This is a genomic window from Ignavibacteriota bacterium (assembly GCA_016218045.1).
In the GTDB taxonomy this organism is placed as follows: Bacteria; Bacteroidota; Ignavibacteria; order SZUA-365; family SZUA-365; genus JACRFB01.
Map to the genome: position 1 here is coordinate 1 of JACRFB010000046.1, position 115,343 is coordinate 115,343.

Annotated in this window: 74 protein-coding genes and 1 other RNA gene (1 of these 75 running past the window's edge); 48 read left to right on the top strand and 27 right to left on the bottom strand. The window is 59.8% G+C overall.

The genetic code is table 11. From position 1 onward, the window contains the following. The first annotated feature begins 355 nt into the window (after positions 1 to 355). Complete coding sequence (gene mazG, locus HY962_12390; GenBank protein MBI5647720.1) at positions 356 to 1,117, top strand: nucleoside triphosphate pyrophosphohydrolase; 762 nt, start codon at positions 356 to 358, stop codon at positions 1,115 to 1,117. Positions 1,118 to 1,675: 558 nt separating this feature from the next. Here mazG and HY962_12395 read toward each other — a convergent pair. Next, entirely contained in the window at positions 1,676 to 4,258 is a 2,583-nt protein-coding gene (locus HY962_12395; GenBank protein ID MBI5647721.1) for a heparinase II/III family protein, read from the bottom strand. Between the two features lie 337 nt (positions 4,259 to 4,595). Here HY962_12395 and HY962_12400 point away from each other — a divergent pair, with 337 nt between their 5' ends. Both HY962_12400 and ssrA read left to right on the top strand, forming a co-directional pair. Then, complete coding sequence (locus HY962_12400) at positions 4,596 to 7,025, top strand: AAA family ATPase (GenBank protein MBI5647722.1); 2,430 nt, start codon at positions 4,596 to 4,598, stop codon at positions 7,023 to 7,025. A gap of 675 nt (positions 7,026 to 7,700) precedes the next feature. Continuing rightward, positions 7,701 to 8,054, top strand: a transfer-messenger RNA (tmRNA) gene (gene ssrA, locus HY962_12405). Positions 8,055 to 8,251: 197 nt separating this feature from the next. On the opposite strand, the gene HY962_12410 is transcribed toward ssrA, so the two are convergent. Further along, entirely contained in the window at positions 8,252 to 9,565 is a 1,314-nt protein-coding gene (locus tag HY962_12410) for a T9SS type A sorting domain-containing protein (GenBank protein ID MBI5647723.1), read from the bottom strand. A 2,045-nt stretch (positions 9,566 to 11,610) separates the two neighbouring features. Here HY962_12410 and HY962_12415 point away from each other — a divergent pair. The 10 genes from HY962_12415 (at position 11,611) to HY962_12460 (ending at position 26,929) form a co-directional block, all read left to right on the top strand. Continuing rightward, positions 11,611 to 12,561 carry an NmrA/HSCARG family protein gene (locus tag HY962_12415; GenBank protein MBI5647724.1) on the top strand — a complete coding sequence of 317 codons (951 nt, stop codon included), beginning with the start codon at positions 11,611 to 11,613 and terminating at the stop codon, positions 12,559 to 12,561. A gap of 330 nt (positions 12,562 to 12,891) precedes the next feature. Further along, positions 12,892 to 14,322 (top strand): trypsin-like peptidase domain-containing protein, encoded by a 1,431-nt coding sequence (locus HY962_12420; GenBank protein MBI5647725.1) that lies wholly within the window; start codon positions 12,892 to 12,894, stop codon positions 14,320 to 14,322. A 199-nt stretch (positions 14,323 to 14,521) separates the two neighbouring features. Further along, the gene (locus HY962_12425) at positions 14,522 to 16,798 is read left to right on the top strand and encodes a hypothetical protein (protein MBI5647726.1); all 2,277 of its coding nucleotides are present in this window, start codon (positions 14,522 to 14,524) and stop codon (positions 16,796 to 16,798) included. Next, entirely contained in the window at positions 16,795 to 17,145 is a 351-nt protein-coding gene (locus HY962_12430; GenBank protein MBI5647727.1) for a hypothetical protein, read from the top strand. Before HY962_12425 ends, HY962_12430 begins: the two co-directional genes overlap by 4 nt. Positions 17,146 to 17,882: 737 nt before the next feature. After that, positions 17,883 to 19,790 (top strand): hypothetical protein, encoded by a 1,908-nt coding sequence (locus HY962_12435; GenBank protein MBI5647728.1) that lies wholly within the window; start codon positions 17,883 to 17,885, stop codon positions 19,788 to 19,790. A gap of 162 nt (positions 19,791 to 19,952) precedes the next feature. Next, positions 19,953 to 20,780 carry a hypothetical protein gene (locus HY962_12440; protein MBI5647729.1) on the top strand — a complete coding sequence of 276 codons (828 nt, stop codon included), beginning with the start codon at positions 19,953 to 19,955 and terminating at the stop codon, positions 20,778 to 20,780. Between the two features lie 566 nt (positions 20,781 to 21,346). Further along, the gene (locus HY962_12445; GenBank protein ID MBI5647730.1) at positions 21,347 to 21,580 is read left to right on the top strand and encodes a hypothetical protein; all 234 of its coding nucleotides are present in this window, start codon (positions 21,347 to 21,349) and stop codon (positions 21,578 to 21,580) included. Positions 21,581 to 21,859: 279 nt separating this feature from the next. Next, positions 21,860 to 22,417 carry a hypothetical protein gene (locus tag HY962_12450; protein MBI5647731.1) on the top strand — a complete coding sequence of 186 codons (558 nt, stop codon included), beginning with the start codon at positions 21,860 to 21,862 and terminating at the stop codon, positions 22,415 to 22,417. A 185-nt stretch (positions 22,418 to 22,602) separates the two neighbouring features. Then, positions 22,603 to 25,830 carry a hypothetical protein gene (locus HY962_12455; GenBank protein MBI5647732.1) on the top strand — a complete coding sequence of 1,076 codons (3,228 nt, stop codon included), beginning with the start codon at positions 22,603 to 22,605 and terminating at the stop codon, positions 25,828 to 25,830. A 223-nt stretch (positions 25,831 to 26,053) separates the two neighbouring features. Beyond that, entirely contained in the window at positions 26,054 to 26,929 is an 876-nt protein-coding gene (locus HY962_12460) for an alpha/beta hydrolase (protein MBI5647733.1), read from the top strand. A 1,078-nt stretch (positions 26,930 to 28,007) separates the two neighbouring features. Here the strand turns inward: HY962_12460 and HY962_12465 are convergent. After that, positions 28,008 to 28,265, bottom strand: a complete 258-nt coding sequence (locus tag HY962_12465) for a type II toxin-antitoxin system HicB family antitoxin (protein MBI5647734.1) — start codon at positions 28,263 to 28,265, stop codon at positions 28,008 to 28,010. A gap of 248 nt (positions 28,266 to 28,513) precedes the next feature. Here HY962_12465 and HY962_12470 point away from each other — a divergent pair, with 248 nt between their 5' ends. The 4 genes from HY962_12470 (at position 28,514) to HY962_12485 (ending at position 33,290) form a co-directional block, all read left to right on the top strand. Next, positions 28,514 to 30,043 (top strand): hypothetical protein, encoded by a 1,530-nt coding sequence (locus HY962_12470; protein MBI5647735.1) that lies wholly within the window; start codon positions 28,514 to 28,516, stop codon positions 30,041 to 30,043. A gap of 1,523 nt (positions 30,044 to 31,566) precedes the next feature. Beyond that, complete coding sequence (locus tag HY962_12475; GenBank protein MBI5647736.1) at positions 31,567 to 31,905, top strand: STAS domain-containing protein; 339 nt, start codon at positions 31,567 to 31,569, stop codon at positions 31,903 to 31,905. A gap of 31 nt (positions 31,906 to 31,936) precedes the next feature. After that, positions 31,937 to 32,392 carry an ATP-binding protein gene (locus HY962_12480; protein ID MBI5647737.1) on the top strand — a complete coding sequence of 152 codons (456 nt, stop codon included), beginning with the start codon at positions 31,937 to 31,939 and terminating at the stop codon, positions 32,390 to 32,392. A 25-nt stretch (positions 32,393 to 32,417) separates the two neighbouring features. After that, a complete protein-coding gene (locus tag HY962_12485) occupies positions 32,418 to 33,290 on the top strand; it encodes a hypothetical protein (protein MBI5647738.1) in 873 nt (290 codons plus the stop codon). 286 nt (positions 33,291 to 33,576) lie between these two features. Here the strand turns inward: HY962_12485 and HY962_12490 are convergent, their stop codons facing one another. Together HY962_12490 and HY962_12495 are read right to left on the bottom strand one after the other, a co-directional pair. Further along, entirely contained in the window at positions 33,577 to 35,199 is a 1,623-nt protein-coding gene (locus HY962_12490; GenBank protein MBI5647739.1) for a T9SS type A sorting domain-containing protein, read from the bottom strand. Positions 35,200 to 35,959: 760 nt separating this feature from the next. Further along, complete coding sequence (locus tag HY962_12495; GenBank protein ID MBI5647740.1) at positions 35,960 to 36,415, bottom strand: transposase; 456 nt, start codon at positions 36,413 to 36,415, stop codon at positions 35,960 to 35,962. 793 nt (positions 36,416 to 37,208) lie between these two features. Here HY962_12495 and HY962_12500 point away from each other — a divergent pair. Continuing rightward, complete coding sequence (locus HY962_12500) at positions 37,209 to 37,790, top strand: hypothetical protein (protein MBI5647741.1); 582 nt, start codon at positions 37,209 to 37,211, stop codon at positions 37,788 to 37,790. Positions 37,791 to 37,973: 183 nt separating this feature from the next. Here the strand turns inward: HY962_12500 and HY962_12505 are convergent, their stop codons facing one another. Continuing rightward, entirely contained in the window at positions 37,974 to 39,359 is a 1,386-nt protein-coding gene (locus tag HY962_12505; protein MBI5647742.1) for a hypothetical protein, read from the bottom strand. A 988-nt stretch (positions 39,360 to 40,347) separates the two neighbouring features. Here HY962_12505 and HY962_12510 point away from each other — a divergent pair. Together HY962_12510 and HY962_12515 are read left to right on the top strand one after the other, a co-directional pair. After that, positions 40,348 to 43,698 carry a hypothetical protein gene (locus HY962_12510; GenBank protein ID MBI5647743.1) on the top strand — a complete coding sequence of 1,117 codons (3,351 nt, stop codon included), beginning with the start codon at positions 40,348 to 40,350 and terminating at the stop codon, positions 43,696 to 43,698. 180 nt (positions 43,699 to 43,878) lie between these two features. Next, positions 43,879 to 44,904 (top strand): sporulation protein, encoded by a 1,026-nt coding sequence (locus HY962_12515; GenBank protein ID MBI5647744.1) that lies wholly within the window; start codon positions 43,879 to 43,881, stop codon positions 44,902 to 44,904. A 225-nt stretch (positions 44,905 to 45,129) separates the two neighbouring features. Here HY962_12515 and HY962_12520 read toward each other — a convergent pair whose 3' ends face one another. Then, positions 45,130 to 45,876, bottom strand: coding sequence for a Rieske 2Fe-2S domain-containing protein (locus HY962_12520; GenBank protein MBI5647745.1), 747 nt, complete (start codon positions 45,874 to 45,876; stop codon positions 45,130 to 45,132). Between the two features lie 511 nt (positions 45,877 to 46,387). On the opposite strand from HY962_12520, the gene HY962_12525 reads away from it, so the two are divergent. From HY962_12525 to HY962_12535, 3 genes are read left to right on the top strand one after another with little or no spacing between them, the layout of a single operon-like run. Continuing rightward, positions 46,388 to 47,740: a right-handed parallel beta-helix repeat-containing protein gene (locus HY962_12525; GenBank protein ID MBI5647746.1), complete on the top strand. Its 1,353-nt coding sequence runs from the start codon at positions 46,388 to 46,390 to the stop codon at positions 47,738 to 47,740. Between the two features lie 21 nt (positions 47,741 to 47,761). Further along, positions 47,762 to 48,343, top strand: a complete 582-nt coding sequence (locus HY962_12530; protein MBI5647747.1) for an alpha/beta fold hydrolase — start codon at positions 47,762 to 47,764, stop codon at positions 48,341 to 48,343. A gap of 60 nt (positions 48,344 to 48,403) precedes the next feature. After that, positions 48,404 to 48,925, top strand: a complete 522-nt coding sequence (locus tag HY962_12535; GenBank protein ID MBI5647748.1) for a hypothetical protein — start codon at positions 48,404 to 48,406, stop codon at positions 48,923 to 48,925. On the opposite strand, the gene HY962_12540 is transcribed toward HY962_12535, so the two are convergent. Beyond that, positions 48,915 to 50,396 carry a DUF1566 domain-containing protein gene (locus HY962_12540; GenBank protein ID MBI5647749.1) on the bottom strand — a complete coding sequence of 494 codons (1,482 nt, stop codon included), beginning with the start codon at positions 50,394 to 50,396 and terminating at the stop codon, positions 48,915 to 48,917. The genes HY962_12535 and HY962_12540 overlap by 11 nt on opposite strands. 233 nt (positions 50,397 to 50,629) lie before the next feature. Between HY962_12540 and HY962_12545 the strand changes: the two genes are divergently transcribed. Beyond that, a complete protein-coding gene (locus tag HY962_12545; protein ID MBI5647750.1) occupies positions 50,630 to 51,979 on the top strand; it encodes a B12-binding domain-containing radical SAM protein in 1,350 nt (449 codons plus the stop codon). Between the two features lie 49 nt (positions 51,980 to 52,028). On the opposite strand, the gene HY962_12550 is transcribed toward HY962_12545, so the two are convergent. The 3 genes from HY962_12550 to HY962_12560 all read right to left on the bottom strand — a co-directional run bounded on the left by HY962_12550 (position 52,029) and on the right by HY962_12560 (position 54,200). Next, positions 52,029 to 52,226, bottom strand: coding sequence for a hypothetical protein (locus tag HY962_12550; protein MBI5647751.1), 198 nt, complete (start codon positions 52,224 to 52,226; stop codon positions 52,029 to 52,031). A gap of 188 nt (positions 52,227 to 52,414) precedes the next feature. Further along, complete coding sequence (locus HY962_12555) at positions 52,415 to 53,113, bottom strand: DUF1295 domain-containing protein (protein ID MBI5647752.1); 699 nt, start codon at positions 53,111 to 53,113, stop codon at positions 52,415 to 52,417. Between the two features lie 313 nt (positions 53,114 to 53,426). Further along, positions 53,427 to 54,200, bottom strand: a complete 774-nt coding sequence (locus HY962_12560) for a transporter (GenBank protein ID MBI5647753.1) — start codon at positions 54,198 to 54,200, stop codon at positions 53,427 to 53,429. A gap of 413 nt (positions 54,201 to 54,613) precedes the next feature. Between HY962_12560 and HY962_12565 the strand changes: the two genes are divergently transcribed. Next, positions 54,614 to 56,452, top strand: a complete 1,839-nt coding sequence (locus HY962_12565) for a hypothetical protein (GenBank protein ID MBI5647754.1) — start codon at positions 54,614 to 54,616, stop codon at positions 56,450 to 56,452. A gap of 15 nt (positions 56,453 to 56,467) precedes the next feature. On the opposite strand, the gene HY962_12570 is transcribed toward HY962_12565, so the two are convergent. Beyond that, positions 56,468 to 57,832: a T9SS type A sorting domain-containing protein gene (locus tag HY962_12570; protein ID MBI5647755.1), complete on the bottom strand. Its 1,365-nt coding sequence runs from the start codon at positions 57,830 to 57,832 to the stop codon at positions 56,468 to 56,470. A 461-nt stretch (positions 57,833 to 58,293) separates the two neighbouring features. Between HY962_12570 and HY962_12575 the strand changes: the two genes are divergently transcribed. Further along, positions 58,294 to 60,534, top strand: coding sequence for a VWA domain-containing protein (locus HY962_12575; GenBank protein MBI5647756.1), 2,241 nt, complete (start codon positions 58,294 to 58,296; stop codon positions 60,532 to 60,534). Between the two features lie 57 nt (positions 60,535 to 60,591). Here HY962_12575 and HY962_12580 read toward each other — a convergent pair whose 3' ends face one another. Continuing rightward, positions 60,592 to 62,862 (bottom strand): DUF4838 domain-containing protein, encoded by a 2,271-nt coding sequence (locus HY962_12580; protein MBI5647757.1) that lies wholly within the window; start codon positions 62,860 to 62,862, stop codon positions 60,592 to 60,594. Between the two features lie 100 nt (positions 62,863 to 62,962). Here HY962_12580 and HY962_12585 point away from each other — a divergent pair, with 100 nt between their 5' ends. After that, a complete protein-coding gene (locus tag HY962_12585; protein MBI5647758.1) occupies positions 62,963 to 65,776 on the top strand; it encodes a glycoside hydrolase in 2,814 nt (937 codons plus the stop codon). Between the two features lie 72 nt (positions 65,777 to 65,848). On the opposite strand, the gene HY962_12590 is transcribed toward HY962_12585, so the two are convergent. The 5 genes from HY962_12590 to HY962_12610 all read right to left on the bottom strand — a co-directional run bounded on the left by HY962_12590 (position 65,849) and on the right by HY962_12610 (position 71,508). Further along, entirely contained in the window at positions 65,849 to 66,802 is a 954-nt protein-coding gene (locus HY962_12590; protein MBI5647759.1) for a hypothetical protein, read from the bottom strand. A gap of 82 nt (positions 66,803 to 66,884) precedes the next feature. After that, entirely contained in the window at positions 66,885 to 67,286 is a 402-nt protein-coding gene (locus HY962_12595) for a hypothetical protein (protein ID MBI5647760.1), read from the bottom strand. A gap of 54 nt (positions 67,287 to 67,340) precedes the next feature. Further along, a complete protein-coding gene (locus HY962_12600) occupies positions 67,341 to 67,652 on the bottom strand; it encodes a hypothetical protein (GenBank protein ID MBI5647761.1) in 312 nt (103 codons plus the stop codon). 117 nt (positions 67,653 to 67,769) lie between these two features. Further along, a complete protein-coding gene (locus HY962_12605; protein ID MBI5647762.1) occupies positions 67,770 to 70,175 on the bottom strand; it encodes a protein kinase in 2,406 nt (801 codons plus the stop codon). 43 nt (positions 70,176 to 70,218) lie between these two features. After that, a complete protein-coding gene (locus HY962_12610) occupies positions 70,219 to 71,508 on the bottom strand; it encodes a SpoIIE family protein phosphatase (protein MBI5647763.1) in 1,290 nt (429 codons plus the stop codon). A 585-nt stretch (positions 71,509 to 72,093) separates the two neighbouring features. Here HY962_12610 and HY962_12615 point away from each other — a divergent pair. After that, positions 72,094 to 75,183 (top strand): DEAD/DEAH box helicase, encoded by a 3,090-nt coding sequence (locus tag HY962_12615; GenBank protein MBI5647764.1) that lies wholly within the window; start codon positions 72,094 to 72,096, stop codon positions 75,181 to 75,183. A gap of 2 nt (positions 75,184 to 75,185) precedes the next feature. After that, positions 75,186 to 76,124, top strand: a complete 939-nt coding sequence (locus HY962_12620; GenBank protein ID MBI5647765.1) for an SWIM zinc finger family protein — start codon at positions 75,186 to 75,188, stop codon at positions 76,122 to 76,124. Between the two features lie 27 nt (positions 76,125 to 76,151). On the opposite strand, the gene typA is transcribed toward HY962_12620, so the two are convergent. Beyond that, entirely contained in the window at positions 76,152 to 77,987 is a 1,836-nt protein-coding gene (gene typA, locus HY962_12625) for a translational GTPase TypA (protein ID MBI5647766.1), read from the bottom strand. Between the two features lie 226 nt (positions 77,988 to 78,213). Here typA and HY962_12630 point away from each other — a divergent pair, with 226 nt between their 5' ends. From HY962_12630 to HY962_12670, 9 genes are all read left to right on the top strand, one after another. Next, on the top strand, positions 78,214 to 78,900 hold the full coding sequence (locus HY962_12630; protein MBI5647767.1) for a hypothetical protein: 687 nt from the start codon (positions 78,214 to 78,216) through the stop codon (positions 78,898 to 78,900). Positions 78,901 to 79,103: 203 nt separating this feature from the next. Beyond that, positions 79,104 to 80,957 carry an exo-alpha-sialidase gene (locus tag HY962_12635; GenBank protein MBI5647768.1) on the top strand — a complete coding sequence of 618 codons (1,854 nt, stop codon included), beginning with the start codon at positions 79,104 to 79,106 and terminating at the stop codon, positions 80,955 to 80,957. A 248-nt stretch (positions 80,958 to 81,205) separates the two neighbouring features. Then, entirely contained in the window at positions 81,206 to 83,431 is a 2,226-nt protein-coding gene (locus HY962_12640) for a TonB-dependent receptor (GenBank protein ID MBI5647769.1), read from the top strand. 3 nt (positions 83,432 to 83,434) lie between these two features. Continuing rightward, positions 83,435 to 84,211: a DUF4249 family protein gene (locus HY962_12645; GenBank protein MBI5647770.1), complete on the top strand. Its 777-nt coding sequence runs from the start codon at positions 83,435 to 83,437 to the stop codon at positions 84,209 to 84,211. Positions 84,212 to 84,320: 109 nt separating this feature from the next. Beyond that, positions 84,321 to 85,283 (top strand): hypothetical protein, encoded by a 963-nt coding sequence (locus tag HY962_12650; GenBank protein MBI5647771.1) that lies wholly within the window; start codon positions 84,321 to 84,323, stop codon positions 85,281 to 85,283. Between the two features lie 94 nt (positions 85,284 to 85,377). Then, positions 85,378 to 86,541: a glycosyltransferase family 9 protein gene (locus HY962_12655; GenBank protein MBI5647772.1), complete on the top strand. Its 1,164-nt coding sequence runs from the start codon at positions 85,378 to 85,380 to the stop codon at positions 86,539 to 86,541. Beyond that, positions 86,541 to 86,945: a hypothetical protein gene (locus HY962_12660; GenBank protein ID MBI5647773.1), complete on the top strand. Its 405-nt coding sequence runs from the start codon at positions 86,541 to 86,543 to the stop codon at positions 86,943 to 86,945. The genes HY962_12655 and HY962_12660 overlap by 1 nt, the downstream gene beginning before the upstream one ends. Next, positions 86,942 to 87,619: a ribulose-phosphate 3-epimerase gene (locus tag HY962_12665; GenBank protein ID MBI5647774.1), complete on the top strand. Its 678-nt coding sequence runs from the start codon at positions 86,942 to 86,944 to the stop codon at positions 87,617 to 87,619. Before HY962_12660 ends, HY962_12665 begins: the two co-directional genes overlap by 4 nt. A 75-nt stretch (positions 87,620 to 87,694) precedes the next feature. Beyond that, positions 87,695 to 89,398 (top strand): acyl--CoA ligase, encoded by a 1,704-nt coding sequence (locus HY962_12670; protein MBI5647775.1) that lies wholly within the window; start codon positions 87,695 to 87,697, stop codon positions 89,396 to 89,398. 141 nt (positions 89,399 to 89,539) lie between these two features. Here HY962_12670 and HY962_12675 read toward each other — a convergent pair whose 3' ends face one another. Further along, positions 89,540 to 91,120 carry a DUF1501 domain-containing protein gene (locus HY962_12675; GenBank protein MBI5647776.1) on the bottom strand — a complete coding sequence of 527 codons (1,581 nt, stop codon included), beginning with the start codon at positions 91,118 to 91,120 and terminating at the stop codon, positions 89,540 to 89,542. 37 nt (positions 91,121 to 91,157) lie between these two features. Next, entirely contained in the window at positions 91,158 to 92,807 is a 1,650-nt protein-coding gene (locus HY962_12680) for a DUF1800 domain-containing protein (GenBank protein ID MBI5647777.1), read from the bottom strand. A 210-nt stretch (positions 92,808 to 93,017) separates the two neighbouring features. Here HY962_12680 and HY962_12685 point away from each other — a divergent pair, with 210 nt between their 5' ends. The 3 genes from HY962_12685 (at position 93,018) to HY962_12695 (ending at position 95,163) form a co-directional block, all read left to right on the top strand. Then, complete coding sequence (locus HY962_12685) at positions 93,018 to 94,169, top strand: 4-phosphoerythronate dehydrogenase (GenBank protein ID MBI5647778.1); 1,152 nt, start codon at positions 93,018 to 93,020, stop codon at positions 94,167 to 94,169. A 134-nt stretch (positions 94,170 to 94,303) separates the two neighbouring features. Next, positions 94,304 to 94,537 (top strand): DUF1858 domain-containing protein, encoded by a 234-nt coding sequence (locus HY962_12690; protein ID MBI5647779.1) that lies wholly within the window; start codon positions 94,304 to 94,306, stop codon positions 94,535 to 94,537. An 80-nt stretch (positions 94,538 to 94,617) separates the two neighbouring features. Then, positions 94,618 to 95,163, top strand: coding sequence for a TlpA family protein disulfide reductase (locus HY962_12695; GenBank protein MBI5647780.1), 546 nt, complete (start codon positions 94,618 to 94,620; stop codon positions 95,161 to 95,163). A 23-nt stretch (positions 95,164 to 95,186) separates the two neighbouring features. Here the strand turns inward: HY962_12695 and HY962_12700 are convergent, their stop codons facing one another. The 4 genes from HY962_12700 to HY962_12715 all read right to left on the bottom strand — a co-directional run bounded on the left by HY962_12700 (position 95,187) and on the right by HY962_12715 (position 97,874). Next, positions 95,187 to 95,675 carry a hypothetical protein gene (locus tag HY962_12700; GenBank protein MBI5647781.1) on the bottom strand — a complete coding sequence of 163 codons (489 nt, stop codon included), beginning with the start codon at positions 95,673 to 95,675 and terminating at the stop codon, positions 95,187 to 95,189. A gap of 88 nt (positions 95,676 to 95,763) precedes the next feature. Continuing rightward, complete coding sequence (locus HY962_12705; GenBank protein MBI5647782.1) at positions 95,764 to 96,882, bottom strand: hypothetical protein; 1,119 nt, start codon at positions 96,880 to 96,882, stop codon at positions 95,764 to 95,766. Further along, positions 96,879 to 97,391, bottom strand: coding sequence for a Rieske 2Fe-2S domain-containing protein (locus tag HY962_12710; GenBank protein ID MBI5647783.1), 513 nt, complete (start codon positions 97,389 to 97,391; stop codon positions 96,879 to 96,881). The genes HY962_12705 and HY962_12710 overlap by 4 nt, the downstream gene beginning before the upstream one ends. A gap of 36 nt (positions 97,392 to 97,427) precedes the next feature. Continuing rightward, complete coding sequence (locus tag HY962_12715; protein MBI5647784.1) at positions 97,428 to 97,874, bottom strand: Rieske (2Fe-2S) protein; 447 nt, start codon at positions 97,872 to 97,874, stop codon at positions 97,428 to 97,430. A 310-nt stretch (positions 97,875 to 98,184) separates the two neighbouring features. On the opposite strand from HY962_12715, the gene HY962_12720 reads away from it, so the two are divergent. From HY962_12720 to HY962_12735, 4 genes are all read left to right on the top strand, one after another. After that, a complete protein-coding gene (locus HY962_12720; protein MBI5647785.1) occupies positions 98,185 to 100,968 on the top strand; it encodes a valine--tRNA ligase in 2,784 nt (927 codons plus the stop codon). Beyond that, complete coding sequence (locus tag HY962_12725) at positions 100,946 to 101,713, top strand: hypothetical protein (GenBank protein MBI5647786.1); 768 nt, start codon at positions 100,946 to 100,948, stop codon at positions 101,711 to 101,713. Before HY962_12720 ends, HY962_12725 begins: the two co-directional genes overlap by 23 nt. 37 nt (positions 101,714 to 101,750) lie before the next feature. Continuing rightward, positions 101,751 to 104,300, top strand: coding sequence for a hypothetical protein (locus HY962_12730; protein MBI5647787.1), 2,550 nt, complete (start codon positions 101,751 to 101,753; stop codon positions 104,298 to 104,300). A gap of 98 nt (positions 104,301 to 104,398) precedes the next feature. Next, on the top strand, positions 104,399 to 105,238 hold the full coding sequence (locus HY962_12735; GenBank protein ID MBI5647788.1) for a hypothetical protein: 840 nt from the start codon (positions 104,399 to 104,401) through the stop codon (positions 105,236 to 105,238). A 60-nt stretch (positions 105,239 to 105,298) separates the two neighbouring features. Here the strand turns inward: HY962_12735 and HY962_12740 are convergent, their stop codons facing one another. Then, positions 105,299 to 107,128, bottom strand: coding sequence for a choice-of-anchor D domain-containing protein (locus HY962_12740; protein MBI5647789.1), 1,830 nt, complete (start codon positions 107,126 to 107,128; stop codon positions 105,299 to 105,301). 36 nt (positions 107,129 to 107,164) lie between these two features. Next, on the bottom strand, positions 107,165 to 109,177 hold the full coding sequence (locus HY962_12745; GenBank protein ID MBI5647790.1) for a hypothetical protein: 2,013 nt from the start codon (positions 109,175 to 109,177) through the stop codon (positions 107,165 to 107,167). Between the two features lie 694 nt (positions 109,178 to 109,871). Between HY962_12745 and HY962_12750 the strand changes: the two genes are divergently transcribed. The 3 genes from HY962_12750 to HY962_12760 all read left to right on the top strand — a co-directional run. Beyond that, positions 109,872 to 112,511 (top strand): LPS-assembly protein LptD, encoded by a 2,640-nt coding sequence (locus HY962_12750; protein MBI5647791.1) that lies wholly within the window; start codon positions 109,872 to 109,874, stop codon positions 112,509 to 112,511. A gap of 123 nt (positions 112,512 to 112,634) precedes the next feature. Further along, positions 112,635 to 113,990 (top strand): galactokinase, encoded by a 1,356-nt coding sequence (gene galK, locus HY962_12755; protein MBI5647792.1) that lies wholly within the window; start codon positions 112,635 to 112,637, stop codon positions 113,988 to 113,990. Continuing rightward, positions 113,987 to 115,343: the 5' portion of a hypothetical protein gene (locus HY962_12760; GenBank protein MBI5647793.1), read on the top strand. 539 nt of this gene lie beyond the right edge of the window; 1,357 of the gene's 1,896 nt are visible here — the first part of the coding sequence; it begins with the start codon at positions 113,987 to 113,989; its stop codon lies beyond the right edge, outside the window. The genes galK and HY962_12760 overlap by 4 nt, the downstream gene beginning before the upstream one ends.

Consider the following 115,343-nt stretch of genomic DNA (forward strand, 5'->3'; position numbering starts at 1 on the left):
CCGCCGTTCTGCCGAACGTCTCACCCGAGCCCGCCCTGCGCCGCCCCAGCCAGTCCGAGTTATGAGTGAAAAAGAAATAACAGAAAAAACTCTCGTGCTCTTGTGTGTTAACATAAAAGCGGGAGAGCGGGACAGCGGGACTGGGGAGTAGGGAGTAGGGAGTAGGGAGTAGGGAGTAGGGAGTAGGGAGTAGCGAGTAACAAACGACGGGTCTGCCCGCCGAAGGCGCGTAGGCGGGGGCATTGTCACACCTGCTTCGTATCTTGGTGTTCGCAGCACACACTTCCCCGTTCCTAGCTCCTACTTACTAGCTCCTCGTCCCCAGACCGCCGTTCACCGCCGAAAGAAAACAGAGATGACCACATACACCTTTGACGATCTCCTTGCCATCATGACGCGGCTGCGGAAGGAATGCCCGTGGGACAGGGAACAGACGCACGACTCGATCAAGGGTCATACCATCGAGGAGGCCTATGAGGTGGTCGAGGCCATCGACCATCAGGACTATGAGGAGTTGCGCACGGAACTGGGGGATCTGCTGCTGCATGTCGTCTTCCATGCGGAGATCGCGGCGGGAGACGGACGCTTCACCATCGATGACGTGCTGCGCGCCATCATCGACAAACTCGTGCGGCGCCATCCTCATATCTTCGGTGATGTGGAGGTGCAGGACGCGCGGGAGGTGAAAAAAAATTGGGAGCAGATAAAAATGGAGGAGGGCCGCGAGTCGGTCATCGACGGTGTGCCCGACGTGCTGCCCGCGCTTCTCAAGGCGCATCGGATACAGGACAAGGCCTCCAAGGTCGGATTCGACTGGCCGCACCGCGATCAGGTCTGGGCCAAGGTCGAGGAGGAAACGCGTGAACTTCAGGAGGCCGTCGGCTCGATGCCCCAGGATCGTATCGAGGAGGAATTCGGCGACCTGCTCTTTGCGCTCGTCAACTACGCGCGCTTCGTCAACGTCAATCCCGAGGACGCCCTGCGAAAAACCATCAACAAGTTTTCCTCGCGCTTCCGCTACATCGAGAAACGCCTCCGTGAGGACGGAAGCGATATTTATTCCTCCACACTTGAAGAGATGGACCGCCTGTGGGATGAGGCGAAGACTGCCTCCTGATACAGGACAGCGGGACAGCGGGACAGCGGGAGAGCGGGACAGCGGGACAGCGGGACAGCGGGACAGCGGGAGCGGAACAACGAAATAGTGTCTCGCTGAGCGGAGTCGAAGCGCGACGGGACAGCGGGACAACGGGAGAGCGGGACAGCGGGACAGCGGGACAGCGGGAGAGCGGGACAGCGGGAGCGGAACAACGAAATAGTGTCTCGCTGAGCGGAGTCGAAGCGCGACGGGACAACGGGACAACGGGACAGCGCGACAGCGGGACAGCGGGAGCGAACTCGCTCCACCCCCTTATAAAAAGATGTTGTTGTCCGATTATACCTCCGTGCAAGCGACTCCTGTCTCCTGCCTCCTGTCTCCTCACACGGCCCCGGTAGACCAACCTACCCATCTACCAACTACCATCTACCCGTTCCTTAAAAAGAGGGGGTTGTCCGATTATATCTCTGTGCAACAGACTCCTGTCTCCTCCCTCCTGTCTCCTCCCTCCTGTCTCCTCACACGGCCCCGGTAGACCAACCTACCATCTACCATCTACCGTCTACCCATCTACCCCTACTGCATCACTACCAACCGCACAAATTCGTTGTGCCCCCCGTTGTCGAGCCGGAGAAAATACACCCCCGCGGGAAGCGCGGGCAACTGCAGATGAACAACTCCGCCATCCTCGGCGGGAGCACCATCAAATGAAGACTGATACAGCACGGTACCAAGCGACGAATACACATCGACACGACGGAGTGCCGCGGAGCCGCCCTCCGCGAGGACGGTAAGCAGCGCGGGCTGTCCCGCGTGCAGCCGCGTCGGATACACCGTGCGCGGTCGTGTCGCATCGCCGCGGATTTCGGAAATGCCGAGCGCCGGACCCGATGCTTCAATACGTGCGCTGAGACGTCCCGTACCATCCGTCAACACAAACATCGCACCTTCCACACGTGTGCCCGTGTATCCCGCGCCTTCCACACGCCGCGCTTCCCGCCGCAGTCCAAGCGATACATCGGTCCGTGAAGGCGCGTCGGCCACAAGCTCGATCGTGTCTCCCTCCATCCGCAGCAGACCGCGCAACGGCTGTGCGGAGGAGAAAAGGATACGTCCATCTTTTTCAATGCTGCGGGCGCTGTCGAACACCAGCAGCAGGGTGCCGGGCGATCGTTCAACAAAGAGCGTGCGCGCGACGGCGCGAATCCGGTCCGGACCCGTGCCAAGCGCGAGCGCGCCCGTCTCCTGACCCGCGGCCGCCTCGCGGCGTACCGCTCCGCGGGCACACGTGAGCTTAGCCGCGGATCCGTCCCGCGCGCGCGACAGCGCGGCCGTATCGGCGCCGCAGCCCTCGGGCGCGAGTGTGGTGAAGATGGTGGCCGCGCGTCCGCGCACCGACATGTAGTGGGCGCTGTGTGAGGCCAGTGTGCGGTACGCGGGAGAATGTCGCCGCTCCACGGCCTCGGCCGAGAGACTGCCCCCGGCGCTTTCGGTGATGGTGTGAAGCGCCGCGGGAGTTGCCGTCCAGCGCGCCTCCGCGCCGTCGCTGCTCCGCCGGAACGTGCCCGCGGAGGCGAGGCCGTTGCCGTGTATCTGCTGTGTGAACACGTGTTCGGTTTCGGACCGGGCGTCGTCGCGCAGATACACCGTCCCGTCTCCGAACATCCAATACGTGCGTTCGATGCGCGCGCCCTCATACGAAACACGCACGGTGGCGCTCTGCACGCCGGGTCCCGAGAGTGTGTCGCCGATGTGCGCGTCCGAACCGAACAGAGCCCGCGTGAGTGACACGTTGTCGGGACCTCGCCCGTCCACCAGAAGCACGTTGTGACTGCGGCCGTACAACACGCTGTCGCGCTGTTCGAAGCTGGGGTAGCCGGGCTCCATGGCCAGCAACACGCCGCGCGCATGCAGGATGAACGCGCCTTCGTTCGCCTGTTTGTGTCCGCTTCCAAGCACCGAGCCGTGTGTGCGCGCGATGCCGTGTTTGCCTATCACCGCCAGCCATGAGCCGCCTCCGCGCAGCACGGTGTATCCCGCCGCGGGCGACGCCCACAGCGCCGTGCCATCGGCTGCGGGGAGCGGCCGCGCGCCCGCGCAGATGTATTCGACGCGGAAATCCGCCGTGCCGTCGAGCGCCGCCGCAAGGCCCTCCGCGTCGAGCGCGCGCCCGTCGGGCCGGTAATGCACCCACGCATATTTCGGATCTCTGGGTCCGATAAATCCGAGCAGGGCAAGTTCGGGGAAACCCATGTCCATGTACGTGTCCTCGAAGGCCGGGAGCCGTCCGTCGGGCTGGCGCAGCGCGGTGATCCAGTCGCACAGGGCGAGGAAGCGCGGATCCGTGGCGGGATTTGCAGCGGGGGAGGGAGGACGCGCCTCGTTCTGCCGCGCGTCCATCGCGTCGAGGAAGGGCAGCACCTGCAGCATGGCGTAGCGGAAATAGTACGGTCCCTCGGCGTAGCCGGTCGTGCCGTTGTTGCTCTGTGTTTCGTACAGGACGTCCTCGATGCGCCGCAACGCGGCTTCCCGCCACACGGCCGCCCGGGCGCGGATGAGTGAATCGGGCGCGCGTTCGAGTGCGAGCGCGGCCGTGCCCGCCGCCGCGGCAAGCTTAAGTGTGAGGTTGTTTTTCGGCGCGAGAAACGATGCGGCCGCGCTGTGCGCCTGCGCCGCGAAGGCGCTCAGCGCCTCGCCGGAGGCCGCCGTGGCCGCGCCCGCCGCGGCAAGAAACGCGTAGGCCTCCGAAAATTGTGTCAGTTCCACGGCGCGCCATTGAACGTCGGAGCTGCCCGCCACCACTCCCGGCTGCAAGTGCGAAAGCAGCTCGTTGGCTTTGCGGTGCAGCAGCGACACGGCGCTGTCGTTTAGCGCCCGGCCCTCGCCGTCGCTCCCGATGAGTGCGCAAAATGCGGCGCTTTTTGCGATGCGCGCCAGTTCACGCTGTCCGCTGCCGTCGGCAGTTGCCCGGGAATACACCCCGCGGTACAGCACGCTGTGCAAGGGATCGCTGTGGACGCGTGTAGGGATGTCGGCCACGGCCCCGGAGCGCAGATACAGGACGTGCTCCGGCGGACCCGACCCGGATACGGGTTGGGAATGGAGTCCGGCACTGATCAGGAATACAAGGAAAAATGTGCTTCGTGTGATTCTATTCATGCGCTTTCCGTATCATGCGAGGAAAAAATGCAAAAACTGCGCCAGTACGGTCGTACAATTGCAAATAATTCCATAGAAGCGAATGCCGTAACTCACTTTCAGGCAATATGTTCTCGAATCGATTCGGAAGAGCCATGATGTATCTTCGGACATTTCCCACGAGTCACAGAACGAATCGGAAAATATTTCAATCATTACATATAATACGTGCAGAATATATCAAAGTGTATGTCAATGCGGGGAAATCCGGCGGAATACTGTCGATTTCCATTTTGTTTTTCGGAAAAAACAGATAGGTTTGTCGGACCCTATCCTTCCTCATTCAGGACGACTGTTCATGGCCTACCCGCTGCGTCCAACCGATCTCCGTCCCGCTCCGCCTCACGTCGCTCTTCCGGCCGACACGCTGCGATGGACCTGTCCCCTCGAAACTATACCCGCGGAAACCACCGAAGGAGTGGAACCTGTGGAGGGTATTATCGGGCAGGAACGCGCGATCAAAGCCCTGCAAATGGGTGTGGAGCTTGTGGGCCCCGGCTACAACGTGTTTGTGTGCGGACTCTCCGGCACCGGCAAGGCCACCACGATTCAAACCATACTCGAAAAAATCCAATTGCCGTGTACACCTCCCGAGGATTTGTGTTACGTGCACAATTTCCGTGACGAGGACAGGCCCACCCTTCTGCGTTTCCCCGCGGGCCAGGGTGCGCGTTTCCGTGATGAACTCGCCGAGGCGATAGGTGTCCTGCGTCAGCGTATTCCACGCGCTCTCGAGGAGGACGAGTATCTCAAGAAGCGGCAGTCCATCATCGACGAGTACGGGCGCCGTGAGGCCGAAACCTTCGAGGCATTTTCGCAGACCATCGCGCCCGACGGTTTTGTGCTCGGCCGTGTGCAGGAAGGACAGGTGGTGCATCCCGAGATCCTCGTCAAAATAGAGGACAAGGCCGTCATGATCGGCGACCTCGGCGAGGCAGTGCAGGCGGGCACCATCACCGAGGAACAGGCCGAGGCGCTGGTGGAAAAGTACCGCGCGCATCGCGAGGTGCTGCAGGGACTGTTCCGCGCCGGCCTCCAACTCTCGCGCGAATACCAGAAACTGGTCGCGGATCACGAGAAGATGTTTGTGTCGGTCATGGTGCAACTCGTCTTTACCGAGATGTTCGAGCTGTTCCCCGATGCGAAAGTGGCCGAGTATCTCGCACTGCTCATCGATCATGTGCTCGCGAATCTCGATCTGTTCCGCGAACGGGGGCAGGGCGAGGACGAGCCCGATCTCACGATGTACGAGGTGAACCTCGTCATCGACAACGAGGGAGTCGACGGGTGTCCGGTGATCATCGAGACGGCGCCCTCGTACACGAATCTGTTCGGCACCATCGAGCGGCAGCAGGATACGCAGGGATTCTGGTTCACCGACTTCACGCGTATCAAGGCCGGATCCATCCTTCGCGCGCAAGGTGGCTTCCTTGTGCTCAACGCGGCCGACGTGCTCAGTGAACCGGGCGTGTGGCGCGCCCTGCAGCGTGTGCTTATCTACCGCAAGCTCGACATACAGGCCCTCGATCTTATCACACAACAGACCGCCTCCGCCATCAAGCCCGAGTCCATCGACCTGAATCTCAAGGTCATCCTCATCGGCAATAACGAGATCTACGGACTGTTGATGGCCTATGAGCGCGACTTCAAAAAAATCTTCAAGGTGAAGGCCGACTTCGACTACGAAATGCCGAACACCGAACTCGCCGTGCACCAGTACGCCGCGCTGATCCGCAAGCTGGTGAGCGACGAGGGACTGAAACATTTCGACAACACGGCCATCGCCGCGGTGGTCGAGTACGGCGCGCGCCGTTCCGACAGCAAGGACAAACTGACGACGCAATTCAGCGTCATCGCCGACATCGTGCGCGAGGCGCATTACTGGTGCCGCAAAAACAGCAACCGCTACGTCATGGCCGAGCACGTGCACAAGGCCATCGACGAGATGCGCGAGCGCCACGGACTGTTCGAGGACAAGATGCAGGAGATGATCGATCGCGAGGTGATGCTGATCGACGTCGAGGGGGAACGTGTCGGACAGATCAACGGCCTCGCGGTGTATGGCGGCGACCGTTTCGATTTCGGCAAACCCTCGCGTATCACCGCGGCCGTGGGCGCGGGCGAGGCGGGCATCATCAACATCGAGCGCGAGGCGCACATGTCGGGCTCCACGCACGACAAGGGCGTGCTTATCCTCACCGGGTACATGCGCGAAACCTTCGCACAGCGGCAGCCGCTCGCGCTCAGCGCCAGTCTCTCCTTCGAACAGTCCTACTCGGGCATCGACGGCGACAGCGCCTCGTCCACCGAAATCTATGCGCTGCTCTCGGCGCTCTCCGGCATCCCCATCCGCCAGCAGTACGCGGTGACGGGCTCGGTAAATCAGAAGGGCGACATTCAGCCCATCGGCGGCGTGAATGAAAAGATCGAGGGTTTCTTCGACGTGTGCCGCAAGCGCGGACTCACGGGCATGCAGGGTGTGTTGATCCCCGTGCAAAATGTCGCCGACCTGATGCTGCGCACCGATGTTGTGGATGCAGTCCGCGCGGGCCGCTTCCGCATCTACGCAGTGCGCCGCATCGAGGAGGGGATCGAAATTCTCACCGGCGTCGAAGCCGGCTCGCGCGACGAGGAAGGAAACTTCGAAGCTGGAACGGTGTTCGGACTCGCCGCCGCACGTTTGAAAGAACTGCTTGCCGTGTCGCGGAAAAGGCGCGCGAAGAAGTAAAGAAGGAAGAGGGAAGAGGGAAGGGGGAAGAGGGAAGGGGAAAGAGGGAACAGGGAAGGGGGAAGAGGGAAGAGGGAAGAAAAAAACCCCCTCCCGAGGGAGGGGGTTGCCGGAACGGATGTGCGGGAGAGCAGTCGTTCGGTACTGCGGAAAGCACGCGCACCCTCAAAGAGCTGGGGAAAGCAGCGCGACCGCAATGCCGGACGCCAACCGCGTCCTGTTCCCTATTCGATGTGTGTGATCAACCGCGTTGGAGGATTCACCGCAGTGACCAGCGATGGGCTCACATCGCAAACACGTTTCATATCGCTCAAGACGAGTCATCGAAACAACCTTTTAGGGAAAACTCGACAGATCCAGAAAATCTGGATGCTCGTTCACGAGAGTCAACCAGGAATGACAAGCGTGTCACGAACAAAGTTACACCGCGCGATCCGCGGGACAGAAGGAACTGTGTTCTGCCGAGCTTGTCGAGGTGCGGCGGAGTGGGGAGTAGGGAGTAGGGAGTGGGGAGTAGGGAGTGGGGAGTAGGGAGTGGGGAATCGAAGCGCGACGTACGCCGGCTCGCCATTCTACTTTGCTACTTTGCTACCTTGCTACCTTCACCGTGTACCGTGTCAACGTGTAACGTTCAATTTGGTTTTGTCTGCCTCAAAGCGGTATGTTCCGTGAAGCGGGGATGCTCCGGTTTCGACGGGGGGCAGGATGTCCGCGACTGCGTGCCGTGCCTGTCGCAAGCACGTTAATCTTACGGCAAGGCATTAACTGCCAACTATAACTACGCACTGGCCGCCTAAACGGTGACCACGTCCCCCCGAGGCCTGACTGTCGGCTGAAGGATGGGGCGACGCCAAAGACAGGATAGGATTCCAGCGTCCGGGGAAGAATCCGAAACCCATCTCCGGAATAGCCGACTGATGTATCCTGTGTGCCGGAGGCACAGTCAGCGAATGTAAAAGACACACTACGCATGTAGACGTCTCGGAGTCTTCTCTTCGGACGGGGGTTCGACTCCCCCCATCTCCACAGCTTAGTACGACCAGGGCAGGTCTAATACGATCTGCCCTGTTATTATTGTATTTGCCAGTCCTCACGATCCGGACGCGTAGGGCGTGTTGGACTCAAGGTCGGACACTTTTTAGACAGCCGGTGATCGTAGAAATGCAGAACACCGGCTGTTGGAGAGTGTCATGCGGGTGAAAATGGGATGTGCTGCAATGTTCGCGCTATTGAACGATCATTTTCCGTACCGTCTTTTCGCCATTCACGAGAAGTTCATAGGCGTACACTCCCGGTCGGAGGATTCCGGCTGTCCGGGCTGAAAGGGCGCTTTGATGATACCCTGCATGCACATACCCATCAACAAGGATCGCGACGGTTCGACCGAGAGCGTCATAAACGCGAAGGTTCACGTGCGCATTCGTTGCAAGATAAAACGGAATCACCGTTCCATCGCCGCGTGCTCTCCCGTATGGATTCGGGTAATTCTGTCCGAGTGTAAAAAGTACGGCTTCAGACGGCGGTCGCGGCTGTACTGGGGAAATATCGGGAAGTACGAACTCGTAGGCCCCGCACTGTGTGCCGACCACAAGGCGGCGTGGCTTGTGTAACAACTCGATATCCAGAATGTTCCAATTGAACAGTCCCGAATCGATCATCGGATGCCAGGTGCGTCCATAATCTGTTGTCACGTTTATGCCGCCCCGGCAATCGACATCCTCGCCGGGTCCGAATCCGCAGTTGTTCCACATGCCTGCGTATACGACACCGGGGTGGTCGGGGTCGGCGAGTAATGCGTGCACAAAGGTGCTTCCCATTCCTTCCGTACGAAGAGTCCATGTGCGGCCCGTGTCTGAACTGACGAAACATCCCATGGTGGAACCGACATAGACGTGCGCTGAATCCCCCTTGCTCAGAGCGACCGAGGTGAGATACGGAACATCCGAAGGAAGGGAGTCGAACAACACCTCCGATGTTCGTCCGCGGTCCCGGTACCGGACAATCGTGTTGTCGTGGGTGATGGCATACAGGATACCGTCGTTGTTCGGATCGAACTCGAACCGATGAATGAAATGATCGCTGTTCACTTTTTCGGGGGAGATCTCCCAATTCGGGTTCCCGAGCAGAAGACTGTCGTTCAGACGAAGCAGTGTACCCGCGCCGCCGAGGTACAGATCGTGCCCGTTGAACGGGTCGAAGCGCGCCTGCCCCCAGATCGGTTCCTTGACAAAGATGCCGTGAACCGAATCGCCTGAATCGAGCATGAAGCCCAGATACGCTCCACCTTCGGCGCCCATGACGGCCAGACCCGGCACGCTCGGAGAGTATTGAACGAAATGTCCGTTAGCCGAACCCCAGCCGTCCGCCAGCTCCTTCCAGGTTTTTCCTCCGTTGCTGCTTTTCAAGAAATAATAGTTGTTGCCTGCCAACATGAAATTGTCATCGCGCGGATTCGCCCGGATGGACGGAACCGGGACGGTGAACAAACCGTTCGATACACATTCGTACACGTTGGAGTTGTATTTGTAAAGAGAATCCATAATCGCCGCGAACAGGGTGCCCGAGCCCGGATCGACGGCAAGTTCAGAACCAACCCGGTCATAAGCATACGCGCATGAAAGTGGAGTGGAGGTAAAGAGTGTATCCCCATCCCGAGCGCGAAAGACGCCGCTTCGGTCGCATTCGGAGATGTACACCATGCTGTCATGCGGATTGTAGACACAGTCTGATACACATGTAACCAAGTCATCTTCATTGATATCTGTGACAAGCGTAGTAATCCGGCGCCAGGATAATCCGGAATCCGCGCTCATCCATACCCCGGCGTAAATGTTTCCCTTGGGCGTTATGACAATTTTAAACACTTCGCCTCCAAACGGGGCCAATATCCGACTCCTGGGCCAGGACTTTCCGCCGTCGAAGGATATGCATGGTTCCGTTTGAAAATCATTTACGACACACATATAATTCGAATGTACTGGTGATATCCCCAGCCGGAAAAACGCCTTACCAATCGCGATGCCGGCCGTCTGGAGGGACCACGAATCGCCGAAATCGGTTGTGCGATATACGTCTCCACTGCACAGGTAAACCTCGGATGCGTTCCGGGGATTTCCCGTTAGAGACTGTAGCCGAGACTCGCGCTGTGGCAAGCCGTCGCACTTCGCGCGAAACGTTCTTCCGCCGTCCGTGGTCGCAAGTACACCGTACCAGTACGAAGTGACGAGAAACGAATCCGTCGACACAAGATGAATAGTAGGGTACCACGGATTGAAGCTGTACGGTTGATGCTTCCATGTTTTGCCGCCATCCGAACATGTGGCAACGGTGCCGAAACTCGTCACGACGATGGTATTTGTCTTCACATCAAAAGCAAGGGCCGCGTTCGATATCCCGTAAATGCCCAGAGGCGTCCAGCGTGTTTGCGCCCGCACCGGGAAAGCGGAAGACAAGCACAACAAGAGTGTCAAAACCGAGATAATCGTAGATCTGATCATACTTCTAATCCGAGTGAACGGAACTGCGGGAGTGGAAAATCCCCGCGTGGAATGGGGGATTCACTTCGTCAGAATGACCCTTCGTGCTGCGCTGCCGCTTGGAGTGAGAAGCCGGACAAAGTACACACCGGAGGGGTGATCCCCTGCGGTGATCCGAAGAGTGTGCGTGCCTGCATCGAAGAGCCAATGATCGAGTGTCTCCATCGTCCGACCGACTGCGTTGGATAATTATAACGATATTTCGAATCTATCAGCAAGACTGAACGTTATCAAAACACTGTTCCGAAACGGGTTGGGCGTAGTTGCAGCGAGAGCTATCCCATTCGAATATCGTGGCTCCCGGCCTGGGCCTTTCTTCTCGAATTCCTCCGTTGGCAGAACCGACATGACGCTGACGTACGCGCCAATCGCCTGTGAATCCCGCTTCATACACAGATTTTCCAACGGACCAGAATGGGAGTAGCCGACGCTCGAGAACGGCATCATCTTCTGTATGCCAAAAGGTTTTCGAACATGAACTACAGTATATGAAGTGATTTCCGCTGTGCTCGGAAAAATGTACAAATGCTGAGGCCGTGATATCGTTGTGAAACGGGCAGAGGATTGGCGTTTCGCTGGATAGTTTCACGGCGCGAACCTTCCGTCCATCGGAAAGGGTGACAATGAGGTTATTATCCCATGCACCGGATACGCGCGTAATCAGGGTGTTCTCAGGGCGTGATAAAGCTGTTTCGTCAGATTCTGGCATTGAACCCATATCCACAGCCAGATCGGTATGCGTGAAATCTGCGCGGTACTCGGCATCTCCCAGTGATGGAAAAAAGAAACGCGCCGCATCAACCGCCGCGGGGTCGTGTTCGGGAAAATGTTCTGTACCACGAGATGTGCATCCTGAACCACACACGCCGATTCCCGTGCCAGCCGGGACAGCGCGTCTCGATACGTCCTCTTCCTTCGGGGAACCAAGCTTTCACAGCAGGGTGTTGAAGTGTCAGTGCACACTGGTGAATTCCAGATCCAAACGCGGATCAAAGCACGTCATCGGCGGTGCACTTCGATTGATACCTAAGATCATACAAAGGATAAAAATGTCTGATAAAAAAATCATTGCAGTCGTTGGTGCCACGGGAGCGCAGGGCGGCGGGCTGGTCCGGGCGATTCTCAACAATCCTGACGGGCCCTTCCGAGCACGCGCCATCACGCGGGATATCAACTCCGAGAAGGCAAAGGCGCTCGCAGCCGCCGGCGCCGAGGTGGTCGAGGCGAATGTGGCCGATCTCGCGAGTCTCGAGCGCGCATTTGCAGGTGCCTATGGCGCGTATTGTGTCACATTTTTCTGGGATCACTTCTCGCCCGAAAAGGAGAAGGCCGACGCGATGAATATGGCGGAAGCGGCAAAAAATGCGGGCATCGCCCATGCAATCTGGTCCACCTTCGAGGATGTGCGCCTGCATGTGCCTCTGAGCGATACTCGCATGCCCACGCTCAACGGCAGCTACAAGGTTCCGCATTTCGACTCGAAGGCCGAGGCGAATCAATTCTTTATTGAACGCGCCATCCCGACGACTTTCCTCCTGACCTCGTTTTACTGGGAGAACCTGATTTATTTCGGTATGGGTCCGAAGCCGGGGCAGGACGGCACGCTCGGCATTACGTACCCGCTGGGAGACAAGAAGATGCCGTCGGTGGCCTCCGACGATATCGGGAAATTTGCATATGGTATTTTCGAGCACGGTCAGGAATTCGTCGGTAAAACCGTCGGCGTGGCAGGTGAGCATCTTACAGGCGCGCAGATGGCGGCGTCGTTATCGCGCGCTCTCGGCAAGGAAGTCCGTTACAACAGCGTTTCGCCCGACATGTTCCGCAGTTTCGGCTTTCCCGGTGCAGACGACATGGGAAACATGTTCCAGTTCAAGGCGGATTTCGAAGAACTCTACTGTAGCGCGCGCGATCTGGCACTCGTGCGTGAATTGAATCCCACTGTGTTGACGTTCGATCAGTGGCTCGAGAAAAACGTGTCGAGAATCCCGATGGACTGATGGAGCATAGAACTACACGACGAAAGACCCGCCGGCGGCACGCTTCCGGCGGGTCTTCCCGTTTGTGGAAGCGGGCCGTCCTGACATTCGAAGGGCGGCGCAAAATCGGCATCATACGCTGGCGGACTGCTGTTTAGTGAGCCGTGCCGTATGGAAGACCGGTCCTGGGTGTGTGTCTTATTGTGGGTCTGTGCCGGGCTCTCACGCAACTGTGAATACGGCGCACGCGGGGCGAGAAATAGCGGAGCATTAAGTCTTGTATTATTATGCGGCGGCACACTGGCGCGGTGTTTGTACTTCCTGACGTGACACATACTCGGGAGGTACCCCATGCGACACACGCTGTGTTTGCTGCTCGCACTCTGCATCGGCGCGCCGCACATGTTGCCCGCACAGGACGTCGACAACGCCGTCGTGAAAATCTTTGTGACGTCGGCACCGGTGCCGGTGTGGCAGCCGTGGATTCCGAACCAGCCCGAGGAATCGTCCGGTACGGGATTCATCATCGCCGGAAAGCGCATCCTCACAAATGCCCACGTCGTGAATTTTGCCACACTCATCCAAGTGAAACGGGCGGGTGAAACGAAACGTGTGACCGCGCGTCTGGAACATGTGTCTCATCAGGCGGATCTCGCCGTGTTGGCCGTGGACGACACCACGTTCTTCAGCGGCACCGCGGCTCTCGAAATAGGAGAGCTGCCCGCCGTGCAACAGCAGGTGACGATCATCGGTTTCCCGAGCGGCGGTGACGAGATCAGCTATTCGTCGGGTATTGTCTCACGCATCGAGGTGCAAACCTATTCACACAGTGGTGAATCACTGCTGGCCGTTCAAGTGGATGCACCGGTGAATCCCGGCAACAGCGGCGGCCCTGCCGTATCGGAAGGGAAGGTTGTGGGTATGGCCATGATGAGTTCGCAGAGCCTTCAGAACACGAACTACCTCATCCCGTCCTTGCTCATCCGGCATTTTCTTGTGGACATGCGTGATGGCCGTGTTGATGGTTTTCCGAATCTTCCTATCGGCGCGCAGTATCTGGAAAATCCCATGCAGAGGGAATATCTCGGACTCCCGCCCGACGGAGATCTCGGTATCCTCGTAGCCGACATCCCCTTCCTCGAAAATCATTCATCACAGCTCCAGCGAGGCGACATCATACTCGCGATAGACGGCCATGCGGTACATTCAAACGGCAAGGTGGAACTGCGTCCCAAAACCCTCGTGTCGTCGTCGCATCTGTTGAACATGTTTCAAGCAGGTGATCTCGCGCAGCTTACCGTGTTGCGCAATGGGCGCGAGGTGAAGCTTCGTGAAACGTTGCCCGTGCCGGTGCCGTTGGTCCCTGCGAGGAGTTTTTCCCGCACACCGCCGTACATCATCGTTGCAGGGCTTGTGTTCATCCAGCACAACCGCGCGCTGTACGAGGGGTGGCAGAACTACGACGCACCCGCATACCACCAGCGTCACGATTGGAAGCACCGGACAGAACAGGTGCGCGACATTGTCGTACTCAGCAGAGTCCTTGCCCATGAGCGGAACGCGGGGTATGCGAATACTTGGCTTTCGGTGACACACGTGAATGGCACCGCCGTGAAATCGTTTATACACTTTGTGGAGCTTGTGGACGCCTCCAGCCGCTGGCTTCGAATCACCTTCGATGATAACTCGCAGTATGTCATCGACAAGAACATCGCCGGGAAAGTGAATCAGAAAGTACTGGAGATGTACGGCATCCCGGGGGATCGGTCGAAAAGTCTCTGAGCTGTGCCTGCACCATCGAGAGTGAAACGTGAAATTCGAGATGGAATGAACCCTGTGTATGGACAGGGACTTCGATCGGTAGGTGCACGGTAAATGACACGATGGGTTTTCGCTCAACGGAGTCCTGTGTTTGAGCCGGCAACGGGAATGTGTACCTTGTGTGCAATGCGCAGGACGGACATCACGGAGTGATTCACCTATGGAGTATGCGAGGAAACCCGTCTGCCGGCTCTGGCTTGCCGCCGGGCTGTTGCTTGTATCTCGTGCGTTACCTGCACAGCCGATCGATCATGGTTTGGAGCTTCCTGCGAACGCTGGGTTGACGGTCACGGAAGCGACGAGCACGCGTTTGGAAGTGTTCACGTTGGAGTGCTGGGTACGGGACAGCAGCGGGGGTGTCATCGCCTCACGATCTGCCCACACGCATCCGCCTTGGGACGACTGGGAACTTCGTTACGAATCAGCCGACCAGCGGCTTGTACTTGTATTTGAGGCGCGGATCGCATTCCAGTCTGTCCTCACGATCTCATCAGCAGCTGTCAAGCTGAAGCCCCACGCCTGGCAGCATATCGCCATCGTCGTGAATGGCGACAAGGCCAGTCTGCGCGGATACATCGATGGCGTCGAGGTGATCGATTGTGTGTGGGGCTGGCCACAGTCGTTCGACGCGGATGTTCCTCTCACGTGGGGAGGCTACCGCTATGACGGCGGAGCGCTCCCCGGCTACTTGGATGAGTGCCGGTACTGGAACGTTGAGCGAACACAGCAGCAGATTATCGCAGCGAAAGACAGCATGCTCGCCTCGACAGACATGGTTGGACTCATCGGCTACTGGCCGTATTGCGGGAATTATGAGGATCGTTCTGGAAACGGGAACCACGGCGTGCCTCTTGGTGTACGTCTCGTCGAGGTGCCGGAACTGCCCTTTCTCAGCTGCTGCGCGAATGGCGCGTCTCTTTCGGTCAAGATGAACGCACGTGGTCGGAGTGTGCTCTGTCCGAACGATACCGTCACTCTGACAACGGATGCCGCGTACGTCGCATACGCCTGGTCCACGGGAGACACGACGAGCACCATCAGAGTCACGTCTTCCGGACTCTACAGCGTCACTGTCACGGATTCAAATGGATGCCGCGGATCAGCAGAGCTGGTCGTGCGCGGATGGACATCGTCCCTGCGCGTTGATGGCAACCGTCCGCTGTGCGAGGGTGATACGGTCGTCCTGGTCGCCAGTGATGGATTTCTGTCCTATACATGGTCGACGGGAGATACCGGCCGCGTGCTGCGGGTGAGTAGTGCGGGCTCGTATAGAATCACAGTACGAGACACGACAGGCTGTATCGACGTCTTGCACGTCGACGTCCGCCCAGACTCATTGCAGGCCGTCGCTGCGTCTCTCGCCGTCGTCCCGGTCGTTTCATCCGGAAGCGTATTTGAGACACCCGTCCTCGTATCCCATCCCCTGTCTCCCGCGAGGACGCTTGATGCTGATCTGGTGATCGAGTACGACACCTCTGCCGTTCGTTTCGCGGGGCTCGACACGCAGCAGGGCGTGTTCCATGGTATACATCTGCCGGTCACCGATGCCGGCGGTCTGCTGCGCGTGACGATTCCGAAGATCCAACCGCTTGACTCCTCGGGTCCACTGGTCGTGCCCACGTGGATCGCGCGTGAAACGCCGCGCGACCGTACCGTGCACCTGCGCTTCCTCGAGGCGCGTCTTGCCCAGCTGTGCTACGTCGGACGTAGCGCGAGTGGTGTGGACTTCACGCTGCTCGCGTGCGCGCGCGAGCACTATGTCGGTCCGGCGACTTTGTCGCCACACACGGGTGGAACGTTGCGGCTGCCTGTGGTGATTGATCCACCGATCGATGCCGGGACGCCGTATGCGCTCTCTTTTGAGTTTGGCTACGACTCCGCTTCGCTGCTGTTCCGGGGCATCGACGGGGAACGAATGCTCGCCGGCGACGGCCGTCTCGAGATCTCGCACGCACCGGACCGACTCACCGTGGACTGCAGCGGCCGTGCGGCAGAGGCGCGTTCGCGCCTCGCGGAGCTGCTCTTCGACGTGCGCGATGCGCATGCGAGCAGACGTGACTCTGTACGGATCAGCCGCGTATTTCTTGAAACGTCCTGCCGGGTGAATCTTGCGACGGCAAACCTGCCAATACTCATCGACGGTACCTGCAGCCCGCTGCTGCGCCGTCGTGATAGCGGGATATCGTTGACCATCACTCCGCAGCCTGTGCTGGGCAGAGCGGAATTCGCTTTCCGGCTCTCGCAACCGGGAGCAGTCCGTCTCAGCATCCTCGATGATCAGGGGCGGGAAGTCACGACGCGGGATCTTGGCATCCGTACGGCGGGTGAGCATCACATCGTCTACGATACTGCCACGCTGCCTTCTGGCAGGTATTTTGTCCAGTGCATCGTTGACCGTGCGTTGTCGGAAACGGCATTGATGCTCAAGCTGCGTTGACGCAAGACCTTATCGGTACGCGCGGCGACACGCTGGCGGGTAAGGTTGTGTATCAGAACTCACGTGGCGCCGACGGAGGTCGGCTGCCTCTGACGGCAAGCGAGGCAGGCGCGATGGGTCTGGACATGTCCGAGGCCATACACATCGTCTTGCACGACGAGTCGCAGGTGTTTCGTCGGGGCGACACATTGCTGATTCCCATGCAGGCGATTGATCTCGTCCGCACCCAGGAGGTAAATCCAGGTTTTGTCGCGGGCGTTGTGGTCGGAAGTGCTGTGGGTTTTGGAGCCGTCGTTCTTGCTGTCCTCGCATTATCGGCATTTGCTGCGCTCATCGCGCTGCTGTGATTGTCCTCAACTGGTTCTCCGCGCGGAGCTGAGCTCTCGTAATCATTACGCCGAAGCCGGAAGCCATGCTTTCTCCTCGCGGGAGAAAAGTACGATCCATATCTATCTCGGCGTCGGGATCCGGCTGTAGAGATCGGCGGGAGTTGCTTTCGCGGGAAGGCTTTGATACGTTGCTGAGGCAGACGTGTTGATCGAGCGATGGAGACGAGAGTTTAATGAAGTGTGTCCACACTGCAATCTGGGATACTGGTCACCCACAACGGAATCGATCGGCTTGTTCGAGGACGTGGCAGGGAGTCCAGTGCAGTCAAAGACTTTTTCCAAAGTGGAATCATGCCGGTGTGATGAACACTACGACTGGGCCCAAGAGTGGGGTCCGGTCACGGACGTTGCTTTAGATTGTTCGTAATGTGGAGATAAATATGCGATATATTTTTATACTGGTGATAATAGGATTAGGTGTGCCTAACGCAGTCTACTCGCAATGGATAAACGCCGATGTACCCTCCGCCAATGGCAAAATAATCAAAAAATGTGATAGTGTTATATATTTTATAACAAATGGCACTGTATGCTCTCATAATGTCATTACCGGGCACAACATTTATTACCGATATAATGCAAATGTTGGCAATATTGCAAGCGTAGTGTTATACAACAATGACACCTTGCTCATTATCAACGATAATAAATATATATACGCGTTGTCGCTTATTAGTTGGAACGTACGGAGATTGATGACCGGGCTGCCGAGTCCGAGTTCGGTAAATACTGCTAAATTTGAGGAAAACCCCGGTAAAAACGGTGAAATATACCTGTGCTACGGAAGGATATACGTATTAAAAGATATGCAAACGTGCTGGGTATTGGCTGATGCAGTTCCAGAGCCCTTTTCGGAATATTCGGCAATTATTTTTACTGAAGCAACTAGGGATACGATCATTATCGCAGAGGGCGGCCGGCCTGCAACTATTAGAAGATCCACAAATTCAGGTTTATCATGGACGACTTTATATCAGTCCTCGTCCGTAATAGTAATTAATACTGCCCTAGTACATGATGAATATTATGTTGTAGGTCCGTACGAATCTACTGATTATGGTTTAACGTGGCACGTTATTAAAACTGCGGATGCATTGCCGCATTTTGGGTCATTTAACCGGCAATATGTTATGTCGCATAAAAACAATGCTATATATGCAGTGAACTCGGCGGCTGGTATTATGTGTAGATATTCGGGAACGCGGCAATACGCCTTTACTCTGTTAAGCACAACGTCACATGACTCCTACCCTCGATATGGGGTACATGCAGAATGGTATACACCAGACAGCCTCCTCCTATGTCAGATCGGTGATAGTCTTTACTTGTATAATATAGTCGATTCTAGTGCACAAGTATTGGATGTTAATACGCTACGAGTCCGCGATGCGGTATCTGATCTACGAGGTGAAGAAGTGTTTATCGCTACGGATTACAGCATCAGATCATCCGCTGATCCGAATGGGACGTGGAAGAGGAGGATTGATAGACTTCTCAATGCATACGGCGCAGTGAGATACACACCGGCTCGTCCGAATGGCGAGGTCTCTTACATCGCTAATATTCTTTATCAAACTGTTACAATCCTGGAGCACGACGTTCGTACGGAAAAGACTACATTTTCAATACCTGGCTGCCGTCTAAGCTATCATCCATTAGATGCTGGTATGTGTTACGGAGGTGATCGTTCATTATGGAGGATACACGACAGCGATATAGTGAAGTCGACACAGGACCAAGTATTTTATCCTCCGAATCTTTCGCGAGAGCTTAATTTGTATGTTGCTGGAATATCATTTGACCCGGGCGTCAAGGAAAGACTGTATATACTGGGTCGTGCTTGGGCTATTGGGCCTACAGTACTATACCGCACAGATGATGATTGCCGCACATGGAAGCAGGTTCCCACAAATGGTGTTCACGGACTTCCAATATCCTTCATCGTTCAGACCGCAGATACGGTTAGAATATCGCTTCTCCTGACCGATAACGGCCTCTTCGTTTCGTCTGACAATGGTATCACATGGCAGGACCGCTCACTCCCGCATTGTCTTGGCAGAGTGACGAGTATCGCGGTTGATACGGCAGTAGGAGCGATCTATCTTTCTACTGTTGCGGAACGGCCAGAATCGGAGAAGTGGATGTATTTGGAAAAGGGCGGCGTCTATAGGACTATTGATGGTGGACGCTCATGGAGCGAAATCAATACGGATGGCGTGGTATCTCCAAACATATCATATATAACATGGCACAAGAAGTCGAGGAAACTGCTGATTGGTACCGAGTGCGGCGTTTACACAACTGACGCAGTGCAGACCTTTGCATCTGAACCAGAAAATGGATCTTTTGATTCCCACCAGATCCTTTATCCGAATCCGTGCTCAAACCAACTTACTCTGGATCTCACTTGGGCAAAGGAACGGACTATTGCCGTTCGAGTAGTGGGTGTTGATGGGCGAATTATGGAAACGCGAACCTATGAAAATGATGCATTTACAGGGACGCGAGTCATAGATGTTACGAAGTATCACTCTGGAGTCTATAGCATAATAATATCATCTGGCATGGACCATCGTGTTGCCGTGTTCACGGTGATCCGTTAATACTGTTGAGCGTTGATTTTCTGAGATGTTGGATTCTCGTCAGTTACTAAGGTGAATAACGTGAAGGTAATGCTAGTGATTCTTATAACTACTCTTGCTTTTCCCTCCATTGTGACGTATGCACAGACAAGTCGGTATTCAAGAAATCAACAGGATTGCTCAATGCTCGACGTCGGCAACCTCGGAGCTTTACCGCCTATCACGTCAAATATGCCATATGACGTAATGATGTCTTGGATCGCATCCGATAGTGTATGCAGGACGATGAATATTGATGCTGTAGAGTCGTTTCTAAGACATACATCGGACGACACTGTGAAGATGGCTATGAAATACTATTATAGACTGCACTCTTACAATCCGTTAGCTTTAGAAAAGCACAGATTTGAAGCAGCGGCAAATCCACTTTATAAAATCGGAATATTGCAGCTCGGTATGGCAGTCATAGAGGAGTATGCACGACGATTTACATTAACATTTATAGATTTGCTCATGCTGAATTGCAGTAGAGTGTACACTGCATCTGTTCAATCGATATATACCCAAGAAAGGATCATTGGTCCGGATACAGGAATTGAGTATTGCGCCTTTGGGATCATTGACAGTGTGCTAAAGGGCGATGTGCAATACGATGAATGCGGGGAACCCGGATCGAATGAAAGATGTATTGGTTTTTCTTGGTTCTACTCAGATAGGCGACCACTTCAAGACCGTTGGTGGCATATGTTTCCACCATCAATTGTAGAACCTATGAAAAGCTATTTGGTATTCATTCATGACTTCCCGAATGATGAAAAATCATTTAACACAAGATTGAGTGGTATAACTAAACGAACAGGAAGGTTCAAAATAGAAACGGCAGGGGTTTTCGAAATTGTTGGAGGCCAGATACTGGACCCAAAGGAATTCTTCGGGTTTGGAGGGAGCACTCCTCTATCAAAGGTACTATCCTTGATATCGTCGTCCCGCTCAAAATTCATGAATGAGTAAGGCCTGATAGACGGAACCAAATACATCAACGGCAAACATATTGAAAATCTTTTATAACATAATTGTCGTGCTATGCATGCTTGTGAAACCTCTGAAAACCGTTTTTGCGTGACGAATGTACGCTGCGAATGATAATACGGCCACGAAAGATCATCAACACGGCGTCTCGACGTAAGACCTGCACTCCGGCGTGCGCCGTTTACGCATCATCGCCCCCGAACGGGTCGGACGAAAACGCACGGGAAGAACCTCAAGGGTAAAGAGATGTCGCAAAATCGTCTATCTGGGTATCAGTCATGAATTCCAATCGGTTCAAGAACACCGTTTACTCTATCGGACTGCTTCTTTCTGTCGGGTCCCTTATCGTCGCCTGCTCACCGACACGAGAGGTACAACATCTGCCAGGTTCGGGAGTTTTTGCAGGAAGGAACTACGTACTTCTTAGGAATGAGGTTTTTCGAAATATCGGTACGCGCGGTGACACGCTGGCGGGTAAGGTTGTGTATCAGAACTCACGTGACGCTGACGGAGGTCGGCTACCTCTCACGGCAAGCGAGGCAGGCGCGATGGGTCTGGACATGTCCGAGGCCATACACATCGTCTTGCACGACGAGTCGCAGGTGTTTCGTCGGGGCGACACTTTGCTGATTCCCATGCAGGCGATTGATCTCGTCCGCACCCAGGAGGTAAATCCAGGTTTTGTCGCCGGCGTTGTGGTCGCAAGTGCTGTGGGTGTTGGTGTCGTCGTTCTTGCTGTCCTCGCATTATCGGCAATTGCTGAGCTCATCGCGCTTCTTTGATTGACCGCAATTGTTTTCGTTCGAGGTGTGTGATACGTTGCTGATTGTCGCCTGCGAATTCGGGTGCTGCCTTGTGGCTACATCGTGCCACGCTCGTAAATAGGAGCATCTCCGCTGAATTCACTATTGCAATCTCAGAGGTGTCTCATGGTTGACAGACGTACAAGGGTGGGTGCATGGAGACGGATGTTTGTTTTCGTGCTCGCGAGCGGAGCACTTGTGTGGTCGCTCTGCCCCTCCACGGTTTTTGCGCAGTTCGAGGCTGGAACCGTGTGTTTGATGGCACAGGGCACAGCCGGCACAGGTGAGGTGTCGGGCTACTACCATTCTGTGGACGGGACGGGCTCCTCGACTGATAAAATTGTGGAGGTGTCGGCATCCGTCATTCCGATGATCTGGGTGAGCAGGAATGTCGCCTTTGAGGTGGAGTGCGGGGTCCTCTACAATAAGACAACGCCGATCTCCCGAGTCCCTACGCCCACGCCTCAGTATAGAGAATTCGAAACGACCGAACTCGCGTTTCTTTTTATCCCGCATCTGATGCTCGCGGCGCCCGTCATCGACTCTACCCTCGCGGTGTATGTGCGTGGCGGAGTCGGTTTATCGACGCACTACTCCGCACCGCTTGTCACGGTCATAGGCGAGGAACTTGGGGCGGATCTGTTCGGGAGCGTTGTCAGTTTAGGTACAGGTTTTCTCTACGTCGCCGGGCCGCAACTGGTTCTCCGCGCGGAGCTGAGCTCTCGTAATCATTACGCCGAAGCAGGAAGCCATGCTTTCTCCTCGCGGGAGAAAAGTACGATCCATCTCTATCTCGGCGTCGGGATCCGGCTGTAGAGATCGGCGGGAGTTGCTTTCGCGGGATGTCTTTGATACGTTGCTGAGGCAGACGTGTTGATCGAGCGATGGAGACGAGATTCAAGGAAGTTCGTCTACACTGCAGTCCTGGAGCCGAGTTGCCGCGTCGGAATCCATCGTCCGGCGCGAAGAGGTGGAAGGCCGTTCAAACCTGAGGTGAAGGCATGAAACGTATCGTGATATTTCTCTGCGTCGTTTCCACACTCGGTCTGGCGCAATCGCACGAACCGGCCCAATCGGTCCCGGCACGCACCACCACCAACGATGTGTACGACACGCTCACATCGAACACAGTGACGTACTGGGTATCCAACAATGGCGCGTTCGCGTCCAACCCGGTCACCCCGTACAACGGCTTCGGGTGGCCGCGGGGATCGGGGAAACGCCTGATGTTCTGGGAAACCGTCATCATCGGCGGAAAGGTGGAGGGTGAAACACGGGTCAGCGGTTCGCCCTTCAGGATCGGTTTTCAGGCGGGACCCATACTCGCCAACGGCCGTCCCGCGGATCCGACGGATCCCACCCATCGCATCTACCGGGCGCGGCGAATGAACAGCAGCGTCTTCCACCGGCTCCCGCAGGATGAGCAGTCGCGGCTTCGCACAGACTTCATGGTCTGGCCGGCGCTTCTCGGGGCACCCTGGGTGGACAGGAATGCCAACGGCGTGTACGATCCGAATTTCGACGCCTGGCTCGCCGACACTGCTGCATCCGATTCACCGTTTTTTGTCGGCGAACACCTCGCCTGGACCGTGTCGAACGACATGGATTCCGTACGCACATACAGCGTCTACGGATCGAAACCGCTCGGTATCGAAGTACAGACACTGCTGTGGACCTCCGATTCCACGGAGATTCTTCCGCAGACCATCTTCGTCCGACACCGAATCGTAAACAAATCCTCAAAGCTCATCACGGGTATGTACCTCGGTCGCTGGGCCGACACCGACATCGGCGACGCCAGCGACGACCTGATCGGGTGCGACACAGTGCGAGACATGATGTACAGCTATAACGGGTATTTGAGTGATGCGATCTATGGACACGCACCCGCATTTGGCACCGTGATGGTGCAAGGCCCCGTCGTTCCGCAGGCCGGATCACGCGCCGTGTGGGATTTTAGCTTCCGTGAGGGATTCCGGAATCTGCCGCTCACCGGATTCACCTTCTACTACAACGCCGATGGCGTCTACCGCGATCCCATGCTTGGGCACCCGGCCGGTGCGCAGCAGATGTATAACAATCTGCGCGGTCTGGTCGCAACTGGACTTCCGCAGGTTGACGCCTGGACCGGACGCGTAACCTCCTTCACGTTCGCCGGCGATCCCGTCACGGAGCGCGGGTGGTATGGAGGGCGCGCGTATGGGCCGGGCGATTACCGCAGTCTCATGAGTTCCGGACCGTTCGACATGGCGCCCGGTGCCGTGCAGGAGGTTGTGTTCGCGAATCTCTTCACACATGGCTGGCATGGCCGGCACGAGATCACCTGGCTGCGGCACAATGCCGACATCCTGCGCGCGCAGCACCGGATCGCGCGCTACGGCATTCTCATCCCTGAACTGAATGCGACGGTCGAATATCCTACTCCGGCCACCGCGCGTGTCGCCGTATCGGGCCATATTCCGCGGGCCGACAGCGCCACGGTGCTGCTCACACGAAAGGACGGCAACATCAACGCACAGTTCACCCTGCATGACGACGGGGCACACGGCGACGGGAATGCCGGGGACGGCAGATTTGCAGGCAGCATGGATCTTCCACGCGAAGCGTACGGAGTTGACTGTCTCGTGCGCGCGCAGTATGCCGGGACCGAGAGCACCGACTGGCCGGTGACAAGCTGCTTGCCGCTCACCGGACCGCTGCGTGTGGCGGGAATGACAGTGCAGTCGGATCACAGGAATTTCGACGGACATGTCAATCCGGGCGAAAACGTCCGCTTCGGTGTCAGCCTCGAGAACGCGGGGACTTCGGCCGTGGGCCCACTCCGCATTGTATACAATCAGGATCTTGATCTGCGGTACCCGCCGCTGAGGGTGAAGGATACGATCGGTGCGGGAGAATTGTACACAATCCCGTATCTGAAGGACATTGCGTCGAGTTATCTGAGTCTGGATGTGCCGGAGAAAACACGAGGGGGTGATATGTTTGATGTAACGTTCGGCATGTCGGACACATCGAACCAGTGCTGGTGCGATACCTTCCGTGTCGCAATAGAGGATTATACCGAAGCGCCCGTGGATTCGCTTGCCGTACACGTGTCGGGACACGCCTTCGGGACACTGGGATGGCGTGTTACCGACAGGGGACTATTACGCAAACACACGTATCTCGTCACCGTGCAACGCAAGGACACCATGTTCGCGCAGGCGACGGTGAGCATCACCGATCTCGACACAGGAGATACACTCATCACTCACGAAGCGTTGCCTGACTGGCAGGCACACACGTTTCCTGCAACACACGGTTGGAAGCTCACAGCAGGAAGCACGCGCGGGTTTCCGATCCGATGGGATCAGAATGACCAGTCGTATATAGACGTCGTGACACTGTACACACCTGCAAATCTGTGGCTCAACAGCACTGTGCAAATGGAAACGGGCTTGCGGTGGGGCTGGGGTACAACGGTGCGATGGTGGGATCAACTGCCGATGCGTATCGTTTTCGATACGTCGCGTTCGCAGCGCGCGTACATGTATCTTCGTGGCGGCTCGCCGAATTACGGGTATGCGGGCTACCACCCTGTACCCTTTACCGCCTGGGATATGAGCGACAGCACACACCCACGCCAGGTGAACATCGGTTTTGTTGAACAGAAGGGCAGTCCGCGGCAGAACAACACCTGGGATCCGATTGCCGAGAGCGATCGCGAATACCTGTTTGTTTTCGCTTCGACGTATGAGGAAACGCCGCACACAAAGTATACAACGCAGCCGCTCTTTTCCGGCGCGGCATCGTTCGACATTCAGTATGCGGGTTGGTACTATCGTGATACGACGGCCGGTCCGATCCCCGCAGGTTTCACCATCGACATCACTCCGCTGATCCCCGTCTCCTCCCGCGACACCTTCCTCATTAATCCGAAGGGGTTGGTCGGCGTGCCGCGGCTTCAACAGCACGTACGATCATTCGAAATTCTGAGCATACACCCGAATCCCCTGACCGCGGGCACGACGCTGCGTGTCGAACTGCACATCGGCCAGGCAGGGCGCCACACCGTGCGTTGTGCCGATGCACTTGGCCGCATCCTCTACACGCTCGCAGAAACGGACCTCCAAGCCGGCGTATATGGGGTCGACATCCCGTGGACCCGCGAACTGCGCAGCGGATTGTATCATATCGTGGTCAGTTCTGGCGGTGAAGTGCACAGCAGGCCGGTGACGGTGGTCCGCTGAGAATCTCGCAGAGGGCATCAGAAGGTGTTCGCATTCTCGTACATCTCCTTGTGTATGGCAAACATCGCCCGTAGGTTTGTGTTGTTGCGCTTCCGTGAATCACCAGGAGGGAACATGTTTCCGAGATTCATCGTACTGCCGGCGCTGCTGACCCAGGAACGGTGTAGAGCCATACCACTAAATATTCCTGCACATGGGGGATGAGGCAATGCATCGTCACATAATGCCGACACTCATCATCATTCTCGTGTATGCACTACCGACCGCGCACACAGTGAGGGCGCAGAGTTGGAAGCATCCTCAAGTGGAACTTCGCGGCACCGAGGTCCGAACAATCCATTCGAAGGCCGTCGATGGCATGGAGTACAAGATATTCATTGGCCTGCCCGATAATTATTCGTCGTCCTCCGATACATACCCTGCTCTGTATTTTCTTGATGGGTGGAACCAGTTTGGCATTCTGGTCGAGACGTATCGTCTCCTTCGATTGTTCAATGACATTCCGCCACTGGTTCTGATAGGCATATCATGGGAAGGGGATGAGAAGGCGCACGTGTACAACAGAGCTAGAGATTACATCCCGACACATCTCTCACAACACGTGCTCGCCGAAAGATTTGGTCAGGATTATGCCGATCTGTTTCCCGCTTCCGGTGGAGCTCCGAAATTTCTCGCATTTATTCAGGATGAACTTATCCCTTTTGTTGAACGGGAATATCGGATCGACACCACAAGCAGAGGCATCTTTGGACATTCAGCAGGAGGTCTCTTTACAGCCTGGCTGCTTTTCACACGTCCGGAATTGTTTCAGAAGTACTTGATCGGGAGTGCGGCGCTTTGGTGGGATGATGACTATGTGTTCAAGCAGGAAGCGGAATACCGTGCGGCTCATGATTCTCTCACGGCCAGAATATTTGTAACTGTAGGAAGCGAGGAAGGCGAGTGGCTCGTAACGAGCTGGGCAAAGCTCAAGGACAGACTCCAGTACCGGCAGTATGCAGGACTCAACGTCACAACTATGATGTTTGAAGGCGAAACGCATTCATCCGTGATACCCGGAACATATTCGAGAGCGCTTCGTGTGCTGTATGGCTATTGAACCGACGAGAACATCTGACAGCTAAGTCGGGACACCCACGCCACAACGTCGCCACATCTGGAACGCGAGTCGCCACGCCGTCAGCTCGAGAGGGGACGTCTACACTTCACGTCGTGACGTCTACACTTCGAGTCGCGACGTCTACACTTCGAGTCGCGACGTCTCGACCGCGAGACGTGCTGTCTCGAGTTCGCGTCGTGACGTTTCGAGTCCGAGTCCTCACGTCTGGAACGCGACACGGCACTCCTGCATTTCGAGACGGCACATCTACACTTCGAGACCGCACATCTACACGTCGAGACGGTACACCTACGGTGTCGCCTCGTGATATCTGGAGTTCACCACTGTACACCTGCGTGCGCACGTCGCGACGCCAGCATTTTCCCAATGTACTCCACAGGTGTCACGTATCGACATCAGGGGCTCAGCACGGTACGTATTGCACCCGACACGGTACATCCTGGGGCGCGCTCGGGACATTGAGGACACTTCACCCTGGCATTTTCGGTATAGCGAGATACCATACCAGGGACAACGCGCATATATCATTGTCAGTGCGTCATATAGATTTGGACGGATGAAAAGTATCTCCCGAAACAGAAAGACGATCTTATGCCTGCGTGAGCCGATATTATGCGCGGGTCAGCCGATCTCTTGACGCGGTAAGACGATATCTCCGATGCAGCGCCAGAGCATTGTGGACGGAGCGTCACAACATCCACGACGGAGCAAGACGACATTGTGGACGCAACGCACTACCATTTCTACCGCAGCGTATCGACATTTGGGACGCTGCGTGATGAGGGCGTAAAGGGGTAAAGGGGTGAAGGGGTAAAGGGGTGAAGGGGTAAAGGGGTGAAGGGGTGAAGGGGTGAAGGGGTAAAGGGGTGAAGGGGTAAAGGGGAAGGGGTAAAGGGGAAGGGGTAAAGGGGTGAAGGGGTAAAAGGGTAAAGGGGTAAAGGGGTGAAGAGGTAAAGAGGTAAAGGGATAAAGAGGTAAAGGGGGCCCGTATGTCAACGTCGTTGTCCCGCTATGATAGCCGGCTGTCAATAGCGAGTGAGGATCGCTGCAGCATTGGTCACGGATTATTAGTGGGCACGGGTACGATTCTTACGAGATTCGGATCTTCGCCTTGTTCTTCGCAAAATGCGAGGTAATCATCAATCGATTCATGAAAAGCAACTTCCATCTCTTCTGCATTTGTGCACTGGAAAGTTACTACGTCGCTTATGCCGAGGATCACTCCGTGGTAGATATGAGCGTCGTCTAGGTACTCGACTTTTCCCCTGTATCCTTTATACTCCAGCATAGCGACTCCATGTGCGGTTGTTTTCAAACGATTTCCCCAGGCGCAGGCGGCCATCCAACGCACTAGAAATATGAGCAAGAACAGATCACAGGTCAAGTCACTCCATTTTTCATCCGGTCGATACATGCTTTCGCGCTGGATTACATCTTACAGGCGAATCTGCTGCAGGTCGATCTTCACCACTAGAAGATTCTGACTTCGAGAATCCCGATATTCCCGGATAATGATCGTGCTGCCCCCAGGGGCGTGATGTTCACTTTGAGGAGTGTTTTGATATGAACAGACATGTACTCCGTTTTTGTGTGGCGCTTGTGCTGTGTGTCGCGGTACAGCGTGTGTCGGCGCAGAGCTGGACGGGGCCGATACTGCTTCAGACGGGCGCCGAGGAAAAGGTGTTTACCTATACGACCGATCACTGCACGCAGCTCGATCTGCCGGATGTGTACGCGCATCCGATACGCACCCCCGACGGACTGCTGCTGATATCGGGCAACGCGCCGAGCAACTACGCCATGTTCGGTCCGGACTTCCGCTCGTTGCGCAGGAACTGCACACCCGTGTTTGTTTCCGGTGACAAGTGGGACGTCACGGCGTTTGATCATCAGGAGTGGATCACCTCGGTGTACAGCGAGGATGGTGTTACGATTCACGCGCTGGTGCACAACGAATATCACGATCCATATTCGGCACGATGCCGGCCGGGTGTGACCGATCCGTCGAATCCCTGCTGGTACAACTTCATCAGTTACGCCGTATCCACCGACGCGGGGAGGACCTTCACGCAGCCCGCGAGTCCGGGACATCTGGTTGCGATGCTGCCCTTCAAATGGAATCCCGACGCGTCGCGACGGGGCGCTCCGCCGCCGCACGGATACATGGAACCGAGCAATATCGTACGGCATGACGGCTATTATTACTGCATGATGTTCGGGCTTCTGTCCAACACCGATCAGAGCAGACGCGGCACGTGTATCATGCGGACCGACGACATCACTCGTCCCGCATCATGGCGGTTGTGGGACGGCGCGGCATTCTCGATTCCGCTTGTCAATCCCTATACACAACCGCCTGCGGATTCCAGCGCCTACCTTCCGGCGTTTGTGAGTCCGCAGACCTTACGCGACCTCCGGGGTAGTCTGACATGGAACTCATATCTGCAGCAGTTCGTGCTGGTGGGCGCGGGGGTGTTTCCCGTGTCCGGCGTGGAAACCTGTGGTGTATTCCTCTCGCGTTCGAGTGACCTTCTCCAGTGGTCGCCCCCGCAATTGATCCGGAAAACCGTGCTTGGATGGTCGCCCTGCAACACACAGACGCCCGATCAGGCGGCACGGAATATTACCCAGGAGGCATATCCCTCACTGATCGATCACGACGCGCCGGACGTGAGTTTTACGAGCGCCGATTCCACCGCGTATATATACTTCATGCAGAACATGGACAATCACACGCCCGGCGGTTGGGGATTCCGGCGTGATCTTGTGCGTATCCCTCTCACGATACAGAAAGTCGGAGCGACGTCCATCGCGACGGAAACACATGTTGCGCCGGCCGCACCCACACTCACCGTGTTGCCGCAACCGGGTGGTGATAATATGACCGTGGTGCTGCGGCTCGAGCACGCGGGGCCGGTGCGTCTGGAAGTGTTTGACGTGTTTGGCACGTCCGTGATGCTTCTGTTCGATGAGTACTGCACCCCCGGAACGCGTCGGCTGGCGTTGAATTTTCCGCCGGGTGATACACGACGGATTCTCTTTCTCCGTGCCGTGACCGCGGAGGGAATTGTCGTGCGGAAGTTGGTGAGGTAGGAGGAGGTAGATGGTAGTTGGTAGATGGGTAGATTGGTAGATTGGTCTACTAAATCCGCGTGAGGAGACAGGATACAGGAGACAGGAGTGTATCGAATCGCGGTCTGACTCCTGACTCCTTCATCCTGTGTCCTTTCACTCCTTGTGTAGATTGGTCTACTCAATCCGCGTGAGGAGGCGGGATACAGGAGACAGGAGTGTATCGATTCACGGTCTGTCTCCTGAGTCCTTCATCCTGTATCCTCACACTCCTTGTGTAGATTGGTCTACTCTATCCGCGTGAGGAGACAGGATACAGGAGACAGGAGGTGATCGAGTCGCGGTCTGTCTCCTGACTCCTTCATCCTGCATCCGCACACTCCTCGTGTAGATTGATGTACTCTGTTCGCGTGAGGAGACACCGGGGAACTTGATCTACCTTCCCACTTTGCTACTTTCTGCATTCCACTGAGCCCCGGAGGGGCGACATTCACCAACCCACGCCGTGAGGCGTGGGAATGCGACGCGTGAGGAGAACCCAAGAGCCCCGGAGGGGCGACATTCAAAGGTCGAGTTCACGGAGTTGACTCCCCAACGGAAGATTTGTTCATGTGACGCAGTGTCCCGGAATGCCGCCCGCTTCGCGGGCTCTCTGCGATTCGGTGCCGGGCCGTTCCCCACACCTGACGGTGTGGGTTGGTGAATGCCGCCCGCTTCGCGGGCTCTCTGCGATTCGATGCTGGGCGGTTCCCCACGCCTCATGGCGTGGGTTGGTGAATGCCGCCCGCTTCGCGGGCTCTCTGTGATTCGATGCCGGGCCGTTCCCCACGCCTCACGGTGTGGGTTGGTGAATGCCGCCCGCTTCGCGGGCTCTCTGCGCTTCGATGCCGGGCCGTTCCCCACGCCTCACGGCGTGGGTTGGTGAATGCCGCCCGCTTCGCGGGCTCTCTGCGATTCGATGCCGGGCGGTTCCCCACGCCTCACGGCGTGGGTTGGTGAATGTCGCCCGCTTCGCGGGCTCCCCGGACACTTTCGACGATCAGATGATCAGATGATCAGACGATCAGACGAATAGACGATCAGACGAATAGACGATCAGACGATTAGACGATCAGACGATTAGACGATCAGACGATAAAACGACACAGCGGCCCGATTCTCTCCGCGATCCATGCGGCGTGTGCGTGAGTCATGAATGACATCCGACAGGGGCGACCGGCGGTCGCCCGACACCACCACGGAACACGAGTAAAACACTGCCCAGAATAGATCAGTCGCCCTCTCCCGGAACGGGAGAGGGCCGGGGTGAGGGTGAAAGTCCCGCCCGCTTCGCGGGCTCTCTGCGATTCGATGCCGGGCCACTCCAGACGCAGCGAGAGTGTGTTAGAAAATCGTGAAATCGACAAGGGTGCGCCGAAGTGTATTGCCGCCTCGCGGGTGCGCGGTTATTTTTTCAATGTTGATCATCACAACGTCGGAGTCCGCTTAACGCGGAAACTCTCGACGGATACATTCGATTGCCTTCAAGCATCATTGGACTACTCATGGAAATTCGTGTCGAAGAAACCCCGGCGTTCACTCACATCACTTTAACCGGGCGGCTGGATATCGAAGGATCGGGTCAGATTGAGACGCGGTTGACCGCGTATACGAGCACCACGGATGAAGCGCGGATAGTGCTGGACCTCGGCGGTGTCGAGTACCTGGCCTCGATCGGACTCGGTCTTCTTGTCCGCGCAGCCCAGGGTGTGCAGCGCCGAAGGGGGAAGCTTGTGCTGCTCAATCCACAGCCGCTCGTACGAAAGGTGCTGTCGAGCAGCTCGATCGACACACTTGTGCCCGTTCTTGATGAAGGGACGGACCTCGCTGCGCAGTTTCAATAATTGATGCGCGGACGAAATTACTCATCGCGGAATGGTTGAGACACACGTGTCACTGGACGTGACCACGGGAGTCGCACTGCTGTGTCGCCGCGGCGACCATGCGGTGTTGCGCGAGGCCACGTTGTGGCTACATGAAACATGCAGGCGTTACGGTGTTCCGGCGGATGCGACAGGCCGGCTGGATTTCTGCCTCAACGAACTCATGTCAAACATTATCGACCACGGGTACCTCGACGAAGATACACATACGGTATCGATCTCCTGTGATTTTACATCACACGCAACCGTGCTTCGGATACGCGACGACGGTGTACAATTCGACGCGGCCGGAACGGATGGATACATACAGCCAACATCACTGCAGGAAGCAGGCAGCCGGGGCTACGGCCTGCATCTCGTACACAGTTTTGCGGATGGGATGAGGCATACGTACAATGAGGGATGGAACACGGTCGAGCTGCACATTGCCCACGCTACCAGCCATTAGGCGCCCGACGAGCATGGTATCACGCATGAAAGGTCTCCGTTGCAATGACACGTCTGAACGAGGGCTGCTGGACGCGGCTTCCACAGCACAAAGCAGGTGTAAGCACAATATTCAGAAAGCCGCCCTTGGATTCATCGTCCTGGGTTTGCTGAGTGTGTCACTGCGTGTCGACGCGTCCGCCGCGGGTCCCGACCGTTCGCTCGAGTCATATCAGCAGCTTGCGGACTCGTTATTTCGCTCCTGCAACTGGAAGCAGACACGCGCGACGCTGATGGAAGCCCGGCGCGTGTACCCACGCAGCGCAGAGGTGTTGTGGCGGCTTTCCAATTCGTACATCAACGAAGGTGACGCGCTCGAGGGAGACAAGGCCGAGGCGGCCTTCCACCGGTCGATCGAGTATGCAGAAGAGGCAGTGCGGAGCGATCCGCGTAACGCGAATGCACATGCATTACACGCGGCTGCGCTCGGCAGCCTCGCGATGTTCGCGGGCGGAAAGCAGAAGGTGAAAATGACGTATCAGATACGGGACGCCCTTGACCGTGCGCTCGCGATCGATCAGGCCAACGTCATTGCGCATACCATCTACGGAACCTGGCATCGCGAAGTGGCGGACGTGGGGTGGGTGGAAAGAAAACTGGCGGATGTGTTTCTGGGCGGTTTACCGAAAGGGAGTTTCGAACTCTCGGTGCGTCATTTGAAGTCTGCCATCCGCAGCGATCCGGGCATGTTGCGGCATCATTACGAACTCGGGCTGACCTACGAAGCGATGGATCAGCCGCTGCGTGCCGCAGCCGCGTATCGAGCTGCGCTTCTCTGTTCTGATTCGTGGTCCATTGATTGGAAACGTCGCCAGCGGATGAAGGACTTTCTCGCGGAACATGCGGAGAGTGGAACGTAGCGGGGAGATTGGTAGAGGGTAGATGGGTAGAGGGTAGATGGGTCGACACTATCCGCGTGAGGAGACTGGATACAGGAGACAGGAGTGTATCGAATCACGGCCTGTCTCCTGACTCCTTCATCCTGTATCCTCACACTCCTTGCGTAGATTGGTTTACTCTGTTCGCGTGAGGAGACGGGATACAGTTGCTACGTCTACTATTGTGTGAGTGCCGTGAGGTGGTGCGAGGGTGGTGAAAAAAAAAGAGCGCACTGTTGTGCGCTCTTTGACTCAGGACGAATCGTGTTTACTTATCGAGTTGCAACTTGATGGTGCGTGAGAATGTGGTGCCGCTTTCGCTGCCGACAATCATGATGCTTGCCAGGTAGCTGCCACTCTTCAACCCGCTGCCGTTAAACACCGCGGTGTGAACACCACGATCGACATCGCCATCCACAAGCCGCGCAACTTCACGGCCCAGCATATCGTGCACCTGCAATGTCACAAATCCCTTCTCGGGAAGTGAATACCGTATGGTGGTGGAAGGATTGAAGGGATTCGGATAGTTCTGATCCATATCGAAGCTGCCGGGAAGGAAGGCCGTGGCTGCGTTTTTCAAAGAGCCATAGCGACGCATCCAATTCAGCTTCATCGCGATATAATCAAAATTGTTCACCACACCATTGCCGTCACAGTCCATATGGCAACCATCAGGCGTCTGCCACGGCACCGCGGGTTGCGCCTCCCATGTATAATACGTCAGGGGATTCGCCGCGGCATCCGCGCGGTAGCGGCTCGGACCGTTCAGCCAGATGGGATTGAGATTGGCGTTGCTTATATACATGTTGAGCGCGCGACGGTCTCCGTAATTCACCACGCCGTCATGATTCGTTTCGCCAGGCCAGACGTAACAGGGTTCGGATCCCGCATTCAGGAGCATAAACGCCTTCTCGGGAAGTTCGGTGTCGCCATACTCCGCACAGGTGTTGATCGAGTTCACCGTGAATTTGACGCGGTAATATCCCGCCATCAGCGTGGGAGGGATCGACAGCGGAAGAAGCGCGTGAAGATCCACATTGTCGAGTTTCGCTGTGTTGACCGTGGTGGAATAATCCGGGAAGGCGGTCGAGTTGCCGATGCGGAAGAAATCCGCCTTCACAGACACATTTGATGCGCCTGTCGGATACCCGAGATACACGCTCGCGTACACTGTTCCCGGAATGTGTGCAAACGCGACGGGGGAACCCACGCCATCCGTGAGATCCACCGTGAGCATTCCGGCGGGCACCTCACAGGCGGGCATCTCGTCCACTCCGAATGGATACAGATAGCGGTCGATGCCATAGCCGTTGGGCGAGGAACAGCCGCTTCCGAGCGGATTCGTGTTGTAGATCCTGTGATAGGGTCCGGAGGAATTCAGATACGTGCGTGCGGAAAAACCACCGGTGATCGACGTGTTGCAGATGCGGACGAGCAGCGGGAGCGCGGGATCGTAGAGCACGGGCGCAGGAAGTGTGATGCGGAACCACTGATTGACCGCTCCCGCTGGGATGGTAGCCAGACCGCTGTAGACAGTTGGTCCGGTGGTGTAGGTGAGAAATGACGCGTTGAAATCGTAGGTCGCGGGTTGTGACATACGGATGTTCAAGGAAGGCAGCGTCGTGCCCGAACTGTTTGCAGAGCCGCGTTTCATGTAAATGGCGGTGATTTTTCCCTTGTACGCTCCGTTGATCTGCCCGGGGCGGATCAATAACTGAATCGGTATGTTGGTTGACGACCAGGGAAAGGAATTGGTGCTGGCCGTACCGGTTTCCGAGATGGAGAACTGCGGTGTCTGTGCCGATAGCACCGGCCCAAAAAAGGAACACAGAATACTTGCCGCGCATACAACAAGCGCGGTGACCACACGTGAATTGTATCGATGTTTCATAACCCACCTCCTGTATGTGCAAAAAGTCCACGCGACACGACGGCTGCGAGTGCACAGGTGCTTCGGGAGGGGACACGCCACATTTCATGGCGGTCTGGGAATCGTGTCTGATGGAAGGACACGATAATTTATCGCTGTCACGCAACTATTGCAAGGGAAAATGTGGGTACAACGGGATTGGGTAGATGGTATTTAGGTAGATAGTAGTTGGTAGATGAGTAGAGGGTAGTTTGGTCTACTCTGTCCGCGTGAGGAGACAGGAGACAGGAGACAGGAGTTGATCCTGCCTGGTGTCTCCTGCCTCCTTCATCCTGTATCCTCACACTCCCTTTGTAGGTTGGTCTGCTCTGTCCGCGTGAGGAGACAGGAGACAGGAGGCAGGAGTGTATTGAATCACGGTCTGACTCCTGACTCCTTCATCCTGTGTCCTTTCACTCCTTGTATAGATTGGTCTACTCTATCCGCGTGAGGAGACACCGGGTAACTTGATCTACTTTCCCACTTTGCTACTTTCTGCATTCCACGAGCCCCGGAGGGGCGACATTCACCAACCCACGCCGTGAGGCGTGGGAGAGCGATGCGTGAGGAGAACCCACGAGCCCCGGAGGGGCGACATTCACCAACCCACGCCGTGAGGCGTGGGAGAGCGACGCGTGAGGAGAACCCAAAAGCCCCGGGGGGGCGACATTCACTAACCCACGCCGTGAGGCGTGGGAATGCGGCGCGTGAGGAGAACCCAAGAGCCCCGGAGGGGCGACATTCAGAGGTCCAATTCACGGAGTGTGAAAGCATCAAACGCGAGTTCATTCTGTCGGAGCAATTCGAGGTACTCCTCCTTGAATGTCATCGTCCGATGATGTTCACGTTGCCGGCGGATGTACTGGACAACTCTTTCGACGTGCGATTGTGATATGCTGAATATTCCGTACCCCGTACTCCAGCCAAAGCCACGAAGACCCTTGGCCTTCAACCACCGTGACGTATTCGCTTTCACTTTGCAGATGAGATCGCCTGTCGAGATCGTTCTTCCGAGACGCAGACAGAGATGGAGGTGATCGTCGACACCGCCAATCTGGAGGGCTGGACAGTCCACATGCGTGAGGATACCGTGTGTATAGGCCCAGAGTTCCTCATGTAGGGCATCAGGAATCCGGGTGTGGCGATTCTTTGTTCTGTACGTCGCATGCAGAATGATCTTTGAATGAGAATGAGACATGTTTTCCTCCCGTTGATGGACCGATTGATCCAACGATGTGGATCTATTCCTTGTACTCCCCAAGCGAAAATTTGTTCCCGTGGTTCAGTGTCCTGGAATGCCGCCCGCTTCGCGGGCTCTCTGCGATTCGATGCCAGGCCGTTTCCCACGCCTCACGGCGTGGGTTGGTGAATGTCGCCCGCTTCGCGGGCTCTCTGCGATTCGATGCCAGGCCGTTCCCCACGCCTCACGGCGTGGGTTGGTGAATGTCGCCCGCTTCGCGGGCTCTCTGCGATTCGATGCCGGGCCGTTCCCCACGCCTCACGGCGTGGGTTGGTGAATGCCGCCCGCTTCGCGGGCTCTCTGCGATTCGATGATGGGCCGTTCCCCACGCCTCACGGCGGAGAGCTAGGTAGATGGTAGCAGGTAGTTGGTAGATGGTAGCTTGGTCTACTCTATCCGCGTGAGGAGACAGGATACAGGAGACAGGAGTGTATCGAATCACGGTCTGTCTCCTGACTCCTTCATCCTGTATCCTCACACTCCTTGTGTAGATTGGTCTACTCTGTCCGCGTGAGGAGACAGGAGACAGGAGGCAGGAGTGTATTGAATCACGGTCTGTCTCCTGACTCCTTCATCCTGTATCCTCACACGAGTGTGACGGCGCAGCCGATGATAGTCGGTAGATGGTGATGGTAGATGGTAGATCGGTAGGGCGGTAGAAGTTGTGCAACTTTGCTACTTTACCCCTTTCCCCCTTCACCTCTTTCCCCCTTCACCTCTTTACCTCTTTACCCCTTTGCGATATTCTCCTATGGAATCAGAAAGAGAGGGCCTGGAATACATCCTTACGCATGCGTACAAACGCGACATGATCGTGTATATGGAGACGCATCCGGGGGCGTTTCGTGAGGCAGTGGAACTGGCGCTGGGCGACACACAGCCGTTGTCGTGGCGCGCGGCGTGGCTGCTGGTGGACTGCATTCGCACTGACGACCCGCGTCTGCGCAAACATATCGGACGTATCATCGCCGCAGTGCCGGGCAAAAAGGACGGCCATCAACGCGAGCTGCTCAAGTTACTCCAGCGCGTGACTCTGAGAGGCCGACACGAGGGGGATGCGTTCGACCTCTGTGTCACCCTGTGGCAGAACATACAGGCGCAGCCCTCCGTGCGTATCAATGCGCTGATGCTGCTTGTGTCAGTCGCGCGGCGGCATCCCGCGCTGTCGCGCGAGATCGTTTTCCTGAGCCAGGACCGTTACCTCGACACACTTTCGGGACCGGTGCGGAAATCTGTTGCGCGCATACTCACGGGGCTCAATAAGGAGTCTGGCGAGAGGCGAGCACGGCACGTTGGGAAGAACACAAACCCGGCCCGCCTGGACGATGAGTGAGACGTATGCGGGAGCTTGTGCATCGAATCGGCGCGCCGAAGCGGAGCGGCAATAACACATGTGCGATGCGGGTCGACTGCCTGTACATCGCTGCCGTTAGCGAGAGTGGTTTCATGTTTCCGCAGCGCAACGCGGCCGTGTATCCCACGTGTACTGGTCCGTGTGCTGGATGAGGCCGAAAACTCAGCGAAGCACGAACAATCGAGTGAACTGGTGCGTCGGGGTGGAGAGAATGCAGATGTACAAACCGCGCGCGAGGAACTCGGCGTCCAATGGTACCACATGCCGGCCACGGGGATACATGGAGGACGATAGGAGCGATATGTGCCGTCCCGCCTGGTCGAGCAGGAATAGTTCGACAGGTGTATCGTGCTCAAGCTGGAACGCAACACTGGCGCGTTCGTGAACGGGATGGGGATACAATTCCAGTATCGTGGGAGTGTCAGAGACTGGATGAGGTTCTTCGACGCCGACGATCAGGCGGTCGAGGTTGCATCGAAGGATGCCGCCGTTCGTTCCGATCAGAAGCACGCTGTCGAGTGAAATAAATGCGCTCACTGTCGTCCGTGCAAATGGTAACACGATCGACCACTTGAGCCACGACGCCGCTGATGTGTCGTGGAAGGAACTGTACCAAAATCCGGCCACTCCCCCGTAGTACATTCCGATGGAGGAAAATCCGACGGCGCGGCCGGCAGACCATGGGACTTCTGCGCCACCTTCCCACCGCTGTCCGCGAAGAGTGAACTGGTTGAGTGCGTAGAATCCGCCATCGCCGCAGGACGCAATTGTATTCCTCGTTGCAGTGATTGCGCGGATCTTATGCTCTGCAGTGCAAATCTGCGACCACGTGCTGCCTCTGTCAACGGATCGAAAAATCTTCCCCTCGTGTGCTCCGGCAAACAGTCCGAGCTGTGATCGGGCCGTTCCGGTGATGCGGTGAACGGGGAGGGAGGATTCGTACCATGTTGTTCCACCGTCGCTGCTCATGTACGATGCTTCCTCCGTTCCCGCAAACACTCTGGCCCCGGCCACGTCGCTGTCCACCGCCACCAGCGAGTGGATGCGCGATGACGAGAGTGCCGGATTCTGTACTGGCCAGGATCGCCCACCGTCGGTAGACAGGTAGATGCCCTCGTCCCACACGCTGGCAAACAGATTCGGACCTTGTGCGGCGAGCGATGTGATACGACCGCTCCAAGGTGTGGGCGTTCGAAGCCAGTTGTTTCCACGATCAGTGGAGGTCAGGAGCGCGCCGTTCGACAGACCCGCATGCACGATGGAATCGATCAGACAGTACGTAAGCACCTGGATGTCGGCGAGTGACGAATCTGTGGCTTTCCACGTTCTTCTATCCGTACTGGTGTACAATCCTTCTTGTTCCAATCCGAGGAGGAGTCCGCGAGGTGTCTGCAGAAGTGCTCTCACATTGGGGAATGGCGGAAGGCCTGCATTAAACGTCGTCCATGTACGACCGATGTCCGTGCTGCGATACAACCCGTTGGATTCACTGCCAACAATCAGAGTATCACCTGACGCGTGGATGAAATTCACAGTTGGAATGCTCATCGCATCCACGACTATATTCCATGATAAACCCGCATCAATTGACCGAAATACTCCTCCAGCGGGATGGCCGGCAAATATTACTCCCCCAGTCGTCGCGAACGAAAACGATCTGTTATCCTCCTTCATCGAGACCATCTCGCTCCAAGTGGACCCCGCATCAGTACTTCGATACAGGTGTTTCGGTTGTCCGGCGACTATGACTGAATCGGATAGGAACAAAGCGTTTACGCCAAGCCCCACAAAGCCATATGAAATGCAATTCCAATGCAATCCGCCATCGCGCGACACAAACACACCGAGCGAGGTGGCCGAATACATGAGTGGACCTGAAACGAGGATTTTGTAGATCGAATTTTTCGGCATATCCGTGGGAACCGTATTCCATTGCCCGTCGTGCCGTGTCCTGAGAATGATTCCTCCTCCCGAAGGACTGTCTCTGATACCGATGACGAGATACGAATCCACAGCTACCACTGAAGCGAGTTGATATATGGAGTCCAGTACCATATTCCAGCTCGCGCCGAAATCCGAAGAATGGATAACCTTTCGGCTTCCGGTCGCGACGTACATGTTCGAATCTTGCACCGCGATGCTGACGATTTCGATTGTTGGCGGCGGGACACCTGCGACAAGATTCGTCACCACCTGGGCATTCGCGCTGAGGGAGAGAATAGCACAAATAACAGAAATCGGAGCGAGGTACCTCCCGTGAGAGGACGACATGGCATTCTCCTCAATGTGTGTCCGTACATGACAGTGTACCGAGAATACTCGTGGCGCACAAGTGTATTTTAAGTTTCCCGCGCACTCGTTTTCGCGAAAAAAATTTCAAATCCGTGAATTTTCGTGATTGAAGCCGGGAAGGGATGGGACTACTTTGTGGCTAATCAGAGACTGCGATCTCGTGTCGCAGGGACAACACAGCAGAGAGACGTTCATGAAGCAACAATGTGACGGAAAGTACTTTTTCCACCGAGCGGGATCACCGGTGCGAATCCTCATCACGCTTCTGCCCGTGTTGTACACGTGTGTCGTATCCGCTGCCCCGCTTCGGATCGATGGTGATGGCGGTGTGGTGGCGCCCGGGCTCTTCGTGCCGAGCGCCGCGCCTGCGGACGGATCGGGTCTTCAGACCAGCCGTTTCTTCCGCATCGATACAACAGCCTTCGACAGATGGAATCCCGAACCCGGCACACATCTAATCATTCCCGACGTTCCACTCGCCGACGGCCGCGTTGCACGTGTCCACGCCGAGCGCTTCACCCTGCTTGCAGGAAACGCGGAATTACGGATCAATAATGCTGATTCTTTCACACCCGAACGACACATTCTCCTCACCGGAGAAATCGACGGTGAACCCGGTTCACACGTGTACCTCGCGGTTTTCCGCCACGCCGTGTTCGGGTATGTGCGGCGCGCCGATGGATCACGCGCCGTGTACGCGCCTACCGGTCCGCGGAGCAGGCTCTGCGCGGTGACACCCGAACAGAATCTCCGGGCGCCCGGCCCCCCGCCGCAATGTCACGCGGAACAGTTGCCCGAGTATCGTGCGGAGGAACTGCGCCTGCTGCTTCCGCAGGAGCCCGCCTCGATGCGCAAGGGCGGCAACAGCACACAGGGTTCGGCGATCCGCCTCAATCTCGCGGTGGAGTGCGACTACAACTATTACCAGTTGAACGGTTCGAGCACAAGCGGCGCCAGCTCCTATGCCATCGCCATCTACGGCGCGGTAAGCGACATCTATCGACAGGACGCGGGCATTGTGTGGTATATCTCGTACATGAATGTGTGGACGTCGAACGGACCGTACCCCGGTCCCTCGGCCGACAGTCTTCTGACACAGGTCCGCCGCTACTGGCTCGCGAATCATGCATCGCGGCCGCGCGCGGCAGTGCAGTTGCTGCACGGATCGGGCATAGGCGGACTGGCATGGGTCAACGTCCTCTGCAACAATCAAAACGGGTATTCCGTGGCAGGAGTCAACGGCGGCTTCTCGTATCCGTACTCCGGCTATATCTGGGATCTCGACGTCTGCGCCCATGAACTCGGGCATGGAGTGGGGTCGCCGCACACACACAGTTGTTCGTGGAATCCGGCCGTCGACTCGTGTTACAACGCCGAGGGCACCTGCTATTCGGGCACCAATCCCATACACGGCACCATCATGAGTTATTGCCATCTCACGAGTATGGGCACGGAGCTGCGTTTCCATACACGTGTGGCCACGCTGCTCACCTCGCGCGCGAACAGCGCCTCGTGCAAAATCACACAGTCCGTCCCCGACGTCAACGCGGGCGCCGACCGCTACACCTGCGCGGGCACGCCGGTCACCATCGGCAACGCTGCTACAAGCGGCCTGCCACCGTATACGTACTACTGGTGGCCCTCGACCGGACTCTCCGGCACAAGCGTTGCGCAGCCGCAGGCCAATCCGTCGCTCGAGACGCTGTATCATGTGCAGGTGACCGATGCCAACGGCTTCCGGGCCTACGACAGCGTGCTTGTGAGTCCGTCGCTGCCGCCGCTGGCCGATGCGGGATTCGACGGCACCTACTGCCACGGTATCGCGCTGACCATCGGCGGCGCACCGAGCGCGAGCGCGGGCACACCACCGTACACGTATGTATGGACTCCATCCGCGGGGCTCAGCTCGGCCTCGGTTGCGAATCCCGCCGCGTCACCCTCTGTGTCGACCACCTACCGCCTCCTTGTTACCGACGCCCACGGCTGCAGCGCCGCTGATTCGATACGTGTGAGCGTGGGCAGCGCATTGACCGTGGATGCGGGAATGGATCGCACGATCTGTTACAACACGACCACGGTGATCGGCGGACCCCCCGTGGGTGGAACACCGCCGTTTACGTATGTGTGGACACCGTCCGCCGGACTCAACGACGCGACGGCCGAGACGCCCGTCGCATCACCACTCACAAGCACCACCTATCACGTGGCGGTGACGGATGCCAACGGCTGCGGCGCAACGGACACGGTGCGCATCACCGTCGACAATCCATCGAATCAATCGCTGGTGTGGACCGGAGCGGTGAACAGCGACTGGGGCACACGAGGAAATTGGGACGTACCCTGCGCCGTGCCCGGCACAGGTACACATGTGACCATTCCTTCGGGAACAGTGTCACCGGAGAATATCCCGGCGGTGACACTCGGCAGTCTTTCCATCGCCAACAGTCAGCCGATGATACTCTCCCTGCCGATGACCGTCGCAGGGACGCTCGCGCTGCAATCCGGCAGCATCGTGCTGAATGGCGCGGACCTCACCATCGGTTCGAGCGGATCGATCACCGGCGCCAACTCGTCGAACCTCATCGTCACGAACGACACGGGCAAACTGCGTCAGAACGCTGTGGGCGCGGGTGCGCGCACGGGCGGCATCCTGTTTCCCGTCGGTCCCGCGGCCATGAAGTACACCCCCGTGGTCATCACAAACAGCGGCACGGCGGACGCACTCTCGGTGCGTGTCGAGGCCGCTGCGCGCGCGCGCGGTATGGCCGGCGCCGCACTCGCGGATCACGCGGTGAACCTGAGCTGGCACATCGCCGAGGCGCATCTGGGCGGATCAAACATCACACTCGTCCTGCAGTGGAATGCGAACGACGAGCTGCCCTTGTTCGACCGCAGCCGCGCATATATCAGCAGGCATAACGGCAACTTCTGGACTCCCGCCTCGCAGCCCGGTTCCGCGGCCGGATCCGATCCCTACACAAGCACCGCAACCGGCGTGATGTACACGGGCACATTCAGCGTCGGCGATGCCTTGTCTCCGCTGCCCGTAGAATTCCTGAGTCTCTCCGCTCATCCCCGAGGCGGGATTGTCACACTGCGGTGGTCAACCGCCGGTGAACGTCATAGCGCGGGCTTCGCGATTGAGCGCCGCACCGATGCGGAGTGGCGTACGCTCGGATTTGTGCCGTCGTCCGCTGCCGGGCGCGGCGCCTACAGTTTCGACGACACGGCGCCCGTGTTGGGCCGAGCGGCGTACCGGTTGCGGCAGATCGACATCGACGGAGCGGAAGTGCTCTCGCCCGTTGTGGAAATCGACGACAACATGGCGCTGCCCGCACATCCTTCGTTGCAGGTGTACCCCCATCCCGTGTCGACACAGGCCACCGTGCGGCTCGTGATGCCCGACGCCGGCCGCGCAACCGTCACACTGCATGAAACATTGGGCCGCGAGGTAGTACGCCTGTTCGATGCGGTGCAGCTCGAAGCGGGCGCACACACGGCAACTCTCAAAGCCGAGCAGCTTCCGCGCGGCATCTACCACATGAGACTCGAGGCCGCCGGCACAACGCTCGTACGTCTGTTGATACTCGACTGACCCGCGGGACACCGCAGCGAGGACTGCAACACGCCGCGCAGACTGCCGCGTATCGCGCGGACAGCCATCAGCCGCGATGTACCACACGACGTGTGATACGGCGCGTGACGTGTTGTTTTTCCCGATGCAGGGATTCAGGATATTTGTATCCGATCATACACAGACAGTAGAGGAGATCCCATGAGTTCCTGCAGCATAGAGGTGCGTCCCGAGGGAGGGAAGTCGGTGTTTGTCGGCGGGGCAACGATGCGCGGAAGTTTGGTGCTGCGCGCGACAAGCGCCTGCACGGTGCGCGGCGTGGATCTGCGGCTGCGTTGGGAGACGTCGGGCCGCGGCAACACGGTGCGGGGAAAAACCGATGAAGTGCGCGTCGGTGAACCCTTCGAGCTGCAGGAGGGCGACGAGCGTGTATTTCGTTTCGAGCTGCCGCTGCCCGAGAGTCCGATCAGTTACTCCGGAAAGTTGTTCGCCGTGCAATGGGTGTTGTCGGCGGAGGTTGATGTCGCCATGGGGCTCAATCCCGACATCGATATGCCTTTCGAACTGATCGCGGCAGAGCGCGCAGGCGAGGGCGTGCTCGGCCCCTCGTTCAACCGCGAGGCGTTGCAGCGAGCCCAGCGTGTGAGCACAGGGTCGCGCATGATCTGGTCCATCGTCGCGGGAATCATTTTCGCCGCGGTGTTTATTCTCGTGGGCGCGCTCTCGCCGAATTGGGATCATCCCTCGAGTGAGGACATCCTCTACGGCGCCGGATTTTTCCTTCTCGCGCTTGTGGGATTCGTGCTCATCGCGGGCGGCGCCATACAGAGCAGGATGCGCGGCCAGATGCAGGCATCCCTGCGCAATCCCTTGTTGCGCCGCGGTGAGACGCTGCAGGCCGCAGTCACATTTACGCCGCGCCGCACCGTGCGCGTCGAGTATGCAACGGTGCGCCTCGAACTTCGGGAACACACGCGGCGCCAGGCGGGCAAGTCGACACATGTACATAAACATCCCGTGTACGCCGACGAGCACCGCATCCGCGTGGGCGAGGAATTGCCCGCCGGTGTGCCGCGCGAGTTGTTCGCGCAGATGACAGTACCCCCCGACCAGCCACAATCGATTTGTGTTCGCGACAACGAGCTGGAATGGCGCGCGACGGTGCGGCTCGAATTTTCATCCGGCCGACCGATCGAGATGGAGTATCCGATTGCGGTGTTGCCGTAGGAGCTAGGATCTAGGAGATAGGATCTAGGAGTGGGGGTGGGGAGTAGGGAGTAGGGAGTGGGGAGTTGGAGTGGGGAGTGGGGAGTGGGGAGTAGGGAGTAGGGAGTAGGGAGTAAAATAGCAGTCTCCTGTCTCCTGTATCCTGTCTCCTCACACACGCCGAGTAGATCAACCTACCTATCTACCATCTACCAACTACCCATCTACCAACTACCCATCTACAAACTATTCAACGATCATCCGCTTTGTCTCGACAAAACTGCCGGCGGTGAGTGTGTAGAAATAGACGCCGGGAACGAGAGCGCCTGCGCGGTAGTCGATGGCGTGTGTGCCCTGTGTATAGCGGCCGTCGGCGAGGGTGGTGATGCGGCGGCCCGTCGCATCGTGCACCACGAGAGTGACCGCGGCGGCTTCGGCAAGGGAGAACCGGATGCGTGTGTTTGTGCTGAAGGGATTCGGTTCGTTCTGCTCGAGCGTGAAACTGCTGGCCACCTGCGGATCCGATGCATTGGTGAGGTTCCATGTGAGAGAGCCGGGAATGCCGGTGATGATGGCGGTGGATCCCACTATGGCGACGGGATAGGTGGTGAGTCCGCGGGGTGTGGGTCCTGACACGCGCGCACCCGCGCCGGTGAAGCGCGACGCGTGACACGGGCACACGAACTGCGTGCCGTTGTACGTGCCGACCTTGCACTGATTGTGCGGACACTCCATCGACGACGCGACGATGGTGGTGGCGTCGACGCGGACGAGTGCCAGCGGAAAGCCGCTCGGCAGCACGGCCTCGATGCCCGGTGCGATGCTGTTGCCGATTTCCACGGTGCCGTTCACCTGCGCAAGCGCGGCGAAACGCGGATCGGACAGCGAGATGCGCAGCTCCGACATCGGCGATGCGTGCAGAAGGGTTCTGTCGAGAAGGAGAATTGATGCGCCTCCTGCAAGGATGCGCGCGAGGGCGTTGCGTCTGTTCATATCGGCGTGTGAATGAGTGTGTGATGGATGTGTACAAGACACCATGAACGGCGTACAGCGGTGCCTATACGAGGACAACTGGTATCCCGAAGAGGTTGCGGTCAGGGGCGGATCGTGTGATCCGGTGCTGCCGCGGAAGTCCGCACGGCCTGTGTCGTGCCGTGCAATTTCCCAGGAACCCGGAGATGTGTGAAGAACAAAGATACGTCGTCGCCGGTTCAGCTCCATCCCGTGCGGAATTGCGCGGCATTATTTTTTCGCCTCGTTGATTGCGAGGGCCGCGGCGAGTAGATTCCGCGCACGTTTCTTCTTCAGCACGGAGCAATTGATGCGACAATGTCTCTCCCGTGGTTGGTGTGTGTGGATCGCTTCCAGGGCGCGCTCCGCGTCGACACGACGTGTGTGCAGACTTCGTTCATCGACGGTGTCGCGGCGCCTGTTCTCGAGAATGATTCTGACGCTATGCTTTGGGGCTCTCTCCGCCTCATCGATGTTCAGTACGGAATGGCCTGTGGGTCCCGGCCGCGCGCTCACGGTTCCAAGCCAGGCCGCGGCCGTCGCGAAGGATGGCGACACGGTGAGCATCGATGCAGGCAGGTACACGGATTGCGCCACATGGCGGCAGAACAACCTTCTGCTGCGCAGCGTTGGCGGCATGGCGCATGTGTCTGATAAAAGCTGCGGCGGCAAGGCGATCTGGGTGATACAGGGACGAAACACCACCGTGCGCGACATCGAGTTTTCCGGCGCCACCGTACCAGATAAAAACGGCGCGGGCATTCGACAGGAGGGGGCGGATCTGCTGGTGGAACGCTGTTATTTCCACGGCAACGAAAACGGCATCCTCACGGGTGCGAATCCGGCCAGCAGCATACGCGTTGTACACAGCGTGTTCGAAGGCAACGGCTTCGGCGACGGCTATTCACACAACATGTACATCGGCCATGTGGGACGTTTCGAGATCACGGGATCGTGGACGCATCACGCGAAAGTGGGACACAACATCAAGAGCCGCGCCGACACAAACATCATCCGCTGCAACCGCATATCGAACGGCAGCGACGGCACGGCGAGCCGCGATATCGATCTGCCCAACGGCGGTTGGTCGCTGATCGAGGGAAACGAGATTCAGCATGGTCCGCAGAATCAAAACTCCAACACCTGCGGGTACGGACTCGAGGGCCTGAGCAATCCCGCGAAGGTGCTCGTCGTGCGGCACAACACGTTTGTGAATCAACGCAGTGCGGGCACCTTTGTGATGGTCCCCGCTTCGGGCATGGACTCGGTGCGTGTGATAAACAATCTGATGGCAGGGGCGGGATCGATGTTCTCGGGCGGAGCTGCGGTGCTCGACACGCAGGCGAACGCCGTGCTGCGCAGCATCGCCGACGCGCACTTCACCGATGCCGCCGCGTATAATTACCATCTCACCGCGCAGTCGCCTGCGGTGGATGCGGGCATCAGCCACGCGCAGAATCCCGCGCCGCTGTTCGAGTATGTTCATCCTGCGGGACTGCGTGCACGTCCGCTGCGTGCCGCACCGGATCTTGGCGCCTACGAATTCGAGCCAAGCACAGGATCCGAGGACATCCCGAACACGGACGCGCTCCCCGAACTTCACGCCATTTTCCCGAATCCCGCCGGCGCGCACTTGTCGGTGTCCATCCGTCTCGCGAGGCCGTCCACTGTGCGGCTGCGCCTGCTGACGGTGTTGGGGGAGGAGGTGATGAACCTCGACGCTGGTGCCTGTGCAGCAGGCGAGCATGTTGTGGCGCTGGATATTTCGACGCTGCGCCGTGGTCTGTACTGGCTGCTGGCCGGGGATACTCACACGTGGGGCCTGCGCGGCGTGCTTCTTCGCTAGACAAAGAGAACTCCGACGATCATGAAAACTCACCTGCGCCGTTCCTTCTTCAGGAGATTTGCTGTGACAGTGCTTGCCGTCGTACTAGTCCTCGTGGTGGGACTCTTCCTCGTCCTGTGGTATTGCAGCCCGGGCACGATGGAAAAACCTCTCGACAGTGCGGGCACTCTGTGTACACGCGGCCTCGCGGAAAAAATTGCCGTCCCGATCAACGGCATGCAGCAGGGAATGATCATTCGCAGTTGTGACACCACGCATCCTGTGCTTCTGTTCCTGCATGGCGGACCGGGCATGCCCGAGTATTTCCTCGAGAGGAAATATCCCACGGGACTCGAGGCCCTCTTCACCGTGTGTTGGTGGGAACAGCCGGGCGCGGGACTCTCGTTCGACAGCGACATGCCTCCCGGTTCATTGACCGTCGAACGGCTGCTCAGGGACGCGACGGACGTCACCGAGTACCTGCGGCGCCGCTTTCACACGGATCGGATCTACCTCATGGGACATTCCAACGGCACCATACTCGGCGCCCTGCTTGCCGCGCGTGCACCCCACCTGTTCCATGCGTACATCGGCATCGCGCAGGTGTCGCGTCAGATGCGTTAAGAGCGCCTCGCCTACGAGTACGCCCTGCAGGAATACACCCGCCGAGGCGACGCGGGCACGGTGAAGAAGTTGCTTGGCACGAAGGTCACAGGCGACGCGCCGCTGCCCGAGGCATGGCTGTCGATGCGCGACGAGGTGATGCACGAACTTGGCATTGGGACAATGCGTTCGATGCGTTCGGTGATCACGGGAATATTCCTTCCGTCCCTGCTCTGCACGGAGTACACGATGGGCGAGAAGGTACGGCTCTGGCGTGGGAAGCTTTTCTCGCAGAAACATCTGCGGGATGTGATGTGGTCCATCGAATTGCCCGACGTGGTGCCGGCGCTCGAGATTCCCGTGTATATGCTGCACGGACGTCACGACATGACGTGCGCGTACGCAGAAACCCGCGCGTACGCCGCCGCGCTCCGCGCGCCTGTGAAGGGATTCTACACGTTTGAGGAATCCGCGCACAGTCCGCTCTTTGAAGAACCCGCACGCTTCCGGATGGTATTGGAACAGGATGTTCTGCAGGGACGGACCGGCCACGCTGATTCGCTGAACGAGTCGGCGGTCGAGGCGCCGGATCTCACTCGATGATCAGCGTGCGGGACAGGGTGACCGTCGAGGTGCTGAGACGGTAAAAGTACACGCCCGGCCGGAGTGACGTTGCATCCAGCACGACCGTGTGTGCGCCCGCGGGGAGGTGTGTGTCGGTGAGCGTACGGACGGCTCTGCCCACCGCATCGTGCAGGGTGAGAGACACTGCATCGGGCGAGGGCAGTGTGAAACGGATGCGTGTTGTGGCGCCTGCCGGATTCGGTTCGTTCTGCGCCAGAGTCGGGGCCGCCGCAACAGGGAGTGCTCCGACGGACGAGGGTGCGCCCGCTGTACGCACACAGCGCGCGTGATTGAACACAAGACGCACGTCGCCCTGCGGTCCCATATACGAGGGATAGTTCGCCGGATTTCCCGACTTCGGATCGCTGCGTTGTGCACCGGCTCCGTGCACATCCATCAACACATTGTTGACCTTGCCCTGCGCTTCGCCGAAGGCCACATACACGGCCGCGCCGCCGGGATTCTGGCCGTCGAGATGTGTGGTGCCGGACCAGAAATACGGGAACTGTCCCGGGCGGCCATCGGGATCGGTGATGCCCGTGGTGCGGAAGATCGGATCGATGGCGGCACTCTGCGTGGACTGCGGACCACGTGTATAGTCGACAATACTCTGCAGTTCCTTTGCATTCGGCAGCCGCCAGTCGTTGTAGCCCGCGAGTGACAATCCCTCGGCGTAGGTGAGGGTTTGTTCCCAGTCGCGCGCGACACCGTCATCGGCCCGCTGCCACATGAGACCCGTGGCGCGGTCGGTCACCGTCCCGTCGCCATTATCGACGTAGTCGTTTTTGCCGTAGGCGGGATTGCCGCGGACCATGCGGAAGTACATCACGCTTGGCGTGCGGTTGCCGCTGCCCGGCTTGTACTTCGGATATCCCTTGATGCGTCCGTCGATGAAGTTTACGCCGAACACGGTCGAGTCGCGGAGGAAGGTGAGTCCGATGTATTGTGTGGACGTCCAGGTCTGCGCATCGATCTCGCGTTCACCCGCCGCGACATTTCCCAGCGGCTGCAGAAACACGCTGGTATCGATGAACAACACCCCCGCGCGTTCACCGCCCGCGCGCCCGGTGAAGAGTATGAGCGAGTACAATTCCTTGATGCTCGGGATGCGCCAGTCGCTGTGGCCGCCCAGTGTCAACGTATCCGCCTTGATGGCCGCGTCCGCGCAACTGATTTTTACGCCCATGTCCCTCTGCCACATAAGCCCTGTCACATTGTCGGTGACCGTACCATCGCCGTTGTTGGTGTACGAGGGCTGATTCCCGGAGTAGGTCGCATCCTGACCATAGAACATCGCACCCTGCACCGGCGCGGGTACCTGCGTCGTGTTGTTGTAGAACGTGCGCACGCCCGTATCGACGATGCGATACGTCTGCCCATACATGACGGGGAGGGCGCAGAGCACCATCATGAGCACGAAGAAACAACGGGAGGGTGTGTGTGAGGACATGGCGGCTCCGGCGGAATACACGACCTGTGGGGATGACATGCAAAATGCTGTTCCCGTATGACACATCACAGGTCCGTCGGATTAAAAAGTTTCCCGGGCTGGACGTGCGCCCGGGCATGACAATTCCGTGACACTTTTGAGCCGCGGGACTGCGAGATTATGGTTGTCACTCTGCGGCCGGGACGCACCCCGGTCCCTGCTTCGCGAACAATTCACCCCGCCCGGAGGAGGCCATGTCTACGATTCGATTCCTGATGATCAATCCCACATCCCCGCTGTGGCGCGTGGAAGCCGGGGAGAAACCCAGGCAGTCGCGTTACTTCCGTTTCTCCCTCCTCCCGAGCCTGTACGTCGCGGGTTCGATGCCGCCGCAGGTGCAGACGCGTGTCCTCGACGAGGATGTCACGCCGGTGGATTTCGACAGCGACGCGGACATTGTCGGCATCACGTTCATGACACACAATGCGCCGCGCGCATACGAGATCGCCGACGCCTTCCGTGCCAGAGGATTGACGGTGATCGTCGGGGGATACCATCCGACCTTCATGCCGGAGGAGGCGAAACAACACGCCGATGCGGTGTGCATCGGGGATGCGGAGGACGTGGTGCCGCGGATGATCCGCGACTACGAACAGGGCGCGCTGCAGCCGTTCTACCGCAGCGAGATGCGCTGCCTCGACGGACTGCCCCAGCCCGACCGCCGGCACATGAGGCGGAAGGACTATGTGCCCGCCGATGCGGTGCAGGCCACACGCGGGTGCATGTACCAGTGTGAATTCTGTTCCGTCGCCGCCTTCCACACGTCGCGCTTCCGCACACGTCCGGTTGCGGAGGTGATCGACGAACTGCGCGCCCTGAGGCGGCACGTCATTTTTATGGACGACAACATCATCGGCGACCGCGCGTATGCGATGGAGCTTTTCACCGCGATGATCCCGCTGCGCAAGCGTTGGTTCAGCCAATGCGACATCGGGCTGGCGCACGACGAAGAACTGCTCGAGCTGGCCGCGCGCAGCGGGTGCGGCGGCCTCTTCATCGGATTCGAAACACTGTCGCAGCAGGGACTCGCGGGCTGGAAAAAGGAGAGCAACGGACGGGGTCAGTACAACGCGGACGTCGAGGCGTTACACCGCGCGGGCATCGCGATCTGCGCGGGCTTCGTGTTCGGGGGCGATCACGATACGGAGGACGTGTTCGGGGACACGCTCGCGTTCCTCCTCGATACAAACATCGAGGCGCTGCAGACGACACGCATGACGCCGTTTCCGGGCACGCCGCTCTTCGACGACCTCGATGCGCAGGGACGGATCTTCGACCGCGACTGGAGTCATTACGATTTTAATCACGTCGTCTTCGAACCACGGCACATGAGCCCAGAACGCCTGGACAGGGGTGTGGGCTGGGTCGGGCACCAATTCTACCAGCGCAGCGCGATTGCCCGACGCGTGTGGAAGAGTCTGCAATACTTGCGGCCGGGCGTGGCGCTGGGCGGCGTGCTGGCACTCAACCTCGGCTATCGCGGACGCAAATCCATCGACGGAGAATTCGCGAGGGGCATGCTGTCGCTCGCACAGCAGGCATAGAGCAGCACGATGGGGATCGCGGGCCGCGCTCTTGAGGACGGTCGGCGATTCAGCGCTGCAACAGCAGCGGCCTGACCGAGTGGTGCAGAAGACGCGCGGAAAAATCTGTCACGCGCAAGTCGAGGAAGTATACACCTGCTGCAAGGCGCCGGTCGTTTTCATCGACACCGGACCAGACCGTCCGATGAACACCGGCTTCACCGTCTCCGCTGACGAGAGTGCGGACTTCCCGACCTAGCGCGTCCACGACCCTGAGATGAACATGCCCGGCCTCGGCAAGTGTAGGATATTGTACCGCTCTGCCGCATGGGATGCGGATACGTTTTGAGCAGCGCGGTTGATGGAAAGAGACACACGATTGCGAAGGGGCGCATACGGGATTCCATCAATCAGGAGAAGCGTTTCGCAGCAATACCCGGAAAATCCTGTACAAAGTTAGTATAAAAACGGGACAAGTACTTTTCTGTCCGCGGGATACAACTCGCGTCCCTCGCGGCCGTCGAAGGTCCGGTGATATGCGCGATGCCGTTGTGTTGCCCACACAGTCAGGATGCATGTAGTCGCTGCGGCGAAGGCCAGCGACGAGAGTGTTGCAGTGACGAAGCAGAATCCGATCCAGCTCACGATTTCGAAGAAATAATGTGGGCACGAGACATATTCAAAGAGAAAGCCGCGCGGCAGTCCCTGACGCGTACCGTCGGCGTGGCGAAGCCGCGCGAGCATGACATGCGCTATGGCATTTCCAATTTCACCACAAAGGAAGAGCAGCGTTCCCGCAACGCGAAATTCCCAGGCAGGTGGTTGAGGCCCGGCGCCTGTCACCTCGTACGCGATCCACAGCGCAAATCCCCAGTAGTACATCCAAGGCACCGGTGCCTTTACCCAGGCCAGAGTGCCCGCACCGAAACGATGCACACGCATCGACTCGTACGTGCGTCGAAGGAAGTGCAGGGTCCACATCAGCGCCGGCACCATCCATGGCATGATCCACGTGTCGTGTCCCGCGATGTGGAGTCGTTCGGAATCGATGTGGTAATGCAGCATCACATAAAAAAAGATCAACGCACCCGAATAACTCACGGCAAGGTGCGTGCGGCGGTGTATGCCGTGTGATGCCTGGTTCTGCATATCCATTGCGCAACTTACACAATCCTCACTCTCCACACTCGTGTGAGGAGACAGGATACAGGAGGCAGGAGGCCTTCGAGTAAGGTTCTGTCTCCTGTCTCCTTTCTCCTGTGTTCTCACGGGAGTGTGAGGACGGAGCAGATAATAGGTGGTAGACGGTAGATGGTAGGTGGTAGATGGTAGTTCGGTCTACTCTGTTCGAGTGAGGAGACAGGATACAGGAGGCAGGAGGGGGAGTTCTCGTCTAAGAGTTCCTAGTTCCTAGTTCCTAGTTCCTAGTTCCTAGTTCCTAGTTCCTAGCTCCTAGCTCTCCGTCCCCCTACCGAGGCAACCTCCACGACACACCGACCCCGGCAAAATAATCCAGAGCAATGTCAACCAGTCCGACGCCGCCGGAGACGTCGAGTTGCAGGTTGGGTGAGACGAGCAATGTCAGACCGCCGTCGAAGGAATGGGAGGCCGGATGGCCGCCTTCGGGATCATCGCCGTAGATTTCGACGTAGGCGCCGAAGTGTTCGTCGAGATCGACACTGAAGGCGAGGGTGTAGAGAAAGATCATGGTCGCGTTGCGCCCATCCATTTCGGATCCGAGATTGATACCGAGGCCGGTGCCCGCACCGAGGTCGTACGCGAGCGCGAAACGGAAGGCAGGTGAGGTAAAGGGCACCTGTTCATCCTTGGTCGCGAGACGTCCGAGATTCAGGTGGCCGATAAATGCCGTCTGCGGCACCCAACCGTGTTCGTCGAACAGCGCGACCTTGAACCCGAGTTCGACCGGCGCGAGCGAGGTATGGACGACGGCGCCGTGCCCGCCGCTGAAGGGTTCCGCGGCAAGCCGCAGCTCGACGCGGTCGCTTACACCGAATCGGAAAAGTGACGAAGGGTGGCGGTAATGCCGCTCGAGCTTCTCCACCTCGATGCTGAAGCCGTGCTCGCCCTGCACATGGAGGGCGGGAACAGTGCTCGCACATTCGGTCTGGTCCGGCCGGTCCGTCTCCATGGGAACTCGTCGCGACTGAGCGTCGAGCCGCGCGGAGGGGAACAGGAACGAGAAAAATACAAGCAGGGTCAGAAGATATGGTGTGTATTGCATGGTGCTCTGTTTATGTGAATTCCTGGCCGAGGCACGAATATTTCGCAACGTCGTGTGCGGACCGCGCGCGGAGTTTTCCGTGCAGGCGGGGCGGAGAATTGTCGGGGAATTGTTGCGCGACGATACACATTACGCGAGGGAAAACCAAGCCGCGCGGCTCCAGCCTGCCGGCACATCCGCGCACGCGCCCGCGCTGAATGAAAGAGTCATACGTATTTGCCTGTGTAAAATCTCTGCTTTGATGTCTGAATTGTTCCGAAGTGTGTATATTGTGGCATCGTATCCACTCGGTCAATCGAACGAACATGTCTCGACGCACCTGGTTGATTTAAGAAGTCCGTTTCCCCCATAGTGGCGGCACGGCTCCGGCGGATGCGGCATCAGTTTCGCCCACAATCAGGACAGCGCCGCGCATGTCGTCGCCCCATCTGTTTCACATACCCGTTCTCGGCATCGGTTTTTCGGTCACGACACCTCTCGCGGTCGCGAAGTACGGCATTTCGTCGGTCATGTCCATCATCGACGACAAACTTCTCGAGGTTCTGCGCGAACAGCGTCTTGCCGCTGCAGGCAGACCGTATGTGCCCATCGAAGAGGACGAGGACGACGCGCGCGCACGCCGCATCACCGCCTGGTGCGACATGGTGCATCAGCACGTGCACGAACAGTTCACTGCCCTGCGCGCGTCGGAGTTCACAGAGGGCGGGGAACTTGCGCGCTATTTCGAAATGCTTCCCGAGGGATCACCGCTGCGCGAGTCATATCTCGCCATGCGCCGCGCAACGGGGCGCGATCGCGTCGCGCGTCTGCAGCAGCAGCTTCGCGACGCCATGCGGCCCGGATCGATCGACGTCAACATCATGGCGAAAGTCGACAAAAACAATTTCCATCGCGACGGCACACCCATGGGTCCGCACGACAGCGACGCGCAGGCCGCGCTGCGCGGCTTCGCGAACAGCCGTCTGCGCAGCGGCGTGGTCTTTTCCGCGGGCATGAATCCGCGGCTGTACTCCTACGCCGCGTCCTTTGCCGATTTTTATCCCGACAGCGGCGGGGCGATGAAGAAACGCATCATCGTGAAGGTGAGCGATTTCCGCTCGGCGTTGATCCAGGGCCAGTACTTCGCGAAGAAGGGTCTGTGGGTTTCGGAATACCGCATCGAGTCGGGCCTCAACTGCGGCGGCCACGCGTTCGCGACCGACGGCCTGCTCCTCGGCCCCATCCTCGAGGAATTCCGCACACGGCGTGTCGAATTGTTCCGCGAAGCCTACACCAAATACACGCAGGCCCTCACCCGCATCGGCCACTACGTGCCGCGGGTGATGCCGCCGCCCATCGTCACCGTACAGGGCGGCGTCGGCACCGCGCAGGAACAGTCGGCGCTGCTCCGGCATTACCGTGTCAGCTCCGTGGGCTGGGGAACGCCGTTCCTTCTCGTGCCCGAGGCAACCAACGTGGATCCCGCGACACGCGAGCTTCTGCGCGCAGCGGGTGAGGACGACCTGTATCTCAGCGGCATCTCGCCTCTGGGTGTGCCCTTCAACAGCCTGCGTGGCAATTCCAAGGACGAGGAAAAAATGCAGCGCGCCGATGCGGGGAAGCCCGGCAGTCCCTGCATCCGCAAGTACCTCGAATTGAACACGGAACTCACCGAGAAACCGATCTGCAGCGCGTCGATCACCTTCATGCGCAAAAAGCTTCAGACGCTGAAGGACGCGCTGCCCGGATCCGATTCCTTCAAGGCCGCCTACGACAAGGCCGTCGAGAAAGTCTGCCTCTGCGAAGGTCTCATCACGTCGGCGCTGCACGCGCACGACATCCGCCTCCCGAAAATCAGCGAGGCCGCCTCCGTCTGTCCCGGCCCGAATCTCGCCTACTTCTCGCGCATCTCGACGCTGCGCGAGATGGTGGATCACATTTACGGCCGCGCCAATGTGATGACAGATCCCGAGCGTCCGCACATGTTCCTGAAGGAACTGCGCCTGTACATCGACTACTGGCTCAACAAGGTGCAGGAGAGCGTGAGCGCGGGTGTGCACACACCGGAATTCCTCGCGACGTTCCGCGAAAATCTGCTCGAGGGCATCGAGTACTACCGGTCCTTCCTGCCCTCCTTCGCCGAGGCGGGCGCGCGTCTGCACCGCCGTATCACCGCGGAACTCGCGGCCGCGGAGGAGACGCTGCGCGGCATCGTCATACCGGGACTGAGTACGGACGAGGCGGAAGCCCGTCTCGCCCTCGTCACCGTGTAAACCGCTGCGTCGCCGTCAGCGGCTGAGCAGCATGGTGCGCTGAACCGACGCGACGTCGGAGCGCAGACTGACCACGTACAGACCGCTGGGAAGATCCGCAGCGTGCAGGCGCACACTGTGCGCGCCTTCCTCGAAGTACTTTTGCACTGGGAGCACGAGCCGGCGGCCCAGCATGTCGTGCACCGCGAATTCCGCCCGCGTTCCGGCCGCGATGCTGAAGCGCACCGTGGTGACATCGCGGAATGGATTCGGCGTGTTCTGTTCGAGCACGAGTGTGTGAGCGGGAACAACGGGTGTGTCGTCGGAGCCCGTGGTGCCGCTCGGCAGATGGATGTACCGTGGCTTGTGCATCTCCTCGCGATACAGCGCGCTGAGCACCGGACTATTCTCGATACGCGCGTCACCCCAACCGGGATATGCGCGGTCGGGCCAGAGCGCGTCGATATAACTGAATCCTTTTATCTCCCGATGATCCGTCATGAATTGCCAGAACTTCACGAACCATCCGTTCCAGTCGTTCTGGCTGTCGGTGGGATCGGCGCTGATGTTGATGCCCTTCGCGGACGTTTCGCTCATGTACACAGGCCGGCCTTTCGAGCGCGCCATGGCGAGGAAACGTTCCGATTTGCCCTTGCGGGTGATGACACCACGCTGATACTCGGGCGCGGCCGGATCGAAGTCCTGCACGTCGAAGAGATCCAGGCCAAACCAGTCCACATACTCGTCGCCCGGATACCAGCGCGCGCCGCGTGTGTCGACCGAATCGAAGTCGTTCGCCGCGGAAGGGTAGTAGCACCAGATCGTCGCGATCGAATCGCGGAGCCCGCGCGCGGCAAAGCGGTCCACGATTTTCCGGAACATCGTCACGTACAAATAGGGATGGTACCCGCCGCCGTTCCATCCCGGCCCCGCGCCGTTGAATTCTCCTCCGATGCGCAGCAGCATGGCGCGGCCGTAGGCCTTCGACAGCGTGATCACACTGTCGATGATCCAGTCGTACTGATCCGACACCGCTATGACACTGTCGACGGCCACATCACTGACAAAAAAGAGACTTATTTCCGGAATAAACCCGATGGAATCGGCGCTCTTGAAAAAAGTGGCCATCTGACGGAGCCCGAGCGCCGGGCCGCGCGTGCCGGGTATGCTGAAGAAAAATCCCTGCACGGCGGGTTGAATGGTGTTGTCGTTGAGCGCGGAGAGATAGCCCGCGATGGGATCGGGTCCCGTCGCGAACGTCATATGCTGCACGCCATGATAGATGCGCCCGTCCGCGGGTTCGAGCAACGCACCGCGTGTGTTCTGTGCAGCGGCGTGCTGCGCGAGAAACAGGATGGGAAGAAGGAAGAGGAGTGTGGCGGCGGTGCGGGTCTTGGTCATGGGAACTCCGGTCGTGCGGGAGATGGGGCAGCGTGTACTAATCTAATCGAATCCGGCATTGATCCATACCGTTGCTCGCCCGAATGTTTGTGCGGCGAAACCAAATGCCAATTCCGACATAATGAATCCGTTATATGATGTATTGTGCCTGCGGCAGACTACAACAACAGCAGCATATTTTGACAGCGGCAGGTGTATGACACACACTCGCACCTTTCAGTGCGCCCTTGCTCCTGTGGCCGGGTGTATCATCGGTGACAGTTTCCCGACACAGGGCGAGCGTGCTGTTCGCGCCCTTTTGCCCGATGAGCCGGGTGAGGCGTTTCGACGGTATGTCGATCGGCATGCTGGAAGGGAGGGTGGATCGGCATTCGTCCGCGCCTGCCCGTATCCGTCGCGGATTTCTTCCTTGAATCTCGGGCGGAATTGCATGAAATTCCGGCGACAGATTCGAGGCAACGATGTCGGGGGTTCAACGCACTCTGTGGGTGATGCTGGCATGGTGTATCGCGGCTGGTATGGCGCAGTCGCAGACCGTGCTTCATCTCAAAAGAGCGGACCTGCAGTGGCCCGTGATCTCGCTGAGATTCGCGGTGGACTGCGGCGGGCTGCCCTCGTTCGACGTTGTGAAGCGCGACCTGCTCCTCCGTGAAAATGGAAGGGAGGTGCACAACTTCGACGTTGTATGCCGCGACACAACACCGCGCTGCCCCATGTCGGTGGCGCTGACCTTCGACGTCAGCGGAAGCATGATGGGCGTCGGCATCGACGAGGCGCGCGTGGCGGGCAAGGCCTTTGTCGAAGCGATGGACGGCGTCAAGGACGAGGCCACGGTTGTGGCGTTCAGCAATATCGTCCGTGTCGTGCAGACGATGACCACCTCGAAAGGGCGGCTGCGTGTCGCGATCGAAGGACTTGTCGCCACGGGTGGTACGACCATGATCAACGGATGCTACACGGCCCTCGAGGAATTGGCCGCCAAGGGACGCAACCGTTGCAAGGCGGTGGTATTACTTTCCGACGGAGCCGACAACGGCAGTTGGCGCACGGTGCAGGAGACCATAGCGCTGGCGAACGCGAACGCGGTGAAGATTTATTGCGTGGGACTCGGCACGCGTCTCGACACCCTGCAACTCAAGCAGCTCGCCAATGGAACCGGCGGCCGCTACTTCGAAGTGTACGACCCGCAGCAGCTCAGCGAGGTGTATCGTGTCATCGCCGAACTCGCGACACGCGACGATCCGGACTGCATACTTCGGTACACGGCCTCGTGCACCGACGACACGACGCGGTCCATCGAACTCGTCCTGCGCGACTATTGCGGCGGAAGCGACAGCGCGACTGTCACCGTGACAGTGCCCGGCGCGGCGGGCCGCAATCGACCGCTTGCTTTTCGCATGCAGGATGCGGCCGTGTGGGAGGGGAGTGTCCTGTCAGTCCCTATATCGGTGTCGGATACGCTCGCAGCGGAAATGCTGCCGCGCGGCGATCTCTACATTCGTTACGATCCGTTTCTCCTTGGCGCGCCCGCGGCGCGCGATTCGGGCACGCTGCTCGCGCAGGGCACCGCCCTGGTACTTGACGCAAGTAACGGACGCGCGCATGTCCGCCTCCTCCGCGACAACATCTGCAGCGGATCAGGAGTGCTCTTCGCGCTCGACTTTCCGACACGCGACGTATCCGACACGGTCTGCGCTCCGGTGTTCCTTGAACGTGTGAGTTTCGACGAGGGGTGCATCGTGCCCGCGGCGCTGCCGGGACGTGTCTGTGTGTATCCCTGCACGATGCACGTACGGCTCGATCCGGAAGGGGAGCGTGAGATCTGCGAGAGCGACAGTCTGCTGCTGCGGGCGGATCCCGGCTTCGCGCGCTACGAGTGGTTCCGCGACGGCGTGTTGCTCGGCGACACCTCCGCGTCGATCCACGCCCGCGGCGCAGGTGAATATCGCGCCCGCGTGAGCGACATCCACCAATGCACAGCGGAGACAGGCACGCTGCTCTTACGCACAGTCTCATCGGCCCCCCGCACAGCGGGGAACGGCGATCGCCAGTTTCTTCCCGACGCCATGCCGCGTGTGCTGCCTTTCCGTCTCGAACCGGCGTATGAAGCCGGGAGGCACTTCACTGCGCGGCTGCGGCTGTTGTACGATCCGCGCCTGCTGCGCGCCCCGCGCATCGACTCGAGCGTAGAACGGTGCTGGTCCGGGAGTATGCGCGTATCGGGAAGCCCGGGTCTGGCGGATGTAACACTGAGCGGAATGATGGATGGATCGGATCACCCGTTTCTCCGTTTCGTGTTGGAAGCCGTGCCGCAGAAACGCGTCGATTCAACATCGCTCACCTACACGATGGATCTGTCGACGGGGTGTGATGCCGCGTTGACGCTGCATCATACGCCTGTCCTGCTTGACGGCTACTGCGAAAGCATCCTGCAGCGCGCAGCGCCTCTTTCGCTCAGGGTGTTCCCGAATCCCGCCACGTCCATGGCTGAGCTTGAACTCTCCGCGCGCGACGAAGGCAGCGTCACCGTGCAGATATCCGACAGTTACGGACGTGTATGTCTTATGTTGTACGACGGACCGCTCGCCGCGGGTGGCACGACACTTCGTGCCGATCTCGGGGCGCTACCCGCAGGCGTGTATCTCGTCACCGCATCATCGTCGTACCACACCGCCGTCACGCCACTCGTCCTTATCCGTTAATCACCACTCCACCCTTCTCCCTTCACTCTTCCCCCTTCACCCTTCCCCCTTCACGAATCATTCGACGACGATCTCGTCCACAAACACCCACGCCTTTCCGCCCGCGCCGATATGCCAGTCCGGGCAACGGAGAATATTCTCCGCGCGGATGCGCACATATCGCGCCGTGACGCCGGGCGTTTCGATCGTGAACGGTGTTGCGAACATGCCATCCATTTCGTCCGACACAGTATTCTCGACTGTGCGGAGCGGAGTGTACTCGACGCCGTCGGACGAGACAAGAAATTCGACGCGGCGCGGGAGCCATATCCACGAATACCACTGCTGCAGAAACGAGGCGCTGATGCGGCGCACGGGCTGTGTGCTGCCGAGATCCACCACGGCGTCCATGTGTTCGCCTTCGAAACCGAGCCAGTTGATGTGGAAGTCGTTCGGGCCGTGCCGGCCGTCGGTGAGCGCGCGTCCGCCGCCGACGGGATACTTCTCACTATGCGGTGTCAGGAGGGAAACCGGTCTGCCGAAGGCGCGATTACCCTCGATGCTCAGGCGCAGTTGCTGTTCGATGGAGACGAGGTACTCATCGGGACTGGTGCCGCGCTCCTCGAGCCGCTCGATGCCCGCCCGTTTTGCGACGGTGACAAAGGAGCGGAGGCGGTCGCGCATGGAAGCGGATACGCGCCAGGTGCCGCCGCTTGTGTCGAAGTATGAGAGCGACGGATCGATGCCACGCAGGGAAATTTCGAGTATGGCGTATTCGAGCGGGAGCCGCGCTATGCGCACACGCTCGAGCAGGACGGCGGAATCGCGCACGGCCGATTCGGCCTCGTCGAAAATGCGCCCGTAGTCCGCGATCAGTCCGGGCGTGAGATAACTTCGCACGGCGTCGTACGGATTGCCGAAGATGTAGAGCGCGCCCTTCGACTGTTCGAGCGCGTCGTGCATGCGGTCGATGTACCGGCGAATAATCGGACCAGCGGATCCGTAATATCCCGTAAGGAAATCGTTCATGACCGAATCGATGTTCACGCCGGGATTCCAGAGCAGTTTCGCGATCAGGTATGTGCGCAGCTCGCCGAACTCGCCCACGTTGCGGCCGGCGCCCTGTTGGAACATCATGCGTATGCCGTGCCGCGCGAAAAAGCGGATGTTGGGCTGCAGCACGCGCAGGTTGGGGAAAGGACTCACGAGATTGCGGAACTGCACGACATAGTCCCACATGATGATGTTCCCCGTCAGCCGCGCCCAGTCCTCGACGTCGCGACGGAAGGAGGCGCTCGCCGGATCCGTGTCGAGCGGCGCACTGCGGTTGCACTCGATCGAACAGAGCATGATGTTCACATTCGGTGCGGGCTGAATGTACGTGGGAGCGGAGCGTGTGTACTGATACGCGAGTGTCGAGATGTCGCGCCCCGGGAATTGCGCGGCGACACGGTTCACAAAATCCACCAGCGTGCCCGCGCTGCCGCCGAAGCGCGCATTGGCCTCAGCGCAGCGTTCGCAGCGGCACTCGTTGTAATTGTCGTTGGTCGACACCGACCAGTAGCGCGCTTCCGGTTTGCGGGCAATCTGCGCGCGTAACGAATCCACCAAGACCTGGAACACGTCGGGATGCGTGAGGCAGAGCTGTCCGCTCGGAATGCGACGGCCGCCTTGCAGCGTGAACCAGTCGGAATGTGCGGCGAAATGTTTTTCCGCCGGCACAAGATGCTGGAAGGTGTGCACCCACATACCCCACGACTCGTTGCGGTCGTCGGTTGAATGCAGCTTGTGCCATTCACTGTACCCGCGGTCCATCGCGTTCAGATAGTGCACTTCGCGATGCGAGAAACGCGGCACCTGGCGCACGTCGACGCGACCGATCCGAATCGTGTGCCGTTCGGGAAGGACACGCACTGTCGCGCTGTACACGCGGCAGCCGAGTTGTTCCTCGAGGAACGAATACACGCCATACAATGTGCCCTTGCGCGGACCACCGACGATGGCGAGCCGACTGCCCGTGCAGCGGATGATGAACCCATCGTCTCCGAGCGCCTGTAATTCAGGCGGGGTCACAAGGGATGCGCTGCGTGCGGAGGGACCCACCAGTATCTCCCGTGGTCCAGGTTTTTCGTCGGCTGTCCTCAACGGCAGTGTCGCGCCGGATATCTGTGCGATATGGTCGCGCAGTTCATGGGCGGCGCGCAGCACGATGCTGTCGGCATCCTCCGCCACCACGATGGCGCAGGTGCCGCGCATGTTTTCGACAAGCGTGAATTGTGCCTGCGCGGGCGAGGCGCAGGCGAGGAGTGTGCACAGGATCGCGAGGCGGGCGGCGGCTGAAGGGTTCATGTTTCAAAAATACGGAACACGGCACTTCCGCGTGTGCCGCATGGGATCGCTGCGTATTTTCGTCACACGTACGAGTATTTCTATCACAACGGTCAGCCGCATGTATATGGTCCGCATCAGCCGTTTACTGCCACTCCTTTCGGCAGTGGTCGCCGTGCAGGTATCCACCGCGCAGCAGCCGCGTGTGTACATCGCGCCCGACGATCACACGGACTATTTCTGGACGGCCGACGATACACAATACCGCGACGGGTTCATCCGCACACTGGATTATTATCTGCGCCTGGCAGATTCCACGGAGAGTTCGGAGGCCGCGCTGCACAGCCGGTGGAACTGCGACGGGTGGATGTGGCTGTGGGAGTACAAGGAGAACAAGAGCACGGCCGAGTATGCGCGGCTGCTTGGGCGTATACGCTCGGGACACATCTCGGTGCCGCTCAACGCGCTCGTCTCGTGTTACGGAGGCATGCCCGCCGAGGCCGTGCTGCGCGGCATGTACTGGCCGGGCACGGTCGAGCGCGAACACGGGCTGCGCTTCCGTCTGGCTGTCGCAATGGAAAATCAGACGCTGCCGCTGGGCCTCGCGTCGCTGTGGGCGGGAGCGGGCGCCGAGTTCAGTTGGCGCGGCATCTGCGGCTGCGCGACGCGTGTGCCTGAAGCCGGCGACCGCGAGCACGAGATCTATTGGTACACCGGTCTCGACGGCAGGCGTATTCTCATGAAGTGGCAGTCGATGCCGTTCGGCAACGCAAACGTCGGTGGCTACGCCGAGGCGCGCGATCCGGCCGCTGCTGTCGATGTCGGAATGGCGATGTGCAACACGCCGCAGTATCCGTACAGTGTCGCCGGCTTGTTCGGCGCTGGGTGGGACGACTATACCACGATGACAAACAGCTTCATCCGTGCGGCGCATACGGCGCGGTCATCGGGACGCGATGTCGTTGTGTCGAACGAGGAGGATTTTTTCGAGAACTTTCGCGCGGTCTACGGTCCGTCGTTGCCCGAGGTGCGGCGCAGTTACGGCAATGAGTGGGAATTGCTCAGCGCCTCGATGCCCGAGACCAGCGCACGCGTCCGCCGCGCGGCCGAAAAACTGCGCGCGGCCGAATCGATGGCCGTGATGGTCCTGCCGCACGCTCAGCCCACCGCCGCGCTCGCAGTCGCGCGCGAAAAGGCGTTGCGCGGGTATGGGCTGTACTGGGAGCACGACTGGACCGCCGACGGACGCTTCTCACGACAGGTGCGCGCCGACTGGCAGCGGCGCATCGCGGACGACATCGCGGCGTACTCCGAATCCCTGCACGATTCGGCGGCCGCGGCGCTCGCGCGTCTTATCACCGCCGCCCCGGGAACGCAGCGCTTTTTCGTGTGGAACTCCCTCGGGTGGCCGCGCACCGAGGCGGCCGACGTCGCCTTCGCGGGCGCCGGACCCGTACATGTCGTGGACGTTGAGACCGCAGTGGAAGTTCCCTCACAAATTTTGGATATCGGCGGAGCATCGTACCTGCGCATCGAGGCGCGCGCGGTGCCCGCCTTCGGGTACCGTGTGTACGAAATACGCTCGGGGCAAGGTCTCTCTTTCCCGTCAGTTGCTCGTTTCACGGATCACGTTTTCGAGAATGATCATGTGCGTCTGCTGCTCGAGGACCGCGGCGCCATTCGCAGTCTCGCGGACCTGGGCAACGGCGGCCGCGAGTATGTTGAGCAGGGCGCGGCGGCGAACGATTTGGGACCCGCATCCGGCCGTCTTACACTCGAGAACAGCGGACCCGTCTCGGCCACGGTGCTCGCAGTCGTCTCATCCCCCGTCCCGCGCCGAACACGTATCACATTGTATCGGGCTTCGTCGCGCGTTGATATACACACGGTGCTCGAACAAGGCATCGACAAGGTCGAAACGTGGCGCTTCCCATTCGACATTGCGGATCCGATTATCCGGCATGAGGAGATCGGCGCGGTGCTGCGCGCGGCCTATGAACCCACTGGTCATTACGCCCGCAAGAATGCGCGCACCGACTGGCTCACGCTGAATCATTTCGTCGACGTCGCGGGGTCCGACGCGGGAATCACGCTGTCGAATGCCGACTGTGCGTTCATGCGTGTGGGCGGGAGCACCGCGTCCGCGCTCGACACTGTGTCGGCTGATATCCGTGTGCTCGCGGGCGGACAGGTGGACGGCACACATCTCGGCATCCCGACGCAGGACCTCGACGACGCCATCACGCAGCGTTTCTCTCTGCTGCCGCACAGGCGGCAGAGCATTGACTCGGCCATGCGTTTTGCGCTTGCGCATCAGAATCCACTCGTGGTACGGCGGCTCGAAAACGGCCGGACACTTCCGGCCTACCGTGATTCATTGTTTGAGACTTCCCCCGCTTTACCGTTTGTCTGGTCGGTCAAACCTGCGGAGGATGAGGGTCCGGGCGAAGTGGCGTTGCGTGTCTGGAATTATTCGTCATCGACGATGCCGCTGAACCTCCGAAGCACGCGGTCGATGCTCTCGCGTATTGCACGATCCACACACATCGAGACGCCGACCGACACGCTGCCGGAGCGCGATGTGCTTCAGGACACCCTGCCTGCGGGGCGGATGCAGACATATCTCTACAAAACCGGCGGCGGCGGGACCGGCCTTGAAGGTGATGCTCCCGTGCAGGCATTCGACGCATGGCTTGCACCATCACCATCCCGCGATGGGGGACTGCTGCACATTGCGTTGCGTCACGAAGCCGAGGTGTTTGTCACCGTCTTTGACGCGCTTGGACGCCGTGTCTCGCGAATGCACTGCGGCGTGCAGCGTCCCGGCACGCATCAGGTGCGGTGGAATACCGTACGAGTTGCACCCGGCGTGTACACGCTGCGCATCGATGCGGGCACCTCGACGCGTGTTGTGCGCGCGCTGCTGCTGCGCTGATCACGGTGCCGTTGTGACGCGCCTCATGCGCGGCCGTCACTCGGTGGTAACAATGAGGAATTCGGCCGGCGCTCAGGGCACCGCGTGATTCGTGCCGAGATGCCGCGCGCGCTCGGCGAGGAAGAACTGCCGGCGGTGTTCAAGCTGCTGCGCATACCCGTGCACGAGCTGCGCAAGTCCGGGCACTGAGCCGGCGAGCGCCGTGCGGTGCGCGGTGGCGACGCGGCGTAATGCCGTGCGCAGAATGCGGTCGTGCGCATCGGTCGTGAGCAGCGCGTGACCGACACGCGCCAACAGTTCGAAGCGACCGCTGCCGCCTGTATCGCTCCCACGAGCCGTGTCGCCCAGCGCGACACGAGCCGCGTAATTCCAACGGCCGAGGGCGGCGTCCTCCGCAATGTCAGTGATATCGTCGTCGATGTGCAGGGCGACGGCGAGGTGCCGGGCGACGCCGTCGAGAAGTTCCGCGGTGCCGCGCTGCCGGTGTATGGCGCAGGTCGCGTGGATGCCGATGCGCAGCACGCCGTCGATGCGCTCATACGCATCGCAGAGTGCGCGCGGACGGAAGTGCGCGCTGCGCTGCAACGCGGTGGCCGTGAGAAGCGCCGCCGAAGTGCCCGTGATCGCGGTCCGATACGTGTCCCAGACAGCGTCATTCGACGGGAATACGGATTGATATGCCCGCTGCGCTTCCATGAGGAAGTGGTTTGCGGCGAAGACGAGACCTGGACTCGTCGCCTGCGCGTCGTACACGTCGTCCTGCATGCGGAACGCCATAAAAAGACAGAACTGTCCCCAGAGCGCTTCATCCACCGTGGCGCGTTTCCGGTCGGCACGTCCCTTTGTCCACGCCTGTTGGGCGAGCAGTGGGATTGAAAGCCAGTAGGGACGGCCGGACTGCGTGGCGGCATCGTGCAGGGAACCGCCGAATTCAGGTTCCAATGCCTTGATGACATTACGCAGGGATGTGGCGATCCCCGCGAAGGGTCCGCGCAGGGCGTGGTAACAGCGATCGATAAGATTCATGAGGAAAAAGTCCGGCGGCGGGTGTGCCGCCGCCGGGTTCCAGTTGAGGGTAGGTGGTTCACGCGAGAGCCCGCGTGATCACTCACGGTGTTTTAGGTGGTTTCGTCGGGGGATTGGGACCCTTCGGCAATCCCGGGCGCGGCGGGTGCGCATCACCGAGTCCACGCATCCATTTCTTCAGAGTGTCGGGCTGGCTCCAAGGTGGAATCGGCCCCTTGACCCCTATCCCTGCCAGCAGGTTCTTGCTGAGTTTCGTCAGCGAAAACATGAAGCGCATGGTGCTGATGCCCTCATCGCCAAGGCCCGCAACTTCGGCGCTGACAACCGCGAGTTCATCTGGTGTGAAGGTCATTTTCTCTTTTTTCACAGCGGAAGGAACGCTCTTCAACAGGCGTTCGAAGAACGTTGGATCCTCGAAACACTTCGCAAGGATCCGTGATATCGCATCCGAACCCCACGGTGAGCTGGGTTTTTTCTGAGGCATGGCAGTATCCTCGAGTAGCTGTGATGTGTGCGTGAGTGAGATCCGACCGTTGTGTCAGAGTGTGTCGACCCAGGCGGTGAAGGCCTCTGTCTGACTCCAAGGCGGAGGAAGTGTTCCGCTGAGATACACATTGTTCACACCGATCTGGTTCAGACAGTTTGCCCGGAACATAAAGCGCAAGCCCGCCCTCTGAAACGGATCCTGTGCGGAGAGAAATTGTTCAAGTTCGCCAACCTGCGGCTGGGTTATTGGTATACCCTCGCCGTTCAGAAACGGCTCCAAGTTCCCGCCCAGATTCACGTACATCTGGTCGATGAACGTCGGATCACTGTAACACCTTTGGAAAAGCAACTGCATCGGATCCATCGGACCTCCTGAGTTAGTGCGGCCGCAGGACACGCAGCAAGCCGCGGTGTGGAATGGTGGGTTTCAGATGTGCTGTGTATGAGTGTGTCCGCAATACTGCCTGTGCATTCGGATTTCTCATCGATCAGAATTGACATATCTGCGATGAGCAAGCTCCACTGCTGCAAAACTCAGAGAATCGAGATCGAAGAAACGACGGTAGTGGACTTCGGCCAGTTCGACCCGACCGGCACTCTTGTGCAGCTCGGCGAGAAGCAACTGCACACGCGGGGCGTTCGGCGCCAGATGCGCGGCTTTTTCAAGTTCCTTCTGTGCCTCCGCGGTGTTCCCGAGCTTCATCAGTGCTTCCCCCAGAATCATTCGATGCCACCAGTAATCCGGCGCGACGGTGACGGCCCGACGAGCGAGTACCACGGCATCGGCGACATCCCCGATCGCCAAATACAGCCGTGCCGCGATAATACAACCAAAATCCTCGGCGTAGCCGCGTTCGAGACAGATGTCGATGCCGCGCTTTTCAAACTCGGCGGCTGAGTCGAGCTGACGCTCGCGCCGATACAGGGCGGCCCGCATCGCCCACGAAAGATGATATGTCTTTGCGAGCGACCACGTCTCCCGCAGCAGCGCGTGCGCCTCCTTCTCCTTTCCGAGGTTCATCAGGCATGCAGCCGCGGTCTGGTACACCGGGGCGTATGCCCATCGCGCGCGCACACTCGGCATGACATCCTCGAGCGCCCCGCCGTAATCCCCGGTTTCGAAACGCAGCTCGGCAAGATTCAGCAAGAGAATAAAATTGCCTGGTGAAATCTGCAGTGCAAGCTGCAGTGAACGCAACTGTTCGGGCTGGTCGCCACGCAGCACGGCGCCGATGTAGCGGATCATGACATGTTCGAAGGGATTGGCATCTCCTCGTTGCCTCAGCAGAATGTCATACTGACGCTGCATCTCTTTCACGTTGGGTGTGCCATGCAGATGTGAAATGTACCAGATGCGCGCAGCGATGAACGTCGAATCGTTCGCAAGTGCCTCTTCGAGCTGCTCGCCCGCGGCCTCACCGCGATAGATCACCTCACGCGCGGACAGGAACGCCTTCAAGGCGGCCATCGGACGTTTGCCTCGCATGCTGATCCACGCGGCAAAACTCGAATCGGCCTTGAGCTTTTCGTTCAGCGCAAGGTAGTCGACAATCGCCCCCGCATATTTCCTCAGAGGATCATACAGAGCATCCTCGCCTTTTACGTTTGCGCGGGGTACCGCATGCAGCACGGCGCCGTTGCGGTCCACGAGACTGCATTGCATAGTATACTGGCTGTCCCGCCGCTGTATCGAACCTGTGATGAGGTGCGTGATGCCACGTCCGGCGAGCAGCGTCTGTGTGGCCTTGCTGTGCAGATCCACGCTGCTGGATGCTCCCACTGCGCCGAGTGTCGTATTGAGACTCAGGGGATCCTCGATTGTGATGCCCGGCGTGCCGGTCAGGGCATCCGCGAGGATGTATTGGACCGTCCCTGCAAGAGCGGAGTCATCACCGAGCGGCGAGATGACTGTGAAGGGGAGTACCGCTATATGCAGTTCACCCGAGCCCTCCGGCGGCATACCGGGCCGCCAGTAGAAATACGCGGCCGCGACTGCGAGCAGCACGAGGGCGCCTGCCGCGATGATGCGGCGTCGGCGTTGCGGCCGCGCCGGAGGCGCTGTGCTGCGCGTCTCCTCGACCCCGCGAATCGGATCGGTGAGATCCTCGGGGCGATCCTCGGGGCGTTTGCGGAGGCAGAGATCGATGAGGGCGCAGATCTCCTCGCGGATTCTCGGGCTCAATGTACGCGGATCGGGATGCGGCTCGTTCAGGATGGAATAACTCATCGCCGCTGGGAAACGTCCGGGGAAAGGCAACGCCCCGGCGAGCATTTCATACAACACCACGCCGATGGACCAGATGTCGGCGCGCCCGTCCGCTTCCTCGTTCCGCAGAACTTCCGGAGCCATGTACGCGAGTGTGCCCGCCGTCTGGCCCTCGAGCGTTTCCCTCATGTGCATGAAGCGCGCGAGTCCGAAGTCCAGCACCTTCACGCTGCCGTCGGGCAGCAGAAAGATGTTGTCGGGCTTGATGTCGCCATGCACGATCCCATGGAGGTGGGCGGTGCGCAGCGCTCGTGCGAGCTGCCGCATAATCTCCATCGCGCGCTCGTGCTCAAGCGGGCCGCGCTGGAGCGTATTGCGCAGCGATTCGCCCTCGAGGTATCCCATCGCAATGAAGAGACTGCCGTCGTCCGTCTCTCCGATTTCATGCACGCTGCAGATGTTGGGGTGCTCGAGTGTGGACGCGGTCCGCGCCTCTGTCAGGAAACGTGCGCGCGCGCGTGTGTCGGCGGACAGCTCGCGGTGAAGAAACTTGAGAGCAACCGGCCGGCCCAGCGTGACATCCTCGGCCTTGTACACCACTCCCATGCCGCCTTCGCCGAGTTTTTCGATGATGCGGTACCGGGCGGCGATGATGCCGGAGTGATGCTGGGTCGTGTCCATGGTGGCTGCGATGGATGAAAAAGTGATGCGGGCGGTGCTGAGATTATACGCGCTGTATCACAACGGCGGTCAGGTCGTCGCGTGAAGAAATAGGATCCGCAAATGTGTCGATGCGTGATGTCAGCGCATCGAGCAGGGCGCGCGCTCCGTGCGTGCGGAGGTGCGGAAGCGCGTCCATCATTCCCTCGACACCGAACATGCGCTGCCCGCTGTCCACAACTTCCGTCACTCCGTCGGTGTAACACACAAGCGCGTCGCCTGGTGCGACCCGCACCGTGTGTGTCGAAAATTCCACGTGCGGGAACACGCCGAGCAGCATGCCGTCGGGTTTGGGAAGCAGCATCGCGCCTCCATCCGCGGAGAGCAGGAGCGGACTGTCGTGTCCTCCGCTCGCATAGGTGAACGTGTGTTCCGCGGGATCGAGCACTCCGAGCAGCATGGTGATAAACAACGAACCATGTTCCTCGATGCACAGCGTGTCGTTGAACGACCGCAGACATGCGGCCGGATCGCTGTTCGCCGCCATGGAGGCACGCAGCAGCGTGCGGCACACCGACATGAAGAGCGCGGCCGGTACACCCTTGCCGGATACGTCGCCTATCGCGATGGCCCAGCGGCCGTCGTCCAGGGGAATGTAATCGAAGTAATCGCCGCCTATGATACGCGCGGGCACATACACGCCGCCGATGTCGTACGAATCCACGACCGGGGCCGTCGCGGGCATGAGACTGCGCTGTATTCCCGCGGCGACACGCATCTCGGCCTCGAGTGCGGCGAAGGAGGCCTCCTCCTCGCTGAGCCGCGCGTTCTCTATCACCTGCGCCGACTGCATCCCGACTATCGCGAGCAGCCGCTGGTCGTCGTCGTTGAACGGACCGTCCTTCTTGTTGTACAGTGCAAGAATGCCGATCAGCCGGCCCTTCACAAGCAGGGGGACGGCGAGCAGCGAACGCAGGTGCTCGTCCCACACCACGCCGGTGAATCGCGGGTCGTTCCGCGGATCGTCGATGCGCAGCGGTTGAAGCGCGTTGAGCATCCACCCCAGCAGCGCCTGCTGCACGTGATACGGCGACTGCGGCGCGGACTTGTTCACGCTGCGCACCAGGGTCTTCAGCGGATCCGACTGCTCCTTCTCGAGCAATGATATCACGCCCTGCTCCGCCGTGAGACGCCGCACCGAACGATGCACGATGATCTGTATGATCTCGGCCGATGATTGCACACCGCCGATCTGCTCCGCCAGTCCGTTCAGGAACACGAGCTCCTCGACGGTCTGACGCAAGTCCGCGATTTCCCTTTCCAAATGCTGAAGGTGACGCGATGCGTCGCTCATCGTCTCCCGATAACTCCGCGGTTGATGGGTGAATGTGGCATCTTGGACGGCGTCTATTGCGGCATTCCGCATCGCGGAGCGATGGGAAGCGAGGTGCTTGTAACGTATCGGCGACGGGCCGGTACTGCCGGGCTATGTCGCCTGATGCGTGGGATGTGAATGTACAGCCAATGTGACGCATGATAGCAATCAGGCGATGGAAAAACAAGCGCAAGATATTCTTCTCCGATATTCTCACACTGTCGTTTGCATCACGCCCCGAAGTTTGCGATCTTGTTCTATGGACTAGCGCGGACCCGGCTCCGCGCGCTGCAGATCGCATCCGTTGCGGCAGGGATCCCGTGTTCGGGAATCGGTACAACCTCGCCGCTCACGCCGGCCGGTCTCCGCGGGAACAATCGACGCGAGAATCGGTGCTTGACGGAGGATGCAGGCAACTGCAATTGTCCATAGCGGACGCGCGACCGGCTCTGAAGCCGGCACGCGAGACAACTATGAAGCAGAGGCCTCCAACCGCGGGTATGGCGTCGCTTCCATTGCACACCTTCAGCTTACCGACGTTATGCACGGTTCCGGATTCAACGGATGATTGCGCTGCATCTCTCGTTCCACAACGGCTCGCCCGTTGTATGGGCCGAGCGGGGCGGCCGGCCGATTTTCCGGCACGACCAACACCGCCGTGGCCGTGGTCAATACCCCTTCGATCCGGGCTTCTACGGTCTGCGCGACATGTTGCGCCGCGTGGCTCCCGGACTCGAAACCGGCAAGGGCAACGTGACACAGACAGTGGCGTGGCTCCCGACGGACGGGAATCTGCCGTACCACTCCACGCCGGTGCTTGGGAAGAATCCCGCGCCGCAGCGCCCGCCGGAGCTGCGGCCATGGCGCGTCACCTCGCGCGTGCTCACACTGCCCGAGCTTCTCACGCTGGTGGAAAACCTCGCGGGAGATTCCTTCGTCGGCACGGGTATCGTGCCCGATGAGGGCCTGCTCTGGGTAGATGCGCTGCTGCGTCTATCGATCGAAACCGTGGTGCGGGAACGTGTTCTGCCGGGACTTGTCATGCAGAACGACCGCTGGGAGGCGCGCTGGTCGCCGATCCCCGACGACGAAATGGAGGAGGCCCGCGCAGCGATCGCATCCACCATGCCGCCCGTGTGCCGCTGCATCACGGATCCGCAGGAGGCGCCGCCCGAGATATCGGCGTCACATCTTGTCGCCCGCCTGCACGCGCAGTGGGTCGACACGCTGTGCCGCGACGGCAACGCACCGTTGCGCATCATCGACAAACGCACGCGTCGCGGGAGACGCGATCCCGTGAGCCTGCACGACGCGTGGCTGACCGCGCTCATCGCGCGCAACGCGCAGGTGCGCTGGGCCAGCAACGACGAACTCGCGTCCTTCGCCTCGCAGATCGCGCAGTGGCAGCGTCCAGTGGAGCTGCTCACCAAATCGCCGCTGCGCTTCTGCCTCCGGCTCAGTGAACCCTCGAGCGCCGACGCGCACGCCTTCGGGTGGAATGTCGAATATCTTCTGCAGCTCAAACAGGATCCCGAGAATCTCATCCCTGTCGCGGATTGCTGGTCGGGTCGCGTGCGTGATGCGCGCCTGAAGGAACTTGGCGGCGCCGTGACCGAATTTATTCTGTTTTCCCTCGGCCAGGCGGCGGGATTGAGCCCCTCCGTCGCCGCGAGTCTCAAGAGCCGCAATCCTTCGGGCTTCTCGCTCGACACGGGAAGCGCGCTCGCCTTCATGCGCGAGGAGGCGCAGTCGCTGCGCGAGGCGGGGTTCTCGGTGACGCTGCCCGAATGGTGGACGGGCGCCGGTACGGAACAATCGCTGCGTATCAGTGTGCAGGCATCGAGTCCGTCGGGACGCGCCAAGGGCGGACTCTCGCTTGACGCGCTCTTCGACTGCAAGCTCGCGCTCTCGCTTGGCGGTGACGTGCTCGAGGAGCGCGAAATGCGCGCCCTCGCATCGATGAAGGCCCCGCTCGTCAAGCTGCGCGGCACCTGGGTCGAGATCAATCCCGAACAGCTCCGCGCCGCATTGCGCATGCTCGAACAACCCACCAGCTCGCTGTCGGGACGCGAGGTGCTCCGTCTGGCGCTCGGCGCCGAGGCGAAACATCACGGACTGCAGGTCGACGGCGTGGTGTCGGACGGCTGGATGAAGGATCTGCTCGCGGCGATGACGGGACGCGCGGAGTTCACGCTGCTCGAACAGCCGCCCGGCATGCACGGCCTGCTCCGCCCGTACCAGCAGCGCGGTTTCTCCTGGCTCGCCTTCCTGCGTCGCTGGGGCCTCGGCGCCTGCCTCGCCGACGACATGGGCCTCGGCAAAACCGTGCAGACCCTGGCGCTCGTGCAGAGGGAGAGGGAAAAAGGAGAGAAACGTCCGGTATTGCTCGTGTGTCCCACCTCCGTAGTCAGCAACTGGCAGAAGGAGGCCGAGAAGTTCACGCCCGACCTGCCGGTGATGATACATCACGGGCCCGACCGCGAACGGTCGCAGGCCTTCCTCAAGGCCGCGGCGAAACACGCGATGGTGGTGTCGAGCTACGGACTGCTGCAGCGCGATGTCGAGATCCTGTCGAAGATTTCCTGGGCCGGACTCGTCCTCGACGAGGCGCAGAACATAAAGAATCCGCGCACACTGCAGCATCGCGCCGCGCGCACGATCAGCGCCGATTACCGCATCGCCCTCACGGGCACGCCCGTCGAAAATCATGTGGGCGATCTGTGGGCCATCATGGATGTGCTCAATCCCGGTCTGCTCGGCTCGCAGGGATCCTTCATCGAAACGTATCAGCGTCCCATTCAGCGTTGGCGCGATCCCGACGCCGCCACGCGTCTGAAGCGCGTCACCGGTCCGTTCCTGCTCCGCCGTCTGAAAACCGACCGCAGCATCATCGCGGATCTTCCCGAGAAGATGGAGATGAAGGTGTACTGCACGCTCACACGCGAGCAGGCGGGACTGTATCAGGCGGTGCTCGATGAAATGGACGAGCGGCTCGGCGCGTCGAAGGGCATACAGCGGCGCGGATACGTGCTCGCGGCGCTCACGAAACTCAAGCAGGTGTGCAACCATCCGGCGCATTTTCTCGGAGACGCGTCCGCGCTCGACGGGCGTTCCGGCAAACTCGCGCGCCTCACGGAAATGCTGGCCGAAGTGCGCGAGCTCAACGAACACACTCTGGTGTTCACGCAGTTCGCGGAAATGGGCGGTCTGTTGCAGAAGCACATCGAGGAGCAGTTCGGTGAAGAGCCGCTGTTCCTGCACGGCGCGGTGCCGAAGGCGAAACGCGACGCGATGGTCGCACGCTTCCAGGAGGATCAGGATGCGCCGAAGGTGTTTGTGCTCTCGCTGAAGGCGGGCGGACTCGGCCTCAACCTGACGCGCGCCACACATGTGATACACTTCGACCGCTGGTGGAATCCCGCTGTCGAGAATCAGGCCACCGACCGCGCCTTCCGCATCGGTCAGACCCGCGACGTGCAGGTGCACAAATACATCGTGGCGGGCACGCTCGAGGAGCGTATCGACGCCCTCATCGAGCGCAAGGTGGGCATCACCGAGCAGGTGGTGGGAGCAGGCGAACAGTGGCTGACCGAACTGTCGGACGATGAATTGCGCGCGCTGCTGCAACTGGGCGGCGACGCGGTGGGGGATTGAGGATGCAGCGACGCAGACCCAACGACGAACACCGCCACAATCCGCTGCCGCGCCGTGTGCGCGGCGGCATCAAGGCGCAGGAATCCAACGGCGCTTTTGCGAGCACCTGGTGGGGGCGGCGCTGGATCGAGACACTCGAAAGTTTCAGCATCGGCGCGCGTCTCGCGCGAGGGAAATCGTACGCGCGGCTCGGGCAGGTGGTGAGTCTCACCGTGGAAAAAGGCGAGGTGCGCGCCCGCGTGCAGGGCTCGCGTTCCAACGCGTACACGGTCACGATCCGTCTCGCGGCGTTTACACCGCAGCAGTGGCACAAGATCGTGCTCGCCCTCACCGAGAAACCGCTCTTCGCCGCGCGGCTTCTCGCCAATGACATGCCCGAAGACATGGAGGCGCTGTTCCGCTCCGCCGGTCTGGCCCTCTTTCCGCGCAGGCATCAGGACCTCGACACAAAGTGTTCATGCCCCGACTGGTCGAATCCGTGCAAACACATCGCGGCAGTGTATTACCTTCTCGCGGGCGCCTTTGACACTGATCCCTTCCTGCTCTTCCGCCTGCGCGGCATGGATCGCACAGAACTGCTCGACCGGCTGCGCGGCAGCGGTCCGCCGGATCAGCGCGCGCGCTTTGTGCCCGACGCGGCAGCCGCGCCCCTGCCCGCGCGCCCCGAGGATTTCTGGACCACGCCGTCCGACGACGACACGCTTGCCGTGCCGAATCCGTCGCCGCCCGCCCTGCATGCGGCAATCCCCAAGCGCCTCGGCAATCTGCCGTTCTGGCGTTCCGACAATCCCTTCCTCGCCGCGATGGAAGCGCTGTATCGCAACGCCTCGGATTACGCCATCTCCATCATCGAACGCGGGGAGGCCGCGCGTGATCTGAAGGACGACGACGATGAAGACGACGATGCCGGCGACGGTGAGGAGAACACCGAACTCGGCTGATCTCCTCCGCCCCGGTGTCGGGGCGGCCTAGGACGCGATCAGGTCTCCGCGCAGGCGATGCCTGTCGAGCGCGGGCAGGATGATCTTGCGCAGGCGTATGGACTTCGGCGTCACCTCCACCATTTCGTCGTCGCGGATGAATTCGATCGCGCGTTCGAGTGTCATGGGGATCACCGGCGTGAGTGCGATGGCGTCGTCCTTCGTCGAGGCGCGCATGTTCGTCAGCTTTTTCGGCTTGCACGCATTGACGTCGATGTCGCTGTCGCGGTTGTGCTCGCCCACGATCATGCCCTCGTACACGGGTGAACCCGGCTCGATGAAGATGATGCCGCGGGGCTCGAGATTGTAGAGCGCGTACCCGGTTGCGTCACCGCGCCTGTCGGACACGATGGAGCCCGTGGAGCGCGTGGGGAATTCACCGCGATGCGGCTCGTACCCCTGCAGGTACGAGTTCATGATGCCCGTGCCCTTGGTGTCGGTCAGAAATTCCGTGCGGTAGCCGATCAGTCCGCGCGACGGTATCGAGAACTCGAGCCGCACGCGTCCGGTGCCGTGGTTCACGAGGTTGAGCATGCGTCCCTTGCGCTGCGACAGTTTTTCGGTGACAATGCCGGTGAACGCCTCGTCGCAGTTGATGAAGAGGTGCTCGATGGGCTCGAGGATCTGGCCGTCCTTCTGCTTGTAGATCACGCGCGGCCGGCCGACGCTCAGTTCGTAGCCCTCGCGGCGCAGCGTTTCGATGAGGATGGCCATCTGGAATTCTCCGCGGCCCTTCACAACAAAGGCGTCGGGCGTCTCGCCGTCCTCCACCACCAGGGCCACGTTCTGCAGCGTCTCGCGCACAAGGCGCTCACGGAGTTTGGCGGACTGCACGAACTTGCCCTCGAGCCCCGCAAAGGGCGAGGAGTTGATCGCGAAGTGCATCGAGATCGTGGGTTCGTCGACGGTGATGCGCGGCAGCGCCTTCGGCGCGTCGAGGGCGCAGATGGTGTCGCCGATGTGCACGTCCTCGATGCCCGCGAGAATCGCGATGTCGCCCGGCGTGACGTCGTCGGTTTCCGCGAGGCCGATGCCGTCGTACACCTGTATCTTGGAGACGCGCAGCGGTTTCGGCTGGCCGTCTTCGCCGATACACGCCAGCGCGTCGTTCTGTTTCACCGATCCGTGAAAGACGCGGCCGATCGCGAGCCGGCCCACGTAGTCGGAATAGTCGAGATCCGATACGAGCAACTGGAAGGGCTCTTGAGGATCGTAGGCGGGCGCGGGAATCTCCTCAATGATGGTTTCGAAGAGGGGCGCGAGATCCGTGCCCTGCTCCTCGAGATTGCGTTGCGCGATGCCCATTTTTCCGATGGCGTACAACACGGGGAAGTCGATCTGCTGGTCGTCGGCATCGAGATCGATGAAGAGGTCGTAGATCAACTGCAGCACTTCCTCGGGACGCGCATCCTTGCGGTCGATCTTGTTCACCACGACGATGATGCGCTTGTGCGCCTCGAGCGCCTTTTTCAACACGAAACGGGTCTGCGGCAGCGGACCCTCGGACGCATCCACCAGCAGTATCGCGCCGTCCACCATCACGAGCGCGCGCTCCACCTCTCCGCCGAAGTCGGCGTGCCCGGGCGTGTCGAGGATGTTGATCTTCACGCCGTGCCACTGCACCGAGCAGTTCTTCGCCGAGATGGTGATGCCGCGCTCGCGCTCGAGATCCATGCTGTCCATCACCCGGTCGGCCACCTCCTGATTCGCGCGGAACGTGCCGCTCAGGCGGAACATGTGGTCGACAAGTGTCGTTTTGCCGTGATCGACGTGGGCGATGATGGCAATGTTGCGGATGGCGGAATTTCTCTGTGCGTGTTTCATGGGGTCCTGTGTGCAATTCAATACAAACTTTCAATATCGGAAGAAATTCCGTGGGCAACAACCGCGGTGCTTCTCCGCAGCGCCGCGGGAAAAATCGACGGGCCGCCCGAACCCGCGTGAAACCGGACGTCTTGCGTCCCGTATGATGGCGGAAACGACACACACGCCGGTCGGAGCTCGCCGCGCAGTATCTTTGTGTCACATTTCCACATTCCAGGGTTTTATCATGAAACGCATCGTGTCTCTCTCCGTGGTTTTCATTTCGGCCGCGCTGTTCATCTCCGCGTGCAGCAAGGACGATTCCCCCGTCACACCGCCAGCCTCGCAGAGCAAGGCATCGGAGTACTGGCCGCCGACGGGCGCAAACAACACTCTGACACTCGAGGGTTCGGTGAAGGTCACCAGCAGCGGCGTGGTGGTGGGTGAAACGCCGCTTGTCACGGTCATGAAATCGTTGGGCGGCACGGCGACAACGGCCGACGGGAAACAGGTCATTCCCTACAGGTCGATCGAGATCAGCGACAATGAACCGGACACGAGTTATTTCTGGGCCTATCTCAGTGATGCCGTCGTGCTGAACTACCACTCGCTCGGCACCGGAGCCGACATCGACATCATGATCAAGGCCCCCATCGCGGTGGGCACGACATGGTCATCGAACAACAGCAACGACGGCCGCTACACGATCATGGCGGTGAACGAAACCGTGAGCACACCCGCCGGCACCTTCTCGAACTGCGTGCGTATGCGCAGCAGCAGCACCGATCCCGCAACGGGTGCATCTTCGGAACTGCAGATCTGGGTCGCAAAGGGTGTGGGTCCCGTGAAGATGTCGGGCCTCTCCGACACGAGCATCGGCGGTGTGACCATGCGTGTTGAAACCAGTGTGCTGCTGAAAAGCAAAAACTTCTGACGCGTTGTCGTCGCGAACTCCTGGAAAGGAGAAACGGAACTTTCCTCGTTCTGTTTCTCCTTTCCGATTAATGGCGAAGGGGGAAGAGGGACGATGGAACGGGGAAGAGGGACGAGGGAAGGGGGAAGAGAAAGGGTGCGCGTATGAATGTGCGGTTCCGTAGATTAAGGACACCGCTTTTTGGACGATGCAGGATAGGAGCCATGCAATCACACCGCTATGTCACCTGTTGTTCGGGTCTTTTTCTGATGATGTTTGTGAGCGCGACGTTCGGTCTTGTTGCACAAGATGCCGGTGTGCCCGTCGTGCGCGAGGTGTTTCTCGAAAAACTCAAATTGCCGTACGAAGAGGTGCAGAGGTTGATGGTGGAGAAGCGTTTCGCGCCCGCGTCGGACGGCGCGTTGCAACGTGCCGCGGCCGCCGCGGCCGATTCGAAGGTGAGCGCGGATCCGCTTCCCGAATCGGAAGTGCACGCGTTGATCAATCCCACGGACCCGGCGAACATCGTCGTCTCGGCGATGCGTTTGAACAACAGGAATCAGCAGGAGGTTCTTCTGTGTCCCGTGTATTACTCGAAGGACTTTGGCGTCACGTGGAATAAGAGTGCCTTCAAGAATCTCCCGCGTGAGACGGGGGCGGTGGTGCTCGGCGGAGGCGATCCCGTTTTTGCCGCCGACGCGAACGGACGGCTGTACTTCTCGTGGATCAATGTATACATGCAGAACTTTTCCCGTCTCGTGATGGCGATGTTCTGGGCATGGTCCGACGACGGCGGCGCCACCTGGCAGCGCGCGGCGAACGACATGATCGGCAGCGGCCTGTTGAACGGCAGCGGGGGAGGAGTGGAGGCCTTCGACAAGCAGTGGCTCGCGGTCGACCGCACAAATTCTCCGTATCGCAACACACTGTACGCCGCGATGTTCCACCCCGATGCGGGCGGAGTAAAAGTGGCTGTGCGCCGCAAGCCCGCGGACTCCGCGGCCTTTATTCAGACATCGGTGCGAGTGTCGCAGCAGGGGTACAAGTTTACACAGTTCCCGAGCATCGGCATCGACGCGTCGGGCGGCGTGCATGTCACCTACTTTGCGTCGCAGGACAGCAGCACCTTTGCGATGTATCACGCGCTGTCGACCGACGGTGCACAGAGTTTCACGGAGCCGGTGAAGATCAGCGACGTGAACATGCCGCGCTTCTCGCTTAACGACCGCACGGGCACGGTGCCAGGCTTCCAGGATTCGCGTATCTATCCCTGCCCGCATCTTGTGATCGATCGTTCGAACGGCGTCCGCAGCGGTTTCCTCTACGCGGTGTGGGCGGGCAACGGCATCACGGCAAAAGGTGCCGACGGACTCGACATCTATCTCTCGCGCTCCACCGACAACGGCGCAAGCTGGAGCGCGCCGCGTGTCGTTAACGACGATCCGCGCGGCGTGGCGGTGGACCAGTTCCATCCGAGTCTGGCCGTCAACGACGCGGGCATCCTTGCCGTAACCTGGTACGACCGGCGCGAAGATCCGCTGAACAAGGCGGGCCGGTACTATTACGCTGCGTCCACCGACGGCGGACTGACCTTTGCGCCGAACCGCCCCGCGGCCGACCTGCCCATGGATTTCACACGCGCCGGTTCCGCCAACGGCGGCTTTGCCGTGGGCGAGTACAACCAGGTGTTGATGACCAACGACTTTGTCATACCTGTCTGGGCCGACGGCCGCGCGGGCGATGGTAATCTCGATGTGCTTGTGTCGTTCATCCCGATGAACGCCGCCACACATGTGCAGCGCATTACGTCCGTCACCGACCGCTTCGCGCTAGGCGATCCCGCGCCGCATCCGCTGCTGCGGAACGGCAGTGTTGCACTGCGTCTCGCTGAATCCACACCCGTGCGGCTCGTACTCACCGATCTGCTCGGACGCGAACTCCGCGTCATCACCGATGCCGCGTATGACGCCGGCACACACACCATCTCCCTCGATGTCTCCTCGCTTGCACCGGGTTCGTACCGGCTTCTTGTGCGTACACGCTTTGGAGTGGCGGTGCGGGGGATCGTAAAGACGTAAAGGGGTAAAGAGGTAAAGGCGTAAAGGGGTAAAGAGGTAAAGGCGTAAAGGGGTAAAGAGGTAAAGGCGTAAAGGAAAAACCTATGTTCTGTGATTTTCCGTGTGTTCCGTGGAAATGCTTTTCGAGGCCCCTCTGTCATATGCACCGTGTTGTGGTCTGAATGAATAGCTGTCTGGATGTGTGCCAGCGTATGGTGAGGTGCAAAGTTGTTTTGCGTGCGATGCAATGCTGTGCCGTGTGGGTCGCGATGTTGTTGACGTGTGTCTGCGCGCGCGCCACGGCGCAGGGCAGTGTGTCGGGCACGGTGCAGGAGAAGGGCACGGGCGAGGTGATCGTGGGCGCGAACGTGCTTGTACAGGGCACGAGGCTCGGCGCGGCGACGAACCGTTACGGACATTTCTCCGTGGCCGGACTCGACACGGGCTCGTACGTGCTGCGTGTTAGCGCGATCGGTTACACCACGCGTCTCGTGCCCGTACACATCGGCGCCGCCGATGCCGCGCCGCGCCTGCGCATCGAGCTCGAGAGCGCCGCGGTGCAGCAGAAGGAAGTGCTCGTGGAAGCCGAGCGGCGCGGCGCGGCCGATGCGCCCGCGAGCGCCATCGACATGCCGGTGGCGCAGATTCTCCGTCTGCCGTCCCTAGGAGGCGAGGCCGACGTGTTCCGCGCGCTGCAATTGCTGCCCGGCGTGAAGGCCGTGTCGGAGATCTCGAGCGGCCTGTATGTGCGCGGAGGCAGTCCCGACCAGAACCTCGTGTTGCTCGACCGCATGATCCTCTACAATCCCTCGCACCTCGCGGGTTTCCTCTCCACCTTCAACGCCGACGCGGTGAATCACGTGCGTCTCATAAAGGGCGCGCTCCCCGCGGAGTACGGCGGCCGCCTCTCGTCGGTGGTGGACGTGACCATGCGCGAAGGTTCGCAGGAGCGATTCCGCGGCGCGGGCGGCGTGAGCATGATCGACGCGCGCCTCACACTCGAGGGTCCGGCCGGCGCCGACGCGACATGGATGGTGTCGGGTCGACGCGTGTATCTCGACGCGCTCGTGGGGCTGATGTCGAATGAGGCGCTCCCGTATTATTTCTACGATCTTCTCGCAAAGACCAACGTGCGGCTCGGCGAGCGCGATCGCGTGTACTTCTCGGGCTTCTTCGGGCGCGATGTGCTGGGCGGTGGATCCGACGAGGACTTCGAATCGTCCTGGGGCAACAGCGCGGGCAACCTGCGGTGGACGCACCTTGTGTCGAACACACTCTTCACCGACGTGTCGGCCGTTGTGAGCGATTACCGTTTCTCCACTGAAGTCCGTGAAGGAGAAGAGGAACCATTCAAGGCCGTGTCGGGCATACTCGACATGGCCCTGCGCGGCGAAGCCGAATGGACGCCCGGCGGCGCGCATGTGTTCAAGGCCGGAATCGAGGCGACACGCCACGCCTTCACGTCGGAGGCCACAACTGTGTTCGACGATTTCACGCGCCTTGGCGACCGGCTCCCGAGACGTGTCGGCACCGAACTCTCGCTGTACGCGCAGGACACATGGACACTCACACCCGCGTTGCGCGGCGATCTCGGCGCGCGGCTTTTTTATTTCGACCGCGACGGGGTTGTGCGCGCCGAGCCGCGTCTTTCGCTCGAGTACGCCTTCGAGGGAGACGGCACACGACTCAGCGCCGCGGTGATGGGCGCGAATCAGTTCCTGCACCTTGTCTCGCGCAACGACCTCGCGCTGCCCACCGACATGTGGTTCCCGACCACGCACAGCATTCGTCCCGCCTGGGGCATGCAGTATGTGCTTGGCGCCGCTCGTCCCGTGTACGGGGGCATGTTCGATGTGTCGATCGAACTCTACTACAAGAGCATGGACAACCTGCTCGAATTCCGTGACGACGCGCGCTTCTCGCTGCTGGCACCCATCGAGGACGAACTGACAGCCGGATCGGGCGAGGCCTACGGCATGGAACTCTTCGTGCAGAAAAAGCTAGGCGACCTCACGGGGTGGATCGGATACACACTGGCATGGACCGAACGCACATTTCCCGACCTCAACGACGGCGAGCCCTTCCCGCCGCGCTACGACCGCAGGCACGACATCTCCGTTGTCGCGAATTACCGCCTCGCCGAGAGTTGGGAATTCACGGCCACCTGGGTGTACGGCACGGGGCAGGCGTTTACCTTCCCGGTGGCGATATACTCGCTCGGCAGTTATGATTATGTGCGGTTCCTGTATTCATCGAGGAACGGCTACCGTCTCCCTGCGTACCACCGCCTCGACCTGAATTTCTCCCATGTCTTCACCTGGCTCGGCTGGAACTGGAAGGCGAGCTTTAATGTGTACAACGCGTATAACCGCATGAATCCTTTCTCGCAGAGCATCGAACGCGAGTACAACGGTGACGGCAGCATCACCACACGGGTGAAGCAGCAGACACTGTTTCCCATACTCCCCACGCTCGGCATCAGCTTCGAGTTCTAAACTATGAGATCCTTCATCTTTGCTCTGCTGTCGTGTATTCTGCTTATGAGTGGATGCGAAACGGACGTCAACGATGTGACCTTTCATGAGTACAAGGAACTCCTCGTTGTGCACTGTTCCATGAAGACGAGCGGAAGATTCACGACGATATCATGCGAAGTGTCCCGGACACTCCCACCCGGTGAAACCTATTCGCTGGAAAAAGCATGGGTCACCGATGCGGTTGTGACATACAGCACGGAGAGCAGCACACGCATTCCACACGTGATACCCAACACAGGCATATACAGGACAGCAGATTCCGGTCTTGTCGGAAAAACTGTGACACTCACGGTGTCATGGAAAGGAAAAACCGCGACGGCGCAGCAGCACATTCCACTCCTCACTGTTGTCGACACAATGACGGAACGGCAGTATATCCCGCAGCTCGGCTGGCATCGTGTTATCGGCCTTCGTGCGTTTCCAGACATCGGTCGCGTCATACAAGGATATCAGACATTCTCGGGAGAGGGTGTCAGCGCAAGCTCGTGGCCGGAACACGCCGTGGGAGGTATGTACTATTTCACCGTTCGTGTGTCTTCAGCACAACAGGACAGCCTCATCCTGTGGACGGAAGTGTGGTCGAAGGCGAGAGAGGATTACACGCTCGCGAGCGAGTATTCCGGTGGTGGTGATTGGTTCTTTCCCGCCGCAGGAAAAAATCCGCGCTTCAACGTCCGCGGGGATGGAATCGGTTTCTTCTACGCAACAACACGGCGCGACACGGTTGTTGTGATGTAAGCACACAGTGACCCGCTCTGCGATTCTCCACAGCGAGAGGGGCGGGACGGCGTGAGTCGCTTCAAACAGTCGCAGCGTGTATCTTGCATTTATTCACTCGGAGAGAACGATGCCACGATATTTTATGCAGTACTGGTCCAACGCCGCCTGCGACGACGCACACACGCAGGGGCACAGCGGTAAGCCGCTGATATACACGGCGGGACGTGGTTTTTTACGCGCGGGAGTGCAGCCGGGCGACCTGCTCTACATCGTCAATGTGCTGGACGGCAGCGTGGTACTTGTCGGGCGTATGACCGTCGGCGAAATACTCACGCAGGAAGAGGCCTATCATCGCTTCAAGAATCGCGCGTGGGCCGCGCCGGAACACATCGTGGCGGCCGATGGCACGGCGACTCCCCAGTTCTTTACACGCGACATTCCCAACGAGACAGTGCGCCTGTGGCGCTTTGTCGACGATGTGCGCGGAACCGGCCAGGTGGAGATCGTGCGCGGCGTGGTGGACCGCGCCTCGCTGCGCGGACTCAAGGAGATCGATGAAGCCACAGCGGCGCGTATCGACGCGGATCTTGCCATGCCGTTCGACGCGGCGATGGACACGGAGGACGGTCCGCTCGACGACGAGTTCGACATGGAAGGCGGCATCATCGACGATACAAGCACGGTGACCGACGACGAGCTGCGCGACATTCGCAATCGCTACGAGAATCCCGAACTGCGCGAACGGCTCGACACGGCAGCGCGCACCGTAGCCACCCACGCAATGGAACAGGACGGATACACACGCAGCAGCATACTGCCGGGCGAGGAGTCGGGTTTCGACATCGTCTTCACACGCGACGGCGAGGACTACCCGCTGATCTGCAAGGGCAGCATCGACGATCCGCCCTCGTTTATCCTCGACGAGCGCGAACTCATGCAGCTCGAAGACGACCTGCGCACTATTTTCTGCATCGTCACCGATGTGCTTTCCGAGACGCCCTCGGCACTGTTTTTTAATGCCGAGGAATTCTTCAGCTACTTCGATTATCGTGGGCTGACCTACGCGGCGACGTACCGGGCGATGGAGTGACGCAGGGAGCAAGAGGGAAATAGGTCGGGACGGAGGGCCGCGGTGACTTTGACCACAGGACCTCTGATCGTATGTTTGTGAACTCGGACGAGCCATGTCAGTAATTATCCCAAGAGTACCAGGAATCGAAGGCCGCGACTGCCGCACTTTCACCGGCTACAAACCGTGCCGGCCCGGCGAGGATTGCACCATTCAGTGCCGCAACGACAATCCGATGGGGATACGCATCCTGATCGTCAACCTCGATGCGATGGGCGACGTGCTCATGACGACGGCGCAGCTCCCCGCGATCAAACGCGCCTTTCCGTCGAGTTTTCTCGTGTGGCTCACACATCCGAGCGCCGTGCCCCTGCTCGCGGGCAATCCCTACCTCGACCGCGTGTACGCGTGGAACGATGACAATCGCCTTGTTCTTTCGGCCCAGGATTTTGACCTCGTGCTCAACGCCGACAAGTCGCAGCACGCGTGCGCTTTTGTCTCGCAGCTCAACGCCGACGAACCGCGCGGCTTTATGCTCTCGCGCAGAGGACAGGTGGTGCCGGCCAATCCGGAAGCCGCGTACAACTATCACCTCGGCCTCGACGATCACATGAAATTCCGGGTGAACCAGAGAACGGGACAGGACATCCTGGCCGAAACCTGGCTCCTCGACTACGCGCGCGACGAGTACGTGCTCGAACTCAGCGCCGAAGATCAGGACTTCTGCGCGCGGAAGCGCGCGGAGTGGGGACTCGCATCGCGCACCGTTGTGGCCTTCAACACAGGGTGTTCGGAATTGTATCCGAACAAAAAGATGACGGTGGCGCAGCATCTGCGACTCCTCGAACTGCTGTCGGGAAGAGACGACATCGCGCTGATGCTGCTCGGCGGGCGCGAGGACACGGCGAGGAATGCGGAGATCGCCGAGGGTGCACGCGCGCGCAGCATCGAACTCTACAGCACACCCACCGACGAGGGTCTGCGCCGCGGCATCTGCTACGCGAATCTCGCCGATGCCGTGATATCGGGCGACAGCTTCGGCATGCACCTTGCCATCGCCCTGCGGAAACACGTCTTCGCGTGGTTTGGCCTGAGCTGCTGGACGGAAATCGATCTCTACGGCCGCGGCGCAAAATACTTCCAGTCCGACCTCGCCTGTTCTCCGTGCTGGAAGCAGACCTGTCCCCACAATCTCGAATGTATCGAGCGTATCGATCTCGACACGATCGCGCGTGATGTGCGCGCTTTCGCCGACACGCGGAAAAAGGAAATTCACTGATGCGCCATCTCCTCCTCTCCGTCCTGCTTCTCCCACTTCTGTTCTGTGTGTCGTGTTCCCAAAGTCCCGACGTCCAGGGCCTCTGGAAAAATCCCAACGGCGAAACGCTCACCTTCAAGGCCGACAGCACCGTGATGATGGGCATGGAAGGCGTGGAGGGCGGTCTGCCCGGCCGCTTCAGCGTGGATCGCGACACGGTGCGCATCACGACGCTGCCCGCGGTGGATGAACTCGGCGAGTACACGAACGAGTACATGCTCGCGATGCGCGACGAACACCTGCAGCTCGTGTCGTTTTCGCTCGTGCGCGGAAGCGACTATCACATGACCTTTGTGGCGGATCTCGCGAAGCGCCTGCGCAAAGCCGAATCCGATTACGCGTTCTCGCGCGTGGAGGAAAAATGAACCGTCCGTTGCCGCCCCACCGCCCGCTCATCGCGCCGTCCTTCCTCTCCTGCGACTTCGCGCGTATCGGCGAGGAAGTGCGCGCAGTGGAGGATGCCGGTGCGGATCTGCTGCATCTCGACGTGATGGACGGCCGTTTTGTGCCGAACATCACCATCGGCCCCGTCGTGGTCGACGCCGTGCGCGGCTGTTCCACCGCGCCGCTCGACGTGCATCTCATGATCGTCGAACCCGAGCGCTACCTCGAGTCGTTCCGCGACGCCGGTACAGACATCTGCACCGTCCATTGGGAGGCCTCGCCGCATCTGCACCGCACCGTGCAGGCGATCCGCGCTCTTGGCATGCTGGCGGGCGTCAGCATCAATCCCGCCACACCTGTGACAGTGCTGCGCGACATCATCGCGGACCTCGACCTCGTTCTCATCATGTCGGTCAATCCCGGCTTCGGCGGACAGGCCTTTATTCCCCGGGCTCTCGACCGCGTGTCCGCCGTGCGCGCCATGGCTGCCGAGGAGGGCGTGCCCCATCTGCTTATCGAAGTTGATGGCGGCGTGACCGCCGACAACGCGGGAGCGTTGCTTGCCGCGGGAGCGGACGTGCTTGTGTCGGGCTCGGCGCTGTTCCGCTCCGGCGACTACACGGGCTACATCAGCCGCCTGCGCAGCGGATCCTGAGCGACACACGCCTGTCAGTGCACGGGAGCGCGGACGGCGCGGCACGATATCCACGAGACTGAACACGGGACCTGTATGAAAGACGATTCTTCGGCCTTCCACCTGGCGGACGACGGCACGGCCGCGCGCATCCTCCACGCGCGCTCGCTGCCCGGCGCGCCCGCGCACGAGTTTCCCAACATCGGATCCGTCGTAACGCACCACTGCGACGCGCACGGAGAAAAGGAGTGGCTCATCTTTTATCCTGAGAACGGGGAACGGGTGGTCGTATCGTACGCGCGTTTCGGCGAGTTAGTGCGGAAGACGGCGCACATGCTGCACCGTTTCGGCGTGCGCAGGGGCGACCGTATCGCGACGGTGAGCTTCAACCATCCCGGCGTGGTGGTGCAGTACTTCGCCGCATGGCTGCTCGGAGCCGCGGTAGTGCCCATCAACACAGGCGAGGACGACCGCCGCATCGCTTACGTGCTCGACCATTCGAAGGCGGTGCTCGCCTTCGTGCGCTCGCAATACATCGAACGCCTGCGCCACCTGCGCGGCGAACTGCCCGCGCTGCGGCACATCATCGAAGTCGGCACGGATGTGTCCGGCACCTTCCCGTCCTTTCACGACGAACTCGATTCGAGCGATCCCGCCTTTGCGCCGAACGAGACACCCGCGCTCGACGACGATGCGTTGATCGTATACACATCGGGCACGACGGGTCTGCCGAAGGGTGTTGTCCTGGACCAGGGCAACCTGCTCGCCGACGCGTGCGAGATTGCACGCTGGCACGGCATCGATGCAACCCAGCGGATGATGTGTGTTCTGCCGCTGCATCACGTGAACGGGACGGTGGTCACGCTTCTCACACCCATGGTGGCGGGCGCCAGTCTCGTGCTCAATCAGAAATTCCATACCGGCGCGTTCTTCGAACGCATCGCCGCCGAACGCGTGCATGTTGCGAGTGTCGTGCCCACACTGCTGCAGTTCCTGCTGCACGAAAACGTCGAAACATCCCGCCTTGATCTGTCGCGCTTCCGGCACATCATCTGCGGGGCGGGACCTCTTACCTGCGAGTTGGCGGATCGTTTCGAAACAGCCTTCGGCATCCCCATCGTGCACGGCTACGGCCTCTCCGAGACCACCTGCTACTCGTGTTTCCTGCCGACGGATCTTTCACCCGAGCAACACCGGCATTGGATGCAGGATCACGGCTTCCCCTCGATCGGAATACCCGTGCCGTGCAACGACATGGCCATACACACTCCTGAGGGGCTCGACGTGCCCGAGGGCGAACGCGGCGAGATCGTGGTGCGCGGCACCAACGTGATGAAGTATTACTATGGAAACCCAGAAGCCAACAGCGCCACGTTTGCGCATGGCTGGTTCCGCAGCGGCGACGAGGGCTTCTACCGGCGCGATACCGAGGGGCGCCGCTTCTTCTTCATCACCGGACGCCTGAAGGAATTGATCATCCGCGGCGGCGTGAATCTGGCGCCTCTGGAAATCGACGAGGTGATCAACTCCTGCCCGGGCGTGCGCGCGGGCATCGCCGTTGGTTTCGAGAACGACTGGTACGGCGAGGAAGTTGGCGCGCTCGTACACCGGTCCGATCCCGACCTCACTGCCGAGGCCGTCATCACGCACTGCCGTCGCTACCTGCCGTTTTCGAAAACACCGAAAGTTGTGATCTTCTCGGAAGACATTCCCGTCACCTCCACGGGAAAGTACCAGCGGAACAGAGTGAAAGACCAGTTCGCCGCCTGGCGCGGGACGCAGTTTAAGGATAGGAGCTAGGAGTTAGTATCTAGGAGTTAGGAGACACGAGTCAGCATAAAACCTGTCTCCTGTCTCCTTCATCCTGTCTCCTCACGCGGCCTCAGTAGATCGGCCTACCTATCTACTCATCTACCATCTACCAACTACCATCTTCCAAAGCTACCTCGACACCACCAGCATCCTCGTCTCAACGAGACCACGTGATTCAAGCCGATACACATACGTGCCCGCGCTGAGCGCGCGTGTGTCGAAACGCGCTTCGTGACGGCCGGGCGCGACGTCGGTGTCGAGAACGGTCGCGGCGAGTTTGCCCTGCATGTCGTACACACGCAGTGAGGTACGCCCGCCAGCGGTGCGGTATCCGATGTTCGTCACAGGTGCGGCCGACAACGAAACAGGATTGGGATAATTCTGCTCGAGCATGAAGCCCGCGGTGTCGGGCGACTGTGTGCCGACGGGTGGAGCGGGGAAGAGGTCTAGCGGCGAGAAGTCACCCTTCAGCACCAGCGAGGTCTCGGCGGGTTTTGCGCCGAACCACTGCGTCAACACGCTGGCATAGAGCTGCTTGAAATCGAATTGATGCACGATGTCGCCGTTCTTCAGATTGCCGAGATCCGGATTGTTGCCATACACGCCGGGTTTTAATGTCGGACCGGCAAAGATCACAGGCAGAGCCGTTCCGTGATCGGTGCCTTCCTTGCCCGAGCCGAGATTGTTGGCTTGCGCGCGGCGGCCGAATTCCGACACGGTCATGAGCAGCACGCGGTCAGCCACACCCATCGCAGCGAGATCATCGAAGAACGAGGTGATGCCCGCGCTCAGATCGCCGAGCAGCGACTGGTGACGCGGCTTCTGGTCGGCATGTGTGTCGTAGCCGCGCTGAGAGATGATGTAGATCGGCGTGTCGAGTCCGCCCCCGATCAGGCGCGCGACGATCTTCAACTGATTCGCCACGGTGCCGCTCGCGTAGGTGACCTTGTTCGGCATCGCGTTGAAAATGTCGCGCACGGGTTTTGCGTACGAGATCGCCTCGGCGGCAATACGCTGGATGTAGTCGAGTTCCAGGCCGGCGGGCGTACTCAGATCGGGCTTCTCGGATCCGCTGATGTCGGTGCCCGCGATGATGCGGTAGAACTGTTCGGGATCACTCACCGACATGCCCATCGGGTATTTCGGACCCTGCAGCAGCAGCGCGGTGGTTGATCCGATCTGCAGTGCCATCGGATGTGCGGGTGTGGTGTCGGGATATCCGGGATAACGCTGGTCGAGATACCGCCCCAGCCATCCGTCGTACAACAGCGTGTTCGCGTCGGGAGGATTGGTGTTGTTGCTCGCGGTGAACCAGATGTCGGTCGCGCGGAAATGAGAGCGGTTGGGATTCGGGTATCCCACGTTCTGTACCACCGCGACACGCCCCGCATCGTACATGCCGCGCACGCCGGTCATGCCCGGATTCCATCCGAGTGTGTCGTTGATGCGCAGCGAATCGGTGATCGCCAGACCGCCGCGCAACTGCGCGTACAGCGGATCGGCGTGCGGCACCACGGTGTTGATGCCGTCGTTGCCGCCGTCGAGCTGCACGACGACGAGCACGCGGCCCGTGCCGGCGGCAGCCGCGAGGCGCGCGAGGGGATTGAGGCGGCCGTAGGCGCGCGCGGTGAAGGGATCGAAGACGGGTCCGAGGGCGGTGGATGCGAGGCCTGCCGCGACGGACGTGCTGATGAAGGATCTGCGTTTCATGGCTGTGTGTCCTTGCTCGTGAGTTCGTCGGGGCTGGTCAGATGAGTTGTGCTTCGTTGTTGCGCAGCGCGGCCTTGAGCAGATTCCGCACGCGGTCGGGAGCGCCCGGATTGGTGGGATCCCATTCGTAATCCTTCCATCCGCTCATGAACTTTTCGAAGAGCACCTCGGTCTGATAGTCGTTCAGCGTCAGGACAAAGAACAGTTCGATCACATCCTTGTTGATCTTGCGCGGATCCGTCGGTGTGGATATCGCCGTGATGAAGGCGATGGGATCGAGCGGGAATTTCGAGTTTGTCTTCTTGCTCTCGTCGATCAGCAGATCCGTGGCGTTCCATCTGCTGGACAGACGGCTCGCGGTGATCCAGGTCCGGTACTCGGGCCAGCCCTTCACGTTGGGCGGCTGCAGGAGCTGCAGACCGAGCGTGCCGCAGGTGTTGTAGATATCGGACAAGGCGGTGGTGCTGATGCCGAGTGTACGGATCGCGCCGATGTACTGCTCGAGCGGCGAGGTGATGTGCGCACCCATGTTTGCTGTCTCGAAGAAGTGTTCGCTTTTGAGCAGCGTGGTCACGACGGGGCGCAGATCCCAGTTGTTTGCAAGGAGCATGGCCGAGAGCTGATCGACAATGGTCTCGTCGGCGATCTCGTAGACGAACTGGCGGTACAACTTGCGGCAGATGAAATGCGCGACTTCGTTTTTTCTTTCCGTGAAGATGATATCGATCACGTCGGTCTCGCGCCAGTTGCCGGTCCTGCCCATAAACGTCTTGTCCGTGGCATCGTGATTCGAGGCGATGTACGCCGCCTCGTTCGGAGAATACTGGCGCCGCCCGTTCGGGAGCGCGCCGAGATCTTTCAGCGTCCAGCCGGTGAGGCCACGCGCCGCCGCCTTAACGTCGTCCTCCGTGTACCCGTTGCCCTCGCCGAGTGTGTGCAGCTCCATCAACTCGCGCGCGTAGTTCTCGTTGGGCCGCGACTTGGTATTGTAGCGTCCGTCGAGGTACACCAGCATCGCGGGTGATACGGTGACGGCGTTGACCATCTGCTTGAAATTGCCGAGGAAGTTCTTGCGGAATAGATCGAGGAACCAGTAGTTGAAATGCGGCTGTATCACATCCTGCGTTTCGGTGGACCAGTGGTCGTGCCAGAAGTACACCATCTTTTCGCGGATGGAAAATTCCTGATTCACCAGGAGACCGGTCCACCAATACCGGAGGTCGTTCAACCACTGCCTGTTCTCGGCGTCGGAGTTGTCGGCGAGGCGGTCGTACACGTAGTTCTGGGTGACCCAGGAGCCGGGAGCTGCGGGCAGCGCGCTGTCGGCGAGCAGCATGTCGACGACTTCGCCGGGTGTTTTCCCGAGCGCCATGTCGACGTCCTGTTTCCTCGCGCCGAACATGGTGCGTCGAATCAGATACTGTGCACGTTGGCGGTTCCAGGGTTTTTCCGCGCGAGGCGTGTACGGCTCCAATCCGGCGGTGGTGCGCCGCGGCAGTGCGAGCGGTTCGGGTAGACCCTTCAAGCTGCCTTTCCGTTCGGCCAGCGCGCGCTGTATCGGATCGCCGCCGCCAGTATCCGGCCCCGCTGTCGCCGCGTCGGCTGCTGCGCCTGTTGCCGCGCGCGCGGCAAGTCCTGAGCCTGCAGCCGCGAGACCCGCGCCTGCGAGAAATCGTCTCCTGTTCATATACGTGCCCTCGGTCTGGTGGAAGGTCTACGACACCTGTGCACCGAAGACTGCTCGTCGGTGCAGAGGGGAGTGCTGTGTGTCAATAATGAAGACAGTTTATATCCTCTTTTCGACAGAATCAAGCGGGAATGTGGAAAAAATTGTAGTTTATGCAGCGGAACGGAGGATGGACATCAAACACAGTAAAAACCTGACAAAAAGGATGTGATGTCTCTGAATATTCTCGCGGACGCCAACATACCGGGCATCGCCGAGGCCTGCGCTGCTCTCGGGACAGTGCGCTTGTACGGGATGGACGATGGCCCGCAGCTTCGTTCTTTGCTCGCAACAGCCGATGTGCTGCTCTGCCGCTCCACGCTGCGTGTGGATGCCGATCTGCTCGCCGGCACGCCCGTGGCTTTTGTGGCGACAGCCACGGCGGGCGTCGAACATGTGGATGTTGCCTGGCTGCGCGAGCGCGGTATTGGATTCGCGTCCGCCGCGGGGAGCAACGCACTGTCCGTGGCCGAGTATGTCTTTACCGCGCTGTATGTGCTGGCGTGCAGGCAGGGAAGGAAGCTGCACGATACACGTATAGGCATTGTGGGTGCGGGACATGTGGGGACCTGGGTCGCTCATCTCGCAGAGAAAACAGGCATGCGAGTGATCCTGAATGATCCGCCTTTGGAAGCGGCACGGGGAGGGGCACAGTACCGACCGCTGCACGAGGCGCTCGCCGCCGATATCGTGACACTGCATGTGCCGTTCACCACGGAGGGCCCGTACGCGACACAGGGCATGATTGGCGACGCGGCGTTCGAGGCCATGAATCCGACGGCCGTGTTCATCAACACCGCGCGCGGTGCCGTCGTTGACACCGACGCGCTCCTGCGGGCGCACGCGCGCGGCCGTTTCTCCGGACTGGTGTTCGATGTATATCCCGATGAGCCGTACGCGGATCCGCGCCTCGTGCGCGCGGCCGATATCGCCACGCCCCATATCGCGGGCCATTCACTCGACGGAAAAATGCTCGGTACACAAATGGTCTATGAGGCGCTGTGCCGCTTCGCCTCCGTCCAGCCCGCGTGGAATTATCTCGACACGCTGCCGCCTGCCTCGGCACTCGGACGCAGGGCGATACGCGGCGGACCTCCGGTGTGCGAAATCGCGGAGGCACTGACGGGCTGTTTCGACATCGGGGCCGACGACCGCGCGCTGCGCTCGATGTCGGCACTTCCAAAGGACCAGGCACGCGCGGCATTCAGCGCGTACCGGGCCTCGTATCCCGCGCGAAGGGAACTCCACTCGTGTTTCATCGACTTCACCGCGTATTCGCGCGAAGCCGCGCGTGTTCTCGCCGCCCTGGCGCAGCGCGGCTGAATCCGGACGCCCGCGGCCGGCATCACACTCTGTGCGTCCCTCCAGCCGCCTGTCGCCGAGGGGAAGTGCTCAGATTTGTATCCCGTTCTCGAGAGATAAACCCAATGACCTCCGCCACTCCCGCGTCCAACTCCATGGACACGACCATCACCACTCCCGAGTCCATCACCATGGACACGACTATCGAAGACCTCGTCACACAATTTCCGGCGACAGCCGGTTTCCTTATGCAGTATGGTGTGCGCTGCCTGCGCTGTGGTGAGCCGCTGTGGGGCACGCTCGGTGATGCCATGAAGGAGAAGGGCATTACCGGGGATCGTGCCGAGGCCGTGCTTGCCGCGCTGCGCAAGAGTGTCGTTTCCGCGTGAACTGGACGGCACGCGCAGGTGACTTCGACGATTTTCCTTTGTAGATTTCAGCCCGAATGCAACAGCACCGGAGTCCTCGCATGATTTTCCGACCCGCCCCGATTCTCTTTCGCGCGCTCTCGCTCTTCAGCGCCCTCATCCTCGTTGCCGGACTCCCGGCGTGCAAGAAGGCACCACGAACCGACGCGGTGACCCCCGTGGGCGCATCGGCGGAAATCGGAGCACCTGCTCCGGATTTTACACTGCTCTCCGTCGAAGACGAGAAAGTGTCGCTCTCGGAGTTCAAGGGCAAGGTGGTGATGGTGAATTTCTGGGCCACGTGGTGCCCGCCGTGCAAGAAGGAGATTCCGGACTTCATGGATTTCCAAAAGACGTACGGCGAGCGGGGTTTCGAGATACTCGGCATCTCGCTCGACGACGATCAGGACGCGGTGCACACGTATCTCACCTCGAATCCGATCAACTACTTTGTATTATTCGGATCGCCCGATGTCGCCGCGAAGTACGGCAACATCCAGAGTATTCCGACCACGTTTCTTGTCGACCGCGAAGGCATCATTCGTGCCACCGAAGTCGGCATGATGCCGCGGTCGTATTGGGAACAGAAGATCGAAGCGCTGTTGTAAAACCAGCGCCGGAAGGCGCGTAGTTATTGCGCGCCCGCGTCCGGCGTTGTCAGGTGTTCGTACGCGGGGAAGGTGTCGGGTCCCCAGCTCGCGCGGCCACCCATGTGCCCGCCCACGCCCCACAGTATCGCGAGAGTGACGGCGACGACAGCGGCGAGCCAGCGGTTCACTTTTCGTCCCCGCAGGTGCAGCACACCGAGTGACAGGAACACCAGTCCCACAATGGCTCCGCTGATGCCGAGCCGCTGATGCAGCACGACGTCGGCATTGTCGGGCGTGTCGGCCACCATGATGCCCTGCTCGATGTACCCGCGGCCCTTCGCGGCGTGAATGCCCGTGAGTATGGTCGGAATTACAGTCACCATGGCGACGATCGACAGCATGGCCCACGCCCAGGACAGTTGGGGTTTGTGGATGAATATCGCCAGCACCGCGGCAACGGCCGCGAGTATTGCGGCAGCAATGGGCAGATGCGTCATGGGCGCGTGGTTTTGCGCGAGGAACAGTTCCATGTCAATCTCCTGTGTGCGAATCGAGAGGCACGATGGCGGTGGCGGTGTGAAAAAAATCTGGGGGTGTGAGGTGATTGCGGACGGATGCTCAGAAAAAGAGATGCACCTGTCCGCCCCACTGCGCGATGCGCGATGTGGGAGTATCGCGCCAACGGTACTCGGGCCGCAGCTCCAGCGAGGGCAGCACAAAAATCTGCGCGCCGAGCACGTATTGTTTCGTACTGCCGCTGCCGCCGCCTTCATAGCCATGCCGCGCCTCCTCGTACCGCGCCGTGAGGGCGAACGCCTCCACGATATCGTACGACGCGCCTATGGAAAACGCGCGCTCGGTGGACTCGCCGTTGTTGCCTGATGTCGTGCTCCGCATGGTCACGTATTCCGCAGTGAGTGACGCTCGTTCGATGAGTCCGATCCCGGCGTACAATCCGGCCATGTCCTGGCCGCCGGCATGGAAGAAGGATGCGCCCGCGAAGCCGCTAAGGCCCTTGTCGAAATCTGCGTGCTGCAGATGCAGCTTGCCTGTCACCAGCGGCGCGCCTTTGTCGATGACGGGATCTGTGCCGCGTGTGAAAATTTCCGCGCGCCTGTTGCGCGTATCAAAAAGTCCCGCAGTCACGGTAAGCCACTCCAGCGGTGCGGCGACGACGGAGGCACCGAGTTCGTTCCACCCCGGATACAGTCGGAGCGTGCTGCGCGTGAGCGTCGTGTGATCGTCGTGACGTAGGCCCACGTCTGGTTGAAAGTATCCCGCCTCGATGGCAAGCTCTTCGAGCGGACGCACAATGATCGCCGCGGTGGCGCGCTGTTGCGAGGGCCATTCGGGCTTGACCAGATTTACGCCGCCGACAAATTCCACTTCCTCCATGGGGCGATAGGACACGTACGGCATGATCTGCATGAAGAAGGGCCGGCGTACAAAATCGCGCCTCTCGGGATCATAGCGGTACGCCGTCTGATTGCGGATGTCAAAGCCCCACGACAATTGCTCCGTGAACAGCGTGTTCGATTCTGGCGCCTCGTACAGCGACCACAGCCCGGTGCGTTTCATCGTGGTGAATCCGCCTTCGTTTCGTATTCCGCCGCCGGAACTCATCACGTGACAGGACGAGCAGGTCTGTCCGCCGGTCAATGCGAAGCGGGGGAGTGCGGAGCCCGCGCTGGGAAGGAACACGGCGACGGCAAGGAGCACGAGCACGGCGGACTTCATGCGAGCACCACCGAGATGATCGCGCCGCTGACGCTGGCGGGATAGGACTTGAGTCCCGATGCGGCCGGACCCTTGACGACCGTACCGTTCGAGGCCATGAAGGTGGATCCGTGGCATGGACAGACAAGGCGATCGGATCCGAGTACGCCCGTTGATCCCGGGCTGACGGAGCATCCCTGATGCGTGCAGATCTCCGACAGTGCGGAGGCCTCGGTTGCACTCGTGCGGATCACGAGAATTTTTTCGGGGAGTCCGGCGAGGCCGGACACCAGCAGGTAGCCGTTGATACCCGTAAGTGCCGACAGGCCGTCGGCCGCGGTGTCGATGCGCAGCACGCCGTTGTCGATGCTGAGTCCGGTCGAGGGCACCGGACCCGTGGGATTCTTGAGTGTCACTTCTTCGCAGCCGCTTGCGGGCAGCACACCCGACGCGAGAACCAGGCCTCCGGCCGCGCCGAGCAGGCGCTTCATGAAAGTGCGGCGCGCATCATCGCGCGGTTCATTGTTCATGCTCATCTCCAGGGACGATGTGAATGGGGGTGCCGGTCAACCGGCATAAACCGTCAGCACACCATCTTTCAGCGCGACGGGAAAAGCGAGCAGGTCTTTCTTTGCGGGTCCCGACTGATATTTGCCCTCGATGCTGTAGGCCGATTTATGGCACGGGCACTGGATCAACTCGGCACTCTTCACCTTGACCTTGCACTCCTTGTGCGGGCAGATGTTGCTCATCGCCGTGTACTTGTCCTTCGCCGCGCGCACGACCAGAATATCGCCCTGTTCCGTTCCCTTGATCAGAATCGAGCCGCCGATCTCCGCGAGGGCCTCGTGCTCAGCGAGTTTCACCGTGGTCAGCACCGTCTTTTTGTCCTGCAGGGCCGCCTGCCCGAACTGCGGAAACATCGCACCCCCCATCAGCGCTCCGGCGCCGATAGCCGCGATCCGCGCCATAAAGCCGCGCCGTGTTGTTTCCTGCATGTCGTCGTTGTTCATACCATAGCTCCTTGATGATTGTAAGTGTCTGGCTCCCGAGCGGACACTGCGTGGTACTCGGAACATGGCGGCGGCACGATAAAGAGAGGTCACTCTTTGTAACAACGACCAGCGGAAACATGTTCCCAGCGGGAGAATTCAGCATTCAGAATACAGGAGTGAAGATCTAGGATCTAGGATCTAGGATCTAGAAACAACATTACTCCCCCGTCCCTAGTCCCCCGTCCCTCATCCCAACTCCTAACTCCTAATCTCCAACTTCCTCGCCACGCAACATTTTCGTATTTTTCCCGGACGTATCGGAGAAAAAATGAGCAATAACGACACACCAGAAACAATCGACAGCGCCTACGCGGCATCCGCCGTGGAAGACCGCTGGTATGCGTCTTGGGAAAACAAAAAGCTGTTCCACGCCGAGGCGGGGCAGGGCGCGAATCCGTACACCGTCGTCATTCCGCCACCGAATATCACCGGCATGCTCACGATGGGGCATGTTCTCAACAACACGTTGCAGGACATTTTTATCCGCTGGCACCGGCTTGACGGCGAGCAGGCCTGCTGGATACCGGGCACCGATCACGCGGGGATAGCGACACAGACCGTGGTCGAGAAGGAACTGAAAAAGCAGGAAGGTCTGAGTCGTCACGATCTGGGCAGGGAAGAATTTTTGAAGCGCGTCTGGGAATGGCGCGACAAATACGGCAACATCATCCTCGCCCAGCTCCGCAAGCTGGGTGTGTCCTGCGATTGGGACCGCCTGGTCTTCACCCTCGATCCCACACTGAGTGTCGCGGTGCGCGAGTCCTTCATACGCCTGTACCGCCGCGGACTCATCTACCGCGGCAAACGCATCATCAACTGGGATCCCGTCTCTCACACGGCGTTGTCGGACGAGGAAGTGGAGCACCGCGAACAGCAGGGCAAACTCTATCACTTCCGATATCCGCTCATCGAAAACGGCGTGCCGAGCAGCACAAAATTTCTTGTTGTTGCCACCACGCGTCCCGAAACCATGCTCGGCGACACCGCCGTGGCGGTGCATCCCGACGATGAGCGGTATGCCGCGTACATAGGCACATCCGTGATGCTGCCGCTGATGAACCGCGAGATTCCGGTAGTGGCCGACGAGTATGTGGACCGCAGCTTCGGGACCGGGGTTGTGAAGATCACCCCCGCGCACGACCCCAACGATTTTGAAGTAGGACTGCGGCACGCGCTCCCGCAGATCAACGTCATGAGTGTCGATGCGTCGATCAACGAAAACGGCGGCGTGTACGCCGGACTCGACCGTTTCGATGCGCGCGCGCGTGTTGTTGCCGACCTCGAGGCCCTCGGCCTCGTCGAAAAAATCGACGAACACACACACGCGGTGGGATACAGCTACCGCACACACGTGCCGGTTGAACCGTATCTGTCGGACCAGTGGTTCGTGAGCATGAAACCGCTCGCCGAACCCGCCCTGCAGGTAGTGCGCGACGGGGTCGTAAAATTCCATCCCGAGAGATGGACCAAAGTGTACGAACATTGGATGACAAACATCCGCGACTGGACCATCTCGCGCCAGCTCTGGTGGGGGCATCGCATCCCGGTGTTTTATTGCGACACCTGCGGATGGCAGGATGCGTTGCACGAAAATCCGGGCAACTGTCCCGCATGCGGCGCGCCCGGTGTGCGGCAGGACGAGGATGTGCTCGATACCTGGTTCTCGTCGTGGCTCTGGCCCTTCAGCGTCCATCACTGGCCGCAGGACAGCATCGATCTGCGGTACTTCTATCCGACGAAGCTGCTGGTCACGGGACCCGACATCATCTTCTTCTGGGTCGCGCGCATGATCATGGCCGGACTCGAATTCATGCGTGACGTGCCCTTGGCCGACGGCTCCCCGCGTGTCGAAGCACGCGACCTCGTGCCCTTCCACGATGTGTATTTCACGAGTATCATCCGTGACGAGAAGGGGCGCAAGATGTCGAAGTCGCTCGGCAACTCGCCCGATCCGCTCGACGTGATCGCTGAGTACGGCGCCGACGCGTTACGTTTCACCGTCGTGTACCTCGCGCCGCTCGGTCAGGACGTGCTCTTCTCCACATCGAAGTGTGAACTCGGGCGGAACTTCGCGAACAAGATCTGGAACGCCGCGCGTTTCCTCCTCATGAACAAGACTGCGGTCGAGACGCGGACGGGTTGGACGTGGCGCGACGGCGCCTGGCAAGCCCCTGCCGGCGCGCAGGAACTGGCGCTCGCCCCGGGCTCGATGGGCATCGAAGACCGCTGGATTTTCAGCCGCCTGCACGAGACCATCGCCGCGCTGCGTGAGGCGATGACGCGGTACCGCGTGAACGACGCATCGAAGGCGCTGTATGAATTCGTGTGGCACGACTTCTGCGACTGGTACATCGAACTGATCAAGGACCGCCTCTACGCGGACGACGAGAAACTGCAGCGTGTGGCTCTCGGTCGCGCGCTGAACGTCTTCGAATCGATGCTCACGCTGCTGCACCCCTTCATGCCGTTCATCACCGAGGAACTCTGGCACAAACTCGAACCCGGACGCGATGAGCTCAGCATCATGGACGTGCGGCTTCCGGCCTACAATCCCGCCGCAGTGGACGAGGAGGCCGACGCCACAATGTCGTATCTGCAGTCGCTTGTCGAGGCCGTGCGCGGCATCCGCGGCGAGATGAATGTGCCACCCTCGCGGCCCTGCGATCTCGTGGTGAACTGCCGCGGCGAGGAGCACCGGCGCGCGATTCTCGAGAACACGCATTTCCTGGAGCGCCTCGCGCGCATCGGCACCGTGCAGGCGGGCGACGGACTCGCGCGGCCGCGGCTCTCCGCCAGCGTGGTTGTCGCGGGCGACGACGTGTTCCTGCCGCTCGAAGGACTGATCGACATCACGAAGGAACGTGCCCGCCTGGCGAAGGAAATCGACCGCGTCGAGGGCATGCTGCGTGGCATTGTTTCGAAACTGTCGAATGACAAGTTTGTATCGTCCGCGCCCGCCGATGTTGTTGAAAAGGAGCGCGCGAAACAGGCCAATGCCGAAACAACTCTTGCGAAACTCAAGGCGAACCTTGCCAGTCTCGAAACGGAATGACACACAGGGCGTATCGGTGCGGCGTACAGCCGCGCTGATCGCCGCGTGTGTGTTCATCGTGCCGGTCCTGCTGCGCGCGCAGACGGAACCGGAATCACCCACTGTGCCTCCGCCGCCGCTCGTTAACGGATGGCAGATTTCGGCCTTCACCGGCGCGGCGCTTAACGTGTTCAGCGGCGGGTATTTCGGGGTCGGGGACCGCACCTTCGTCGCCGAGGAGAGCAGCTTCAACATGCCGTACGGCGTGTCGATTAACATCCCGGTCTTTTCCGACGCCTCGCTGTACCTGCGCGCCGGATGGCACGGCACGCAGACGGTGTTTTTCTCGGGCCGGCAGGACAGTTTGAAATCGATTCAGGGGTATGGCGACATCGGCGATGAACTGACACTGCGCTACGACCTCTTCCATGTCGACGTACTTGTGCGCCTGATCGGTCGCCAGGACGGTGAGCGTGTGTTTGTGGGACCGAGTTTCAACTACGTCCGCTCGAAGCGCGTGCGGCTCATCGAAACCGAATATCAGACCGGCGTGTCGTATATGTACGAGGACGGCGATCTTGCGGGCGCGGCGTCCATGCGCACCTCTCTCGTGCTCGGCGCCGAATACGCGTTTGTACCACTGCGGAATCTGTACGTGATACCCTCCGTGCAGGTCGATTACAGTCCGCAAAAACTCTCGACCGAACACCCGATCAAGGCGGTGTTCTACAAATTTCTTGTGACGGTTGCCTATCAACCGTTCTGATCCGGCGCCGGGGGCGCAGAACAAAGGATATACTGGTATGAAAATCGCGACGATCGGCCTGCGGGCGGCCCTCATGGCCGCGAGCGCGGCACTGTGTCTTTTCCTGACGGCACCCGGCATCGATGACACGACGCCGCGGACCGCGTTGCGCGCGCACGACAGGCCGGGGGAGGCCGACAGGTTTTTCTACGCGCAGCGGGTCTGGCCGTACGGCTCCGCTCCGGCCGGCTGGCGCGAGGACGCGATGGAACATATACGCCGCATGCGCCCCGCACCGATGCAGAAGACTGCGGATGCATGGACGTGGGTGTCGCTGGGTCCTTCCAACATCGCCGGGCGTATCCGATCGCTCGCGATGGATCCCACGAATCCAGCGATTCTGTACGCTGGCAGCGCCGGCGGAGGCATCTGGAAAACGACGGACGCGGGCACGACCTGGCGGCCGCTCGACGACTTTCTGCCGAATCTGCGTATTGGCAGCATCGCGGTGCATCCGACGGATCCGTCGACGGTGCTTGCGGGCAACGGCGAGGGTTTCGTTCTCTGGCAGGATTCGTTCGCTTATGGACGCGGCATATACCGCAGCCGTGACGCGGGAGCGACGTGGGAATTAATCCCGGCCACCGCCATCCCGAACTTCGAATTTGTCTTCGACATCGCCTTCGATCCCTTCGATCCGCGCATCGTGTTGGCGGCGACAAAGGCCGGCATCATGCGCAGCAGCGACGGCGGCGATTCGTGGGTGCGGCTGCGTGTGACATTCTCGGCCATACGCGGGATGATGTCGGTGTTCAGCCGCACGACGGAAGGTCTGGTCTATTGCTCGATCGAGGGTGTCGGAATATTTCGGTCAACGGATCACGGCGCCACATGGGAAGGACCGAAGGTCTCGGGCATCACCGCTACGAATTTTTCTCGCATACAGCTTGCGGCCGCGCCCTCAAACGGCGATGTCGTGTACGCCGCTTTTACCGCGACTGACGAGTCGTGCGCGGGAGTGTATCGCAGCAGCAACAGGGGCGATACCTGGACGGCCGTCACGATCCCGCGTAGTGAACTCGATGGCGACGATTACATGCGCGAGCAGGGGCAGTACAATTCGGTGCTCACCGTACATCCCACCAATCCGAATCAGGTGTGGGCGGGCGGCATCGACTTGTATCGATCCACGAATGGCGGATCCACCTGGAAGCAGATGTCGAACTGGTATCCCGCCGCGGGCTACGGGTACGTTCATGCCGATCAGCACGCGCTGCTTTTTAATCACAAGACTCCCGCGCAGTTGTTCGCCGCCTGCGACGGCGGTATCTACCGCACCAATACAAGCGGTCTGAGCTGGATCGACGCAAACGCCGGACTCGTCACGACGCAGTTCCACAGTGGAACACCGCACCCGACAAACGATGTGGTGCTGGGCGGCACCATCGACAACGGCAATCTGCGAGTCTCCTCCGGCCCGTCCTGGCTGGATGTCACGGGCGGTGACGGAGGCGCCACCGCTATCGATTATTCCGATCCGCGCATCATGTACGCCGAACTGTATTATCTGGATTTTATGAAGTCCACCCTGTCGGGCTCCGCCGGAACCTTTCAGTCGAAGATGAACGGAATTCCGCGAAGCGCGGAAGGAGGGACCACCGACCGCTGCGCATTTCTGCCCCCCTTCGAAATGGATCCGTCCGATCCCAAGGTGTTGTACGCCGGCACGTACAGGATGTATCGCACTACCAACGCCGCAGAGTTATGGACGCCCGTCAGTCCGGATCTGAGCAACAATGGCTTCATCACGGCGATCGGTGTGTCGAAAAGCAATCCCTCCGTGGTGTACACCGGCTCCTCATCGGGTGTGGTGTACGTGACGACAAATGGCGGGGGAAACTGGACGCGTGTCACCACCGGACTCCCGGTTCGGTATATAACGGATCTGGCCGTCAATCCCACCGATCCTGCCGTCGCGTACATTACATTCAGCGGATTCAGAGCGGGCCATGTCTATAAAACCTCCAATTTCGGTGCACAATGGACAAACGCCTCCGGTTCGGACACACTTGCCACCTTGCCTGATGCCCCGGCAAATACCATTGTGTTCCATCCCGGAAACACTTCTAAATTGTATGTGGGGACGGATGTCGGCGTGTTTATGACCGAGGATGGAGGAGCCACCTGGACTCCTGCAAATTCTGCAATGGGCAATGTCACTATTGCTGACTTGCAGGTGCGAAAAGACGGGACTCTTTTTGCGGCGACACATGGCAGGGGAGTTTTTAAGAGCAGCTACTCTCTTTTGGATACACAACGTTCTCCTTTGGCGGAAGAATTTTCGGTCGGGGCGCTGTACCCGAATCCTCTGCTCAGGGGAGAAAACAGCTTCGTTCTTCCGATCCGTGTCGAAAAACCGACGGAAGTAACAGTTCAGATGTATGACGCAAACGGTCGTAAAATGAATGAATTGCGGAGATCATTCGAAACACCAGGCAGTTACAACACCATCATGCCGCTCGGTGCATCGTCTTCGGGAATCTATCACTGCGTGGTGCTCCGCGGTGAGAAGATTGTGTCTGTGCGCAAGCTTGCGGTCACGGAATGAAATAATTGCACGACATTTACGGTTATAAGAACAGTTCGGCACACTATATGAAATAATTTCACGGCAGAGACATACTCACCAACGTTTGGGGATCTGCCATGAAAATAGTTCAATTCTTCCTGTCCTCCCTGTGTGTCATCCTTCCAGAAATTGCGCCCACATACTTGCTAGGGCAGGATATTCCCGGCATCTGCCTGAGCGGCGATTGTATCAATGGAAATGGTACAATGTTCTGGGACGATGGCCGCAAATATTCCGGATCCTTCGAAAACGGTCTGCGGCATGGCATCGGAACGATCACGTTTCCCACCGGCCGGCAGTATGCGGGAGCATGGTTGCGTGACAGGCGGACGGGTAAGGGGGAATTGGTTTTCCCAAATGGCGAGAGGTACGTCGGTGATTTTATCGACGGACGGATGGAAGGCGAGGGGCAGTACACGTATCTCTACGGCGAAGTCTACGTGGGTGAGTGGCGCGACGGGTTGCGGTGCGGGAACGGTGTGCAGCTCCTGAGCGACGGGCGTATGTTTTTCGGAACGTGGGAGGAAGATCGGAGACACGGGAGCGGGACCATGTTGCTGCCGGGAGGCGACCGATACGTGGGTGAGTTTTGCGCGGGACGTTACAGCGGATTCGGGACGATGTACTGGGCCGATGGGAAAAGTTATGTGGGCGATTGGAGTGGCGGAGTGCAACACGGCTACGGCGTGTCCACCTTTTCTGAGCGTTCGAAATATGACGGTATGTATCTCGAGGGTGAATACCAGGGGTACGGTTCGTGGCTTTTCCCCGACGGCGGCGTGTACCGCGGCGGATGGAAACACAGTAAACGTCACGGTCGCGGGGTGATGTACGATCGCCACGGCGAAATTGCACAGGAAGGCGTGTGGATCGACGACAAGTATCAGGGAGCGTCGATGACGTCGATTCCCGAATGACATAAAAAGTGAGCGCCGCGGTTTCCCGCGGCGCTCGGTGTTTGAAACCGTAACGTGGTGTTACTTTGCGAGCGTGATCTGTATCACATTCGAGCGTTCCACCACGCTGCCGCGGATGAGACGGCATTCGATGGAGTACACGCCCGACGCGAGCATCGAGCCGTCGTACTGCACAGAATGGACTCCGGCCTCGCGGAACTCGCTGTTGATGACGCCGATGTCTTCGCCGTACATCGTGTACGCACGCAGTTCCACCACTCCCGCAACGTCGGTCTCGTAGCGGAATGTCGTACCCGGGTTGAAGGGATTCGGGTAGTTCTGGTGCAGACGGATGCTGCGCGGCAGAGCCGCGGGATCGTACACGCCCGTCGCGGTGGCAATGAGCGCGAGATCGAAGGTGCGCTGTGTCGGATCGTTGGACTCGACAGAGTAGTTCGCACGTTTGTTGCCGGCGGTGAACGGCCGGCAGCCGAGGCGCACTGTGGCGCTTCCACCCGGTGCAATCGTTGTAGTGGCGGGCGATACGATCGAGAAGTCCGCCGCGTCGATGCCTGTGATAAGCTGCTGCGAGATCACAAGATCCTGATTGCCCGTGTTGCGGATCACCACATCCTCCACCTTCTGCACGCCGGTTTTCACCGGAGTGAAATCGATGTAGGACCTGCTCGCGGCGATGCGCGGCCCGGTTGATACCGCGCTGCACTGCCCGTTCAACGTCACCGAGACCGACAGATTCGCCGGATCGTTGCTCGTGAGCGAAAAGGTGCCGCTATAGGATCCGACCGCAGAGGGTTGGAATGCCAGTGTCGCCGTTGTTGTCCCGCCCGGACTAATGACTCCGCCCGCGGGGCTCTGAAGACTGAATCCTGTGCCGGAGACATTCTGTGAATTGAGCGTGAGCTGCGCCGTTCCGGTGTTCGAAATCACGACGACGCGGGTGACGAGCGTTGATGGTGTCGTCGTTCCGAAGTCGATGGGCGAGGTGCTCATCGTCAGCCGCGGCGTGCTGCCCGAAGTGGCGTTGCCGTTCAGGTTCACAATCGCGGTGGGTGTGTTCGGGTCGTTGCTGGTGATGGTGAGAGTGGCGGCGTGGTTGCCCGCGCTGGTGGGGGAGTAGCGGATTTCGATGAAGTCGTTACTGCCACCTGCTATCGGGGAGGCCGCGTTGTGGGTGATGGTGAACAGCGACGCGTTCGGTCCGCTGATCGCCTGACCGCTCAGGGTCAACGGGGCATTGCCCGTGTTCGAGAGTGTCACACTGCGCGTATCGCTGCCGCCCACTGTCGCGTTGAAGGGCAGCGATGTTGTGCTGAGCTGCAGGTTGGGCGCGGATGACGTGCCCGTGCCGCGCAGCGCCACATCAAAGCTCGGATCATTGCCCGCATTGCTGTTGATGGTCAGCGTGCCCGTGAGCAGACCCGCGGCCGATGGTGCAAACTGAATCTGCATCGTGACGGAACCGCCCGGCGCGATAGTCTGCGCGCCGCCGTTCGCGATGACGGTGAACTGTGATGGCGTGGCAGGGGTGCCCGAGATGTTCAGTGGCTGAGCGCCCGTGTTCTGCACGGTGAGCGAGCGTGTCTCGGTCTGCCCGACAAGCACGCTGCCGAAGTCGATGAGCGACTGCGTGCTGATGGTGGCGACACCTGTCGGCACAAGCCGCACATACAGGTAGCCGCTGTTCAGGATTCGGCCGGTGCCGGTGGTGACGCCGTTGACGGACTGACCCACGTTGCTGTATACGCGGATCAAACCCTCCTGCGAGCGTTCGGCTCCCGAGGCGTCGGCCGCCTGCCAGTTGATGCGCCCCTGCCCGTGCACATCCGCGCAGAGCGCGAGTGCCAGCAGCAGAAACGCCGGGATGAGAGTGGAAATCGGATGTGATTTCATGATGCGCCTCGTATGGGATGGATGTGCATCATGCAATTAGCGTACGCCGGTGACGATCACCTGGAAGTCGCAGTCGACCTGTGTGCCTGATCCATTGTACGTTTCGATGTCGATGTACGTCGTGCCATAGAGAGCGATTGTCGCGGTATAGTTGCCCGCGGACTGGCGGCAGCTCGCAACAGCGCAGATGTTGTTGGAATTGCCGAAAGCCGTGGTGAAGGTCAGCCGGTAATTACCCACGCCCGAGCGCGCCACCGTACAACCGAAACTCGCGAGTGTGGTGAGGGTCGTGCCTGACAAGTCAACACGCGCCCAGGCGTACACCACATTGTTCACACCCACGGAACCGGCCGCAGTGCTCGCGTTCGACGTCGCGATGAAGCGGGTACCGGAGACTTCTTCATCCGCAGTGATCTTCCCATCCGCAGAGATGTCCCCTTCCCGGTCAATCGTGACATCGCCACCGCCACCATACGTTTTCAATATAGGCGCGTTGGCCGTAGTGCTGGTGTTTTGGAAATTCGCAGTGGGATACGACGTACTGGTGTTAACACCGAAATACGCTCCACCTGTCGAGGTGTTTCGGGAGTACACAGTGTTGGAGCCTGAGGTGATGGCCGATTCACCATAGAATGCGCGGCCCGCGTTTGCCTTCGCCTGAAATGCATCGGATGAGGCCGATGTGCTTTTCGACTCCGCGTAGACGGCGTTTTCCGTCGACGTCGTGTTTTCAATATGAAAATATGCCGCCTTGCCGGTGCCGTCCTGCCGCAATTCGATGCCTGTGCCGGTGGAGTTATTGTCTACATAGATGGCATTAGAACTACCGCCATAGGTGATGTTCATACCTTTGCCTGTACCGCCGCTCTTGGTAATCTCGACGATATTCCCCGCACTGGTGCTCCCGTTCCCGAATTTCGCCACGGAACCTCCACCGAGGTTGTAGACATCGATGGTTGCCACTGTGCCGCTATTGTTGCGGGCCTCAATGGCATTTCCACCACCGCCGTCGATATCGAGAGCATTACTGGACGTGGAAGTAGAATTTGTGACAATATACACTGCATCCTGCGTGGAGGACGCGTTGTTGATTTCGAACTGGGCAGCGCGTCCGGTGCCGGTGTTTTCCACCGCAAAGGCGTTTGTTGCGCTGCTCACGGTGCCGCTGTACGGCAACGTCAGTCCACCCCCGCCGCCGCCCGCGGCTGCGATGGTGATGGTGTTCGCCGCGTCGTTCGGTGTGATGGTGACATTGGCGCCCGCAACGAGGTTGATGTCGCCGCCGTCGTTGGACACGCCCGCGATGCTCGACACCACGTTCGGGGCAATCTTTGCGGCCGTGACAGCGTCGTTGGCGATCTGCGTTGTGCCGACTGCGTTGGTGGCGATCTTTGCATTCGTCACAGCGTCATTGGCGATCTTGGCCGTCGTCACCGCGTTGTTTGCGATCACATTCGAGCCGGCCGGTCCCGTCACGTCACCCGCCAGCACCACGGCGCCGGGCGAGGCATTGATGGTCAGGTTGCCGCCCGCGCGGTCGATGGTCACGCCAGAACCGGCAAGAACCTCGGCCTCGGTGAGGATGCTGCTCTGCAGTTTGCTGGCGGCGATGTTGGCGCCCGCCGCCACACTTGCATCGGTGATCGAACCCGGCGCAACACCGTCGGCTGTGCGCGCGTGGAAGCTGTACGCGCTTGTGCTCAGCCGCACGCGGGGTGTCATTTCAGGATCGACGCCCATCTTGATGCCGAGAAAATACTGCTGGTCGAACAGCGGTGTCAGAGGCACGGCGGGATTGCCCCGGCCGAGGTGCACCGCAAAAAGTCCCTTGGTCACAGCCACTGTCGGATGTGTTTCCTGCCACAGCGCGGTGCCACCGCTCTCGACAGTATACAGCGCGAAAGTGAATGAGTAATTGCCGTCCGCGACGGGCGAGCCCGCCAGATCCGTGACGTAACCCTGGTAGGCCATGCTCTGCGGCACGCCTTGCGCCAGCAGCGCCGGCCCGAGGAGCAGCGTCAGAACAATGGTGAAGACACAATTGCGCATGATACCTCCTGAGAAGTTGGTGGGTGGGATATGGGTGATGGCTCCAAGCATCAATTCAGCGGACGAGTTCGTCCGAATCCGAAACAGTGATACGTCTGTCGTGAGCAATCAGTAGGAGAGTGCGACGCAATCGCCGGTCCTGAACGCACCCTCGCGCGCCGGTTCCAACGATGAACATGTAATGGTTAGCGGGAATATACGGCGAATGATCGCAATATCAATACTTGCTGGTGTTTTTTAGTGATAATAGGATATAATTTGTCCGAATAGAGAGAGCGACGGAGTGGGGAGTAGGGAGTAGGGAGTGGGGAGTAGGGAGTAGGGAGTGGGGAGTTGGGAGTAGGAGTAGGGAGTGGGGAGTAGGGAGTAGGGAGTAGGGAGTGGGGAGTTGAAGTGGGATGCACGGCGGGAAGCCATTCTACTTTGCCACTTTGCTACCTTGCTACTTCGCACGTGTCATGTTGAACGTGTGACGGGGGAGTGGGGAGTTGAAGTGGGACGCACGGCGGGAAGCCATTCCACTTTGCCACTTTGCTACCTTGCTACCTCGCACGTGTCACGTGTAACGTGTAACGTGTAACGTGGAACGTGTAACGTGGAACGTGCGCCGGGGGGAAGGGATGGGATTTTTCCCGCCATGGGCATTTTGTACCTTTGAAACACAAATTCGATACGGGGCGCCTGTTCCATCACAATGATCCGTTTCTCCCTGATATTTCCGGTCTTTCTTATCCTCTGTACGATTTCCGTGCATGGGGAGGACCGGTCGTACACGGGTGCGTTCTCCTGCGGTCTACCGCAAGCCCGAATCGACAGTCTCGACACGGCTCTGGTGCTGATCGACGACTCGCTCACGGCGGAGCCCGATACGGCCTTTGTGTTTCCAGTGAAAAACGCGGTCGATACGCTCGTCACATACGCGGCGAAGGACTCGGTGGTGTACCGGCTCCGTCAAAAACGTATGGCGCTGGCCGGGAGTTCGTCCATCGCCTATGGAGCCATGAACATCAAGGCCGAACGGCTCGTGTTGGATTGGGACTCGTCCACCATTCGCGCGGAGGGTGTACCCGATACCGCACAGGGCGCGGGAGCAAAAAGCCTGGGACGGCCCGTGCTGAAGGACGGCGGCGAGTCGTACGAGGGCGAATCGATGACGTACAACTTCCGCACCAAGCAGGGAGTCATTTCGCAGGGCGAAACGTCCATCGACGACGGTTTCTATCTCGGCAAACGTATCAAACGCAAATCCGAAAAGACGTATTTCGTGGAGGACGGTCAATACACCACGTGTGACAATCCGGATCACAAACACTTCTATTTCGGATCACCCAAAATGAAGTTTGTGCCCGACGATGTGATCATCGCCGAGCCGATCTATTTCTTTGTCGAAGACATTCCGCTCTTTGCCCTGCCTTTTGCCGTGATCCCGAGCCAGGGCGGCCGCAGTTCGGGCATCATTCTCCCGGCCTTCGGGTACGACTACGCCCGCGGACGCTACCTCACGAACGGCGGCTACTATCTTGCCGCCAGCGATTACTGGGATGCGCGATTCACGGGCGACATCTTTTCGAAGGGCGGTTACAGGGTGGGGGTGGACCTGAACTACAAACTCCGCTATGCTTTCGCGGGATCCATCAAGGCCTCGTATGGAAGGCAGACCTTCCAAATCGGATCTCCATACCTGCCCGACGATCAGCCGCGTACCGAATACCGTTTCGATCTGCAGCACCAGCAGGAACTGGATCCGCAGTCGACCATCACGGCGAACATCAGCTATCTTACAAGTTCCTATTACCAGAGCTTCAGCAACAACATCAATCAATTGTTGAATCAAAACGTGTATTCCACCGCCGCCTATTCCACGGCGTGGGAGGGAACCGGTCGTTCGCTGTCGGTGAACATGTCCCGCAACCAGAATCTGCAGGACGGAACGAGCAACAACGTCCTCCCCGACATCACGTTCAACCAGTCGCAGGTCTTCCCATTCAGGAGCGGGTCCGGAACCGGCACCGAGGCGTGGTATGAAATGATCGGATTCAATTACACGGCGCATTTCAAAAATTCGATCGACATCCTGAAACACACGAGAATTTCGAACTCCGACACCAGCGTGGTGAGCGCCCAGTACGACAGGCGCGGCATCTCGCATTCGGTCGGTTTTCTTCTAACACCCAAATTAGGCTACATCACCATCTCTCCATCGCTCAGTCTCACCGAGCGCTGGTACGACCACCGTCTCGAGCGGTCGTACGACAGGTCCACCAACTCCGTGGTCGCCCGCGACGTGCGCGGATTTTATGCGCTGCACGGTTTCCAGAGCGGCGTGGCTGTCAGCACCAAATTGTACGGGACCCTCTCTCCCAACATCGCGGGCATACAGGGTGTGCGGCACACCGTGGAACCGCGCCTTTCGTACACGTACAATCCCGACTTCTCGACCCCCGGCTGGGGGATGTATCAGTCCTACCGCGACAGTCTCGACCGCGAGGTGCGCTACGACCCGTACACCGGCTATGCCGAGCGGCCGGCGGAAGTGTTCGGCGGCGTGAGCGCGTTCGAGTCGCAGACGCTCGGTTTTCAACTCTCGAACATCTTCGAAATGAAGCTGGATCCCGCCGAGGCCGACACCACAATGACGCCAAGGAAATTCCGCCTTCTCGACATCTCGCTCGGATCCGCCTATAATTTTGTGAGCGACAGTCTGAATTTGTCGGATGTAAATCTGGACTACCGCACCAACATCGGCGGACTGTTTGATGTGTACGGCCGCGCGAGTTTTTCGCCGTATCAGTGGCAGAGCGCGCGATACGGTCTCGACACCGCGGGCGCACTGGTCATGATCGAGCAGGGGCATGTCGTGAATTCGTATCTCGCGCAGACGGGCGGCCCGCTGCGTCTTACAACTTTCGACTTCCACCTCACTTCGACGCTCACCCAGGAACTCTTCACCAGTTCCACGCGTGATACATCGGCGATGCCTGCCAGCACTGCGTATCGTATTCCCTGGTCATTGTCCTTCGGCTTCGATTACGGGATGGACCAATACAATCCCGACGCCCAGACACGGTCTGCCAGCATGCGCGCGAATCTGAGCATCAGCCCCACGCCCGGCTGGCATGTCACTGCGGGGCTCTACTACGATCTGCCGTCGCGCACACTCGGCACACCCTCGCTCAACATTACGCGCGACCTGCATTGCTGGGAGATGATGTTCAATTGGGTTCCCGCGGGGCCGTATCGCAGTTTTTCCCTCGTCATTCGTGTCAAGGCGCCGCAGCTCCAGGACATCAAACTCGAGCGGAAAGGCAGCGACCGCGGGGTGTATGGGTATTAGAATTCAGAATTCAGAATCTAGAATCCAGAATTCAGAATTCAGAATTCAGAATACTGAACGCAGAACCGAAAACACGGAATACATAGCGGACATTTGATTCACTCCATTCCCCCCATTCACTCGATGTTACGATACAGCCGCCTTATAAAGAACTTCGCCAGACACTTCCCAGGCAGTGAGGCCGAGGGGGTGCGGCGGGTGCCGGGCAGGGTGAATCTGATTGGGGAGCATACGGATTACAACGGGTATCCCGTGCTGCCGATTGCAATCGACCGCGACATGGCCGTGGCATACCGGCGCCGCAACGATTCGACGGTGCGCATCAGCAACAGTGAGGGGCTGTATGGCGAACGCATGTTCCGGCTTGGTTCGGTGGATGCGATGTTTCCGCGGGGGGATTGGGGCAACTACGTCATCGCCGCCGCGCGGGAGCTGCTCGACGAAGGACTGATCGACATCGACCGCGGCATGGATGCCTGCTTCGACAGCGGCATCCCCGTCGCGGCCGGACTCTCGTCGTCCTCCGCCCTGCTCGTCGCGGCCGGACTCGCGCTGCTGGCAGTCAACGACACGGCCGCCGATCCGCTGTACCTTGCCGACGTGTTCGCGCGTGCCGAGCGGCACGCGGGCATCGAGGGCGGCGGCATGGATCAGGCGGCCGCGCTGCTGTCGGCACGCGGCACCGCGCTGTGCATCGACTTCTATCCGCTGCGCGCCCGCCGCATCCAACTGCCCGCGTCGATGGCCATCGTCGTCAGCGACAGCCTGCAGCGCGCGCCGAAGACCGCGGCAATGCGCCACGCCTACAATCTCCGCGCCGTGGAATGCCGCCTGGCCTTCGCGCTCGCGCGCGCGGCGCATACGGAGGCGGGGGCGCGTGTCGACGGCGCGGAGCGGCTCGCCGATCTCGACGGCGCGGGTGCCGATGCGGAGACGGTGCTGGCCAAACTCGCGGGGGGACCGCTGCAGCTTTCCGAGATCGCCGCGCGGACCGGAATGGGAGAAGAGGATCTGATACTCTCATTCTGCACGACCCGCGACGGGTCGGTGGTGGAAGCGGGGCCGGACGGATTCCGCGTCGCGGAGCGCTACCGCCACGTGGTGCGCGAAGCGGCACGTGTGCGCGCCGCGGCGGACGCTCTGCAGGCCGGCGAGATCGCCGCCTTTGGCGATCTCATGAACGCCTCGCACGAAAGCTGCCGCGACGATTTCGGGATCAGCACCGCGGAACTCGACACGCTGGTCGCCATCGCGCGCGCAAACGGAGCGCTCGGCGCGCGCGTCACAGGCGCGGGATTCGGCGGATGCACCGTTTCGGTCACACCGCCGCAGCTCGTCCCGGATCTGCTTGCCGCCTTGCGGGCGCAGTACTATGAGCCGCGCTCCGATCTGCTTGCCGCCCAGGGGCGCTCGATCGACGACGCACTGTTTGTCGTGCGGGCATCCGAAGGCGCGGGTCCGGTGGAACTGCGGGGATGAACGCCTCATCCCTTGATTTGCACAGGGATCGCCGCGCGGCATTGCTGCAGCTCGCGCGGACCTGCGGCGACCGATACTTCGATCCGGCGCGGCGCATCTGCCTCATCGAACGCGACACCATCTGGTATGCCATCGCATTGCTCACGGACGAGGAAACACGGCGGCGTGATCTCGGCCGCGCGCTGCTCCGCGAGACACCCAGCGTCGATGGTACACACACACCCGCAACACTGCTTGCCATACTGCATACATCCGGTCTTGAACTTTCGCCGGAATTACGCGTGACGTTGGAAGGGCGCGTCCGTTCCCAGCTCGTGGCCGCCGCCGGAGTCGGCTGGCACGACGGCAACGTGAATCATCCCCTCGGCGCCTGGGCCACGCTCATACTCGGCGGCGAGATGTGTAACGAGCCCTGGGCCGTGGAACTGGGCGTTCAGGCCCTCGCGCGTTTCAGGGCGGTGACGGGCGACCGGCGCCGCACAGGCCGCAGGCAGGCCGACATGTCGGAGTATCACAGTCCGACCTACACCGCGCTCGACCTCTGTTTCCTCGCCCTCATCGCCGAACACGCGCGTGATGCGCGCGCCCGGCGTCTCGCGGCCTTCCTCGAGGCCGGACTCTGGCGCCTCACCGCGCTTCACTACCACGCTCCCAGCGCGCAATTCGCCGGACCGTTTTCCCGCGCGTATCAAGACGACAGCAGCGGCGGCTATTCCGGCCTGCACAGCATCTGGTACGCCGTCTTCGACAGGCAGGATGTGTATATCGATCCCTCCATCGCACAGCAGTTTGAACATCTGTCCGCGTATCTGCAGAACGGCCTTGTGGCACTGACGCCGTTTCATCCGCCATCGGACGTCGAAACATGTGTGTTCCATAAACCTCTTCCATTCGAGCTGCGCCGCTCCACATACGGCGAGGCGTATCACGAAAATGCCGCGGGCAGAGGTTTCGATACGGAGGTGTATCCCGGCGGCTGGGCCGAGCTGACCACATATCTCTCGGAGCATTTTGCGTTGGGGACGGCCACGTCGCCGTACGTCAACGGCGCACACTCCGATGCCATCATGCTGCGCATCGCGCGCAGGAGTCCGATCCGCGGCCGCGGGGACTTCCGGTCGTTTTTCACACGCGGCGTGTACAACGACGCACATTTCGGACAGGGGAATCCTTTTCACTGCACGGGAGGCGTCACGGACGCGAGTTATTATCCCGAACAGGGACGGCCGTTCACGGTACAGCACGGCGGCAGCGCTTTGGTGATGTACGCCGCGAAACGATCCGGCCACAACGGTGTGACCTCGTTCCGCGTCGAACTCGTGTTCGGTTTCGACGAACCGTTCCGGCGGCTGC

Excerpts from the sequence above, each read along its gene's own strand:
- mazG (MBI5647720.1), top strand. The coding sequence starts at position 356 with ATGACCACATACACCTTTGACGATCTCCTTGCCATCATGACGCGGCTG.
- HY962_12395 (MBI5647721.1), bottom strand. The coding sequence starts at position 4,258 with ATGAATAGAATCACACGAAGCACATTTTTCCTTGTATTCCTGATCAGT.
- HY962_12400 (MBI5647722.1), top strand. The coding sequence starts at position 4,596 with ATGGCCTACCCGCTGCGTCCAACCGATCTCCGTCCCGCTCCGCCTCAC.
- HY962_12410 (MBI5647723.1), bottom strand. The coding sequence starts at position 9,565 with ATGGATTCTCTTTACAAATACAACTCCAACGTGTACGAATGTGTATCG.
- HY962_12415 (MBI5647724.1), top strand. The coding sequence starts at position 11,611 with ATGTCTGATAAAAAAATCATTGCAGTCGTTGGTGCCACGGGAGCGCAG.
- HY962_12420 (MBI5647725.1), top strand. The coding sequence starts at position 12,892 with ATGCGACACACGCTGTGTTTGCTGCTCGCACTCTGCATCGGCGCGCCG.
- HY962_12425 (MBI5647726.1), top strand. The coding sequence starts at position 14,522 with ATGGAGTATGCGAGGAAACCCGTCTGCCGGCTCTGGCTTGCCGCCGGG.
- HY962_12435 (MBI5647728.1), top strand. The coding sequence starts at position 17,883 with ATGACCGGGCTGCCGAGTCCGAGTTCGGTAAATACTGCTAAATTTGAG.
- HY962_12440 (MBI5647729.1), top strand. The coding sequence starts at position 19,953 with ATGCTCGACGTCGGCAACCTCGGAGCTTTACCGCCTATCACGTCAAAT.
- HY962_12445 (MBI5647730.1), top strand. The coding sequence starts at position 21,347 with ATGGGTCTGGACATGTCCGAGGCCATACACATCGTCTTGCACGACGAG.
- HY962_12450 (MBI5647731.1), top strand. The coding sequence starts at position 21,860 with ATGGCACAGGGCACAGCCGGCACAGGTGAGGTGTCGGGCTACTACCAT.
- HY962_12455 (MBI5647732.1), top strand. The coding sequence starts at position 22,603 with ATGAAACGTATCGTGATATTTCTCTGCGTCGTTTCCACACTCGGTCTG.
- HY962_12460 (MBI5647733.1), top strand. The coding sequence starts at position 26,054 with ATGCCGACACTCATCATCATTCTCGTGTATGCACTACCGACCGCGCAC.
- HY962_12470 (MBI5647735.1), top strand. The coding sequence starts at position 28,514 with ATGAACAGACATGTACTCCGTTTTTGTGTGGCGCTTGTGCTGTGTGTC.
- HY962_12475 (MBI5647736.1), top strand. The coding sequence starts at position 31,567 with ATGGAAATTCGTGTCGAAGAAACCCCGGCGTTCACTCACATCACTTTA.
- HY962_12480 (MBI5647737.1), top strand. The coding sequence starts at position 31,937 with ATGGTTGAGACACACGTGTCACTGGACGTGACCACGGGAGTCGCACTG.
- HY962_12485 (MBI5647738.1), top strand. The coding sequence starts at position 32,418 with ATGAAAGGTCTCCGTTGCAATGACACGTCTGAACGAGGGCTGCTGGAC.
- HY962_12490 (MBI5647739.1), bottom strand. The coding sequence starts at position 35,199 with ATGAAACATCGATACAATTCACGTGTGGTCACCGCGCTTGTTGTATGC.
- HY962_12495 (MBI5647740.1), bottom strand. The coding sequence starts at position 36,415 with ATGTCTCATTCTCATTCAAAGATCATTCTGCATGCGACGTACAGAACA.
- HY962_12500 (MBI5647741.1), top strand. The coding sequence starts at position 37,209 with ATGGAATCAGAAAGAGAGGGCCTGGAATACATCCTTACGCATGCGTAC.
- HY962_12505 (MBI5647742.1), bottom strand. The coding sequence starts at position 39,359 with ATGAGCATTCCAACTGTGAATTTCATCCACGCGTCAGGTGATACTCTG.
- HY962_12515 (MBI5647744.1), top strand. The coding sequence starts at position 43,879 with ATGAGTTCCTGCAGCATAGAGGTGCGTCCCGAGGGAGGGAAGTCGGTG.
- HY962_12520 (MBI5647745.1), bottom strand. The coding sequence starts at position 45,876 with ATGAACAGACGCAACGCCCTCGCGCGCATCCTTGCAGGAGGCGCATCA.
- HY962_12530 (MBI5647747.1), top strand. The coding sequence starts at position 47,762 with ATGAAAACTCACCTGCGCCGTTCCTTCTTCAGGAGATTTGCTGTGACA.
- HY962_12540 (MBI5647749.1), bottom strand. The coding sequence starts at position 50,396 with ATGTCCTCACACACACCCTCCCGTTGTTTCTTCGTGCTCATGATGGTG.
- HY962_12545 (MBI5647750.1), top strand. The coding sequence starts at position 50,630 with ATGTCTACGATTCGATTCCTGATGATCAATCCCACATCCCCGCTGTGG.
- HY962_12555 (MBI5647752.1), bottom strand. The coding sequence starts at position 53,113 with ATGGATATGCAGAACCAGGCATCACACGGCATACACCGCCGCACGCAC.
- HY962_12560 (MBI5647753.1), bottom strand. The coding sequence starts at position 54,200 with ATGCAATACACACCATATCTTCTGACCCTGCTTGTATTTTTCTCGTTC.
- HY962_12565 (MBI5647754.1), top strand. The coding sequence starts at position 54,614 with ATGTCGTCGCCCCATCTGTTTCACATACCCGTTCTCGGCATCGGTTTT.
- HY962_12570 (MBI5647755.1), bottom strand. The coding sequence starts at position 57,832 with ATGACCAAGACCCGCACCGCCGCCACACTCCTCTTCCTTCTTCCCATC.
- HY962_12575 (MBI5647756.1), top strand. The coding sequence starts at position 58,294 with ATGTCGGGGGTTCAACGCACTCTGTGGGTGATGCTGGCATGGTGTATC.
- HY962_12580 (MBI5647757.1), bottom strand. The coding sequence starts at position 62,862 with ATGAACCCTTCAGCCGCCGCCCGCCTCGCGATCCTGTGCACACTCCTC.
- HY962_12585 (MBI5647758.1), top strand. The coding sequence starts at position 62,963 with ATGTATATGGTCCGCATCAGCCGTTTACTGCCACTCCTTTCGGCAGTG.
- HY962_12590 (MBI5647759.1), bottom strand. The coding sequence starts at position 66,802 with ATGAATCTTATCGATCGCTGTTACCACGCCCTGCGCGGACCCTTCGCG.
- HY962_12595 (MBI5647760.1), bottom strand. The coding sequence starts at position 67,286 with ATGCCTCAGAAAAAACCCAGCTCACCGTGGGGTTCGGATGCGATATCA.
- HY962_12600 (MBI5647761.1), bottom strand. The coding sequence starts at position 67,652 with ATGGATCCGATGCAGTTGCTTTTCCAAAGGTGTTACAGTGATCCGACG.
- HY962_12605 (MBI5647762.1), bottom strand. The coding sequence starts at position 70,175 with ATGGACACGACCCAGCATCACTCCGGCATCATCGCCGCCCGGTACCGC.
- HY962_12610 (MBI5647763.1), bottom strand. The coding sequence starts at position 71,508 with ATGAGCGACGCATCGCGTCACCTTCAGCATTTGGAAAGGGAAATCGCG.
- HY962_12615 (MBI5647764.1), top strand. The coding sequence starts at position 72,094 with ATGATTGCGCTGCATCTCTCGTTCCACAACGGCTCGCCCGTTGTATGG.
- HY962_12620 (MBI5647765.1), top strand. The coding sequence starts at position 75,186 with ATGCAGCGACGCAGACCCAACGACGAACACCGCCACAATCCGCTGCCG.
- typA (MBI5647766.1), bottom strand. The coding sequence starts at position 77,987 with ATGAAACACGCACAGAGAAATTCCGCCATCCGCAACATTGCCATCATC.
- HY962_12630 (MBI5647767.1), top strand. The coding sequence starts at position 78,214 with ATGAAACGCATCGTGTCTCTCTCCGTGGTTTTCATTTCGGCCGCGCTG.
- HY962_12635 (MBI5647768.1), top strand. The coding sequence starts at position 79,104 with ATGCAATCACACCGCTATGTCACCTGTTGTTCGGGTCTTTTTCTGATG.
- HY962_12640 (MBI5647769.1), top strand. The coding sequence starts at position 81,206 with ATGTTGTTGACGTGTGTCTGCGCGCGCGCCACGGCGCAGGGCAGTGTG.
- HY962_12645 (MBI5647770.1), top strand. The coding sequence starts at position 83,435 with ATGAGATCCTTCATCTTTGCTCTGCTGTCGTGTATTCTGCTTATGAGT.
- HY962_12650 (MBI5647771.1), top strand. The coding sequence starts at position 84,321 with ATGCCACGATATTTTATGCAGTACTGGTCCAACGCCGCCTGCGACGAC.
- HY962_12655 (MBI5647772.1), top strand. The coding sequence starts at position 85,378 with ATGTCAGTAATTATCCCAAGAGTACCAGGAATCGAAGGCCGCGACTGC.
- HY962_12660 (MBI5647773.1), top strand. The coding sequence starts at position 86,541 with ATGCGCCATCTCCTCCTCTCCGTCCTGCTTCTCCCACTTCTGTTCTGT.
- HY962_12665 (MBI5647774.1), top strand. The coding sequence starts at position 86,942 with ATGAACCGTCCGTTGCCGCCCCACCGCCCGCTCATCGCGCCGTCCTTC.
- HY962_12670 (MBI5647775.1), top strand. The coding sequence starts at position 87,695 with ATGAAAGACGATTCTTCGGCCTTCCACCTGGCGGACGACGGCACGGCC.
- HY962_12675 (MBI5647776.1), bottom strand. The coding sequence starts at position 91,120 with ATGAAACGCAGATCCTTCATCAGCACGTCCGTCGCGGCAGGCCTCGCA.
- HY962_12680 (MBI5647777.1), bottom strand. The coding sequence starts at position 92,807 with ATGAACAGGAGACGATTTCTCGCAGGCGCGGGTCTCGCGGCTGCAGGC.
- HY962_12685 (MBI5647778.1), top strand. The coding sequence starts at position 93,018 with ATGTCTCTGAATATTCTCGCGGACGCCAACATACCGGGCATCGCCGAG.
- HY962_12690 (MBI5647779.1), top strand. The coding sequence starts at position 94,304 with ATGGACACGACCATCACCACTCCCGAGTCCATCACCATGGACACGACT.
- HY962_12695 (MBI5647780.1), top strand. The coding sequence starts at position 94,618 with ATGATTTTCCGACCCGCCCCGATTCTCTTTCGCGCGCTCTCGCTCTTC.
- HY962_12700 (MBI5647781.1), bottom strand. The coding sequence starts at position 95,675 with ATGGAACTGTTCCTCGCGCAAAACCACGCGCCCATGACGCATCTGCCC.
- HY962_12705 (MBI5647782.1), bottom strand. The coding sequence starts at position 96,882 with ATGAAGTCCGCCGTGCTCGTGCTCCTTGCCGTCGCCGTGTTCCTTCCC.
- HY962_12710 (MBI5647783.1), bottom strand. The coding sequence starts at position 97,391 with ATGAACAATGAACCGCGCGATGATGCGCGCCGCACTTTCATGAAGCGC.
- HY962_12715 (MBI5647784.1), bottom strand. The coding sequence starts at position 97,874 with ATGAACAACGACGACATGCAGGAAACAACACGGCGCGGCTTTATGGCG.
- HY962_12720 (MBI5647785.1), top strand. The coding sequence starts at position 98,185 with ATGAGCAATAACGACACACCAGAAACAATCGACAGCGCCTACGCGGCA.
- HY962_12730 (MBI5647787.1), top strand. The coding sequence starts at position 101,751 with ATGAAAATCGCGACGATCGGCCTGCGGGCGGCCCTCATGGCCGCGAGC.
- HY962_12735 (MBI5647788.1), top strand. The coding sequence starts at position 104,399 with ATGAAAATAGTTCAATTCTTCCTGTCCTCCCTGTGTGTCATCCTTCCA.
- HY962_12740 (MBI5647789.1), bottom strand. The coding sequence starts at position 107,128 with ATGAAATCACATCCGATTTCCACTCTCATCCCGGCGTTTCTGCTGCTG.
- HY962_12745 (MBI5647790.1), bottom strand. The coding sequence starts at position 109,177 with ATGCGCAATTGTGTCTTCACCATTGTTCTGACGCTGCTCCTCGGGCCG.
- HY962_12750 (MBI5647791.1), top strand. The coding sequence starts at position 109,872 with ATGATCCGTTTCTCCCTGATATTTCCGGTCTTTCTTATCCTCTGTACG.
- galK (MBI5647792.1), top strand. The coding sequence starts at position 112,635 with ATGTTACGATACAGCCGCCTTATAAAGAACTTCGCCAGACACTTCCCA.